Source organism: Aromatoleum toluvorans (assembly GCF_012910905.1).
GTDB classification, from domain to species: Bacteria; Pseudomonadota; Gammaproteobacteria; order Burkholderiales; family Rhodocyclaceae; genus Aromatoleum; species Aromatoleum toluvorans.
On record NZ_WTVN01000007.1, the window covers coordinates 56513 to 147730 of the forward strand.

The 91218-nt window shown below is 64.9% G+C and carries 81 protein-coding genes and 1 tRNA gene (1 of these 82 running past the window's edge); 24 read left to right on the forward strand and 58 right to left on the reverse strand.

Going from position 1 to position 91218, the window contains the following annotated elements:
• The 5 genes from GPA22_RS06650 to leuE form a co-directional block, all read left to right on the forward strand.
• A protein-coding gene (locus GPA22_RS06650; protein WP_169255318.1) for a DODA-type extradiol aromatic ring-opening family dioxygenase crosses the window boundary here: on the forward strand, positions 1–520 show its 3' portion. The gene continues 266 nt to the left of window position 1, outside the view; the window shows 520 of its 786 coding nt (coding positions 267–786); the start codon falls outside the window, past its left edge; its stop codon occupies positions 518–520.
• Between the two features lie 208 nt (positions 521–728).
• On the forward strand, positions 729–1169 hold the full coding sequence (gene trxC, locus GPA22_RS06655) for a thioredoxin TrxC (RefSeq protein WP_169255319.1): 441 nt from the start codon (positions 729–731) through the stop codon (positions 1167–1169).
• A gap of 84 nt (positions 1170–1253) precedes the next feature.
• Positions 1254–1703, forward strand: coding sequence for a D-aminoacyl-tRNA deacylase (gene dtd, locus GPA22_RS06660; protein ID WP_169255320.1), 450 nt, complete (start codon positions 1254–1256; stop codon positions 1701–1703).
• A 36-nt stretch (positions 1704–1739) separates the two neighbouring features.
• The gene (locus GPA22_RS06665) at positions 1740–2060 is read left to right on the forward strand and encodes an MliC family protein (RefSeq protein ID WP_169255321.1); all 321 of its coding nucleotides are present in this window, start codon (positions 1740–1742) and stop codon (positions 2058–2060) included.
• A 54-nt stretch (positions 2061–2114) separates the two neighbouring features.
• Positions 2115–2768: a leucine efflux protein LeuE gene (gene leuE, locus GPA22_RS06670; protein WP_169255322.1), complete on the forward strand. Its 654-nt coding sequence runs from the start codon at positions 2115–2117 to the stop codon at positions 2766–2768.
• A 70-nt stretch (positions 2769–2838) separates the two neighbouring features.
• Here the strand turns inward: leuE and GPA22_RS06675 are convergent, their stop codons facing one another.
• The gene (locus GPA22_RS06675) at positions 2839–4260 is read right to left on the reverse strand and encodes an NYN domain-containing protein (protein WP_169255323.1); all 1422 of its coding nucleotides are present in this window, start codon (positions 4258–4260) and stop codon (positions 2839–2841) included.
• A 138-nt stretch (positions 4261–4398) separates the two neighbouring features.
• Positions 4399–5367, reverse strand: a complete 969-nt coding sequence (locus GPA22_RS06680) for a 2-hydroxyacid dehydrogenase (RefSeq protein WP_169255324.1) — start codon at positions 5365–5367, stop codon at positions 4399–4401.
• A gap of 216 nt (positions 5368–5583) precedes the next feature.
• On the opposite strand from GPA22_RS06680, the gene GPA22_RS06685 reads away from it, so the two are divergent.
• Positions 5584–6408 carry a flagellar filament capping protein FliD gene (locus GPA22_RS06685; RefSeq protein ID WP_169255325.1) on the forward strand — a complete coding sequence of 275 codons (825 nt, stop codon included), beginning with the start codon at positions 5584–5586 and terminating at the stop codon, positions 6406–6408.
• A 514-nt stretch (positions 6409–6922) separates the two neighbouring features.
• On the opposite strand, the gene GPA22_RS06690 is transcribed toward GPA22_RS06685, so the two are convergent.
• A complete protein-coding gene (locus tag GPA22_RS06690) occupies positions 6923–7828 on the reverse strand; it encodes a LysR substrate-binding domain-containing protein (RefSeq protein ID WP_169255326.1) in 906 nt (301 codons plus the stop codon).
• 148 nt (positions 7829–7976) lie between these two features.
• On the opposite strand from GPA22_RS06690, the gene aspA reads away from it, so the two are divergent.
• Positions 7977–9407: an aspartate ammonia-lyase gene (gene aspA, locus GPA22_RS06695; RefSeq protein ID WP_169255327.1), complete on the forward strand. Its 1431-nt coding sequence runs from the start codon at positions 7977–7979 to the stop codon at positions 9405–9407.
• Between the two features lie 563 nt (positions 9408–9970).
• On the opposite strand, the gene GPA22_RS06700 is transcribed toward aspA, so the two are convergent.
• The 14 genes from GPA22_RS06700 to GPA22_RS06765 form a co-directional block, all read right to left on the reverse strand.
• On the reverse strand, positions 9971–11029 hold the full coding sequence (locus GPA22_RS06700) for a U32 family peptidase (protein WP_169255328.1): 1059 nt from the start codon (positions 11027–11029) through the stop codon (positions 9971–9973).
• Positions 11030–11111: 82 nt separating this feature from the next.
• The gene (locus GPA22_RS06705; protein WP_169255329.1) at positions 11112–12014 is read right to left on the reverse strand and encodes a hypothetical protein; all 903 of its coding nucleotides are present in this window, start codon (positions 12012–12014) and stop codon (positions 11112–11114) included.
• The gene (gene qhpE / locus GPA22_RS06710; protein ID WP_169255330.1) at positions 12011–12706 is read right to left on the reverse strand and encodes a subtilisin-like serine protease QhpE; all 696 of its coding nucleotides are present in this window, start codon (positions 12704–12706) and stop codon (positions 12011–12013) included. The genes GPA22_RS06705 and qhpE overlap by 4 nt, the downstream gene beginning before the upstream one ends.
• Positions 12703–14421: an ABC transporter ATP-binding protein gene (locus GPA22_RS06715; RefSeq protein WP_169255331.1), complete on the reverse strand. Its 1719-nt coding sequence runs from the start codon at positions 14419–14421 to the stop codon at positions 12703–12705. Before GPA22_RS06715 ends, qhpE begins: the two co-directional genes overlap by 4 nt.
• 251 nt (positions 14422–14672) lie before the next feature.
• Entirely contained in the window at positions 14673–15770 is a 1098-nt protein-coding gene (gene peaD, locus GPA22_RS06720; RefSeq protein WP_246264130.1) for a quinohemoprotein amine dehydrogenase subunit beta, read from the reverse strand.
• Positions 15771–15773: 3 nt separating this feature from the next.
• Positions 15774–16094 (reverse strand): quinohemoprotein amine dehydrogenase subunit gamma, encoded by a 321-nt coding sequence (qhpC, locus tag GPA22_RS06725; protein WP_169255332.1) that lies wholly within the window; start codon positions 16092–16094, stop codon positions 15774–15776.
• Complete coding sequence (peaB, locus tag GPA22_RS06730) at positions 16091–17518, reverse strand: quinohemoprotein amine dehydrogenase maturation protein (protein ID WP_169255333.1); 1428 nt, start codon at positions 17516–17518, stop codon at positions 16091–16093. The genes qhpC and peaB overlap by 4 nt, the downstream gene beginning before the upstream one ends.
• A gap of 18 nt (positions 17519–17536) precedes the next feature.
• A complete protein-coding gene (gene peaA, locus GPA22_RS06735; protein WP_169255334.1) occupies positions 17537–19135 on the reverse strand; it encodes a quinohemoprotein amine dehydrogenase subunit alpha in 1599 nt (532 codons plus the stop codon).
• A gap of 57 nt (positions 19136–19192) precedes the next feature.
• A complete protein-coding gene (locus tag GPA22_RS06740) occupies positions 19193–20695 on the reverse strand; it encodes an aldehyde dehydrogenase family protein (RefSeq protein WP_169255335.1) in 1503 nt (500 codons plus the stop codon).
• Positions 20696–20779: 84 nt separating this feature from the next.
• Positions 20780–21259: a tellurite resistance TerB family protein gene (locus tag GPA22_RS06745; protein ID WP_169255336.1), complete on the reverse strand. Its 480-nt coding sequence runs from the start codon at positions 21257–21259 to the stop codon at positions 20780–20782.
• A 21-nt stretch (positions 21260–21280) separates the two neighbouring features.
• On the reverse strand, positions 21281–22249 hold the full coding sequence (locus GPA22_RS06750) for a WD40/YVTN/BNR-like repeat-containing protein (protein ID WP_169255337.1): 969 nt from the start codon (positions 22247–22249) through the stop codon (positions 21281–21283).
• A gap of 12 nt (positions 22250–22261) precedes the next feature.
• The gene (locus GPA22_RS06755) at positions 22262–24625 is read right to left on the reverse strand and encodes an efflux RND transporter permease subunit (RefSeq protein ID WP_169255338.1); all 2364 of its coding nucleotides are present in this window, start codon (positions 24623–24625) and stop codon (positions 22262–22264) included.
• A gap of 61 nt (positions 24626–24686) precedes the next feature.
• Complete coding sequence (locus GPA22_RS06760) at positions 24687–26489, reverse strand: DUF1302 domain-containing protein (RefSeq protein ID WP_169255339.1); 1803 nt, start codon at positions 26487–26489, stop codon at positions 24687–24689.
• A gap of 27 nt (positions 26490–26516) precedes the next feature.
• Positions 26517–27896, reverse strand: a complete 1380-nt coding sequence (locus tag GPA22_RS06765; RefSeq protein WP_169255340.1) for a DUF1329 domain-containing protein — start codon at positions 27894–27896, stop codon at positions 26517–26519.
• 305 nt (positions 27897–28201) lie between these two features.
• On the opposite strand from GPA22_RS06765, the gene GPA22_RS06770 reads away from it, so the two are divergent.
• Positions 28202–29224, forward strand: coding sequence for a helix-turn-helix domain-containing protein (locus GPA22_RS06770; RefSeq protein WP_211168979.1), 1023 nt, complete (start codon positions 28202–28204; stop codon positions 29222–29224).
• A 15-nt stretch (positions 29225–29239) separates the two neighbouring features.
• Here the strand turns inward: GPA22_RS06770 and GPA22_RS06775 are convergent, their stop codons facing one another.
• The gene (locus GPA22_RS06775; protein ID WP_169255341.1) at positions 29240–31255 is read right to left on the reverse strand and encodes a methyl-accepting chemotaxis protein; all 2016 of its coding nucleotides are present in this window, start codon (positions 31253–31255) and stop codon (positions 29240–29242) included.
• Between the two features lie 262 nt (positions 31256–31517).
• On the opposite strand from GPA22_RS06775, the gene GPA22_RS06780 reads away from it, so the two are divergent.
• The 7 genes from GPA22_RS06780 (at position 31518) to GPA22_RS06810 (ending at position 37237) form a co-directional block, all read left to right on the forward strand.
• Positions 31518–31931 (forward strand): GlcG/HbpS family heme-binding protein, encoded by a 414-nt coding sequence (locus GPA22_RS06780; RefSeq protein ID WP_169255342.1) that lies wholly within the window; start codon positions 31518–31520, stop codon positions 31929–31931.
• Positions 31932–32052: 121 nt separating this feature from the next.
• A complete protein-coding gene (locus GPA22_RS06785) occupies positions 32053–32913 on the forward strand; it encodes an HDOD domain-containing protein (RefSeq protein WP_169255343.1) in 861 nt (286 codons plus the stop codon).
• A gap of 191 nt (positions 32914–33104) precedes the next feature.
• Positions 33105–33320, forward strand: coding sequence for a DUF465 domain-containing protein (locus GPA22_RS06790; protein WP_169255344.1), 216 nt, complete (start codon positions 33105–33107; stop codon positions 33318–33320).
• 37 nt (positions 33321–33357) lie between these two features.
• Positions 33358–34662 carry an O-acetylhomoserine aminocarboxypropyltransferase gene (locus GPA22_RS06795; RefSeq protein ID WP_169255345.1) on the forward strand — a complete coding sequence of 435 codons (1305 nt, stop codon included), beginning with the start codon at positions 33358–33360 and terminating at the stop codon, positions 34660–34662.
• A gap of 3 nt (positions 34663–34665) precedes the next feature.
• Complete coding sequence (locus tag GPA22_RS06800; RefSeq protein WP_169255346.1) at positions 34666–35475, forward strand: alpha/beta fold hydrolase; 810 nt, start codon at positions 34666–34668, stop codon at positions 35473–35475.
• Between the two features lie 63 nt (positions 35476–35538).
• On the forward strand, positions 35539–36351 hold the full coding sequence (locus GPA22_RS06805) for a DUF2189 domain-containing protein (RefSeq protein ID WP_169255347.1): 813 nt from the start codon (positions 35539–35541) through the stop codon (positions 36349–36351).
• A gap of 22 nt (positions 36352–36373) precedes the next feature.
• Positions 36374–37237, forward strand: coding sequence for an HDOD domain-containing protein (locus GPA22_RS06810; protein ID WP_169255348.1), 864 nt, complete (start codon positions 36374–36376; stop codon positions 37235–37237).
• Here the strand turns inward: GPA22_RS06810 and GPA22_RS06815 are convergent.
• Genes GPA22_RS06815 through GPA22_RS06835 form a run of 5 tightly spaced genes read right to left on the reverse strand, consistent with a single transcriptional unit; the run spans position 37192 to position 42220 of the window.
• Positions 37192–37710 (reverse strand): hydrogenase maturation protease, encoded by a 519-nt coding sequence (locus GPA22_RS06815; RefSeq protein WP_169255349.1) that lies wholly within the window; start codon positions 37708–37710, stop codon positions 37192–37194. The two genes, GPA22_RS06810 and GPA22_RS06815, sit on opposite strands and share 46 nt — an antisense overlap.
• Positions 37703–39160: a Ni/Fe hydrogenase subunit alpha gene (locus tag GPA22_RS06820; RefSeq protein ID WP_169255350.1), complete on the reverse strand. Its 1458-nt coding sequence runs from the start codon at positions 39158–39160 to the stop codon at positions 37703–37705. Before GPA22_RS06820 ends, GPA22_RS06815 begins: the two co-directional genes overlap by 8 nt.
• 8 nt (positions 39161–39168) lie before the next feature.
• Complete coding sequence (locus GPA22_RS06825) at positions 39169–39723, reverse strand: NADH-quinone oxidoreductase subunit B family protein (protein WP_169255351.1); 555 nt, start codon at positions 39721–39723, stop codon at positions 39169–39171.
• Positions 39720–40424, reverse strand: a complete 705-nt coding sequence (locus GPA22_RS06830) for a 2Fe-2S iron-sulfur cluster-binding protein (RefSeq protein WP_121429590.1) — start codon at positions 40422–40424, stop codon at positions 39720–39722. The genes GPA22_RS06825 and GPA22_RS06830 overlap by 4 nt, the downstream gene beginning before the upstream one ends.
• A gap of 2 nt (positions 40425–40426) precedes the next feature.
• Positions 40427–42220: an NAD(P)H-dependent oxidoreductase subunit E gene (locus GPA22_RS06835; protein ID WP_169255352.1), complete on the reverse strand. Its 1794-nt coding sequence runs from the start codon at positions 42218–42220 to the stop codon at positions 40427–40429.
• A gap of 337 nt (positions 42221–42557) precedes the next feature.
• On the opposite strand from GPA22_RS06835, the gene GPA22_RS06840 reads away from it, so the two are divergent.
• The gene (locus GPA22_RS06840; RefSeq protein ID WP_169255353.1) at positions 42558–45425 is read left to right on the forward strand and encodes an adenosylcobalamin-dependent ribonucleoside-diphosphate reductase; all 2868 of its coding nucleotides are present in this window, start codon (positions 42558–42560) and stop codon (positions 45423–45425) included.
• 166 nt (positions 45426–45591) lie between these two features.
• On the opposite strand, the gene GPA22_RS06845 is transcribed toward GPA22_RS06840, so the two are convergent.
• The 26 genes from GPA22_RS06845 to GPA22_RS06970 form a co-directional block, all read right to left on the reverse strand.
• Positions 45592–46179 (reverse strand): NUDIX domain-containing protein, encoded by a 588-nt coding sequence (locus tag GPA22_RS06845; RefSeq protein WP_169255354.1) that lies wholly within the window; start codon positions 46177–46179, stop codon positions 45592–45594.
• Entirely contained in the window at positions 46157–47725 is a 1569-nt protein-coding gene (gene nuoN, locus GPA22_RS06850) for an NADH-quinone oxidoreductase subunit NuoN (RefSeq protein WP_169255355.1), read from the reverse strand. The genes GPA22_RS06845 and nuoN overlap by 23 nt, the downstream gene beginning before the upstream one ends.
• A 37-nt stretch (positions 47726–47762) precedes the next feature.
• Positions 47763–49244: an NADH-quinone oxidoreductase subunit M gene (locus GPA22_RS06855; RefSeq protein ID WP_169255356.1), complete on the reverse strand. Its 1482-nt coding sequence runs from the start codon at positions 49242–49244 to the stop codon at positions 47763–47765.
• 69 nt (positions 49245–49313) lie between these two features.
• Positions 49314–51335: an NADH-quinone oxidoreductase subunit L gene (gene nuoL / locus GPA22_RS06860; RefSeq protein WP_169255357.1), complete on the reverse strand. Its 2022-nt coding sequence runs from the start codon at positions 51333–51335 to the stop codon at positions 49314–49316.
• Positions 51336–51347: 12 nt separating this feature from the next.
• Positions 51348–51653 carry an NADH-quinone oxidoreductase subunit NuoK gene (nuoK, locus tag GPA22_RS06865; RefSeq protein WP_018992227.1) on the reverse strand — a complete coding sequence of 102 codons (306 nt, stop codon included), beginning with the start codon at positions 51651–51653 and terminating at the stop codon, positions 51348–51350.
• A gap of 21 nt (positions 51654–51674) precedes the next feature.
• Positions 51675–52277: an NADH-quinone oxidoreductase subunit J gene (locus GPA22_RS06870; RefSeq protein WP_169255358.1), complete on the reverse strand. Its 603-nt coding sequence runs from the start codon at positions 52275–52277 to the stop codon at positions 51675–51677.
• Positions 52278–52307: 30 nt separating this feature from the next.
• Positions 52308–52793 carry an NADH-quinone oxidoreductase subunit NuoI gene (gene nuoI, locus GPA22_RS06875; protein ID WP_169255359.1) on the reverse strand — a complete coding sequence of 162 codons (486 nt, stop codon included), beginning with the start codon at positions 52791–52793 and terminating at the stop codon, positions 52308–52310.
• Positions 52794–52803: 10 nt separating this feature from the next.
• The gene (gene nuoH, locus GPA22_RS06880; protein WP_169255360.1) at positions 52804–53853 is read right to left on the reverse strand and encodes an NADH-quinone oxidoreductase subunit NuoH; all 1050 of its coding nucleotides are present in this window, start codon (positions 53851–53853) and stop codon (positions 52804–52806) included.
• Positions 53853–56192: an NADH-quinone oxidoreductase subunit NuoG gene (gene nuoG / locus GPA22_RS06885; RefSeq protein WP_169255361.1), complete on the reverse strand. Its 2340-nt coding sequence runs from the start codon at positions 56190–56192 to the stop codon at positions 53853–53855. Before nuoG ends, nuoH begins: the two co-directional genes overlap by 1 nt.
• On the reverse strand, positions 56192–57505 hold the full coding sequence (gene nuoF, locus GPA22_RS06890) for an NADH-quinone oxidoreductase subunit NuoF (RefSeq protein ID WP_211168982.1): 1314 nt from the start codon (positions 57503–57505) through the stop codon (positions 56192–56194). Before nuoF ends, nuoG begins: the two co-directional genes overlap by 1 nt.
• On the reverse strand, positions 57502–57981 hold the full coding sequence (gene nuoE / locus GPA22_RS06895) for an NADH-quinone oxidoreductase subunit NuoE (protein ID WP_169255362.1): 480 nt from the start codon (positions 57979–57981) through the stop codon (positions 57502–57504). The genes nuoF and nuoE overlap by 4 nt, the downstream gene beginning before the upstream one ends.
• Positions 57982–58030: 49 nt before the next feature.
• The gene (locus GPA22_RS06900) at positions 58031–59284 is read right to left on the reverse strand and encodes an NADH-quinone oxidoreductase subunit D (RefSeq protein WP_169255363.1); all 1254 of its coding nucleotides are present in this window, start codon (positions 59282–59284) and stop codon (positions 58031–58033) included.
• Positions 59277–59882 (reverse strand): NADH-quinone oxidoreductase subunit C, encoded by a 606-nt coding sequence (locus GPA22_RS06905; RefSeq protein ID WP_169255364.1) that lies wholly within the window; start codon positions 59880–59882, stop codon positions 59277–59279. The genes GPA22_RS06900 and GPA22_RS06905 overlap by 8 nt, the downstream gene beginning before the upstream one ends.
• A gap of 14 nt (positions 59883–59896) precedes the next feature.
• Positions 59897–60373: a NuoB/complex I 20 kDa subunit family protein gene (locus GPA22_RS06910; RefSeq protein WP_121429604.1), complete on the reverse strand. Its 477-nt coding sequence runs from the start codon at positions 60371–60373 to the stop codon at positions 59897–59899.
• A 3-nt stretch (positions 60374–60376) separates the two neighbouring features.
• Positions 60377–60751 (reverse strand): NADH-quinone oxidoreductase subunit A, encoded by a 375-nt coding sequence (gene ndhC / locus GPA22_RS06915; protein ID WP_050416614.1) that lies wholly within the window; start codon positions 60749–60751, stop codon positions 60377–60379.
• Between the two features lie 92 nt (positions 60752–60843).
• A tRNA-Leu gene (locus GPA22_RS06920) sits at positions 60844–60928 on the reverse strand.
• Positions 60929–60989: 61 nt separating this feature from the next.
• Positions 60990–61349 (reverse strand): preprotein translocase subunit SecG, encoded by a 360-nt coding sequence (secG, locus tag GPA22_RS06925; RefSeq protein WP_169255365.1) that lies wholly within the window; start codon positions 61347–61349, stop codon positions 60990–60992.
• A 17-nt stretch (positions 61350–61366) separates the two neighbouring features.
• Positions 61367–62128 carry a triose-phosphate isomerase gene (gene tpiA / locus GPA22_RS06930; protein WP_169255366.1) on the reverse strand — a complete coding sequence of 254 codons (762 nt, stop codon included), beginning with the start codon at positions 62126–62128 and terminating at the stop codon, positions 61367–61369.
• A gap of 190 nt (positions 62129–62318) precedes the next feature.
• Positions 62319–63179, reverse strand: a complete 861-nt coding sequence (pstB, locus tag GPA22_RS06935; RefSeq protein WP_211168983.1) for a phosphate ABC transporter ATP-binding protein PstB — start codon at positions 63177–63179, stop codon at positions 62319–62321.
• Between the two features lie 17 nt (positions 63180–63196).
• Positions 63197–64120, reverse strand: a complete 924-nt coding sequence (gene pstA, locus GPA22_RS06940; RefSeq protein WP_169255367.1) for a phosphate ABC transporter permease PstA — start codon at positions 64118–64120, stop codon at positions 63197–63199.
• Positions 64121–64130: 10 nt separating this feature from the next.
• Positions 64131–65087: a phosphate ABC transporter permease subunit PstC gene (pstC, locus tag GPA22_RS06945; RefSeq protein WP_169255368.1), complete on the reverse strand. Its 957-nt coding sequence runs from the start codon at positions 65085–65087 to the stop codon at positions 64131–64133.
• Between the two features lie 71 nt (positions 65088–65158).
• Complete coding sequence (locus tag GPA22_RS06950; protein WP_169255369.1) at positions 65159–66151, reverse strand: PstS family phosphate ABC transporter substrate-binding protein; 993 nt, start codon at positions 66149–66151, stop codon at positions 65159–65161.
• A 142-nt stretch (positions 66152–66293) separates the two neighbouring features.
• Complete coding sequence (gene glmM, locus GPA22_RS06955) at positions 66294–67655, reverse strand: phosphoglucosamine mutase (RefSeq protein ID WP_169255370.1); 1362 nt, start codon at positions 67653–67655, stop codon at positions 66294–66296.
• A gap of 64 nt (positions 67656–67719) precedes the next feature.
• On the reverse strand, positions 67720–68553 hold the full coding sequence (gene folP / locus GPA22_RS06960; protein ID WP_169255371.1) for a dihydropteroate synthase: 834 nt from the start codon (positions 68551–68553) through the stop codon (positions 67720–67722).
• Positions 68554–68625: 72 nt separating this feature from the next.
• The gene (gene ftsH / locus GPA22_RS06965; protein WP_169255372.1) at positions 68626–70521 is read right to left on the reverse strand and encodes an ATP-dependent zinc metalloprotease FtsH; all 1896 of its coding nucleotides are present in this window, start codon (positions 70519–70521) and stop codon (positions 68626–68628) included.
• Positions 70522–70639: 118 nt separating this feature from the next.
• A complete protein-coding gene (locus GPA22_RS06970; protein WP_169255373.1) occupies positions 70640–71263 on the reverse strand; it encodes an RlmE family RNA methyltransferase in 624 nt (207 codons plus the stop codon).
• 39 nt (positions 71264–71302) lie between these two features.
• Here GPA22_RS06970 and GPA22_RS06975 point away from each other — a divergent pair, with 39 nt between their 5' ends.
• Positions 71303–71770, forward strand: coding sequence for a YhbY family RNA-binding protein (locus tag GPA22_RS06975; RefSeq protein WP_169255374.1), 468 nt, complete (start codon positions 71303–71305; stop codon positions 71768–71770).
• A 73-nt stretch (positions 71771–71843) separates the two neighbouring features.
• On the opposite strand, the gene greA is transcribed toward GPA22_RS06975, so the two are convergent.
• The 5 genes from greA to GPA22_RS07000 form a co-directional block, all read right to left on the reverse strand.
• A complete protein-coding gene (gene greA, locus GPA22_RS06980; RefSeq protein ID WP_169255375.1) occupies positions 71844–72320 on the reverse strand; it encodes a transcription elongation factor GreA in 477 nt (158 codons plus the stop codon).
• The gene (gene carB / locus GPA22_RS06985; RefSeq protein ID WP_169255376.1) at positions 72317–75544 is read right to left on the reverse strand and encodes a carbamoyl-phosphate synthase large subunit; all 3228 of its coding nucleotides are present in this window, start codon (positions 75542–75544) and stop codon (positions 72317–72319) included. The genes greA and carB overlap by 4 nt, the downstream gene beginning before the upstream one ends.
• Positions 75545–75598: 54 nt before the next feature.
• On the reverse strand, positions 75599–76741 hold the full coding sequence (gene carA, locus GPA22_RS06990; protein WP_169255377.1) for a glutamine-hydrolyzing carbamoyl-phosphate synthase small subunit: 1143 nt from the start codon (positions 76739–76741) through the stop codon (positions 75599–75601).
• 170 nt (positions 76742–76911) lie between these two features.
• Positions 76912–77718: a 4-hydroxy-tetrahydrodipicolinate reductase gene (gene dapB / locus GPA22_RS06995; RefSeq protein ID WP_169255378.1), complete on the reverse strand. Its 807-nt coding sequence runs from the start codon at positions 77716–77718 to the stop codon at positions 76912–76914.
• Between the two features lie 37 nt (positions 77719–77755).
• Positions 77756–78172 (reverse strand): outer membrane protein assembly factor BamE, encoded by a 417-nt coding sequence (locus GPA22_RS07000; protein ID WP_169255379.1) that lies wholly within the window; start codon positions 78170–78172, stop codon positions 77756–77758.
• A 121-nt stretch (positions 78173–78293) separates the two neighbouring features.
• Here GPA22_RS07000 and fur point away from each other — a divergent pair, with 121 nt between their 5' ends.
• Complete coding sequence (gene fur / locus GPA22_RS07005; RefSeq protein WP_121429619.1) at positions 78294–78728, forward strand: ferric iron uptake transcriptional regulator; 435 nt, start codon at positions 78294–78296, stop codon at positions 78726–78728.
• 24 nt (positions 78729–78752) lie between these two features.
• On the opposite strand, the gene recN is transcribed toward fur, so the two are convergent.
• Both recN and GPA22_RS07015 read right to left on the reverse strand, forming a co-directional pair.
• Complete coding sequence (recN, locus tag GPA22_RS07010) at positions 78753–80417, reverse strand: DNA repair protein RecN (protein WP_169255380.1); 1665 nt, start codon at positions 80415–80417, stop codon at positions 78753–78755.
• 31 nt (positions 80418–80448) lie between these two features.
• Positions 80449–81333 carry an NAD kinase gene (locus tag GPA22_RS07015; RefSeq protein WP_169255397.1) on the reverse strand — a complete coding sequence of 295 codons (885 nt, stop codon included), beginning with the start codon at positions 81331–81333 and terminating at the stop codon, positions 80449–80451.
• Between the two features lie 85 nt (positions 81334–81418).
• On the opposite strand from GPA22_RS07015, the gene hrcA reads away from it, so the two are divergent.
• The 3 genes from hrcA to GPA22_RS07030 are packed head-to-tail and all read left to right on the forward strand — an operon-like array spanning position 81419 to position 83970.
• The gene (hrcA, locus tag GPA22_RS07020; RefSeq protein WP_169255381.1) at positions 81419–82447 is read left to right on the forward strand and encodes a heat-inducible transcriptional repressor HrcA; all 1029 of its coding nucleotides are present in this window, start codon (positions 81419–81421) and stop codon (positions 82445–82447) included.
• Positions 82448–82477: 30 nt separating this feature from the next.
• The gene (gene hemH, locus GPA22_RS07025) at positions 82478–83575 is read left to right on the forward strand and encodes a ferrochelatase (RefSeq protein ID WP_169255382.1); all 1098 of its coding nucleotides are present in this window, start codon (positions 82478–82480) and stop codon (positions 83573–83575) included.
• A complete protein-coding gene (locus GPA22_RS07030) occupies positions 83575–83970 on the forward strand; it encodes a phage holin family protein (protein WP_169255383.1) in 396 nt (131 codons plus the stop codon). The genes hemH and GPA22_RS07030 overlap by 1 nt, the downstream gene beginning before the upstream one ends.
• Before the next feature lie 68 nt (positions 83971–84038).
• Here GPA22_RS07030 and GPA22_RS07035 read toward each other — a convergent pair whose 3' ends face one another.
• On the reverse strand, positions 84039–85400 hold the full coding sequence (locus tag GPA22_RS07035) for a serine/threonine-protein kinase (protein ID WP_169255384.1): 1362 nt from the start codon (positions 85398–85400) through the stop codon (positions 84039–84041).
• Positions 85401–85573: 173 nt separating this feature from the next.
• On the opposite strand from GPA22_RS07035, the gene grpE reads away from it, so the two are divergent.
• From grpE to dnaJ, 3 genes are all read left to right on the forward strand, one after another.
• A complete protein-coding gene (grpE, locus tag GPA22_RS07040) occupies positions 85574–86152 on the forward strand; it encodes a nucleotide exchange factor GrpE (protein WP_169255385.1) in 579 nt (192 codons plus the stop codon).
• Between the two features lie 121 nt (positions 86153–86273).
• Entirely contained in the window at positions 86274–88205 is a 1932-nt protein-coding gene (gene dnaK, locus GPA22_RS07045) for a molecular chaperone DnaK (RefSeq protein ID WP_169255386.1), read from the forward strand.
• A 116-nt stretch (positions 88206–88321) separates the two neighbouring features.
• Complete coding sequence (gene dnaJ / locus GPA22_RS07050) at positions 88322–89449, forward strand: molecular chaperone DnaJ (RefSeq protein ID WP_169255387.1); 1128 nt, start codon at positions 88322–88324, stop codon at positions 89447–89449.
• A gap of 102 nt (positions 89450–89551) precedes the next feature.
• Here dnaJ and cysS read toward each other — a convergent pair whose 3' ends face one another.
• Complete coding sequence (gene cysS / locus GPA22_RS07055) at positions 89552–90934, reverse strand: cysteine--tRNA ligase (RefSeq protein ID WP_169255388.1); 1383 nt, start codon at positions 90932–90934, stop codon at positions 89552–89554.
• Positions 90935–91218 lie beyond the last annotated feature (284 nt).

A 91218-nucleotide genomic window follows, 5' to 3' on the forward strand; every position in this document is an offset into this window, starting at 1 on the left:
CGCCATCGGCCTCCTTGCCGCCGCGGGCGTGGATGCGCGCGCGGAGCCGCGTCGCGGCCTGGACCATGGGGCGTGGGTGCCGCTGCTGCACATGTATCCCGACGCGTCGGTGCCGGTGGTGCAGGTCTCGATGCCGGGGCGACGTCCGGCAAGCTGGTTCCATGCGTTCGGACAGGCCCTGTCGCCGCTGCGCGAGGAAGGCGTCCTCATCGTCGGGTCGGGAAGCCTCACCCACAACCTCTATGAGTTCACCGGCGGCGCAACCGGCACGGAGCCCTACGTGCAAGCCTTCGCACAGTGGATCGCCGACACGCTCGCGGCGAACGATGTCGATGCGCTGCTCGATTACCGGCGGCTTGCGCCGCATGCCGAACGGGCACATCCGACGGACGAACACCTGATGCCGCTGATGTTCGCCCACGGTGCCGCCGGCCGCCATCCGGTGGCGAAACGGCTGGCCGCAAGCGACGTGCGCTACGGCATGCTGGCGATGGACTCTTACGTTTTCGACGCAAGCTGAGCGAAAGCGGGAAGTTCGTTTCCCGCGCTCCGCGTTCGCGTTAATATAAGCACACGCTTCTATGTGAATAGGGGGCGGCCATGAAGCCAGGCCCGGATGCTGACGGTTGCTCTCGCTAGCGCGCCGCCCGCCTCCGCAGCGGGATTGGCCTGGATGACCGAGCTGCGTACGGCGACGAGCCCCCCGGCCGCCCGTTCCGGAGTTGATGATGTCCGTCGATACCCTGACCCTGCCCTGCCCCGACTGCGATGCCTTGAACCGGGTGCCGAGCGCCCGCCTGAATGACGAACCGATCTGCGGCAAGTGCCGCGCGCCGCTGTTCGCGCGCAAGCCCCTGACGCTGACGGCGGCCAACTTCGCACAGCACGTCGAACGCAGCGACCTGCCGGTGCTGGTGGACTTCTGGGCGCCGTGGTGCGGCCCCTGCCGCATGATGGCGCCGGCCTTCGAGGAGGCCGCGCGAATGCTCGAGCCGCAGATGCGGCTGGCGAAAGTGAATACGGAAGAGATCCAGGAGCTGGCCGCGCGCTTCGGCATCCGCAGCATTCCCACGATGATCCTGTTCCGGAACGGACAGGAAGTGGCCCGCCAGTCGGGCGCGATGAATGCCGGTGCGATTGCGCACTGGGCACGCAGCCATGCGCTTTGAGCGGACGCTTGTGGCGCCTCTGCTCGCCCTGTAAGGTTGTCGCGCGGACGGGGATGTCCGCTACATAGTGAGGAGTCGGCGCAGATGTTGGCAGTGGTTCAGCGCGTGTCGGAGGCACGCGTCGTGGTGGACGGCAGGGTGACCGGCGAGATCGGTTGCGGACTCCTGATCCTGGTGTGCGCGGAACGCGGCGATCGCCGCGCGGAAGCGGACAAGCTGCTGGGGAAGCTGCTCAAGCTGCGGATCTTTTCGGACGAGGCCGGCAAGATGAACCGCTCGGTGCAGGACGTGGCGGGCGGTCTGCTGATCGTCAGCCAGTTCACCCTCGCCGCCGACACCACCGGCGGGAACCGGCCGAGTTTCACCAACGCGGCGGCACCCGACGAAGGACGGGCGCTGTACGAGTACTTCGTCGCCGAGGCGCGCAAGGCGCACCCGCAGGTGGAGACCGGCGAGTTTGCCGCGATGATGCAGGTCCATCTGGTCAATGACGGGCCGGTGACCATTCCGGTGCGCATCGCGCCGGCGACCTGAGCGCCCTTTCGCGCAACCCTTGACGGAACATTTCCCATGACCGCTCGTACCCTTGCCTTCGCCGGCCCCCTCGCCAGTCTCCTCGCCGCCCTGATCGCGGGCTGCGCCCAGGCGCCCACCGCCGCGCGCCCCGTGGAATACGCCTGCGATGCGGGCAAGGGCTTTTCGGTCGCCTACCACGCAGGGGACGCTGCGACGATAGACATCGCCGGCATGCGCTTCGGCCTGATGAAGGAGGCCGCGGACGGCGGCGAAGAACGCTACGCGTGCGGCGCCCTGACGCTGTGGCGCCGCGGCAGCATGGCGCGCGTGGATCTGCAGGAATCCCTGTACGAAAACTGCCGCGCACGCGACTGATTTTCGCCCCCGGAAGGATTAACATCAACGATTCCATCGGCGGAGATCTGGATCATGCTCTACGGCGTAACCGACCTGACGACCTTCATCCTCGGCACGATCTTCATCGTGCTGCTGCCCGGCCCCAACTCGGTGTACGTGATGTCGATCGCGTCGCGCCTGGGGGTCGCGGCCGGTTATCGCGGTGCGTGCGGGATCTTCGTCGGCGACACGATCCTGATGATCCTCTCCGCGACCGGCGCCGCGTCCGTGCTGAAGACGACGCCGGCGCTGTTCATGGTGCTGAAGTACGCCGGGGCGGCCTACCTCGCCTGGGTCGGCCTCGGACTGCTGCGCGCGGCGCTCACCCGCTGGCGCAACCGGGCCGCGGGCGCCGCCGAAGCGGAGCAGGCGCCTCTCGACGCCGCACATCCCTTCCGTTCCGCGCTGGTGATCAGCCTGATGAACCCGAAGGCGATCCTGTTTTTCGTGTCCTTCTTCATCCAGTTCGTGGATCCCGGCTACGCTTACCCCGCGCTCTCGTTCGCGATCCTCGGCACGATCGTGCAGGTGTGCAGCGCCGCCTACCTGTCGGCGCTGATCTTCGGCGGGGCGCACCTCGCGGCGCAGTTCCGCCGCCGCCGTCGCCTGTCTGCAGCCGCGACCGGCGGCGTCGGCGGGCTCTTCATCGGCTTCGGCGCCAAGCTGGCCAGCGCGACGCTGGGCTGACGCCCCCGCGGGGGGCGCTGCCACGCTACGAGCGAGTTGCACCCCGTCCGCGATGCGGACGGGAATCCGCTTAGCCCGGTGCGGTTTCGGTCTTGCGCGGACGACGGCTGCGCGAAGCGCCCTTGCGCGCGGGCTTGGCCGAAGCCTCTTCCGCAGACGATGGGGCAGATGGTTCGGCCGGGGGCGTCACTTCGGGTGCAACGGCCGTCGAGGCTGGTTCCACCGCTTCGGTTTTCCCTGCTTCCTCGGTGGCAGCCTGCGCCTTGCCGCGACGCGGTTTTCGGCCGCCCGCCTTGGCGGTTTTCGCTTTCGGCGCTTCGCCCTGCTCCGCTGCAGCGGCTTCGGGCGTAACACTCACGGCGGGCGGCGTGCTCACGGCGGCCGGAAGTTCGGGCCGTGCCGGTGCCGGGTGCGGTTCCGGTTGCGCGGCTTCGGCTGCGGGCATGTCCGCCTTGCGCGGTTCTGCCGCGGCAGCGGCTTCCGCCTTCTTCCCTGCCGACTTGCGTCCGCCGCGCTTGCGGCGTGATTCGTGGCGGCCGGTCGCATCTTCGGCCGCGGGCCGCTCTGCCGGCGCGGCTTCGGCAGGCAGTGCCTCACCCGGCGCAGACGCCACGTCCACGGCCATCGCCTGCTCCGCAGCCACCTCGGCGGCGGGTTCCGCCGGTGCCGCGCGGTTGCCGCGATAGACATAGGCGCCGGATTTTTCGTCGCGCCCGAACTCGAGCAAGCCGCGCGACTGGGCTTCTTCCAGCAGGTTGCCGAAGGCGCGGAAGCCGTAGTACGACTCGTTGAAATCCGGCTTGCGGCGCTTGATCGCCTCTTTCAGCATCGACGCCCAGATGCGCACGCCGCTGTCGCCACGTTCGGCGACGAGCGCGTCGAAGGTCTCCACGGCGATATTGATCGCCTTGAGCTTGCGCGCCTCGGTCTCCTCCTTGCGGCGCGTTTCCTCCTCGGGCGAACGCTTCGGCGCAGGCTGGGTTTCGCGCGTCTCGCGCTTGGCCGCGCGCTGGCTTTCGCGCACGAGGTCGTCGTAGAAGATGAACTCGTCGCAGTTGGCGATGAGCAGGTCCGAAGTCGATTGCTTGACGCCGACGCCGATGACCTGCTTCGCGTTCTCGCGCAGCTTGGACACCAGCGGCGAGAAGTCCGAGTCGCCGCTGATGATGACGAAGGTGTCGACGTGCGACTTGGTGTAGCACAGGTCGAGCGCGTCGACGACGAGGCGGATGTCGGCGGAGTTCTTGCCGGACTGGCGCACGTGCGGGATCTCGATGAGCTCGAAGTTCGCCTCGTGCATCACGGCCTTGAAGCCCTTGTAGCGCTCCCAGTCGCAATAGGCCTTCTTGACGACGATGCTGCCCTTCAGCAGCAGGCGCTCGAGCACCGGCTTGATGTCGAACTTCTCGTATTTCGCGTCGCGCACACCGAGGGCGACGTTTTCGAAATCGCAGAACACCGCCATGCTGACGCTGTCATGGGATGAGGCCATTGGGTTCTCCGGTGGGGTGGCGGGCGCGATCGCGGGGACCACGCAAGGCGCCCATGATAGCGATTCCTGCGACGGCGATGGCGGATGTCATGGCGTCGGGTGGCGGCGGCGGCTCCGTCGAGAGCGCCGTAACGGCCTTCAGGCGACGCGGTCGGGCGGCGTGCGGCCGGCGAAGAAGGCTTCGACGTTTTCCAGCACGCGCATGCCCATGCCGACGCGTGTCTCGCGCGTCGCGCTGCCCAGGTGCGGCAGCAGCACCACGTTCTCCAGCGTCATCAGGCCTTCGCTGACGAGCGGCTCGCGTTCGAACACGTCGAGGCCCGCGCCGGCGATCGTGCCGCTGCGCAGCGCATCGACCAGCGCGGCCTCATCCACGACCTCGCCGCGTGCGGTGTTGATGAGGAAGGCATCGCGGCGCATCAGCGCGAGGCGTTCGGCGTTGATCAGGTGGCGCGTCGCGGCACCGCCCGGGCAATGCAGCGAGACGAAATCCGACTGGGCGAGGACCTCCTCGACCGTATCGCACTGGCGCGCAGCGAGCCCCGCGAGCGCCTCCGCCGGCACGCGGCTGCGGTTGAAGAAGACGATCTTCATGCCGAAGCCGTGCTGCGCGCGCATTGCGACCGCCCGGGCGATGCGGCCCATACCGACGAGGCCGAGCGTCTTGCCGCTCACCTTGCTGCCGATCATGTGCGTGGGACGCCAGCCGGTCCAGTTGCCGCTACGCAGTTCGCGCTCGCCCTCGCCCGCACGCCGGGCGACCATCAGCATCAGGGTGATCGCGAGGTCGGCGGTGCAGTCGGTGAGCACGTCGGGCGTGTTCGTCACCGCGATGCCCAGGCCCCTGGCCGCGTCGATGTCGATGTGGCTGTAGCCGACACCGTAGTTGGCGATCAGCTTCGCGTTCGGCGCGGTGCCGAGGGCATCGGCGTCGATGCGGTCGGAGACGGTGGCGAGCAGCGCGTCGCAGGCGGCGAGCGCCGCGCGGATTTCATCGCGGGTAAAGGGGCGGTCCTCGGTGTTCAGGCGGACGTCGAAGCGCTCGCTCAGGGCGCGTTCGACTTCGGCGGGCCACCGGCGGGTGAGGATGAGTCGGGGTCGGGTCATGGGCTTCCTGCCTGTGGTTCGGCTTGATGTTGTTTGTTACCCCGGAGCGTTTCGGGCTTTCGGGGCGCAATCCTGAACGATACCCGCAATGCGCGCTCCCCGGGATCGGGCGCAACCCCAACGGCAGGCACCCCGGTCACCGGAAACCTTGGGCGCCGGTGCAGCTCTAATTGGCGCAGTCCTCTCCGACATGCACCGGTGCGCGGGGTTCGCCACGTGGATATCCTGCCCCTGATCTCGCCGCTCGGCCTGTCCGGCACGAGCGCCATTCGTCCCGCTTCGACAAACCTTGTCGCAGCGGCGAGCAGCTTTTCGCTGCTCGGCAACACATCGACGATCGTCAATCTGTCCAGCTTCGGCCAGCTTCTTTCGGCAGTGGCGACTTTCCAGAACCGTCTGGCGGTGCTGCGCCCGGGCGCGACCGACAGCAGCCTGGGGAGCAATTTCGGCACCGATTTCGGCAGCCTCGCGACCGAAGTGCAGCATTTCGTCGACAGTTTCAACGGGCTTCAGGGCAGCCTGAACGAGCAGGGCTTCCTGTTCGGCACGGTGCCGGGCTCGTCCGCCGGGACGCAACTGACGGCCGACCTCCAGACACGCTTGACGCGGGTGTTCGACAACGGCGAATCCGCCCTGACCCGCTTGTCGGATCTCGGTATCGAACTGCGGCCGTCGCTGATTCCCGGTGTCGGAACCCTGGGCATCGACGTGGCGAAGCTGCGCGCAGCCTTTGAATCCGACCCCGCAGGCGCTTTTACGCTGCTGGCGAAGGCGGTAACGGAATTCTCCGCGCTGGGAGCGGCGTTCACTTCCTCCAATGGCGGCGCGACGGGGCTTCTGGCGGCGGAACTGCAGTTCTCCGCGCTGCAGTTGAGCCTGGGCCTCTTCGATACGGGCGCCGACCGGCTCAACGCCGGCCTTCCGGGCCTCAATGACCTGCTCACGCTGGCCTCGCTGGGCAACGCCGGGCGCGACTCGCAGGCGCGAACCCTCGCCGCGCTCAACGAGTTCTCGCTGATCTCCTCACTGCTGGGGCAATAGCAGGCTGCAACATCGGCACACAAAAATCCTGAACGCGTGTTTTTCTGTCATAGCGATATGATTTTTCTCATTTATTTGCACAAGTAATCCTGATATAAAAATCTTTTGGGATATTTCTTGTTGCGCCGCACAAGGGATTCCAATATAGTTTGAACCGTCTCCTCCACCCTCCTCCTTTGGTGTGGATTTAGCCCGAGCCGAAATACCGTGCTCGGGCTTTTTTCTTTTTCGGCCCCCGGTTTTCGGGTGCCAAAGCAGAACACCATCATCAACTGCCCCCGCCGGTACAGCGCGGACCCGGCTCGACGGCCCCGAGCGGATCCGCTTCCGTTGATTGCCTGAATCGCCGCCATCTGCCGCGCACATTGGAACGCCTGATCCAGCGATAAAAAAATTTGTCGTACAACTTTACTGCATTGCACAAGCGAGGCCGGTAAGATTCGATCCGTCTCCTCCACCCTCCTCCTTTGGTGTGGATTTAAGCCCGAGCCTCAACCGCTCGGGCTTTTTCTTTTCAGCCGCCGCTCGGCGCGCTCAGCAGGGCCCAGATCCGGTCGACCATCGGGTTGCTGTTTTCGGCGGCGCGATGCAGGCGGACCTCCAGCGGGCAGGTCCATTGCGCCGGCCCCGCCGCAACCAGGCGGCCTTCGCCGATCTCGCGGCCGACGCAACTCTCCGGCAGCCAGCCCAGGCCGTGGCCTTCCAGCACCATCGCCTTCAAGGCCTCGGACATGTGGGTGTCGAAGGAGCGGTCGAAATGGCAGCGCGCGTTGGCGAGCAGGATCATTTCCACGACGTGCCCGAGGTAGGTCCCGGACGAATACGCGAGGAAAGGCACCGCCGCCTCCACCCGCCCCGGTAGCTTGTAGCGCGGCCGGCCGTCTTCGCGGGGGGCGGACAGCGGCAGCATGCGGTCGGTCGCGAGCGTGATGTACGGGAAACGCACCGGATCGAGCAGCATCGGCAGTTGCGGGTGGTGGTAGGCGATCACGAGATCCGTTGCGCCTTCGATCAGTGCGCTCGCGCCTTCGGGCACGTTCACCGCACCGACGCGCGCGACGACGTTGCCCAGCGCCTCCTTCAACTGCCCCAGCCAGCGCGGAAAGAAGGTCAGCGACAGCGTATGCGCGACCGAAAAGCGCACGGTGTCGACATTACCCGGCGACTGCCCGCGCAGCACCGTGCGCATGTCGTAGGTGCGGCGCAGGATGTCGGCCGCGAAGCCGCGGAAGATGCGCCCGGCGGCCGTCAGATGCACCCCCTGCGAGCGGCGGTCGATCAGCTCGACGCCGAGCCAGTCCTCGAGCGCCTGGATGTGCCGGCTAAAGGTCGGCTGAGACACGTTACGGCGTTCCGCAGCGCGCGAAAACGCGCGTGCGTCGGTCAGTGTGAGGAAATCCTCGATCCATTTGATTTGCATGCCCGGTTGACTCCTGTTCGGCTCCTGTCTGGCCCCTATTCGGCTTTCTTGGGGATCTTATGCGTTTTTTGCATGGCGAAACACGGAATCGCAACAGCCTCCGTAGCATTCATGCACACCCACCCACACCAGCCGAAAGGAACAAAGAATGACCTTCACCACAGCCCCCGCCGCCGAGCGCATCGAACACGACCTTCTGGGCGACCGCGCCGTGCCTGCCGACGTCTATTACGGCGTCCACACGCTGCGCGCCGTCGAGAACTTCCCGATCACCGGCACGCCGATCTCGATCTACCCCGAGCTCGTGCGCGCGCTCGCCGCGATCAAGCAGGCGGCCGCGCTGACCAATCAGCAGCTCGGCATGCTCGACGCCGAGCGCACCGACGTGATCGTGCGCGCCTGCGAGGAAGTCCGCGCCGGCGCGCTGCACGATCAGTTCGTCGTCGACGTGATCCAGGGCGGCGCCGGCACCTCGACCAACATGAACGCCAACGAGGTGATCGCCAACCGCGCGCTGGAACTGCTCGGCCACGCGAAAGGCGACTACGCCCGCCTGCACCCCAACGAGCACGTCAACATGAGCCAGAGCACCAACGACGTGTATCCGACGGCGTTGAAGCTCGCCGGCTACCGGGGCATCTTCCAGTTGATCGACGCGATGGAAGTGCTGCGCGACGCCTTCCACGAGAAGGCGGTCGAGTTCGCCGACGTGCTGAAGATGGGCCGCACCCAGCTGCAGGACGCAGTGCCGATGACCGTCGGCCAGGAGTTCTCGACCTACGTCGTGATGCTCGGCGAAGACATCGAGCGCCTGAAGGAAGCCGTGCTGCTGATCCGCGAGATCAACCTCGGCGCGACCGCGATCGGCACCGGCATCAACGCCCACCCGGACTACGCGGGCATCGTCTGCCGCAACCTCGCCGAGATCACCGGCATCCCGGTGCTGACCGCGCCCAACCTCGTCGAGGCGACGCAGGACTGCGGCAGCTTCGTGCAGCTCTCCGGCGTGCTGAAACGCGTCGCGGTGAAGCTCTCCAAGGTCTGCAACGACCTGCGCCTGCTGTCCTCCGGCCCGCGTGCGGGGCTCGCCGAGATCAACCTGCCGCCGATGCAGGCCGGCTCGTCGATCATGCCGGGCAAGGTCAATCCGGTGATCCCGGAAGTCGTGAACCAGATCGCGTTCGAAGTGATCGGCAACGACATGACGATCTCCTTCGCCGCCGAGGCCGGCCAGCTGCAGCTGAACGCCTTCGAGCCGATCATCGCCCACAGCCTGTTCAAGAGCGCCACCCACCTGCGCGCCGGTTGCCTGACGCTCGCCGAGCGCTGCGTCAAGGGCATCACCGTGAATCGCGAAGCGCTGCGCAAGAGCGTCGAGAACTCGATCGGGCTGGTCACGGCGCTGAACCCTTACATCGGCTACGCCAACGCCACCGAGATCGCGCAACAGGCGCTGGTCAGCGGCGACAGCGTGTACGAGCTGGTGCTCGCCAGGGGCCTGCTGACGAAGGCGCAGCTCGACGAAATCCTCAAGCCCGAAGTGCTCACGCAACCGCGCCTGCCGGTCGGGCTCGCCTGAGCACACACCGACAAACGAAAACGCCAATCATCGACGCGATGCGGTCAGCCGAACCAGGAGATGAAGAGTCCCGCACTGCCGGATATTGCGTTGCAGCATGCCTGTCTTATACAAGACACACCCCGGAACCCCAGCTTTCGCTTAACTATATGAATATCTGATAGCTGGATAGAAAATTTGTAGAACAAACTTTATTGCATCGCACAAGGCGGTTCGATATGATTTGAACCGTCTCCTCCACCCTCCTCCTTTGGTGTGGATTTAGCCCGGACCTTCAAACGTCCGGGCTTTTTCTTTTCCGGGCCTGCTGCTTGAGTCGGACGCGCACGAACGGTTTGAAATCCGGTGTTGAAGCCGGGGAGCGGGACGTGCGTCCGTGGCTTGCGACCTGGCCGATGCCGGTCATTTGCCCCTCAAATCACCCCATGAGAACTTCTCACGGCATTCTAGTTGCACAACGCAACTATTTTGTTTAATATTTCAACTGTCTCCTCCACTCCTCTCCTCCTTTGGTGTGGATTGCAGCCCGGGCCCCTCCAGAGCCTGGGCTCTTTTTTTCCTGGTCAGGCCGCGGTCGGCAGCTTCGCTTCCGCATCGCCAAGCGCCTGCCGGCTCCGTACCTCGGGGTAGTAGCACATGTAGCCGCCTGCGCAGTGGCTCGGTGCGTCGCGCAGGCCGACGGCGAACTCGCGTACCGCGTGTTCCGGCTCGCCGGCCGCGATCCGCTCCAGCACGCGGGCGACGAGTTCGACGCTCTTGATCTTGCGCTCGCTCGCGCCCTCGCGGCCGGCGATCTTGACCGAATGCACACCGGCCGCATGCATCGCCGGCATCGCGCAGATGCCGCACGGCCCCCACGGGTAGCCGTTCGGCGCGACCGAGAAGCCGTTGCCGAAGCGGTACCACAGCCAGCGCTTGTAATCGAGATCGTTCTGTTCGAGCCGGCGCAGCGCACGTTCGTGCGGCTTGCCGCCGCCGGTCGCCCGCTCAGTTGCGCGGTATTCGAACTGGTAGTTGTCGATGCAGATCGGGCCGCCCTTGTTCATCGGCAGATGCACGGTGTGGCAGGTGCCTTCCTCGAACACGCAGCCGTCGTTGAGGACAAAGGCTTCGATGTCGAGGTCGGGCAGCGCTTGCGTGATCGCGCCGATCTCGGCGACGGTGACGTCGCGCGGCAGGATGATGCGGTTGGCACCGAGCGCGGCGAAGAAGCGCGCGGACTCGACGTTGCGGCAGGTGGCGACGGAGCTGACGTGGATGTCGAGGTCCGGCACGTTGGCGGCGAGGGAGGCGATCAGCGAGATGTCGGCGACGATCGCGGCCTTGCCGCCGATGCTGCGGAAGCGCGCGCCGATCTCGGTGAGCGCGTCGAGGTGCTGCTCGCCGTATTGCTGCGCGTTGAGGACGAGGAAGACGTCGGCGTCGAGGGCGGTCGCCTTGTCGACGACGCGTTCGAGATCCGCGTAGCCGTTGAGGTTGCCGAACACGCGACGATTCACGCCGGAGGTGTTGAAGCGCTGGATCCAGTCGGGCGGGACGACGCCGCAGTAGAGCTCGCGGGCACCCGCGCGCACGAGCGGTTCGACTTCGGCCGGGGTGCTGATGGGGGCGGTTATTTTCATAGGACTCCCGTAGGGCCGCCCCAAGGGAGGCCTCGGCCCCCCAGGGGGGCAGCGAACAAAGTGAGCGTGGGGGCTGTCACCGCTAGGCTCCCGAGAGGACGATGCGGCTGACCCAGCCGTTCTTCACCGCTTCGGCGACCGCCGCGGCCATACCCTTGGCGTGGCGGTAGTACATCGTGTTGCCGCGCTGCGAGGTGGGGAGTTCGTGCGTGCCGGGGCGCGCGCCGATTTCGTTGAAGCCGAGGCACTCGCGGCGGCACTTGTGGCCGGGCGAGAATTTTTCCGGGGTGTCGAGCGACAGCGAGCCCATTTTGCAGATGCGCCCCTTGGCGATGTAGCCGTAGGGGGCGCGCACGCCGACGGGAAAGTCGATGCCGGCGTACATGTCGGCCGCGCCGAAGGGCGGGAAGTCGAGTTCCAGGCGGCCGATGCCGAGCCCGTCGAGGATGTCGCGGAAGGGGCCGGCGCGCAGGCCGTTGGGGTACATGCGCGCCCAGGTCGCGGACGGCAGGCGCGGGTCCTTGAGCATCTTGCCGAGGAGCCGCCCGGCGACCGGCCGCAGGTCGGGGAATTCGCGCTGCACGAAGCGGGCGACGCCCCAGTCGTTGACGGTGACTTCGGCGCCCGCCGGCAGGCGTGCGAGCGCCGCGCGCAGCGGGTCGAACAGGCCGTCGCAGGCGATCGGCGTGACGAGGCCGAAGGTGAGGTCCCAGCGTTCGCACAGCGCGACGGCGCGGTCGATGGCTTCGACGCTCGGCAACAGGTGTTCGCAGAACTCGCTGCCGAGGAAGAAATGCGTCGGCTCGGCGTCGTCGGGGAGCGCGACGTAGTCGCGGGCTTCGCCGAGCTGGTCGAGGTAGTCGTCGCGCGTGAGGCGTTCGTGGCGGGCAAAGGCCGCGAGTTCGCGTTCGTCGACGAGGGCGAAGCCGAGTTCGATCGGTCGGGTGCCGCTGTCGGGGGTGGGGGCGTGTTGTGTGCTTGTCATGAATCGATCTCCGCGATTCTCTTGTGTTCCCGCCCATGCCAGCTGGCGCGGGCGGCGAGGTGTTCCACGAGCCCGTCGGGGCGCGCGGAGGGAAAGTCGGCGAGGATGCGTGCGACGATGCCGGCGAAGCGCGCCGTTGCCATGCTGGCGCCCCCGGTCGCCTTGGCCGGCCCGGCGGGAGAGCAGCCCCAGCCGGCGCCGCCGGACGTCTCGCCCTGCAGCAGCGACCACTGCCCGGGAGCGCAACGCGCGTCGCCGCTGACGGCGAGCACACCGGCATAGGTTGCGGGGAAGACCGGGGTGCCGCGTGCCGGCGCTGCGGCGACGAGCACGACGCCTTGTGCGAGCACACGGGCGCAGGCGTCGCGCAGGACCGTGCGATCTTCGAGCAGGCCGAGGCTCAGATTGACGACGCGCGCGCCCTCGCCGGCACACCATTCGATCGCCGCGGCGACCATCGCGGGCGTGGGCGCGTGCTTGTGCGAGGCGATGCGGGCGTCGATGAGGCGAGCCGCCGGTGCGGCCTCCAGCACGAGCGCCGCCACCGCGTCGCCATGCGGCAGCGGGCGGCCGACCGCGGGTGCACGACGCACGTTTCCATCGGGAACAGGCGCGAAGCTCGCCGCCCGATGCAGCGCGCGCGCAGGCACGCCCGTGAAGCCGCCGTCCACGATGCCGACCATGACGCTCATACGATCCTCAGCAACGGTGCGGCGGACCGGGTCGGCACGTGCTCGACGAGACGGCCGTCGCGCAGTTCGACGATTCGGTCGACGGCGCCCACGGACGCGAGGTTGTGCGTGATGACGATGCGGGTGCGACCGGCGAACACGTGGTCGACGGCCCCGATGATCGCCTGTGCGACGGGGAGGTCCAGCCCGGACGTCGTCTCGTCGAGGATCAGCACCGCCGGGTCCTGCAGGATCGCGCGGGCGAGCGCGATGCGCAGGCGTTCGCCGCGCGACAGGGCCGCCGCGGAGGCGCCGACGGGCCGGTCGAGTCCGCCGGCGTGGGCGAGCTTCGCCAAGCCCGCGAGATCGAGCGCGCGCAGCAGCATCGGCTCGTCGGCGTCGGGGGCGACGAAGCGCAGGTTGTCGCGCACGCTGCCGGGTGTCAGCACCGGCTCCTGATCGACGACGACGACCTGCCGACGCAGTTCGGCGAGGTCGAGCAGATCGAGACGCACGCCGTCGAGCAGCAGGCGCCCGGCCTGCGGGTCGTAGTGGCGCTGCAGCAGGTCGATCAGCGTCGATTTGCCGGCGCCGGATGCGCCGACGAGGGCGAGCTTGGTGCCGGCCGGCACATCGAGCGTCGCGCCGTCGAGCACCGCCTCGGCGCCATAGCCGAAACGCACGGCGTCGAGCCGCAGTTCGCCGCGCACCGGCTGCGCGAGCGGGACGGGGTGCGTCGGAGACTGCACGGTCGGTTGCTCGGCCGCGAGTTCGCGGATGCGCTGCAGGCTGACCTTGGCGCGCTGCCAGCCCATGAACACGCCGGCGAGCGTCTGCAGCGGCCCGGCAGCGCGCGTCGTGTAGGCGATGAAGGCGACGACGACGCCGACCGACAGTTCCCCCGCCGCCGCCATCGAGCCGCCGACCGCGAACACCAGCAGCACGCCGAGGCCCGAAAGCAGACGCTGCAGGCCGCCTGCGCCGAGAGACGCGAGTTGCGAGCGGCGCAGTGCGGCGAAGTAGTCGCCGTGGTGCGCGCGCAGGCCCGCCTCCTGCCGCCGCGCGGCGTTGGACGCCTGGATGAACTTCATCGCGCGCAGCGATTCGACGAAGAAGCTCGACATCGCGGCGCTTTCCTTGCGCATCGCCTGCGCGCTTTTTTCGAGCCACGGGCGCGTGAACATCAGCGCCGCGACCTGCAGCGGGACGAGCGCGAAGACGAGCGCCGTGAGCAGCGGGCTCAAGGACAGCATCAGCACCAGTGCGACCGTGAGCGAGAACGCGCCATTGAGCAGCGCCATCGGTGCGTCGAGGGCGAAGCGCTGCACTTCGGCGACGTCACCGTCGAGACGCGACAGGATCTCGCCGCCACGCGTGCGGGCGTAATAAGTGGGCGCGAGCGTCTGCAGGTGCCGCCAGACCTGCTCGCGCAGGCCGAACAGGACGTGGGCGGAGAGTTTCAGATAGGTGAGCCGGGACAGCGTTTCGACGAGCACGCCGCCGACCATCAGGACGAGGAAGGCCGCGCAGAGCCACAGCACCAGACCGACCTTGCCGCCGACGATGCCTTCGTCGACGAGACGCTGCGTGAGGTAAGGCGGCAGCAGCGCCGCGGCCGAGCCGATGCAGGACAGGACGACGACGCCCGCGACCGTGCGCGCACGGTCGCGCACCAAGGGGAACGCCCAGGCGAGGGCCTGGCGGGGCAAGGAGCGGTTGCCGTTCAGTGGGATCATGATGAGCGCTTCCAAATCTGCAGGGCGGATGAGCCGAAGGCCGCGGCTGACAGATGAGCTCGCGAACCGGCGGCCGACATTCGGCGGAAGGCGCTCCGCTTTTCCGCCCTACGTCCGCCGTCGGCACGGCGCAGCCCCCGACGGGAGGCACTTCGTGCCGAGGCGTCCGCCACGCGTCCAACGAGGCGCGGAGTGCCGCCCGTCGGGGGCGGGTTCAAGCCACGCGCATGAATCGGCATCCCGATCACCGCTCAGCGCTTCACCACCCGCATCCAGCCGATCGACTGGTCCGCTCCGCCGGGCATCGTGATCTCGCCCTTCTTCTCCAGCGTCTCCGCGTCGTGGATGGACACCTTGTCGAGTGCGCCGCCGACGTAGACCTCCTTGCCGTCGCCCGAAATGTTGATCGCGTAGAAGGTCTGCGGCAGGTCGACGCGCTTGAGCAGCTTGCCGGAGTCGGTATCGACCTTGCTCAGTTGGTTCATCACAAGGAAGGCCTCGTTGCGCCGGGCCGGGTTGATCACCGACGAGAACATCACCGTCGTCGCGTTCTCGAACTCCCTGACCTGCAGCGTTTCCGCGTCGAGGTCGAACATCGCGATGCCGGCCTTGAACGCTTCCGGCGAATCGGTCGGAACGTCGGTCTTCGCGACGAAATACGGCGTCGACAGCATCCGCGCCTGCTCGTAGGTGCCCCACATCGCGAGCACGTCCGGCTCGCCCATGCCCGGCCGCTCCCAGTGCCGGATCGGGAAAGTCTTCTCGATCTTGCCGCTCTTCGTGTTGAAGAGATACATGTCCCAGCCGAGCGCGATCACGTGGTCCGGATTGCCGGTCGGCGCGAGCAGGCTGATGCGGCGCGGCGCCGGGAAGGTGCGGCGCGGCTTCGCGTTCAGGCCGTCGGCGGTATCGAAGACGGCGATGTAGGTGTCCTCGACCTGGTACTCGGAGCGGCCGAGTTGCACCGGCGCCTGATGGGCGTAGAGCTCCTTGCCGTCCTCGCTCACGGTGACGGCGAAGAAGCCCTTCACGCGCCGCTGCGGCGTCGAGAAATCGGCGCGGAACACCGGCTTGCCGGTATCGAGATCGACACCGACGACGCTCTCCATGCGGTTGGTGAGCACGTAGGCGACCTTGCCGTCCTTCGGCACGGAGATCGCGCCGGGGATGCCGTCGCCCGGCAGCACGATCGTGCGGATCACCTCGCGTTTCTCGGGATCGACGACGTGCAGGTTGTTCGGGCGCGTGACGGTCAGGAGGTATTCCTTGGCGAACGCCGGCAGCGACGCGGCCGCGCAGCACAGGACCACCAGTGCCGCTCGCGCCTTCTTGATGGGCAGCATCCTCATCGCTCAGTCTCCCGGGAAAAGCGTCTGCAGTTCGCGCCAGTCGCGCAGCGCCGAGTTCTTGCCGTCGGTCCAGTCGCGCGCGGTATTGAGGCTATCGGCGAGCTGCGCGGGCCACCAGCAGGGGTCGGTGCAGCCGTAGAGGTCGGCTTCCATCGGCTGGCACAGGCTCGCCAGGCCGCCGAAGGCATCGACTTCCCAGCCGGGGTCGAAAGTGGTCGTGCAGCCGACGACGCTGCTCATCAGTTGCACTTCCTCGCGGTGACCTTCCGTGGCCGCCTGTTCGATCAGGTGCGCCTTGTGATTCAGGGCTCGCAGTCGTTTCATTGCAGGGCACTCCTTTGTTCGAGGGCGGCGTTGAAGAACGCCGGATTGGCGAGCGCGATCTCGCCGAAGGCTTCGAGGCCGAAAGCCGTCCATTCGCGGATCTGGTCGCAGTATTCGAAGGTCGGCTGGAAGGGGTCGCCGGAGCGGGAATAGGATTCGTGGTAGCAGCCGCCGGCGCACAGGCTGCGCGCGGGGCAAACGGAGCAGGCGCTGTGCGGGGCTTGGGCGCGGGTCATGAATTGCGAGAGCGACTCGCGCGCGATGCCGTTCTCGACGTCGCCGAAGGTCTCCAGTTCCGAACCGGTGAAGCGATGGCACAGCGAAATCTTGCCGCTCGTACCCACCGCCAACAGGCCGACGCCCGCACCACAGGGCAGCACCTTGCGTGTACCCATCCACAGGTCGGTCATCAGCTGCTGCATGTTGCCGAAGCCGTGGCGGCGGCCGCGCTTGGCCTCGCTGATGTACTCGCGGCCGAGCGCCTTGAAGGCTTCGAACACGATGTCGAGCTCCTCGCGGCTCAGCCCGACCGGCGAATCGGGCCCGGCCGTCGCCGGGGCGAAGCCGACTTCGAAGAAGCCCAGCTCGTCGTGCAGATGCTTGTAGATCGCAGCGACGTCGGGGTTGCCGCTGGCCAGCGTGACGCGCGCGCCGACCGGCTTCGACTTGTACTTCTCCAGCAGCCGCTTCACGCGCATCGCGACCGTCTTGTAGGTGCCACCGCCGGCGATCGTGCGGCGATGGCGGTCGTGCTGCGCCTGGTCGCCGTCGATGCTGACGGTGATGCCGAAGCGGTGCGCGTCGAGGAAGTCGATGACTTCGTCGGTGAGCAGCGTCGCATTCGTCGTGAGCGAGAACTCGACATCCTTGCCCGCGGCAGCGGCCTTCTCCTCGGCGTATTCGACGAGGTCGCGGATCACCGCGATGCGGGTCAGCGGTTCGCCGCCGAAGAAGACGATGCCGACGCGCTCGTTCTCGCTCGCCTCCTCCATCAAGAGGTCGATCGAGCGCGCGCCGGTCTGGAAGTCCATCACCGACGAGTTCTTCGGCGAGGTCAGGTCCTCGCGGTAGCAGTAGCTGCAGCCGAGGTTGCAGCCGGTTGTCAGCGTCAGCACCAGCGTCTTCAGCGGCGAGCGCTCGACGACGCGCGCCGGGATCTCGTAGTGCTTCGCCTGCGGCGCGACGATGCCGAGGTCGATGAAGTCCGACAGGCTGTCGCACAGCTCGGCCGGGGTATAGCGGCCGTCGAAGCGGCTCTGGATGTCGTCCGCGCTGACCGCCGGACTCGTCTCGAACAGCCCGAGCAGCTCGGATGCGGCCGGATCGAGCTCGAAGATCGAGGTCGTCGGCACGTGCAGCAGCACCTGCCGGTCGCCCCGGCGGATCGCGCGGTAGTTGTGGGGTTGGATCTGGAGCGTTGCCATGTTCTCTCTCCTGACTCGTCAGCGCAGCGGCGTCGGGTTCCAGCGCTGCACGGTGACCACCAGCTGGCCTTTCGCATTGAGGGCGCGATCGCCGTCCGCCACGGTCGCGATGACCGACAGGTTGCCGACGTTGTTGAGGCCGCGACGCACCGGGTTGGGGCCGGCGAAGGACGGCAGGAACTGGCCGTGCGGCTCCATGTGACCGGCGAACCGGAGGTCCTCGTCATGCTTCGCACGCTCATCGAAGGGCTCGGTGGACCACGTCGCCGGCACGCTGCCGAGGCGCACGTCGTCGTCGGTGCCGGGCTGCCCGTCGGGACCGTTGAGGAAGGCAACCGCGTTGAACTGCGCCGTCATCGGCGGATTCGTGCCGCCGCCGACGCGGGCGATGCCGAAAGCCGGCTCGACGCGCACCGAGTCGATCTGGCGATACACGGCAACGCTCTTGTCCGACTCGCGCCCGCCGACGACGACCTTGCGCAGGCCCGGTGCGGCGTCGGACGCGACCTTCACGCGCAGCTTGAGCTGCTCGGCGGACTTGCCCAGCCACTCCACGACCTCGATCCCCGGCCCGAGATCGACCTTCGCATCGAGGCCCGCACCGGCAACCGTCACGGTGGCCGTGTCGCCTGCGCGCAGCATGTGCGGCGTGACCAGGGCGAGCGCGCTCTTCGCCGTCTTGTCGGCGCGCACCGCCTCGAAGCTCGCACCGATCTCGTCGGCATGCTTCAGGAACCAGCGCCCCGAAATCCGCGAGCCGTTCTCGCTCAGCGCGAACACCGAACGCGTGTCCTCGTTGCCGAGCCGCGCCGAACCGCGCCACTCGTAACCGGTGTAGATCACGGCGTCACCGTGGCCGCGCACCTTGTTGCCAGCGCCGAAGTGCAGCTCGTAGCTGACTTCATACTTGTCATTGCCCTTGGCGACGGCGGTCATCACGCCCGTGTAGGCGCCCCAGCCGGGCCGCTCACCGGCGACCACCCAGCGCCCGTCGGCCGGGCGATGCTTCGCACGGCTCCAGTCGCGCCACGCGTCGGTGTTCTTCGGGTACAGCGCCGCCAGCCGGCCGGGCATCTTGTCGCGCGCGATCTCCCACCAGTTGCGGTCGCGCCCCAAGGCCGAGTATTCGGCGCTGGGGAACTGGCCGAGGTGGGTGTGCATGAGCTTCCTCCACTCGGCCTCGTCGCGGCGCTGCAGCGCGACACGGCCGAAGCTGTGGCAGCGCCCGCACATCTGCGCCATTTCCTCGTCGGGCGGCGTGTCCTGCATGTTGGGCCGGCGCTCGGTCAGGAAGCGGAACGGCGCCGCCTCGGACGGCGCGAGCCCCTGTCGGTCGGCGAGGTACTTCACGACCGCACGGCGCTCCTCGGCGGTCAGCTCGACCTTGTGCCAGATGCCCATGCGCGTGACCGTCATGTCCCAGCCTTCGGGCGACTTGCGGATCTCGGGGATGCGCGTGAGCTTGCCGCCCTCCAGGTGACAGCTGGCGCATTTCCTGTCGATCACCTCACGCCCGGGATCGCCGGCGGCGTTCGCGGACACGGCCCCGGTCACCCCCAGCGCCATTGCGACGGCGCCGACGATGTGCAAACGCTTGTTCTTGGTCTCAGCCTTCACTTCTGTCTCCACTCTCCGGTGAGGAAAAGCGCCGCCCGTGCTGACGGCGCACCGCACTCACAGCGCCATGATCACGGACTTGGATTCGGTGTACAGGTCGAGCACCGCCCGCCCCATCTCGCGGCCGATGCCGGACTGCTTGAAGCCGCCGAAAGGCATCGCGTTGTCGAGGATGTTGTGGCAGTTCACCCACACGGTGCCGGCCTGGATCTTCGGGATCAGGCGATGCACGCGCGACAGGTCGTTCGACCAGATGCTCGCGGCGAGCCCGTAGGGGGTGTCGTTCGCGCGCCGGGCGACCTCGTCGAGATCGTCATAGGGCATCGCGACGACGACCGGCCCGAAGATCTCCTCGCGCACGACCTTCATGTCGTCGGTCGTATCGACGAGCACCGTGGGCTTCACGAAGTAGCCTGCGCCCTCGCCTGCGGCGCCGCCGGTCGCGGCCCGCGCGCCTTCGGCAAAGCCGCTCTCGATGTAGCCCAGCACGCGCTTTTGCTGCGTCGCGGATACCAGCGGGCCGATCTGCGTCGTCGGGTCGATGCCGGCGCCCAGCTTCATCCCGGCGGCGATGCCCGAAAGCCCCTCGACGACCTCGTCGAAGCGGCTCTTATGCACGAAGAGGCGCGAGCCGGCCGTGCACACCTGGCCCTGGTTGAAGAAGATCGCCTGCGCGGCACCGGCCGCGGCTGTGCTTATGTCCGCGTCGTCGAGCACGATCACCGGGCTCTTGCCGCCCAGTTCCAGCGACACGCGCGTCATGTTGTCGAGCGCCGCCTTGCCGACGAGCTTGCCGATCTCGGTCGAGCCGGTGAAGGCGACCTTCTCGACGCCCTTGTGCGACGCGAGCGCCGCGCCCGCGGTGTGGCCCAGGCCAGTGACGACGTTCAGCACGCCCTCCGGATAGCCCGCCTCCAGCGCCAGCTCCGCGAAGCGCAGCGCCGACAGCGGCGTCTCCTCGGCCGGCTTCAGCACCATCGTGCAGCCGGTTGCGAGCGCCGGCGCGACCTTCCACGCGGCCATCAGCAGCGGAAAATTCCACGGGATGATCGCGCCGACGACGCCCACCGGTTGGCGCCGCGTGAAGCCGAAGAACTCGCGGTCGCGGATGATGGGCACCGACACGTCCATCGTCGAGCCCTCGATCTTGGTCGCCCAGCCCGCCATGTAGCGCAGGAAATCCACCACAAGCGCCACGTCGACATGGCGCGCCATCATCACCGGCTTGCCGTTGTCGAGCGACTCGATCTCGGCCAGCTCCTGCGCGTTCGCCTCGACGAGGTCGGCGAACTTCAGCAGCAGGCGCTCGCGGTCGACCGGGCGCATCTTCGGCCAGTCGCCGCTCTCGAAAGCGCGGCGCGCCGCCGCGACGGCGCGATCGATGTCTGCCGCCCCGCCTGCCGGCACGCCGGCGAATTTCTCGCCGCTGGCCGGATCGACCACCGCCAGCGTCTCGCCGCTCGCCGCCTCCACCCATTCGGCGCCGATCAGCATGCGCTGCGGGCGCGCCAGAAAGCGCCGCGTGCCTTCGCTCAGCAGTTGTCCGTGGTAACGCTCCATGTATGTGTCTCCTCTGTCTTGTCTCTTGTTGTCATTCATAGGGCGGAGTTGAGTCCCGCCACTGCCGACTGAGCCGCGTGCGGTTCAGGCGTCCGGCCCGTCGTCGATCAGCCCGGCACGCGCCACGGCCGTCGCCCGCGCCGCATCGACAGCCTCTGGCTCGAGGTCGAGCTGCTGCGCGAGCCGCGCCACCAGCCGGTCTTCGAGTCGCGCGAGGTCACCGTCCGCGTAGGCGACTTCCCACAGCATCGTCAGCACCTCGCGCCGCTCGGCGGCGTTGAAACCGGCCCGCACCGCCTCGGCAAACTCCCAGTCGTCGAGCGCCTCGGCATAGCGCTCGTCGGCAACCCGGACGAGCTCGCGCGCGGCCTCGTCGGGCAGGGAAAAGTGCTCGCGCAACAGGCGCGCGATCGCCGCCTGTTCGTGTTCGCTCGCGCGGTGGTCGATGTACATCGCTTCCAGCAACAGCACCGCGACCGCGATGTGCCGGCGCTCGAAGGGGCCCGTTTCGAGTCCTTCGGCCCGGAGCTCGCCCGACAGCAGCGCCATCAGTTTGTTGAGCATGCGTACGCCTCCCTGTGCTTGTTATTTGCCGGGCACGAGCCGCTCGACACCGAGCTGGCCGGCGACGACGACGGCTCCCGTCGGCGCCGCGACGACGGCGGCGAGGTTCTGCCGGTCCGGGCGGACCTCCAGCTGGAAGGGCGTCGTCCCGCTGCCGCGCAGCACGACTCCACCCGCGCCGACGACGATCAGGCCGCCGTTCGCGAGCGCGATGCCCGAGGTCAGCGACTGCTCGGTCCCCGTCTCGCGCACCTGCCAGGTGGTGCCGCCGTCGCGGCTTGCGATCACGCGTCCGCTCATGCCCAGCAGCACGACTTCACCATCCGCCCGCTCGAGTCCGCTCCACAGCGAACCCGAAACGCCGGTCGCGAGCTTGGTCCAGCTCGCGCCGCGATCGGTCGAGCGGAACGCGACGCCCGTTTCGGCCGCGATGAAGAGCTTCCCGTCGCGGGTGCCGAAGATGTGGTTCAGATGCAGGTCCCCGTCGTGGCCGCTGCCCACCGCCAGGCGCGCCCATTTGTGCCCGCCATCCAGCGTCACGAATGCCGTGCCGTACGCACCGACCGCATAGCCGCGCTGGGGATCGGCGAAATACACCGACAGCAGCACCGGCTTGTCGTCCAGCGTCGCCTGCACCTGCCAGTTCGCACCGCCGTCCGCCGTCGCGAGGATCACGCCGCCGTGGCCCACGGCCCAGCCGCGCGTCTCATCGACGAAATGCACCGCCGTCAGCAGCGCGCTCACCGGCACCTCGGCCTGCTGCCAGGTCCTGCCCTCGTCGGTCGAGCGCACGATCGTGCCGTAGTCGCCGACCGCGACCAGCGCATTGCCCGCGCGCACCAGTCCCGTCACCGGCACTTTGGCCGCCAGCCGCGCCTTCATCGCCGGCGCCGGCACCTTCGCCGCATCGGCCGGCGCCGCCGCAAACACCGTGGCGCTCGCCGCCAGGCACAGGCCGAGCAGGGTCCGCCCGATTTGCATGGATTTCATGTCGGGCACCCCTCAGTGAGCCATCAGCGGCGCGCGCACCGGGCCGCGGCGCGGGATCAGCACGTCGATCGTCACTGCCAGCGCCGGCAGCAGCGTGATCGCCATGATCATGTTCATCATGAACATGAAGGTCAGCAGCATCCCCATGTCGGCCTGGAACTTCAGCGCCGAGAACGACCAGGTCGCCACGCCGATCGACAGCGTCACCGCGGTGAATACGGTCGCCACGCCGATCTCGCGCAGGGCCTGCTTGAACGCCGTGACGATGTCCTCGCCGTGCGCCAGATGCATCTGCAGCCGGTTGTAGATGTAGAACGCGTAATCGACGCCGATTCCCACCGCCAGCACCATCACCGGCAGCGTCGCGACCGTCAGGCCGATGTCGAGCGCCTTCATGAACCAGTAGCCGAGGAAAGTCGCCAGCGTCAGCGGCAGGCAGCACGCGACCATCGCGCGCCAGTCGCGATACACCGCGAACACCAGCACGAGGATCGTGGCATAGACGTAGAGCATCATCGGCAGCTCGGAATGCTCGACCACCTCGTTGGTCGCCGCCTGCACGCCCGCGTTGCCGCTCGCGAGCCGCACCGTCACGCCGGGGAAGGGCTGGGTGTCGCGGAAGTGCTTCACCGCCGCGACCACTTCCTTGATCGTCGACGCCTTGTGGTCCGCGAGATACAGGTTCACCGGCAGCAGCGTGCAGTCCGGGTTGAAGAGGCGCATGCCTTCCGGCACCTGGCGCACCGCCTCGCCCAGCGTCAGCTCCTCCTGCGGCAGCGCGGCCCATTTCGGATTGCCTTCATTGACGCCCGAGGCCGCGAGCTTCGTCATCGCCGGCAGCGACTGCGCCGAGAGCACGCCCGGCACGTTCGCGAGATACCAGGTCAGGCGGTCGACATGGCTCATGACGTCGTGGCGATAGCAGCCGTCGGCCGGCGTCTCGACGACCACCGTCAGCAGGTCCAGCCCCAGCGCGTAGCGCGCGACCACTGCCTCGACGTCGCGGTTGTAGCGCGAGTCGTCATGCAGCTCCGGCGCGCCCGGCAGCACGTGGCCGACGTGCCGCCCCTGGCTCTGCCACACCGCCACCGCCAGCAGCGCGAGGCACACCAAGGTGCCGATCGCGGCGTTGCGCGGATTGGCGATATGCACGCCGAGCGAGGCCATCATGCGGTTGCGCAGCGCCTCCATCTTGGTCGCCCGCAGCACGAAGCGCTCGTCGAAGCGGAAGTAGCTCGCGACCACCGGCAGCATGATCAGGTTCGTCACGATCTTGTACGCGACGCCCACCGACGCCGTGATCGCGAGCTCGCGGATCATCGGAATCGGCACCAGCACCAGCGTCGCGAAGCCGACGAAGGCCGTGATCAGCGCCAGCGTGCCCGGCACCAGCAGGCCCGTGAAGCTGCGGCTCGCCGCCGTGTAGCCGTCCGCGCCGTTGATGACCTCCTTGGCGATGTAGTTCACCTGCTGGATGCCGTGCGACACGCCGATCGCGAACACCAGGAAGGGCACCAGGATCGCCAGCGGATCGAGGCCGAAGCCGAGCAGCGTGATCGTGCCGAACTGCCACACCACCGACACTAGCGAGCACGACAGCGGCAGGAAGGTCAGCAGCCACGAGCGCGTATACCAATAGACGGCCGCGGCGGTGAGCAGGAAGGCCAGCGCGAAGAACTCGATCACGCTCGTCGCCCCTTCCGAGATGTCGCCCATCTGCTTGGCGAAGCCGATGATGCGGATCCTCACGTCGCCGTCGCTGAAGGCGTCGCGCACCTCGCGCTCCAGCCGCTGGCTGAACTCCGCGTAGTCGAGCCGCTCGCCGGTCTGCGGATCGGGGTCGGCGAGTTCCGCGACCACCATTGCCGACGACGAGTCGTTCGCGACCAGCGAGCCGATGAAGCCGCCGACGATCGTGCGCTCGCGGATCGCCGCGATGTTGCCGGGCGTGAGCGCCTTCACGGTCACATCGCCGCCGATCACGTCCTCCGCCTTCATGCCTTCTTCGGTGATCTGCACCGCCCGCGTGTTGGGCGTCCACAAGGACGTCACCGTGCGCCGGTCGACGCCCTTCATGAAGAACAGCGCCTGCGTCACGTCATACAGCTTGGTCAGTGCCTTCTCGTTCCAGATGTCGCCCTGCTTCGCCTCGACGGTCACGATGATGCGGTTCGCGCCGAACAGCACGTCGCGGTACTGGTTGAAGGTCTGGATGTATTCGTGGTTCTGCGGCAGCTGCTTGTCGAAGCCGGCGCTCATGTGCAGGCGCGACGCGAACAGCGCCATCACCACCGTAAAGCCGAGCAAGGCAAGCAGGATCGGCATGCGGTGCCTGAAGCACACGCGCTGCATCGCCAGCACGAGTCTCTCTATCATTTTGGGGTATCCGTTGGGCCGGCACTGCGGAAGTCGCGCTCCCGCAGTGTCGGCAGCTACATCAGAACGAGTACGAAATGCTCGCCGCGAGGAAGTCCCGGTCGCGCATCAGGTTGTTGGCCCCACCGCCGGAGAAGGTCACCCACTGGATCGCCCCCTTCCACGCATCGCGGTAGTTCGCGAACAGCGACAACGTCAGCGCCTTGCGCCCCTCGACGAAGGGCAGCCCGTTGGGCGTCGTGCCGTGTACATCGTGGTACCAGTCGATCTGCGGCGTGAGCGTGACGCCGGTGCCCCACACGTTCGGGTAGTTCAGCGCGGCCTCGACGACGTAGCCCCACGAAGTCTTGTTCGGCAGCGAGTAGTCCGGCAGGAACAGCGGCGTCACGCCGCTCGTGTCGAGCCCCGGGTAGTGCGCGACCGCGGCCTCGGCGAGGATGAAGCCGTCGGTCGCCCCCAGCGCCTTCGCGACGCCGCCGAGCGGATCGTTGTGCGAGAAGGTGTAGAAGCCGGTGAGATGGAACTGGTACTTCTCCTCCTCGATGAAGCCCGGGTTGCTGCCGTTCTCGTAGATGCTGAACTTGCTCGACGGCCCGCCGAAGATGTTGCCGAAAGGCACCGTCGGGTCGATGCCGACGCTGTCCTTCGGCCGGTACGACAGCTCCGCCCCGACCGCGATGTTCGCGAGCTTGGTGTTGGCCGAAATCGCGTACAGGTCTTTGTCCTCGCCGTAGGCGACGAAGAACCCGGTGACTGCGCCGGCGGTGTTGCCGGTGAAGCCCAGGAAGGGCAGCTTGTCGTGGTAGCGCTGGTACGTGAAGGCGAACTCGGTGTCGATCTCCTCGGCGTTGTAGCGGAAGTTCACGCCGTACTGGCCAGTCTTCTTCGGCTTCTTCGTGCCGAGGAAGGGCACCGCGATGCCGGCCGCGACCGCATCCGCGTCCGGGATGCCCGGATCGTCGCCACAATGCCCGTTCGGCAGCCCCGCGCAGGCGCCCGGACCGGCAAAGTCCTCGATGATGCTGGTCGGCACGTACGCAATCCGCCGCCCCTTGCCCAGCACGTCCGCGGTCGAGAAGAAGGAACCCACCGGATCGAACTTGAAGCCGTTCCAGCGGAACTGGTAGTACGCCTCCGCGCCCAGCCTCTCCGTCAGCGCGAGCGAGGCCGACAGCATCGGCGCCGGGATGAAGATCTCCTTCAGCTGCGTGCCCGGCACATGAAACTTCTGCAGGTCGATCGCGTTGATCTGGTTCACGCCGCCGACGATGAAGATGTCCTCGCCCCAGGAGATCACCTGGTTGCCGAGCTTCACCTTGCCGCGCCGGTCGCCGAGGGTGAATTCCTTGGCCACCCACAGGTCCAGCAGCGTCGCGTTCCCCGTCGCCTCGTTCGCGGCATCCGTGCGGCGCGTGTCGTCCGACTTCGTGTCCACGAACCAGTTGACGCGCGCCAGCGCGCTCCAGCCGTCCCCGTACTTCAGCGACAGGTCGTGCGTGCCCTTCAGCACCGCCGAGACGATGTCGTTCTTCTTGTAGTTGAGGTTGCCGTCGTCGAAGTTCGTGAAGTTGAAGTCGGCGTTCGCGTAACCCAGGCCGTTGCCCAGGTTGTACACCTTCGACAGATCGTTGTTGGTGCCGTTGTTGCAGCCGCCGCTGTCGTTGCTGACGGTCTTGCAGCTCGCCGACTGCAGCCGGCTGATCACGCCGTACGAGATCGTGCTGTCCAGGCTGCCCGAGATCCCGTCCTCGGACCCGAAGCGAAACGCATGACTCGCCGGCGACCAGCACGCCGCCGCAACCGCCACAGCCAGGATCGAAGGCGCGAGCGGGCCCCGACGATCCGAAATCGTCCTCTTCTTCATGGAGATTCTCCCTTGGTGGAGTCGGGGTCAGCGCTCGCCGCGGCGGCGCATTTCGTCCTGCGTGAAGTTGCCCGCCGTGATGCGGCCATCCTTGGCCGCGGTCAGGTCCAGCACCTCGCCCTCGGCAGTCCAGTTGTCGACCACGTAGCGGCGCGCGATGAGGTCATACATCTGCGTCTCGTACGCCATGCACGCCCCCACGTCCGGCGCCGCCCACAGGCTGCCCTCCTGCACGCGCCACAGGTTGCCCTTGGCGTCGTACATATCGACCTGCAGCAGCGCCCACGAATCCTCGTCGAAGTGGAACACCCGCTTCGCGAAGGAATGGCGCTTGTCGGCCTTCACCGTCGCCTCCACGACCCACACGCGGTGCGGCTCGTAGCGCATCAGCTCGCGCTTCACGTACTCGGGCCCGAGCATGTCCTTGAACTTCTGCTTCTTGTCGATCAGCCGGTAGGAGTTGTACGACACGTACATCTCCTTCTTGCCCACCAGCTTGTAGTCGTAGCGGTCCAGCGCGCCCGTGAACATGTTGATCTGGTCGACGAAGTACAGGTTGTCGAAACCGGCGATCGGGTTGTCGTAGGCGAAGGTCGGCGACCGGCGCACGCGGCGCTGGCCCGGGAAGTAGATCCACGCGTCCTGCGGCTTGTCGATGTAGGCGTGGATCAGGTAGCCCTCACCCGCGCGCGACGGCGGCGTCAGCACGTCGTACAGCAGCTTCGACTCCACCCCGCCCACGTCCGCCGGCCCGGTCACCTTCGGGTCGTTGAACGGGTACATCTCGTACGCCCACTGCTTGTTCTCGACGTAGCTGCCGTCCTTCTCCGGCATCAGCGCCGAGATCTGCGCCCGCCGGCCGAGCCCGGTGTAGCGCAGCTTGTAGTTCCACATCACCTCGGCACCCGACTTCGGCACCGGGAACGGCACGCCCGCGCCGAACACCTGCTCGAGCTGCCAGCCATCCGCCCCCAGCTTCGCCGCCGTGGCGTTCTTCTTCGTCTGCGTGGCAACGAAATCCGGCACCGGACAGCTGCGCCGGCTCGGATACACGTCCATGCGATAGCCCTTGTAGGCCTTGATCAGCGCGATCTGGCCGGCCGAGAGCTTGTCCGCGTACTTGTCGACGTTGCCCGCGTCGATCGAGAACTGCGGCTTGTCGTCCTTGAACGGATCCAGATGCCCCGGCTTCCACCCCGCCGGCACCTGCGTCATCCCGCCGGTCCACGCCGGAATCGCGCCGTCCTTGCTCGCCGCCTGCTCCGCACCCACCGGCGTCAGGCTCTTGCCCAGCGTCGCCGCCTCCGCCTCGGTCGCCGCCGCCCGCGCAGCACCGTTGCCCAGCACGGCTGCAACGGTCATGCAAACGAGCGCGAGGCCAGGCGACCTCCTGGTCCTTGTGGTCATGTTGTCGTCTCCTCACTTGATGTGATGTGCCGTTTGGCCGGCTTCTTGTCCGGTCGTCACGGCCGGCGCACGCGCCGACCTGCAACCGATGGCGTCGATTGTAGGAAGCGCCTTTCGCAGACCGTTATCCGAAATCGGCAATCCGCACCCGTGAGGCCCGGGAGTTCGTCCCGAACGACAACGCTCGCAGATCATTAGAAAAATTTCATTGTCCCGTGTGTCACTTTTGTATTAGTGTCTTTCAAACAATAACAATGCTCATAACTACAATTAATCGCACTTTCCGGTGAGGAGACAATCGGAAAATGGATGCCCACATCCTCGCCGGGCGCGACCGGAGCACGCGCACCGCGGGCGACGACGCGTATTCCGTCGTGCACCTCGACACACGCGACGCAGACGACCACGCAGCCTGCCTGCAACACTGGAATCAGCGCTACGACCAGCTTTCGGCCGGTTCCTTCACGGGGCGCTTCGACGAATTCTGGTTCGACAACGTGCAGGTCTTCCGTGAACGGACCAACCAGGTCGTGCACGAAGTCGGCAGCTCGTGGGAAGGCTCGCGCACGATCGGCGTACCCGTGGAAATCGACGGCGCCGGCTGGTACTGCGGCGAACCGTGTGAACTCGACTCCATCGTCACGCTCAAGGGGGGAGAAGACCTCGACTACCGCACCCCCCGCCTGCACGACATCGTCGCCGTGACGACCGACGTCGCGGCCTTCACCGACTACGCCCTGCGCGTCGAACATCGCGACATCGAAGCCGAAATCGGCAAGCGCCGCGTCATCCCGGCGACCGCCGACCAGGCCGGAGCATTGCGCGGCTTCCTCCTCACGGTGCTCGCCAGCCTCGAAGCCACCCCGGACCTGCTGCGCCATCCGCAGATGCGCAAGGGCCTCGAACAGGCGATCTACGGCAGCATCGTCGCCGCGATCACGCCGCGCGAGGACACTCCGCGCCCGGCGACACCGTGCCGCGCCCGCCAGCTGATCGTCGATCGCGCGCGCGAATACATGCGCAGCCACATCGACGAACCCATCACCGTCGCCGACCTGTGCACCGAGTTGCGCGTATCGCGCCGCACGCTGCAGTACAGCTTCCAGGACATCCTCAACCTCAACCCCGTCAGCTTCCTGCGGGCGCTGCGCCTGAACGGCGTGCGCCGCGAACTCAAGAACGCCGACCCCGCCAGCCACCAGATCGCCGACATCGCCGCGCGCTGGGGCTTCTGGCACCTCTCGCACTTCGCGTCGGACTACCGTTCGATGTTCGGCGAACTGCCTTCGGAGACGCTACGCCAGCCGGCGCCCGCCCCTCACGCATAGGCGGAAGCGGCGCGCTCAGGCCACCTTGAAGCGGCCCACGTCCGCAAGCAACTGCGCCGCGAGGCTCTCGAGCCGATCCGCCGTCTGGTGGCTCTCGACGGCAATCGCACTGTTCTCCTCGGCCATGCGCGCGATCGTTTCGACGTTGCGTGCAATCTCCGTCGACGCCACGCTCTGCTCGCGCAGCGCATCGGAGATCTCGGACACGGTCTCCACGACCCGGCCGGCTTCGTCGCGGATGCTCGCCATCGCAGCCCCCGCCTCCTGCGCGCGCGCAACGCCGCTGTTCACCTGTGTCACGCCGCCCTGCATGCTGTCCACGGCACCGCGCGCATCGCGCTGAATCGCCCCGACCATCTGCGCGATCTCCTGCGTCGACTGCGTCGTGCGTTCGGCGAGCTTGCGCACCTCGTCCGCCACCACCGCAAAGCCGCGCCCCTGCTCGCCCGCACGGGCGGCCTCGATCGCCGCGTTCAGCGCCAGCAGATTGGTCTGGTCGGCGATCTCCTTGATCACATTCACGATTGCCGAAATCCGTTCCGAACTCCGGTCCAGCTCGGCAATGGTATCGGCCGAGCCGGACACCGCGCGCGCGATCTCCCCGATATCGGCGACCACCGACTCGACGATCTCGCCCCCTTCGCCCGACAGCCTGCCCGAGCGCCGCGCCAGCTCGTTGGCGCTGCTCGCGTTGCCGGCGATGTGGTCGATGCCCACCGTCATCTCCTCTACCGCCGCCGCCATGCTCGACGCCGCCTCGCTCTGCCGCTGCGAAGCCGCGTCGATCTGGCGTGCCGACTCCACCATGCCGCGCGCCGTCTCCGCGACCTGCCCGGAATTGCTCTGGATGCTCGTGATCAGGCGGCACATCGTCGCGGCCATGTCGTTGAAGCCGTCGGCAATCATGTGCAGTTCGTCGCGCGCCTGCAGCCGGATCGCGGTCGTCAGATCGCCCGCCGCCAGCCGGTGGCTGCCGTCGGCAAGCCGCTTCACGCTGCCCATGATCGACAGATACACCCCGATCGCCAGGTAGGCGATCGCGACCGCGACGACCACCAGCACGGCGATGTTGAAGTACAGCACGCGCCGGGCCTCGGCAATGCGGTGCCGCAGCAGCTCGTCGAGCGTCGGCAGCAGGATCTCGTTCATCTGCCTGTAGCCCACGGTGATCGCCTCGGTGGCCATCCCGAAGTATGCCGACGCCGCAGTGCTCTGCAGATCGCCCGCCTGGATCTGGCGCACCACGCCGTTCACGGTCGCGAGCTTGCCGGTCATTTCCGCGAACGACGACTCCAGCCGCTGTGCGAGATCGGGCCGCTGCGCGACGATCTTGCGGATGTTGGACTCGAGATCGCCCACCGCCTCGCTCACGTCGCCCGCGAGCACGCTCACGTCGAGCTTGCCCGCCTCGTCGATCGTGCCGCGCGCGAGCGCTCCCGCCCCCTTGGCGCGCAGCCGGCCGATGCGCTCGAGCAGGTAGGGCGTGCGGATCACCGCCGTCGACATCAGGTAGTAACTGTCCTGCTGCGGATCGAAGGTCAGGCCGTACTCGTCCGCGACCGCAATCTGGAAATCCAGCAGATTCTGGATCAGCCGCGTATGCGTCCGGATGTTCTCGGCCGGATCCAGCTTCAGCCCGTCCCGCGCCAATCCGTTCCAGCGCGAACGGATGTCGCTCCAGTCACTCTTGCGCAACGCCTGCGGCAGCGCCGCCTCCAGCGTCTCGAAGGCATGATCGACCTCGACCGCCTTGTCCGCACGCGTCGCCTTCGCACTCTCCAGCCCGCCGAGCACCGCCGAGGACAGGCCGCGATGCTGCTGGACCAGTTCGACCGCCTTCGATATCGGCCGCACGAGACCGGAAGCGACCAGCTCGCGCTCCGTCCGCTCGATCGTCGCATTCAACTGGCGTGCGAGCGTCAGCATCAGGCTGGCAAATGCCACCGCGATGATCAGCCCGAGCAGGCCGAATTTCACCGGGTAGCTGCAGCGGTTCATCAGCCCCACGGCCGGCGCAAAAACCACTTTCACGATCTTCTCCACGGACATTCCCGCACGCCGCCGGAGCGCCACCGGGCATCCGTCGTGCCCCATCGGCACTGGAGCGGGCATTTTCCCGCCAGCGTATCGGGATAGACCGTCCGAGTACGTGATCTGCATCAAGATTGCGCCGACAGGGCATGCCGTCGTGACGCGTCCGGCCTTCGCCGGCGCCCCGCTTCCGGCGCGGGCTTTTCCAAAACCTTCGCCCGCGGCAAAATTGCGCCCTTTTTGCTCAACGGAGACACCCAAGATGAAGACCCGCCAGGTCCTGACCCTCGACGATGCGCGCAAGATCGCCGCGGCAGCGGAAACCGAAGCCCTGCGCAACGGCTGGGCGGTCACGATCGCGATCTGCGACGAAGGGGGCCACCTGCTGTGGCTGCAGCGCCTCGACAATGCGCCGCCGTCGAGCGCCTATGTCGCGCCCGAAAAGGCCCGCACCTGCGTCATGATGCGCAAGCCCAGCAAGGCCATCGAGGACATGGTGAACAACGGCCGCTTCGCCGGCCTCGGGCTGCCCGTCACGCCGCTCGAAGGCGGCGAGATGATCGTTGCGGGCGGCGAAGTGATCGGCGCCGTGGGCGTTTCGGGGGTGAAGTCCTCCGACGACGCGCAGATCGCGCGTGCCGGCGTCACGGCAATCGGCGCCTCCTGCAGCCTCTGACGAAAGGGGGCGGGGTCCGGACCGGAGCGCGCCCCGCCCCGCCCTCGATCCTTCGCAGCGACCGCCCGGCCGGCGCGAAGGCACGGTAAACTTGTATGATCAATGTTTATCGGGAATCGCCATGAAGGACTTCGACGCTCAGGCACGCGCCTTCGGCGACCGGATCGAAGCCGAGATCGCCGACGGGCGTCTCAGCTTTCCCACCGCCATGGACGTTTCGCTGCGCATCAAGCGGCTCGCCGACAGCCCGGCCTCCTCGCTCGAGGAGATCGCCGCGGTCGCAAAGACCGAGCCGGTGCTCGGCGCCAAGACCGTGCGCATGGCAAACGCCGTCGCGCTCAACCCCTACGCCAGCCAGATCACCAACGTCGCCGATGCCGTCCGCCGCATCGGCCTTGCCTCGCTGCGCTGCCTCGCCTTCGCGGTGGCCGCCGAGCAGCTCGCCCAGGACCACCGCTCGCAGAAGATGCGCACCATCGCCTCCGGGCTGTGGATGCATTCGGTCGACGTCGCCGCCTGGTCCCACGCCCTCGCCCGCGAACTGCGCGCGGTCAATCCCGACACCGCGATGTTCGCCGGCATGATGGCCGACATCGGCCAGTTCCTGCTGCTCGCCCGTGCCGCCGACTACCCCGCGCTCGAAGACAACCTGCCCCGTTTCGCCGAGTTCGTGACCACCTGGAGCGCCCCCGTCGGCAAGGCCGTGCTCGAAGTGTTCGAGCTTCCCGAAACCATCCTCGACGCCTTCGACTGCAGCAACCCCTACGGCGGCTCCTGGCCCCCCGCAAACGTCGCGGACGTCCTTTTCGTTGCGAGCCTTGCGGTGGAAACGCCCAATCCCTTCGACAAGCTCCTCGGGCTGGATCACCGCGCCGGCCTCCGCGACGCGGCCCTGCACGGCATCGACCGGCAAAAGCTCGACCAGCTCCTCGACTCCGCCCGGGACGCCCGCCAGCTGATCCTCGCGGCCCTCTGCAACTGACGCCCCGGCACGCGTCAGGGCCGCCCCCGGACGGCTGCGGGCGGCCGGTCGATCGACGATTCGGGGCATTGTTCAACGGTTTGCACCGGCACGCTGCACAGCAAGTTGTCATCGCGCCGCGCGGCGCATAACATTAACGATTCGACCGTCCCTCCAACGGCGTGCATACGCCCAGCTTGAGCAGGTACCCGATGACCGAAGAAGCCTTCGACCAAGTCACCAGCCTGCAGATCCGGCTCACGGAGCTCCGCAACGAGCACCGCGACCTCGACGACGCCATCTCGCGTCTGCAGGACTCCCCGCAGGAAGACGAACTGCTGCTGCGCCGCCTCAAGAAGCGCAAGCTCGCGCTCAAGGACCGCATCGCCGTCATCCAGCGCATGCTTGACCCCAACGAACTGGCCTGAGCCTCGCCCGCGCCAAGGACAGAAAGCCGCACGACAGATGACCCAACCCAGGACCTTCGGCCCCGAAACGCTCGCCCTGCACGCGGGCCAGTCACCCGACCCCGCCTTCGGCGCCCGCGCAGCCCCCATCTACTTCACGACGAGCTACGTTTTTCCGGACGCCGACCACGCCGCCGCGCTGTTCAACCTCGAACGCCCCGGCCACGTCTACACGCGCATCTCGAACCCGACCAATGCGATGCTCGAAGAACGCATCGCGGCCCTCGAAGGCGGCATCGGCGCGATCGCCGTCGCGAGCGGACAGGCCGCGCTGCATCTCGCGATCACCACCCTGATGGGCGCCGGCGGCCATATCGTCGCCTCGCACGCCCTCTACGGCGGCTCGCACAACCTGCTCGCCTACACGCTGCCGCGCTTCGGCATCACCACCACGTTCGTCGATCCGCGCAACCCCGACGCCTGGCGCGCCGCAGTGCGCCCCGAAACGCGCCTGTTCTTCGGCGAATCGCTCGGCAATCCCGGCCTCGACGTGCTCGACATTCCCGCCATCGCGGGCATCGCCCACGCCCATCGCGTCCCGCTGCTGGTCGACGCCACCCTCGTCACCCCCTGCCTGCAGCGCCCGCTCGCGCTCGGCGCCGACCTCGTGCTGCACTCCGCGACCAAGTTCCTCGGCGGCCACGGCGTCGCGGTCGGCGGCCTGCTGGTCGACGGCGGGCGCTTCGACTGGGAAGCCTCCGGCCTCTTCCCGACGCTCACCGAACCCTACGACGGCTTCCACGGCATGGATTTCGCCGAGGAATCGCCCGTCGCCGCCTTCCTGCTGCGCGCGCGGCGCGAAGGCCTGCGCGACTTCGGCGCCTGCCTGTCGCCGATGAACGCCTTCCAGATCCTGCAGGGGATGGAAACCCTGCCGCTGCGCATGCGCGCCCACGTCGCCAACGCGCGCGCGGTCGCCGAACACCTCGCAGCCCACCCGCTCGTCGCGCACGTCGCCTGGCCGGGGCTCGCCAGCCATCCGGATCACGCGCTCGCCGCCCGCCTGCTGCCCGACGGCGCCGGCTCGGTGCTGTCCTTCGAACTCCAGGGCGGCCGCGCCGCCGGTCGCGCCTTCATCGAAGGCCTGCGCGTGTTCTCGCACCTCGCCAACGTCGGCGACGCCAAGTCCCTGGTGATCCACCCCGCCAGCACCACCCACTTCCGCATGTCCGCGCAGGACCTCGCGGCCGCGGGCATCGGCGAAGGCACCGTGCGCCTGTCGGTCGGACTCGAAAGCGTCGACGACCTCATCGAGGACCTCAACCGCGGCCTGTACGCCGCCAGCCGCGTCGTGCAGGGTTAAGCCATGGAACTGAGCGTCAACGACACACCCGCCTACGTCTACACCGGCGGGCGCCCCTTCGATCGCCGCCAGGCCGTCGTGGTCCTGGTCCACGGCGCCGGTCACGACCACAGCGTGTGGAACTACCAGGCGCGCCAGCTCGCGCACCACGGCTTCTCCGTCCTCGCCCCCGACCTGCCCGGGCACGGGCGCTCGCAAGGCGCCCCGCTGCCCACCATCGAAGCCCTGGCGGACTGGATCGAGTCCCTGCTCGACGCCGCCGGCGTCGTGCACGCAGCCCTCGCCGGCCACAGCATGGGCTCGCTCGTCGCGCTCCAGGCGGCCGCGCAGGCTCCCGCACGCATCACGAAGCTCATCCTCCTCGGCAGCGTCGCCCCCATGCCCGTGGCGCCACCGCTGCTCGAAGCCGCCGCGCGCACGCGCGATAGCGCGCACGCGATGATCAACCAGTGGTCCTACACGCCCGCCTCGCAGCTCGGCGCGAGCCCCGTCCCCGGCGTCTCGCTCACCGGCCTCAACCTGCGCCTGATGGAGCGCCAGCGCGACGGCGTGCTCGCCAACGACCTCGCCGCCTGCAACGCCTACCAGGGCGGCCTCGAAGCGGCAGGCCGCATCCGCGTTCCCTGCGCGATGCTATGCGGCGAGCGCGACCAGATGACGCCCCGGAAGGCCGTCAAGCCCTTGCAGGAAGCACTGGCCAACGTTCCCGGCGGTGCGCGTATGATAGTCATCAAAGGCGCGGGTCATGCGATGATGGCCGAAGCGCCCGATGCGGTCGGCGATGCCATGCGAGGCTTTCTCACCACCACATAGGAACAACGACAGAGAAGCCCCGTTCGCTGCCGCACGACAAGATCCCCCCAACAGGAGAGAGACATGTCGCAGCAGATCGATACGGGTACGGCAGCAGAAGGTCCGGTGTTCCCCACGGTCCGCGAAGTCGATGCGGGCGCCCCCTTGCGCTGGATCGGCCGCGGAATCGGCGACCTCCGCGCCTGCCCCATCCCCAGCCTCTTCTTCGGCTTCTGTTTCGCGGCGATGGGCCTTCTCGTCACGATGGTGTTCGAGCACGCCTACGAATACACCGCGGCGATGACCTCGGGCTTCCTCCTGCTCGGCCCTTTCCTGGCGATGGGGCTGTACGAGCTCAGCCGGCAACGTGAACAGGGGCGGGCCTGCGCCCTGCTCCCCGCCCTCGCCGTGTGGCGGCGCAACGCCGGCAACATCGGCATCTTCGCCATCGTTCTCGGCGTGATTTTCCTCGTCTGGGCCCGCGCCTCGCTCGTCATCTTCGCGCTCTTCTACACCAACGAGCTCCCCAACCTCAGCGGCTTCCTGAATCAGCTGGTGGCGTTCGAAAATCTCGAATTCCTGCTCGTGTACTTCGGTGTCGGCCTGATGTTCGCGTGCATCGTGTTCGCTGCGAGCGTGATTTCCGTCCCGCTGATGCTCGACCGCGACCAGGACGCGATAACCTCGATGCTCGCCAGCATCGCCGCCCTCGCCCGCAATCCCGGCGCCATGCTCGTGTGGGCATCGATCATCGTCATATTGACTTTGATCGGCTTTCTCAGCTTTCATTTAGGGTTGGTGGTATTGATGCCCGTCGTCGGTCACGCAAGCTGGCACGCCTACCGGGATCTTGTCGCACCTGCGGCGGACACCTCGTCCCCCGCACCCACACGCTGACGGCGCTTCACCAGACCTTGCCATGCATTCTGCCCAGGAACTCGTTGCCAACGTCGTTACGCTCGCGTCACTGCCGACGGTATACCTGCACATCCGCGACGAACTCGACGCCCCGACCGGATCGGCAACGAGCGTGGCCCACGCCATCAGCGCGGATCCCGCGATCTCCTCCAGCCTGCTGCGCCTCGCCAACAGCGCCTTCTACGGCTACGGCGGCAGGATCGACACCATCACGCGCGCGGTGACGATCCTCGGCATCCAGCAGGTACACGACCTCGTGCTCGCCATTTCGGCCAGCGATGCCTTCTCCCTGTTCGCGCCGCAGCACCTCGACATGCCCCGCTTCTGGCGCGGCAGCGTCATGCGCGGGCTGGCCGCACGCGAGATCGGACGAAACCAGGGGATGATCGGCGTCGAGCGGCTGTTCGTGATCGGGCTACTGTCCGACATCGGGCACCTGGTCATGTACCAGACGATTCCCGAACTCACGCATGAAGCGCGCACCGTCGCCACCGCCAACCGCGAACCGCTGCACGAGGTCGAACGCCGCATCGCCGGCTGCGACCATGCGGAGGTGGGGGCCGCCCTGATGGCACAGTGGCGCCTGCCGACGACCTTCGTCGACATCATCGGCGCGCAGGGCAACCCGCGCCTTGCCGGCGACTATGTCTATGAAGCGGCCATGGTGCACGTGGCTGCGCGCATCGCCGAGGCCGATCAGGAAAACGAATCCAGCACGGCCGCCGCCGAGCGCATCGCCCCCGTGATCTGGTCGCTGCTGGACATGGAACCGGCCAGCCTGCGGCGCATCCGCGAAAGCGCCGAACTCGACCTTTCCGCCTACACCGCGCTGTTTTTCCCCAACCTCGGCAACGCGCGCGCCTGAATCAGGCTGCGCCACCGCCCGGCGTCGGGTTCGCGCAGCAGTTCGCGCGCAAAGGCCAGCGCCTGCACCACCCCCTCCGCGGCCTGTTCCGACAGCCCCTCACCCAGTTCGAACCGCTCCGCGCGGACGCCCAGGATGAAAGCCGGCGGCGGCTCGCGCCCCTCGATACGCCGGAATACTGCCAGGATGGCGGAAGGCGCAAGCGCGTGCGAAAAGCTCGCGACGGGGACGCCGCCATCCGGCTCCGCGAACCCGAAGGGCGCCTGCAGGCCGCACGCCGCGTCGATGAACAGCGCCAGGTCCGCATCACGCAACTCCAGCGCATGCTCGACCTGGAGCTGGAAATCATGAACGACCCGGACCCCCGGCGGCAGTTCGGACTCCAACGCGTGCAGCAAGGCCGGCCCTGCAGCGTCGTCGCCGCGGGACTCGTTGCCGGTGACGAAAACGACCAGCCTCACCGGATCAGTCACGCACCACCCGGTCCAGCACCTCGCCGTTCGCCGCCGCCAGCTCCAGCACCAGCGGCATCTTGCCCAGCGCATGGGTCGCGCAGGACAGGCACGGATCGTAGGCGCGGATCGCCACCTCGATGTGATTGAGCAGCCCCTCGGTCAGCTTCCGCCCGTCCAGGTAGCGGCGCGCCACCTCCCGCACGGCCGTATTCATCGCCTGATTGTTGTGGGTTGTCGACACGATCAGGTTGCACATCGTCACGAGGTCGTCGTCACCAACCTGATAATGATGGATCAGGGTTCCGCGCGGCGCCTCGATGATGCCGACGCCCTCGTTTCCGCGCACGCCGTCCCCCATCAATGGCCCTTCGAGCAAATCCCCGTCGCCCAGCAGATCGCGGATCACCTCGGCCGCGTGCAGCATCTCGATCATCCGCGCCCAGTGATACGCGAGCGTCGCCCTGACCGGCTCGCCCTTGCCGTAATCGATGAACTCGAGCCGCTCCGACTCTGCCAGCGGCGTCGGGATGAAGTCGCAGTTCTGCACCCGCGCAAGCGGCCCGACCTGGTACCAGCCCTCCTCCGGTCCCAGCTGCTCCAGGTAAGGGAACTTCATGTAGCTCCACGGCTTCACCTGCTCCCGGATCACGCTGCGGTAGGCCTGATCCGGCACCTGATCGAGCAGGATCTTTCCATCCGCATCGCGAAAGCGCAGCGCCCCGTGATACAGGTCCATCCCGCCATCCGCTCGCACCAGGCTCATCAGCTTGGCCGGGAATCGCCCGAATTCGTCATACAGCGCGGGATCGGCCTGGTGCAGCTGCTTCACCAGCGCGACCGCCGTGCGGCTCCACTCGACCATCCGATCGATGTCCGCACGCAGCGCGTCGCGGTCCTCGACTGCGAGGTGCCGGTTCATTCCGCCCGGCACCGAGCCGGTACCGTGGATGCGCTTGCCGGCGGTCGCCCGGATCACCTCCTGCCCGAATTTCCGCAGCAGCACCCCCTGGCGCGCGACCTCCGGGTGCGCCGCGGCCACCCCGACGATGTTCCGCTTGCCCACTTCGGAATCGAAGCCGAACAGCAGGTCCGGCGAGGACAGGTGGAAGAAGTGCAAGGCGTGCGACTGCAGGATCTGGCCGTAGTGCATCAGGCGCCGCAGCTTCTCGGCCGAGCGCGTGATCCGCGCGCCGAGGACGCAGTCCATCGCCTTCGACGCCGCGAGGTGATGGCTGACCGGGCAGATGCCGCACAGGCGCTGCACCATCACCGGGACTTCCCAGTACGGACGCCCCTGGATGAACACCTCGAAGCCGCGGAATTCCACGATATGGAGCCGCGCCTCGCGCACGTGATCCTCCTCGTCGAGGAGCAGCGTCACCTTGCCGTGCCCTTCGACCCGCGACACCGGGTCGATCACCACCCGTCGCAGGCGCTCCCTGTCGGCGGCCGTTTCAAGCGAATCCATGCAAGACCTCAATCGAAATGCAGCAAAGGGTGAGGCAGGCGCGGCGTGCGACCGCCGATCAGGTCGGTCAGGAAGGTCCAGATCGCGTCGCCCGAAGGCGGGCATCCCGGAATGAAGTAATCGACCCGCACGACCTCGTGGATCGGGTGCACGCGGTCGAGCAGCAGCGGCAACTCGGGATCGTCGGGAACGCCCCCGTCCTCGACCCCGTCGCGCTTCACGTACACCTGCTGCAGGCAGTCGCCCAGGTCGAGATGATTGCGCTGCGCCGGCAGCCCGCCATTGATCGCACAGGCCCCCACCGCCACCAGCGTCTTGCAGTTGCGCCGGAACTCGCGCAGGACGTGGACGTTCTCCGCATTGCACACGCCGCCCTCGATCAGCCCGATGTCGCAAGGCCCGCAATGTTTGATGTCGGTCAGCGGCGAGCGGTCGAACTCGACGACCTTAGCGAGGTCGAGCAGGCGCTCGTCCATGTCGAGAAACGACATGTGGCAGCCGAAGCAACCGGCCAGCGAAGTCGTCGCAACGCGCACGCGCGGCATGGGGATGCTGTCGCTCATTCGCCCTTCTCCATCGCGACCGTGCTGATCGACGCCCGATCGTACTTGCGCTCGCCGATCGGTACGGCGAACCCCACCCGCTTGCGCAGGATCACGCCCACGGGACAGATATCCGCGGCCCGGTCGGTCACCGCGAAGTCCGTGTCGGCGAGCCGCCCCGACTCCGCATTCACGACCAGATGCTTGTGAATGCCGCGATCGGTCAGCGCAAACACCCCCTTGCCGTCCACATCGCGCGACGCCCGCACGCACAGCTCGCAGAAGATGCAGCGGTTGAAGTCGAGCAACACGTCCGGATGCGACGCATCGACCGGCCGGTCCGGGAAGAAATGCGCGAAGCGCGCGCTGCTCATGTCCAGTTCGTACGCCAGCGCCTGCAACTGGCAGTTGCCGCTCTTCTCGCACGACGGGCAGAAGTGGTTCCCTTCCACGAACAGCATCTGCAGCAGCGCCCGCCGCTCGCCATTGATCTCCGGCGTATTGCTCTCCACTTCCATGCCGTCCCGCGCCGGCAGCGCGCAGGACGACACGTGACGCCCGCCCACCTTCACGATGCACAGCTTGCACGAACCGTGCGGCGGGAAATCCGGGTGCCAGCACAGGTGCGGAATGTAGCGTCCGGCCGCGCGCGCGGCCTGCAGAATCGTCTGACCGTCCTCGAACGGCACCGGCTGCCCGTCGAACAGGAATGTCCCGCCCATCGCTACACCTCCTCCCGCCTATCGAGATGCGCCGCCGGGTCGTCACGACCGGTCATGCGGCGCGCGGTCTCCAGCGCCGCATCCAGGTCGAACGCCGGTTTGAAGTCGAGCGATACCAGGCGCCGCTCATACGCCGGGCGGAACTTGAGCAGCGTGTCGATCACCGGATTCGGCGCGCTGGACCCCAGCCCGCAATGGCTGGCATTCTTCAGCAGCCGGTCCAACCACTCGATGTCGGCCAGATCCATCTTCGCCCCCTTCCCGCTCGCGAGCTTGTCCATGTAGCCCTTGAGCAGGGCCGTTCCGACGCGGCACGGCGTACAGAATCCGCAGCTCTCGTGCGCAAAGAAATGCACGAAGTTGCGCGCCATCTCGAACGGATCCCGCCTCCCGTCGAACACCATGAAGGCCCCTGCCGTCGGCACATCCTCGAACGCGATGCGCCGATGGAACTCGTGGCTCGCGATCGTCACCCCCGACGCCCCTCCCACCTGCACGACCTGTGGATCGTGCGCCCCGCAGTCCTCGAGCACATGCTCGATGGTCACGCCGAAGGGGTATTCATAGACGCCGGAGTACGCGCAGTCGCCCGAAATCGAAAGCAGCTTCGTGCCGGTCGACTGTGGCGTCCCCGTCGCCGCGAATGCGGCCCCGCCCTGCAGCGCGATCAGCGTCGTCTTCGCGAGCGTCTCGACGTTGTTCACGACGGTCGGGCGTCCGAGGTAACCGTGCGTCACCGGGAACGGCGGCCGGATCCGTGGCGTCCCGCGCTTGCCTTCCAGCGATTCGAGCAGCGCCGTTTCCTCGCCGCACACGTAGGCACCCGCGCCGAGGTGGATGTCGATGTCGAAGTCGAATCCGCTTTCGCCCAGGATCCGCGCTCCCAGCAGCCCCGCGGCGCGGCGCACGGCCAGCACCGCCCGCAGATGCTTCAACAGATAGCGATACTCGCCGCGCAGGTACAGCAGCCCCTGCCGCGCGCCGGTCGCCCACGCGGCCAGCGTCATGCCCTCGATCACCCGGTCGGCCTGGCTGGCCAGCAGGACGCGATCCTTGAACGTGCCCGGCTCTCCCTCGTCCGCATTGCAGACCACGACCTTGTCGGCCCCCGGCGCATCGCGGCACGCGCCCCACTTCACCGCCGTCGTGAAACCCGCCCCGCCGCGCCCGCGCAGACCCGAAACGCGCATCTCCTCGAGCCAGCCATTCCGCCCGCGCTTCATCGCCGCCTGCAAGGCCGATCCGGGAACGAAATCCGCGCCGAGCAAGGCGCCACGGCGACGGATGTTGTCATCGACGCGGAAGAATTCCGCAGGCCACGCGGCGAGCGGCGTCCCCGCGTGCACCAGCGCCGCGATGCGTTCCACGCGCGCCTCGTCGAGCCGCGTCACCGCCACCCCATTCACCAGGATCGCCGGCCCCTGATCACCCATGCCGGTACAGGACGTGATATCGACGCTCGCTTCGCCTCCCGGCGACACCTGTCCCGGCGACACCCCCAACCGGCGACATAGGCGCTCCATCAACGCACGGCTGCCGAGCATCCGGTCGATGATATTGTCGGAAAACAGGATGCGGAAACGGCCGACGGGCTCCGTGTGCAGGAAGCTGTAGAAGCCGGCAACGCCCTCGACGCGCGACCGTGGCAACTCCAGCAAGCCGGCGATGCGGGTCAGCGCAGCCGCCGGCAGATAGCCAATGGCGTCCTGCGTTTCGACAAGAACCTGCAGCAGTTGCGACGGCTCGCGCCGATGGCGCTCGACCGCCTGTGCTGCTACCCGCTCGGCATCATGCATAGCGAACTCCGGAGCATGCTCTCTGCAAGAATTTTAGCAGCAAGTGATACTGCATCACGCACCCGCCCAAAAGGGGCAAACATTTCCTGCCTCCGCCGCGCGAATCGTTGCGCGACACCCAACGACAGCCCAAACCCTTTGCCGGCGCGACTTTCAGCCGCACAGACCAGCCAAAAGCGCTACTAGATGTAGTGATATTCGCACGCTTGACATACTGTTTAAATTTTTAACTACTTGTTTTTATGTGCTTTTATTTTTTTGCAAAATCAGACTCCACAGGCTATTCTTCACGCCGAAACACACACCAATCGAACGGACTCACACACTGAAAAAGACCATGAGCACGACGATCAATCCGCAGGCAAAAGGCAAGGCCGACGCTTCGACCCTCGCACCCCAGGAAATCTCGGGCGAGGTTCTCATCGAAAAATACGCGAAGGACGACGAGCAGACCGTCGCCGAAGTGCGCACGCGCGTCGCACGCGCACTCGCGGCGGTCGAAGCCGAAGACAAGCGCGCCCATTGGGAAGCGAAATTCCTCGAAGCGCAGGAAAAAGGCTTCGTGCCCGCAGGCCGCATCAACAGCGCGGCCGGCACCAAGCTGCAGGCGACGCTGATCAACTGCTTCGTCCAGCCCGTCGGCGACTCCGTCTCCGAAGCCGTGGACGGCCGTCCCGGCATCTACACCGCCCTCGCCCAGGCCGCCGAAACGATGCGCCGCGGCGGCGGCGTCGGCTACGACTTCTCGAGCATCCGTCCGAAGGGCGCCCTCGTCAAAGGCACCCTCTCCAACGCCTCCGGCCCCGTGTCCTACATGCGCGTCTTCGATCGCTCGTGCGAGACCGTCGAATCCGCCGGCGCACGTCGCGGAGCCCAGATGGGGGTGCTGCGCTGCGATCACCCTGACATCGAGGAGTTCATCCACGCCAAGGACCACGGCGACCTGACGAACTTCAACATCTCCGTAGGCGTCACGGACGCCTTCATGAAGGCCGTCGACACCGACACCGATGTCGAGCTCGCGCACAAGGCCGAGCCGATCGACGACCTCAAGGCGGCGGGGGCCTACCAGCGCGACGACGGCCTGTGGGTGTACCACAAGCTGCGCGCCCGCGAACTGTGGGACCAGATCATGCGCTCGACGTACGACCACGCCGAGCCCGGTATCCTGTTCCTCGACCGCATGAACCAGGACAACAACCTGTACTACTGCGAGACCATCGAGGCGACCAACCCCTGCGCCGAGCAACCGCTCCCCCCGTACGGCTGCTGCGACCTCGGCTCGATCAACCTCACGCCCTTCGTGAAGAATCCCTTCACCGAAAAGGCCGACTTCGACTACGCCGCCTTCGGCAAGGTCGTTGATGTTGCGATCCGCATGCTCGACAACGTGCTCGACGTCACGCACTGGCCGCTCGAACAGCAGGAAAACGAAGCACAATCGAAGCGCCGCGTCGGCCTCGGCTTCACCGGCCTCGGCGACGCCCTGATCATGCTCGGCCAGCGCTACGACGGCCCCGAAGCCCGCGCCGTCGCGGCCAAGATCTCCGAGTACATGCGCGACCGCGCCTACCTCGCGTCCGTCGAACTCGCCAAGGAGCGCGGCGCCTTCCCGCTCTTCAACGCCGACCTCTACCTGTCCGGCGGCAATTTCGCCTCGCGCCTCCCCAACGAGGTCAAGGACAAGATCCGCAAGCACGGCCTGCGCAACTCGCACCTGCTGTCGATCGCCCCGACCGGCACGATCTCGCTCGCCTTCGCGGACAACGCCTCGAACGGCATCGAGCCGCCCTTCTCGTACACCTACACCCGGCGCAAGCGCATGGCCGACGGCACGTACAAGGAGTACGCCGTCGAGGATTACGCATGGCGTCTGTACAAGCACCTCGGCGGCAACATGGACAGCCTGCCGTCCTATTTCGTCACCGCCCTCGAGATCTCGGCACAGGCCCACAAGGACATGGTCGCCGCGGTCGCGCCCTTCATCGACACCTCGATCTCGAAGACGGTGAACGTCCCCGAGGACTACCCCTACACGGAGTTCGAGGATCTCTACCTCTCCGCGTGGAAAGCCGGCCTGAAGGGCCTCGCCACCTACCGCCCCAACTCGGTGCTCGGTTCCGTGCTCTCCGTCGCGCCCTCCACGGAGCAGAAACAGCCGCAGGACGTCGAGCTCTCCGGCCCGAACAAGCGCCTGTCGATCAAGAGCCTCCCCGCCCCGGTCCTGTCCAGCCTGCGCTGGCCCGGTCGCCCCGAGCTTCCGGACGGGAACATGGCCTGGACCTACATGCTCGGGACCCCGACCGGCGACTTCGCGCTCTTCGTCGGCCAGGTCGGCAACAACGGCGGCACCTTCCCGTTCGAAGTCTGGGTCAACGGCGCGGACCAGCCGCGCGGCCTCGGCGCCGTTGCAAAAACACTGTCGATGGACATGCGCGCCAACGACCGCGGCTGGCTCAAGCTCAAGCTCGAGACCCTCGCCCGCACGATCGGCGAAAAATCCTTCGAAATGCCCTTCCCGCCGCACGGCGAGAAGACCATGTTCCCCGGCGTCGTCTCGGCCTTTGCCCAGGTGGTGCGCTACCGTTGCGAAAAACTCGGTGCCCTCGAGGTGAGTGACGCGCCGACGCCGGTGCTCGATACGCTCTTCAGCCTGCAGGAACCCAAGACCGGCACCGACGGCACGCTGTCCTGGACGGTGGATATCACCAACCCGGCCACCGGCGAAGACTTCGTCCTCGGCCTGAAGGAAATCACCCTCCCCGACGGCGTCACGCGTCCGTACTCGGTATGGCTGTCCGGCAACTATCCGCGCGCCCTCGACGGCCTGACCCGCATCCTGTCGCTCGACATGCGCGTCATGGATCCGGCCTGGATCGGCATGAAGCTGCGCAAGCTGCTGAACTACCCGGAGCCGCTCGGCGACTTCATGGCCTTCGTCCCCGGAACCAAACGCCAGCAGAACTACCCGAGCACCGTCGCATACATGGCCCAGCTCATCATCCACCGCTATGCGATGCTCGGCGTGCTCGACGAACATGGTTACCCGGTTCGGGAGATGGGCATCCTCGAAGCGCCGCGCGAAGACAGTGACCCCAAGGTCATGCAGGGCGGACTGTGCAGCGAATGCGGCAACCACTCCGTCATCCGCAAGGACGGCTGCGACTTCTGCACCGCATGCGGAGCCGTCGGCACCTGCGGGTGATCGACCTGAAGGCGCCCCGCGGGGCGCCCCAATAAAAAACGCGAACCACGGTTCGCGTTTTTTATTGCCTCCCTCACCGACGCTCACGCCACGGCTTCAGCGTCCGCCCTGACCCGAAGTACAAGACCGAGCAGCACAACGGTACCTTTCTAGGGCCTTCGTAGCGTCAGTCCTGTGACTTGGCGCCGATCGACAATCCGAGCGCCGGGAGCGCCCTGAACAACGCGGCGATCGTCTTGCCATCGGTGATCGCGCCTTCGGCAACCGCCCGAATCACCTCATCCACCGGAAAACTCAGGATCTCGAGAAATTCCCCATCGTCGAGCGCATCGCCGACGTGGGTCAGCTCACGTGCCAGATAGATCTCGATGCGCTCGTCCGAGTACCCGATACACGGATGCATCACACCCAGATATTCCCATTGCCCGGCGATGTAGCCCGTTTCCTCACGCAGCTCGCGCTGGGCACAGTCGAGAAGATCTTCGCCGGAATCGATCTTCCCCGCAGGAAGTTCCAGGAAGGCGCGACGAAGGGGGTAGCGAAACTGCCGTTCGAACAGCAACTGCCCATCGGGAAGAACGGGCACGACGACAACGGCACCGGGGTGCGTGATGTATTCCCGGACCGACTCGCCGCCATCAGGAAGCGAAACCCGGTCCCGACGGACCTTCAGCAGGACACCGTCGTAGACCGGGTTGGACTCGAGCTGGATCTCTTCGAGAGGATCCCGCTCAGAGGGATGCGAGGAGCGCATAGGCGCAGAGGGACATCAGGCCTTGCGGCAGGAGACCGAGCACCGCGATTGCCAGACCGTTGGCCGACAGCAGGAACCGCACCTCACCCTGCGCGCGGATCGGAGCCGTATCGGTCGGCTCGTCGAAGTACATGACCTTGACGACGCGCAGATAATAGAACGCGCCAATCACGGACATCAACACCGCGACCACTGCCAGCCAGACGTATCCCGCAGCGACCACGGCCTGCAGGACCGACAGCTTGGCGAAGAAGCCGATGAAGAACGGAATGCCCGCCATCGAGAACATCACGATCATCATCAGCGCGGCGAACCACGAGTTGCGCTTGTTCAGGCCCTTGAAGTCGTCGATGGTCTCGGCCTCGAAACCGGCGCGCGACAACAGGATGACCATTCCGAACGAGGCGAGGCTCATGATCACGTAGGAAACCGCGTAGAACATTGCGGAGCTGTAGGCGTTGAGCGCGAAATTGCGATCGCCGTCGACCACGCCGGCGAGAAGGCCCAGCAGCACGAATCCCATGTGCGAGATGCCGGAGTAAGCCAGCATGCGCTTGATGTTCGACTGGGCGATCGCCGCCAGGTTGCCAAGCACGATCGAAAGAACGGCCAGGAACATCAGCATCGACTGCCACTGATCGGCGAGCTCGAACAAACCGTAAACCAGCAGGCGCATGGCCATCGCGAACGCCGCCAGTTTCGGCGCCGAGGAGATCATCAGCGTGACGGCGGTCGGTGCGCCCTGATACACATCGGGAACCCACATGTGGAACGGGACGACGCCCAGCTTGAAGGCAACACCGGCAACAACGAACACCAGACCGAACACGAGGACCGTCTTGTTCGCGGCCTGATGGTAGATCGACTGCGCAATGCCGGAGAGCTCGAGGCTGCCCGTGGCACCGTAGATCATCGACATGCCGTAGAGCAGCAGACCCGAGGCCAGCGCACCAAGCACGAAGTACTTCATCGCAGCTTCGGTCGAACGCGAGGACTCGCGATCGAAGGCGACCATCCCGTAGAGGGACAGCGACATCATCTCGAGCCCCATGTACAACGACAGCATGTGATTCGCGCTGATCATCACCATCATGCCGAGGCTCATCAGCAACGACAGCAGATAGTATTCGGGGCGATCGACCTTGCGGTCAGCAAGGTAGCCCCGGCCGTAAAGCAGCGCGACCGAGACTGCCAGCAGCGAAAACACCTTGAGCAGCCCGCCCAGCATGTCGCCGATGAACATCCCGCTGAAGGTGGCAACCACCTCGTTCGCCGCGTAACCCTCGGCGAGGCCCATCACGATCTCGGCGAGCCGCACGCCGAACAGCGGCACTTCGGAAATCACCGCCGCGACAGCCGCAAGCAGGTTGGGGCTCACAAGCACGCAGACGAGCGCTGCAAACACCAGGGTGAGCTGTGTAAGCCCGTACGCGAGATCACTGGCAACCCGGCGTGCAAACGTGGATGCCAACATGATCACCAGTGCCATCACAGCCACGAGAATCTCGGCTGCGGCGGGGTAGAAGTCGGGAACGACGAAATTCATCTTCTGACCAGTCCGAAAAAGTGTCTCGCCCGCTCGATCAGAGCTTGCTCACGGCGACATGCCGCAGGAGTTCATTAACCGAAGCGTGCATCACTTCCGTGAATGGGAAGGGATACAGGCCCATCGCCAGCACGCTGAGCGCAAGGATGCCGAGGAAGGCAAACTCGCGTGCGCCGATGTCCTCAAGCTCGGCGACATGGCTGTTGCCCACGACGCCGAAAACAACGCGCTTGTACATCCAGAGGGTGTACGCCGCGCCCAGGATCAGTGTGATTGCGGCCCCGAACCCGACCCAGAAGTTGAATTTCACGGCGCCGAGAATGACCATGAACTCGCCGATGAAACCGCTGGTTCCGGGCAGACCGGCGTTGGCCATGGCGAAAAGCATGAAGAACGCCGCGAACTTCGGCATCGTCTTCACCACACCGCCGTAATCCGCGATGTTCCGCGTGTGCATGCGGTCGTACAGAACGCCGATGCAAAGGAACATCGCGCCCGAGACGAAGCCGTGCGAGATCATCTGCACCAGCGCGCCTTCAAGACCGATGGCGTTGAACATGAAGAACCCGAGGGTCACAAAACCCATGTGCGAGATCGACGAATAGGCAACCAGCTTCTTCATGTCGGTCTGAACGAGCGCCACGAAACCGATATAGATCACGGCGATCAGCGACAGCGCGATCATCATCGGCGCCATGGCCTGAGAAGCATCGGGCACGATCGGCAGCGAGAACCGCAGGAAGCCGTACGCCCCCAGCTTCAGTGCAATTGCCGCCAGCACCACCGAGCCGCCGGTCGGCGCCTCGACGTGCGCGTCAGGCAGCCAGGTATGCACCGGCCACATCGGAACCTTGACTGCGAAGGCGATCAGGAACGCCCAGAACACCAGCGTCTGCGCCGGCATCGCCAGCGGCAGCTTGTGCCAGTCGAGAATGCTGAAGCTTCCACCCGCCTCCATGAACAGGTAAAGCAGCGCGATCAGCATCAGCAGCGAACCGAGCAGGGTGTAGAGGAAGAACTTGATCGCGGCATACACCCGGTTCGCGCCGCCCCAGATGCCGATGACGAGGTACAGGGGAATCAGCGAGGCTTCGAAGAAGACGTAGAACAGGATGCCGTCCAGCGCCGAGAAGATCCCGTTCATCAGGCCCGACATGATCAGGAATGCCGCCATGTACTGCGCGACCTTCTCCTGGATCACCTGCCATCCCGCGATCACGACCATGATCGTGATGAACGCGTTCAGCAGGACGAACAACACCGAAATACCGTCCACCCCGAGGTGGTAGTTGATGTTGAAGCGCGGAATCCAGGGCAGGAATTCGGCGAACTGCATCGCGCTGGTGCTCGTGTCGAACTGCGTGAACAGCGGGATCGTCACGGCGAATCCGGCCAGCGCAACCAGCAGGGAAAGAGACCGCGCCAGCGGCGCATTGCGGTCCGAACCGGTTGCTAGCACGAGCAACCCACCCAGGATCGGTATCCAGATCGCAAGGCTGAGGAATGGCATACCCGTCATCGTTACTTTCCGTTCAGTGCGCCGACATCCGACGCGCGTTTATCGTTATTCACAGACCTACCCGCCGGATCAAACCAGGTTGAACCAGAAGGTCAGCAGGATGAAGACCCCGATGATCATTGCAAAGGCGTACTGATACAGATGGCCGGTCTGGAACAGGCGGCTGATCTGCGCAACCCAACCCACCAGTCTTGCCGTTCCGTTGACCGCGATGCCATCGATGATCGCCTGGTCGCCAGCCTTCCAGAGGCCCTTGCCGATCAATCGCGAACCCCCTGCAAAGACGATCTCGTTGAAGCGGTCGAAGAAATACTTGTTCTCGAGCAACGCATGCACGGGGCGGAAGGTCCGCTGGATCGCGGCCGGGATGTCCGGACGCACCAGGTAGAAGAACCATGCCAGGAAGACGCCGCCCATCGCCAGCCAGAACGGCGCAGTCTGCAGACCGTGGAGCGCCATCGCGACCGGACCGTGGAAGTGCTCGGCGAGCTCGGAGAGTCCCACGTGATTGCTGCCCACATGGATCACGCCCTTGAACCACTCGCCAAAGAGCATCGGCTCGATGGTGAAGAATCCGATCACCACCGACGGGATTGCGAGAAGCACCAGCGGCAGCGTCACCACCCACGGCGACTCGTGCGGCTTCTGTCCAGGAGCGAGGCCGTGATGGTGATCTGCCGACACCTCTTCGTCGTCGTGGTCACCCTCGTGGTCATGATGACCGTGGTTGTGGCCGAAGCGCTCCTTGCCGTGGAACACGAGGAAATACATGCGGAAGGAGTAGAACGCCGTCACGAAGACGCCGGCCAGCACGCAGAACAGGGCGTAGCCCGCGCCCGGGATGTGCGACGCATGCACGGCCTCGATGATCGAGTCCTTGGAGTAGAAACCCGCGAAGAACGGGAAGCCGATCAGCGCCAGCGAACCCAGGAGCGAGGTAATCCACGTGATCGGCATGTACTTCCACAGGCCGCCCATGTTGCGCATGTCCTGATCGTGGTGCATGCCGATGATCACGGAGCCAGCGCCCAGGAACAGAAGCGCCTTGAAGAACGCGTGCGTCATCAGGTGGAACACGGCCGCGGAATAGGCCGAGACACCAAGCGCCACGGTCATGTAGCCCAGCTGCGACAGCGTCGAATACGCGACCACGCGCTTGACGTCATTCTGGACGATGCCGAGGAAACCCATGAAGAGGGCGGTTGTAGCGCCAATCACCAGCACGAACGACAACGCAACGTCCGAGAGCTCGAACAGCGGCGACATGCGCGCGACCATGAAGATACCGGCCGTAACCATCGTCGCGGCGTGAATCAGTGCCGAGATCGGGGTCGGGCCTTCCATCGAATCAGGCAGCCAGACATGCAGGGGAACCTGAGCCGACTTGCCCATCGCGCCGATGAAGAGGCAGATACAGATCGCGGTGATGAGCGGCCAACCGGTAACAGCCATGTTCTGCGAGGCCAGTTCGCTACCCTTCGCGAAGACTTCGGCGTAGTTGAGGCTGCCCGCGTAAGCTGCGATCAGGCCGATGCCGAGCAGGAAGCCGAAATCGCCGACACGGTTGACCAGGAACGCCTTGAGGTTCGCGTAAATCGCCGTCGGCCGCTCGTACCAGAAGCCGATCAGCAGATAGGAGACCAGACCCACAGCTTCCCAGCCGAAGAAGAGCTGGAGGAAGTTGTTGGACATCACCAGCATCAGCATCGAGAACGTGAACAGCGAGATGTAGCTGAAGAAGCGCTGGTAGCCCGGATCGTCGTGCATGTAGCCGATGGTGTAGATATGCACCATGAGCGACACGAAGGTCACCACGAGCATCATCATCACCGTGAGCGGATCGATCAGGAAACCGACCTCCAAAGTGAGACCACCGCTCTTCATCCACGTATATACGGTGCCATTGAAGGTATGGCCGGCCTGAACGTCCTGAAAGATCACCACCGACGCCGCGAGCGCAATCGCCACACCGAGGATGGTCACGATATGCGCACCGGCACGTCCGATCGTCTTGCCGAACAGACCCGCCAGAATCGCCCCTGCCAGAGGCGCGAGCGGTACCAGGAGATAGAGCTTTTGCATGTCCGTCATCGAGCCGCTTCCTTAACCCTTGAGGCTATCCAGATCATCAACGTGGATCGTCCGCAGGTTGCGGAACAGCACGACCAGAATCGCGAGGCCGATCGCAGACTCGGCCGCTGCCACGGTGAGGATGAAGAAAACAAAAATCTGTCCGGCCAGATCGCCCAGATAGTGCGAGAAGGCGACGAAGTTCAGGTTGACCGCGAGCAGCATCAGCTCGATCGCCATCAGCAGCACGATCAGGTTCTTCCGGTTCAGGAAGATCCCGACCACGCTGATGGCGAACAGGATCGCGCCCAGAATGAGATAGTGGGAAAGCGAAAGCATCTATAACCCCTTGGGCAATTCTTATTCTTTCTCGGCGGGCATCGAAACGAGCTCGACGCGGTCGCCACGCTTGACGGTTACCTGCTCCGACGGATTGACGTGGCGCACGCCCTTGCGCTTGCGCAGCGTCAGCGAAACGGCGACGACCATGGCCACCAGCAGCAGCAGCGATGCGAGCTCGAACGGATAGACGTAATCCGTGTACAAGAGGCGTCCCAGCTCGCGAGTATTGCTGTAGCCGGCCTGCGCCGCGGGCGGCGTTGGCATCGCCTCGAGCCCGAAGTAACGACCGCCCAGGACGAGAGCCATTTCGACGACAAGCAGTATGCCGATCAGCGCACCGACGGGGAGATAGCTCCAGAAACCCTCCCGCAGCCGGTCGAGATTGATGTCCAGCATCATCACGACGAACAGGAACAGCACCATGACTGCCCCCACGTAAACCATGACGAGCACGATCGCGAGAAACTCGGCAGCGAGCAGGAGCCAGATGCCTCCCGCAGTGACGAACGAAAGCACCAGGAACAACGCGGCATGCACCGGGTTCCTCGCGGTGATCACCCGCAGCGCGGCGAACACCATGATCGCCGACAGGATGTAGAAAACGAGGGTCTTGAAATCCATGTCCTTTGCGGCGCCCGCAGGCGCCCTCCCTTAGCGGTACTTCGAGTCGGCTTCCCGGTCAGCGGCAATCTGGGCTTCGTAACGGTCGCCAACCGCGAGCAGCATCTGCTTCGTGTAGTACAGGTCGCCGCGCTGTTCGCCGTGGTACTCCAGAACACGCGTTTCGACGATGGCATCGACGGGACAGGCCTCCTCGCAGAAGCCGCAGAAGATGCACTTCGTCAGATCGATGTCGTAACGGGTCGTACGACGCGATCCGTCGTCGCGCTGATCCGACTCGATGGTGATCGCCATGGCGGGGCAAATCGCTTCGCACAGCTTGCACGCGATGCAGCGCTCCTCACCATTCGGGTAGCGACGCAGCGCATGCAGGCCGCGAAAACGCGGGCTCTGCGGAGTCTTCTCCTCAGGAAACTGCACGGTGATCTTGCGCGCAAACAGGTGACGCCCCGTCAGCGCCAAGCCCTTGATCAGTTCCTTGAGGAACAGGCTACCGATGTAATCCTTGGCACCCATCTTCAGCCTCTCACTTCCAGATAGACAGCGGCGACATCATCCACACCGCCACCACGATCACCCATACGAGGGTGATGGGAATAAACACCTTCCAGCCGAGCCGCATGATGTGGTCGTAGCGGAAGCGCGGGAACGTAGCACGCGCCCACAGGAAGACAAACAGGAAGAACGCCGTCTTCAGTGCGAGCCAATGGAACCCGTCAGGAATCGCAGCGACCGGGGACAGCCAGCCGCCGAGGAACAGCACGGACGTCATCACCGACACGAGGAACATGTTCGCGTATTCGGCGAGGAAGAACAGCGCGAACGCCATGCCCGAATACTCAACCATGTGCCCCGCGACCACTTCCGATTCGCCTTCGACGACGTCGAACGGCGCACGGTTGGTCTCCGCGATCCCCGAGATCAGGAACACAATGAACATCGGCAGCAGCGGCAGCCAGTTCCACGACAGGAAGGACAAGCCCATGTCGTGGAATCGACCCTGCCCCTGCGAGTGCACGATGTCGCTCAGGTTCAGGCTGGACGAGATCAGCAGCACGCAGATCAGGGCGAAGCCCATGGCGACCTCGTACGACACCATCTGCGCCGCGGCACGCATCGATCCCAGGAACGGGTACTTGGAGTTCGAAGCCCAACCGGCGATGATGACCCCGTACACTTCCATCGAAGTGATTGCGAGGAGCAGCAGCAGGCCCGCATTCACGTTCGCGAGCACCATGCCATCGTCGAACGGCACGACCGACCAAGCGGCCAGGGACGGAGCTATCGCGAGAATGGGCCCGAGGATGAACAGCCCCTTGCTTGCACCCGACGGAACGATGATTTCCTTGAAAAGGAGTTTCATACCGTCGGCGATCGGCTGCAGCAGGCCTTTCGGACCCACGCGATTGGGGCCGATACGCACCTGCATGTAACCGATGACCTTGCGTTCCGCGAGCGTCAGATATGCCACACCCAACATGAGCGGAGCAATGATCGCGACGATCTTTGCAAGCGTCCAGACGGCGGGCCACGCAGGCCCGAAAAACTGCGATACGGGTTCCAGCAATGCTTCCATCAGACACGCTCCACGCTGATTTCGCCGCACATCGCCCCGAGGACGGCCGTTGCCGCAGTGGCCGCGGCAACACGCACGCAGTTCGCCGCCACAGTGTCGTCGACCACGATCTGGACCTCTGCAACGCCCTCGCCCTGCTTCAGGCGCACGCGAGCACCCGACTCGACGCCGATCGCGGCGAGCGTCGCCGCGTTCGCGCGTGCGATCGGGGCTTTCGCGTCGCGCGTCTTCTGCAGCGACGGAGCGCGCCGCACGAGCGGATCAGCTGCGTAGATAGGCACGTCGCTGACGCGTTCGAACCCCGTGAAGGCCTGATCGGCAAACTTGAATTCGAGGCCGAAAAGCCGATTTCCGAGGTCGGGACGGTCGCCATCCGCAAGCGCTTCCTTGGCCACCGCATCCGAATCGTTCTGCTCAAAGCCCTCGAACTCAAGCAGATTCCCCAGGACCCGAAGAACCTTCCAGCCAGGCCGGGTTTCACCGACAGGACGGGCGACAGCATTGAAATTCTGGGCCCGACCCTCGCAGTTGACGAATGTGCCCGAAGTTTCGGTGAAAGGCGCAATCGGCAGCAGCACGTCGGCTGCGGCAAAAAGCGCCGGCGATTTGAACGCCGACAGCGAGATCACAAGCGGCGCTGCACCGAGCGCGGCTTGCGCCAAGGCAGGGTTGGCGAAATCCAGGTCAGGCTCGGCGTTGAGCAGCAGATACGCCTTGCGCGGTTGCTCCAGCATCTGCCGTGCATTGAGACCGCCAACCAGCGGAATCGCCTTGGCCAGATAACCGCCCACACTGTTGGCTGCCTCGCCGATGATCCCGAAGGCACCTTCGGCGAGACGAGCGATTTCTTCGGCAAGCTGGTGGATTTCGGTTGCGTACTCGCTCTGGACGGCAAGATTACCGAGCCACACTGCGACCTTGCGGCCCGACGCGAGACTTTGGGCGATCGCACGCGCCTCTTCGGACACGGCCGAGGGAACGGCAGCGGCGAGATGTTCCGCAACCGCGACGCCCTTCTCGGCTGCGAGCGCCCCAACGACCTGCAGAAGGACCGGCACAAATACGGACGGAGCTGCCAGCACGCGATTCCTGACGGGCAGAAGCCACTCTTCAGCGCTAGCGTTGAGAGCACTGACATGCAGGCCGCGCTTGGCCGCCTGCCGCACACGTTGGGCGAGCAGCGGCGTGTCCTTGCGCAGGAAACTGCCGATGACGAACAAGCGATCGAGGCCGGAGACCTCGTTGATCGGCATACCCAGCCAGGGAGCACCCTCACGGAAGCCGTCGGCACGGAAGTCACTCTGGCGCAGGCGGAAATCGACACTATCCGAGCCGATGGCACGGGTGAATTTCTGCAGCAGATACAGCTCTTCGACGCTCGTATGCGGCGAGGCCAGCGCGCCGATCGAGTCCGGGCCGTTTTGCTTTGCGGTCTTGCGCAATCCGTTCGCGGCGAACTCCAGCGCGGTTTGCCAATCCGTCTCCTTCCACACGCCGTCCTGCTTGAGCATCGGAACGGTGAGGCGATCGTCGCTGTTCAGCCCTTCATACGAAAAGCGATCCTTGTCCGACAGCCAACACTCGTTGATGTCTTCGTTCTCGAGCGGCAGCACGCGCTTGACCACGTCGTGCTTCACCTGAACGATCAGGTTGGAGCCGAGCGAATCATGCGGACTCACGGATTTGCGCCGTGCAAGCTCCCACGTCCGCGCGGCGAAACGGAAGGGCTTGGAAGTGAGCGCACCGACCGGGCAGAGGTCGATGATATTCCCGGAGAGTTCCGAATCGACCGTCTTCTCGACGAACGGCATGATTTCGGCGTGTTCGCCGCGGAATGCCTGTCCGAGTTCCATTTCGCCGGCAATCTCGGTCGTAAACCGTACGCAACGCGTGCAGTTGATGCAGCGCGTCATGTCGGTCGCGACAAGCGGCCCGAGGTTCTTGTTCAGAACGACGCGCTTCTCTTCCTCGTAGCGCGACTGGCTGCCGCCGTAACCGACAGCGAGATCCTGCAGCTGACACTCGCCGCCCTGGTCGCAGATCGGGCAATCGAGCGGGTGGTTGATCAGCAGGAACTCCATCACGCCTTTCTGGGCCTTGACGGCCTGCTCGGAGCGCGTCCACACCTTCATCCCGTTCGTCACGGGCGTGGCACAGGCGGGCAGCGGCTTCGGCGCCTTCTCGACCTGCACGAGGCACATGCGGCAGCTTGCGGCGATGGAAAGTTTTTTGTGATAGCAGAAGTGCGGAACGAAAGCACCGATCTTGGTGGCAGCATCCATGATGGTGCTGCCATCCTCGACCGTCACCTGCTTGCCGTCGATTTCAATCTCTAGCATTACGGTCTCACGTAGATTTGGCTGCCTTCGTACTGAACTTCAGGCGGCACTAGACATTTCTTGTTTTCGATGTGGTATTCGAACTCGGAACCGAAGTGCTTGATGAAACTTTGCACCGGCATCGATGCTGCATCACCGAGGGCACAGATCGTGCGCCCCATGATGTTGCCCGTCACCGAATTGAGGAGATCAAGGTCTTCCTTGCGACCGAGTCCGTTCTCGATGCGATGGACCACGCGATAGAGCCAGCCCGTACCTTCCCGGCACGGTGTGCACTGTCCGCAGGACTCCTCGAAATAGAAGTAGGACAAGCGCTCGAGCGCCTTGACCATGCAGGTCGTCTCGTCCATCACGATGACTGCGCCAGAACCGAGCATCGACCCCGCCTTCGAGATCGAATCGTAATCCATCGTGCAGTCCATCATCACGCTGCCGGACAGCACCGGCGCCGACGAGCCACCGGGAATCACCGCCTTCAGCTTGCGTCCGCCCCGCATGCCGCCTGCCATCTCGAGCAGCTCGGCAAAGGGCGTACCCATTGCGATCTCGTAATTGCCGGGCCGATTCACATGGCCGGAGACCGAGAACAGCTTGGTTCCGCCATTGTTGGGCTTGCCCAGGTTGAGGAAGCCCTCTCCACCCATGTTGATGATGAAGGGAACCGAAGCGAAGGTCTCGGTGTTGTTGATCGTCGTCGGCTTGCCATACAGACCGTAGCTGGCCGGGAACGGCGGCTTGAAGCGCGGCTGTCCCTTCTTGCCTTCGATCGATTCAAGAAGCGCAGTCTCTTCGCCGCAGATGTAGGCGCCGTAACCGTGATGGGCAAACAGCTCGAAGGAGAACTCCGAACCGAGAATCTTCTGCCCAAGGAGCCCTGCCGCACGAGCCTCGGCGAGTGCCGCCTCGAAGCGCTCGTAAACCTCGAAAATCTCGCCGTGAATGTAGTTGTACCCGCGCTCGCAACCCATCGCATACGCTGCGATGGTCATCCCTTCGATAACCGTGTGCGGGTTGTAGCGCAGGATATCCCTGTCCTTGAACGTTCCCGGCTCGCCTTCATCCGAATTGCAAGCCAGATACTTCGCGCCGGGGAAGGAGCGCGGCATGAAACTCCACTTCAGGCCGGTGGGAAAGCCGGCACCACCCCGTCCACGAAGCGACGAGGCCTTGAGCTCGGCGATGATGGTTTCAGGCGGAATCTTTTCGGAAATGATCTTGCGCAGCGCCGAGTAGCCACCGCGCGCGACATAGTCCTGCAGACCCCAGGTACGGTCGCCGTCAACGCCGGCGAGAATCAGTCCGCTTGCGCTCATTTGCTTTCCAGCTCCGCGAGAATCTGATCGATCTTTTCCTTGGTCATCCAGCTGCACATGTGATGGTTATTCACCAGCATGACCGGAGCATCGCCACAGGCCCCCATGCACTCGCCTTCCTTCAACGTGAACTTGCCGTCCGGCGTCGTCTCGTTGAATTCGATGCCCAGCTTTTCCTTGAGGTAATCGGCAGCGTGGACACCCCCCGACAGCGCACAGGGGAGGTTCGTGCACACCGTGATCTTGTGACGGCCGACCGGTTCAAGGTCATACATGTTGTAGAAGCTCGCCACCTCGTAGGCCGCAATGGCCGGCATGTCGAGGTAGCTGGCGACGAACTCGATGAGTTCCTTCGGCAGCCAGCCCTTCTCGACCTGCGCGATGCGCAGCGCCGACATCACAGCCGATTGCTTCTGGTCCGGCGGGTATTTCGCGATCTCGCGATCGATCTGTTGTAGCGATTCCTGACTCAGCATTTCGTACTCGTCTTCCCGGTTTGCCAGCCGACGTTTCAAGATCGGGCGTTCAGCGGTCGATTTCGCCGAACACGATATCCATGGTGCCGATGATTGCGACAACGTCGGCAATCATGTGACCGCGCGCCACTTCGTCCATCGCGGCAAGGTGCGCAAAACCAGGCGCACGCATTTTCAGCCGATACGGCTTGTTCGCACCATCGGACACGGCATACACGCCGAACTCGCCCTTCGGATGCTCGACCGCGGCATACACCTCGCCTGCCGGCACATGCATGCCCTCGGTGAAGAGCTTGAAGTGATGGATCAGCTCCTCCATGTTCGCCTTCATGCGCTCACGAGGCGGCGGCGCAACCTTGTGGTTATCCGCGATCACAGGGCCCGGGTTCTTCCGCAGCCACTCTATGCACTGCTTGATGATGCGATTCGACTGGCGCATCTCCTCCATGCGGACGAGATATCGATCGTAGCAATCGCCGGTCTTTCCGATGGGCACGTCGAAATCGACCTGATCGTAGACTTCGTAGGGCTGCTTCTTGCGCAGATCCCACGCAACACCCGATCCGCGCAGCATTACGCCGGTAAAGCCCCAGGCCTTCGCCTGTTCTGGCGTCACGACACCGATACCCACCGTCCGCTGCTTCCAGATGCGGTTATCGGTGAGCAGCGTCTCGTAGTCGTCACAGTAGCCGGCGAAGCGGTTTGTGAAATCCTCGAGGAAATCCAGCAGCGAACCCTGACGATTCTCGTTCAACTGACGAACGGTGTTCGCATTCTTGAACTTGTTGACCTCGTACTGCGGCATCCGGTCGGGGAGATCGCGATAGACGCCACCCGGACGGTAATACGCCGCGTGCATTCGCGCGCCGGAAACTGCCTCGTACACATCCATGAGGTCTTCGCGCTCACGGAAGGTGTACAGCACCATCGTCATTGCGCCGATGTCGAGCGCGTGGGTGCCGATACCCAGAAGGTGGTTGAGGATTCGCGTCACTTCATCGAACATCACGCGGATGTACTGGGCACGAATCGGTACCTCGATCCCCAGCAGACGCTCGATCGCCATGCAATATGCATGCTCGTTGCACATCATCGAGACGTAATCCAGACGGTCCATGTAGGGCACCGACTGAATCCAGGTACGCGTCTCTGCAAGCGTCTCCGTTCCGCGATGCAACAGGCCGATGTGCGGATCCGCGCGCTCGACGACCTCGCCATCGAGTTCGAGCACCAGACGCAGCACGCCGTGCGCCGACGGGTGCTGAGGACCAAAGTTGATCGTGTAGTTGCGAATCTCAGCCATGGCCGACATCCCCGTAATTCTCTTCGCGCACGATGCGCGGCGTATTTTCACGCGGTTCGATGGTTACCGGCTGATAAACCACCCGCCCCTGCTCCGCGTCGTAGCGCATCTCGACATATCCGGTGACGGGGAAATCCTTGCGGAACGGATGACCGACGAAGCCGTAGTCGGTGAGAATCCGGCGCAGATCGGGATGGCCGGCGAACATGATCCCGTAGAGATCGAACGCCTCCCGCTCATACCAGTTCGCACTCGGCCAGACGCCGACGACCGAATCGAGAACCGGAAAATCGTCGTTCTCGGCGAAAACCTTCACGCGCAGGCGCCAGTTCTTTGCAACCGACAGCAAGTGCACCGCAACCGCGAAACGCTTGCCCGACCATGCATCGCCGCCATAGGCTGAATAATCGAGCCCGGACACATCGATCAGCTCATCGAAACAGAGGTCTGCGTGATCACGCAGACTCTGAGCGACGCCGAGATAATTCTCCGGCGCAACTTCGATGGTCACCTCACCACGATCGATCACAACCGACCGCAACCTGTCACCCAGGACCTCGCGAAGGACCTGACTCAGACGCTCAAGCTTGGGACTCATAGATGAACCATCCGTCAGCGCGCGATGGTATTCGTGCGCTTGATCTTGTTTTGAAGCTGAATGATGCCGTACAGCAGCGCCTCGGCCGTCGGCGGACACCCGGGAACATAGACATCCACCGGCACAATGCGGTCACAACCGCGAACAACCGAGTAGGAGTAGTGGTAGTAGCCGCCACCGTTCGCACACGACCCCATCGAGATCACCCAGCGCGGCTCGGCCATCTGCTCGTACACCTTGCGCAGCGCCGGCGCCATCTTGTTGCAGAGCGTACCGGCGACGATCATCAGGTCCGACTGACGCGGACTGGGCCGGAAGACCACCCCGAACCGGTCGAGGTCGTAGCGCGCACAGCCCGCGTGAATCATCTCGACCGCACAGCACGCCAGGCCAAACGTCATCGGCCACAGCGAACCCGTACGCGTCCAGTTGATTACCGCATCGAGCGAAGTGGTGACAAACCCTTCACGAAAAACGCCCTCAATACTCATGCATCACTCCCAGTCGAGCGCACCGTTCTTCCACTCGACGACATAACCGATTACCAGCACGGCAATGAAGACCATAACCGAACCGAATACGAACCATGCAACCTGACCGGCAGCAATGAATTCCTGGAAAACCGTTGCCCACGGAAAGAGGAAGGCGATCTCGAGATCGAAAAGAATGAAGAGAATCGCGATGAGGTAGTAGCGCACATCGAACTTCATGCGCGCGTCTTCGAATGCCTCGAAGCCACACTCATAAGGAGACAGCTTCTCGCTGCCAGGACGATACGGAGCGACAAGGCGCCCGAGGATGACGGGAACAAGGCCAAAACCGAGCCCCACGAGGATGAACATCAGAACAGGAAAGTAGTTTTCCAGCATTGCGTGACACCCCGTTTAATTACAGATTGTTTTAGTTTTTATAATTAACCCGCTGCATGAAAACGCCCGCTTTCGCGGGCGATTCAGTTTTCTGGTGCCGACGGTGAGACTCGAACTCACACGGCTTTCGCCACCACCCCCTCAAGATGGCGTGTCTACCAATTTCACCACGTCGGCACGTTTGTTACAGCTCGAAATTATACGGCTTTTCCCTTATCGCGCAAAGCCCCGAGGGAACTTATTTCGGGATCGACTGTGCCTTGGAATCGCCCGCTTCGCCAGCAGGAGCAGCGCCGGCGGGCGCAGCCGGCGCACTGACCGGAGCATCCCGCATGACGCTGGAGGGCACCTGCGCCTTACCGTTGGCAAGATAGCTCAGACCGAGACTGGTCACAAAGAACACCGCAGCGAGGACAGCCGTGGTTCGACTGAGGAAATTGGCCGAGCCGGAGGCGCCGAAAACGCTACCCGACGCGCCGCTACCGAAGGCTGCCCCTGCGTCGGCGCCTTTGCCATGCTGCATCAAGACCAGGCCGATGATGCCGAGACCAACCAACACGTGAATGGTCAGAACGATAGAAAAAAAATAATTACTCATAATAAATCCTGATTATCTCAAGCACCCCGGACGGTGTTCGCCGCCGCCCGGCAAATTTCCAAAAACGACGGCGCATCGAGCGAAGCCCCGCCGATCAAGCCGCCGTCCGCGTCAGGCAATCCGAACAACGCTTCGGCCGTTTCGGGCTTGACGCTGCCACCATAAAGGACGCGAACCTCATTCGCGGCCTCCACATGTCGCGCGAGCCATCCACGCACGAACGACAGAACTGCCTGCACCTGCTCGGCCGTTGCCGCACGCCCGGTACCGATCGCCCAAACCGGCTCATAGGCGATCACTACCCGCTGCAGCACTGCCGAGGGCAGCACAGCAGCCAAAGCATCCAGTTGCCGCATCAGCACCTGCTCGGTGACCCCTGATTCGCGCTCAGCCAGCGTTTCGCCGACACACACGATGGGCGTCAGCTCGCCATCGAGCACCGCTACAGTCTTCCGAGCCACAACCTCGTCGGACTCATGATGCAGCGTGCGGCGCTCGGAGTGACCGACAACAACGAAACGCACCCCCCAGTCGGCAAGCATTGCGACGCTGACGTCGCCGGTGTAAGCACCATCGGAGAACTCGCTCACGTCCTGAGCGCCAAGCGCGATCCCGCTTCCCTCGAGGATCTCGTTAACCTGCGCGAGATACGGGAACGGCACACATACAGCACAATCGACGCCGGACGGCATGCCGCCCAGAATTTGGTCCAGCAGCACACGATTTCGCGCCCGGTCGCCGTTCATCTTCCAGTTACCGACGACTAGCTTTCGTTTCATGCATCGCGCCTCAGCGAAATTTTCCGATTGTATCGTCAGGCCTCCGACAGGTAAAGGAAGGTCGCCAGCTCACTTGGCGCTCACTACGGACGCAGAATGCAACAAACCCCGCCGGCTTGCACCCGCGGGGTTTGATGGGACCGTCCGGAACTATCCGCGACCGGGGACGGCAGAGAGCCGCCCGCCGCGCTCAGCCGAATCGGCCGGTGATGTAGTCTTCGGTTTCCTTTCGCTTCGGATTGACGAAGATCTGGTTCGTTTCCCCGAACTCCATCAGCTCACCGAGATACATGTACGCGGTGTAATCCGAAACGCGGGCCGCTTGTTGCATGTTGTGCGTAACGATCAGGATGGTCACCTTGTCGCGCAATTCGTGGACCAGTTCCTCGATGCTGGCAGTCGCAATCGGATCGAGCGCCGACGTCGGTTCGTCGAAAAGCAGGACTTCAGGCTCCGTGGCAAGACAGCGCGCGATGCACAGGCGCTGCTGCTGCCCCCCCGACAATGCCGTCGCGGGGTCATGCAGGCGATGCTCGACCTCCGACCACAGCGCAGCGCCCCGAAGCGCCTCCTTCACGCGATCATCGATGACCGAGCGATTGCGCTCGCCGCGAATACGAAGACCATACGCGACGTTCTCGTAGATGGACTTCGGAAACGGATTGGGTTTCTGAAAGACCATGCCGATCCGCATGCGGACTTCAATGGGGTCGACGGCCGGATCAAGAAGGTTGGTGTTGTCGGGATGCAGCCGGATCGTCCCTTCGTAGCGATTGCCCGGATAGAGATCGTGCATGCGGTTGAAGGTCCGCAGGAGCGTGGACTTGCCGCAACCCGACGGGCCAATCAATGCGGTGACACGCTTCTCGTGCACCGGCATGGAGATCGACTTCAGCGCCTTGAAGTCACCATAGTAGAAGCTGAAGTTCTCGACCGAGGCCTTGACGGCGACTCCCTTGTCGGGGCGCACGCCGGAGAATGCATCGCCCACCCCCTGGTCCGCGGCGCTGCCGCCCTGTGATGCCGCCTCTGCGGCGCCTTGGTTGCTCATTCGCATCGTAACGCTGCTTACCATTTGATGTCCTTGCGCACGTGGTAACGAATCCAGATCGATACGGCATTCATCGCCAATGTCATCAGGACGAGTATGAATCCGGCCGCAGCCGCGTTCTGCTGGAAGGCCTCTTCGGGACGCGAAGTCCAGTTGAACATCTGGATCGGCATCACGGTGAATCCGGACTTCAGCCATTCAAAATTGACCCACGGAAACTCGGGGCCGATCGGTGACTCGGGGAGGAACGCGATGAAGGTCAGCGCCCCGATCGTGATGATGGGAGCCGTTTCGCCGATGGCCCGGGACATGCCGATGATGACGCCGGTAAGGATTCCCGGCAGCGAATACGGAACGATGTGATCACGGGTGACCTGCCACCGCGTCGCCCCCAGACCGTAGGCCGCCTCGCGAATATGCAGCGGGATCGACCGGATGGCCTCACGCGTCGCGACGATCACCACGGGCAGGATGAGCAGACCGAGCGTCAAACCCGCTGACAGGATGCTCTGGCCGAAACCAAAAGTGTAAACGAACACCCCGAGCGCCAGCAGTCCATACACGATGGAGGGTACGCCTGCGAGGTTCGTGACATTGATTTCGATGATGTCGGTGAACAGGTTCTTCGGCGCGTACTCTTCGAGATAGATACCAGCGGCCACCCCCAGCGGCACCGCCGAAAGGGCGGTCACAAGCATGACAAGCAGGGACCCCACCCATGCCGAGAGGATACCCGCCTGTCCGGCACGCCGTGACGGGAAGTTGGTGAAAAAGTCGGGCGTGATGCGCTCCCAGCCCGACCAGGCCATCTGGGCAAAGAGCGCGACAAAGGTCAGCACACCTACCAGCAGCGCAAGAAAGCCGGCGACGGCAAAGAACAGCTCGAGCCGCTTGTTGCGCCTGATGATCTTTCGGATCGACGGGATGTCTTCTGATTTCATGCCATTCTTCTCAATACGCTTCGCGGAAACGACGCCGTACGACGTGCCCGACGAGATTCAGCGCCAACGTCATGAGCATCAGGCTCAGGCCGGCAGCGAAGATCGATTGGTACCCGATGGAACCATGCGGCAGATCCCCCAGCGCGACCTGCACGATGTAGGCGGAGATCGTCTGCGCCGGTTCGAGCGGATTGACGGTGAAATTGGGTTGCATGCCCGCGGCGACAGCCACGATCATGGTCTCGCCGACGGCACGGGAGATCCCCAGGATGTAGGCGGACAAAATGCCCGAAAGCGCCGCCGGAAAGATCACGCGGAATGCCGTCTGCAGCTTGGTCGCCCCCATTGCGTAGGAGCCTTCGCGCATGCTCATCGGCACCGCGCGCATCGCATCTTCCGCCAGCGAACTGACGTACGGAATGATGGCGATCCCCATCACGATACCGGCGCCGAGCATGTTGAAGCCCGACAAGTCGGGAATGAGCAGCTGAAGCAGCGGAATCACGACCATCAGCGCAAAGTAGCCGTAGACGATGGTCGGGATGCCACCCAGCAGTTCGAGGAAGGGCTTGACGACCTCACGAACGGCCGGACGGGCGAATTCGGAAAGGTAAATGGCAATCGTGGTCCCCAGTGGGATGGCGACAACCAGTGCGACCATGGAGGTCGTCAGCGTTCCCGCGAGCAACGGAAGGATTCCGTAGCGCGGTTCAGCGAAGAGCGGCGTCCACATCGTGTCCGTGAGGAAGGACCAGATGGACACGTTGCTGAAAAAATTGAACGATTCGCTCACCAGCACCCAGATGATGCCGACGGTCGTCAGAACCGACACCGAGGCTGCCCCGAGAAGCAGGAGCTCGATCACCCGCTCCTTGAAGTTGCGCAGTGCCTTCCTCGCAAGACGGTCGCTCACGGTGAGGGGAGGCTGAGACATCAGGGCGGCGGCGCCGGAATTGGTTTCTCGCATTGAACGCTCGGGGACGATAAAAAGGTGCACGGGCGCGGAAGCGCCCGTGCACCACGACTTTCAAAATACGATCAGAGCTTCGCTTCACGCGCGAGGAGAGCCTCGATCGTCACACCGATTTCCGGCTCGCCACCAAACACGGTACCGAGCTTCTTCTTGTTGACGTGCTCCAGCGCAACCTCGTACGACTTGGCAGGCAGCGGCACGTACTTCACTTCAGTCGCCAACTTGCTCGCGTTCTTCAGATAGAAGGTGACGAAGTCACGCACCTCGGCCTTTTCGAGGGACTTTTCCGCGACGTAGATAAAGATCGGGCGCGACAGCGGATTATACGAGCCATCAAGAACGGCCGCAGGACCAGGCTCCACGGGCTTACCTTCCTTGTTCACGATCGGCACGGCCTTCAGCTTGCCCTTGTTTTCCGCGTAATACGCGTAGCCGAAGTAACCGACGGCGTTGACGTCGCGCGAAACGCCCTGCACCAGCACGTTATCGTCTTCCGAGGCCGTGTAGTCGCCGCGCGACGCCTTGGCCTTGCCGACCACGGCCTCAGTGAAGTAGTCGAACGTACCCGAGTCCGAACCTGCACCGAAGAGCTTGAGCGGCGCATCGGGGAAGGACGCGTCAACCTGCTTCCACGTGGTGACCTTACCCTGCGCGTCGGGCTCCCACATCTTCTTCAGCTGCTCGACCGACAGTTGCTTGATGAAGGCGTTCTTCGGATTCGCGACAACGGTGAGGGCGTCGAAAGCGACCGGCAGCTCGATGTACTTGATCCCAGCCTGTGCGCAGGCGTCCATCTCCTTCTTCAGAATGGGACGCGAGGCATCAGCAACGTCGATTTCACCGCGGCAGAACTTCTTGAAGCCACCACCGGTTCCGGAAATGCCGACCGTCACCTTCACTTCGCCCTTCTTCGACTTCTGGAAGTCTTCAGCAACCGCCTCGGTAACCGGAAACACCGTGCTCGAACCGTCGATCTTGACCGTAGACTGCGCATGCGCGGCCTGCGCACCCAGAACGAGGACGGCGGCCGCAAAGGCGGTCTGCTTGAAACCCGACATAGTGAATCTCCAATAAGTGAACTCTGCCAACTTCCAAACCGAATACACTTGCAGGGCTTTGCCATCCGGCAAGTGCATTCCAGAAACTTCTATTACTTTAGTTTCACCACGTTTCAGGAATGTGACAGTTCATAATCCGAGATTAACAATACCCCGCAGTCGCGCGCTCGATGCACTCGGCGATTTCCCGTGCGAAGCGTTCGACCTCCTCACCGTCCTGCCCTTCAACCATCACACGAAGCAGCGGTTCGGTGCCGGACGGTCGCAGCAGGACGCGTCCCCGGCTGCCGAGCCGAGCCTCGACATCCTTGCAGGTCGATGCGATCCCCTGATGCGACTGCCACTGGAAGCCGGCCGGAAGCTTCACGTTGATCAGTCTTTGCGGATAGAAGACGAGGTCCGCACAGGCCTCCGCGAGGGTCTTGCGCGCCTCCTTCAATGCCGCAAGGACCTGCAGGGCAGAAATGATGCCGTCGCCCGTGGTGTGCCGGTCGAGGCAAAGAATGTGGCCGGAGTTTTCGCCGCCGAGCTTCCAGCCCCGCTCCTGCAGCAATTCGAGCACATAACGATCGCCCACCTTTGCCCGCGCGAACGGAACGCCCAGACGGCCGACTGCGTGTTCGAACCCGAGGTTGCTCATCAGGGTGCCCACCACGCCCTCGAGACGTCCCTGCCGCCGGAGCGCGGAGGCGATGACGTACAGGAGCTTGTCACCATCATAGATCTCGCCCCGCGCATCGACCATCATCACGCGGTCGCCGTCGCCATCAAGGGCTATGCCGAGATCGGCATTGTTTGCGAGCACCGCCTCGCGCAGCGTTTCCGGCGAGGTGGCGCCACAGCGTTCGTTGATGTTGAGTCCGTTCGGCTCGACGCCGATCGAAATGACTTCCGCCCCCAGCTCGTGGAAGACGCTCGGCGCGATGTGATATGCCGCGCCATTCGCACAGTCGAGAACAAGCTTCAGCTCGCGCAGGTCGAGCTCGTTCGGGAAGGTGCTCTTGCAGAACTCGATGTAGCGACCTCGCGCGTCATCGATGCGGCGCGCCTTCCCGAGCCTGCCGGACTCGGCACAGCCCATCGGCTGATCCAGGCGCGCTTCGATCTCGCTCTCCACCGCATCGGGCAACTTGCTCCCGTCAGCGGAAAAAAACTTGATCCCGTTGTCGTAATACGGATTGTGCGACGCGGAGATCACCACACCGGCCTGCAATCGCAGGGCGCGCGTGAGATAGGCAACCGCCGGCGTCGGGACCGGCCCGGCGAGCAGGACATCGACCCCCGCGGCAGCGAAGCCAGCCTCAAGAGCCGCCTCAAGCATGTAACCCGAGATCCGCGTGTCCTTGCCGATCAGCACAGCCGGCCGCTCGCCGCGCGGCAGATGTTCGCGACCGACCAGCGTCACACCCGCCGAGTAGCCCAGCCGCATCACAAAATCGGGCGTAATGACCGACTCACCTACCCTGCCCCGCACTCCGTCGGTACCGAAATACTTGCGCGCCATCGCGTGTTCCAACTGCGAAAAGCGCTAATTATCGCACCTCCGGCGGGGCAACCATAGCCTTCGATCAGGGAGTCCCGAACTGAACCGCCTCCCACACGGTCAGTGCATCCCGCGTCTGCGCCACATCATGCACACGAACGATTCGTGCACCACGCTCGACGGCGATCAGCGCACCCGCGATGCTCGCAGGGACACGATCCGCGACAGCACGGCCTGTAACGGCACCCAGTACCGATTTCCGCGACACGCCGATCAGCACAGGGAAGCCCGTGGCGAGGAATCGATCAAGGGCGCGCATCAACGCAAGGTTATGCTCAACCGTCTTTCCGAACCCGAAGCCGGGGTCCAGAAGGATGCGCTCCCTTGCAACTCCAAGGGCCCTAAGTGCGCCGACCTGGTGATCGAGAAAATCGAGCACCTCGCCCACCACGTCGTCGTAATGGGGAGCGGCCTGCATGCTGCGGGGTTCGCCCTGCATGTGCATGACGCACAAAGCCGCATCCGAGTCCGCCACGGCCTCCATCGCCCCCGGTGCGCGGAATCCGTTGATGTCGTTGATCAGCGTTGCGCCTGCCGCCAGCGATGCACGCATGACCGCGGGCTTCACGGTATCGACGGAAACCGGGACCGGCCAGTCCGCGAGACGCTCGACGAGGGGAACCACGCGATCGAGCTCCTCCTGCTCCGGGACCGATTCCGAGCCGGGACGGGTCGACTCCCCGCCGATGTCGAGAATGTGGGCACCCGCAGCAACCGCTGCCTCGCAGCGCCGCATGGCGGCGTCGAGGTCGTGGCCGAGGCCATCGCCGCTGAACGAGTCGGGCGTGGTATTGATGATCGCCATGATGCGCGGACGTTCGAGATCGATGTCGAATCGGCCACACTTGAGAACCGCCATTTCTTCCTCCGGAAATAAAATCGGGCCGACTCTCGTCGGCCCAATTCAACTCAATTCACAAGACTGATCGGATCACGCAGCGGGAGCGGCCGCAGTCGGCGCAGCTCCGGGAGCATCATCGTCGCGTGGACGTCGGGGAGCCTGCGACGTGGGCTTGGGAGCACGGGGCGTCCGGCTGGCCATGATGTCGTCGATCTGGTCGGCGTCGAGGGTCTCCCACTCGAGAAGCGCCTTGGTCATTGCCTCGATCTTGACGCTGTTTTCCTCGATCAGGCGACGCGCGAGCGCATACTGCTGATCGATGATGCGGCGAATCTCGGCGTCCACCTTCTGCATCGTCGCTTCCGAAACATTGCGGTGGGTAGTGACCTGGCGCCCGAGGAAGATCTCGCCTTCCTCCTCGCCGTATACCATCGGGCCGAGATTGTCCGACATGCCCCACTGCGTCACCATCCGGCGGGCGAGATCGGTTGCACGCTGGAAGTCGTTCGAAGCGCCCGTGGTCATCTGCTTCATGAAAATTTCTTCGCAGATCCGGCCGCCGAACAAGACGGCAATCGTCTGCAGCAGGCGCTCGCGGTCCTGGCTGTAGCGATCCGACTCCGGCAACTGCATCGTCACACCCAAGGCCCGGCCACGCGGGATGATCGTGACCTTGTGCACCGGATCGGTCTTGTCGAGCAGCTTGGCAACCACCGCATGGCCCGACTCATGGTACGCCGTGTTACGGCGCTCCTCTTCCGGCATGACCATGGAGCGGCGCTCGGAGCCCATCATGATCTTGTCCTTGGCACGCTCGAAGTCATCCATGTCGACAAGGCGCTTGTTACCGCGCGCAGCGAAAAGGGCGGCCTCATTGACGAGGTTCGCGAGGTCCGCACCCGAAAAACCGGGGGTTCCACGCGCCAGCACCACGGGCTCGACGTCCGGAGCGATCGGAACCTTGCGCATGTGGACCTTGAGGATCTGCTCGCGGCCACGTATGTCCGGCAGGGGCACCACGACCTGGCGGTCGAAGCGGCCCGGGCGCAGCAGCGCGGGGTCGAGCACGTCCGGGCGGTTGGTGGCGGCGATCACGATCACGCCCGTCTGCCCTTCGAAACCGTCCATTTCAACCAACAGCTGGTTGAGGGTCTGTTCGCGTTCGTCGTTACCGCCCCCCATCCCGGCACCGCGCTGGCGACCGACCGCATCGATCTCGTCGATGAAGATGATGCACGGGGCGTGCTTCTTCGCCTGCTCGAACATGTCGCGAACGCGGGCCGCGCCGACACCGACGAACATTTCGACGAAATCGGAACCGGAGATCGAGAAGAACGGGACCTTCGCCTCTCCGGCGATGGCCTTGGCGAGCAAGGTCTTGCCGGTACCCGGGGAGCCGACCATCAGGACACCCTTCGGGATGTGGCCGCCGAGCTTCTGGAACTTGGAGGGATCGCGCAGGAAATCGACGAGTTCCGAGACTTCTTCCTTCGCCTCGTCACAACCGGCGACGTCGGCGAAGCTCAGCGAGTTCGCGGACTCGTCGAGCATGCGCGCCTTGGACTTGCCGAAGGAGAAGGCGCCACCGCGCCCCCCACCCTGCATCTGGCGCATGAAAAACACCCAGACGCCAATGAGCAGGAGCATCGGGAACCAGGACACGAAGATGCTCATCAGGAAGGACTGCTCTTCCTCGGGCTTGGTCGCATTGACCGCGACGCCGGCACGAATGAGGTCTGACACCATCCAGATGTCCTGCACCCCCGGTGTGTATACCGTGATCTGACGTCCTTCCTGCGTCGTCGCCCGGACGAGGCGCCCGTCGACGGTGGCCTTGGCGATACGCCCGGCCTTCGCCTCCTCAAGGAACTGGGAGTACTCCATCGTGTTGGTCGCGACCTGACGCGAGTTGAACTGATTGAACACCGTCATCAGCACGACACCGATAACCATCCAGATCGCGAGATTCTTGAAGAGATTATTCAACTTCTTTCCTTATGGGCCCGTCGGGGCAGCGAAACATTGACCCATTCTAGTGGCGAACGTTCCGCTGCGTAAACCAATGGTCACAATCGAGACAATCAATCGCTGCACGCCCTTCCCGTTACTCCGGCCTGCGCTTCAGCCCCAGCAGATACACCTCGGCGCTGCGGTCCCTGGAGGCTTTCGGCTTGCGCACCTGCAGCGAAGCGAAATGCCGCTGGATCTCGCTACGGAACTCCATGAACCCTGCGCCCTGAAACACCTTGATAAGAAAGTTGCCCCCCGGCTTGAGGTGCCGCGCGGCGAAATCGAGCGCGAGTTCGCCCAGATGGATCGAGCGCGCCTGGTCCACCGTATCGATACCCGACATATTGGGGGCCATATCGGAAAGTACAAGGTCGACGGGCGCGCCATCGAGGCGATTCTCGAGTTCGGCGAGCACCGCGTCATCCTGGAAGTCGCCCTGGATGAACTCCACCCCCGGCAAGGGTTCGACCGGCAACAGATCCAGCGCGAACACCCGGCCTGCCCTGCCGACGCGCTGAAGCGCCACTTGCGTCCACGACCCCGGAGCGGCGCCGAGGTCGACGACCACCATGCCGGAACGCAACAGGTGGTCCTTGTCGTCGATCTCCATCAGCTTGTACGCCGCGCGGGAACGATAGCCCTCACCCTTGGCGCGCTGGACGTAGGGATCGTTCACATGCTCGTGCATCCACGCCTTGCTGGTCTTGGTCCTCGTCATGGGAGTAGAATCCATGCCCCTGAAAGATTTGAGAAAACGATGATCGAGCTATCACCCGCACGGCGCCGCGAACTGCGGGCCGCCGCCCACCATCTGAACCCGGTTGTCAGTGTCGCGGGTAACGGGCTGACATCGACCGTCCTCGGCGAGATCGACCGTTCCCTGCAGGCGCACGAGCTTATCAAGATCAAGGTCTATGGTACCGAACGTGGTGACCGCGACACCTTGATGCAGACTATTTGCGACACGCTCGGCGCATCGGCGGTGCAGCATATCGGCACGATCCTGGTCGTGTGGAGGGAACGCCGCGAAGAAGAAACGGCGACCGCCGCGCCCAAGGCGGCTACGTCGAATTCGCCGCGCGCAGCGACGGCCAAGTCGGCCCGCGCATTTGCGGCTGCGGCCCGGCGTACCGCGCTCATCAAGGCTGCCGCCGACAAGAGGCGGCTGGCAGAAAAGCGTACCAGAAGCCCTTCGCGCAAGCCGGGACCGCGTGGCGGCAAATAATCATCGATAGCAGGGCCGACAAGGCCCCGCGGAGAAACTGCGGGCCGGATCGTCGTTCCGGCCCCGTCCCGTGTCAGATGTACAGCACTTCGATGATTTCGTACTCGCGCACGCCACCCGGGGCCTGCACCTCGGCGATGTCACCGGCGTACTTGCCGATGAGCGCGCGAGCGATCGGAGAACTGATCGAAATCTTGCTCTCCTTGATGTCGGCCTCGTCGTCACCGACGATCTGATAGGCAACCGCCTGCCCCGACTCCATATCCTCGAGCTTCACCGTGGCGCCGAATACACAGCGCCCATCCGCATCCAGCAGGCGCGGATCGATGATCTGCGCGTTCGCGATCTTTCCTTCGAGTTCCTTGATCCGCCCCTCGATGAAACCCTGACGTTCCTTGGCTGCGTCGTATTCGGCGTTTTCGGAAAGGTCGCCGTGCGAGCGGGCCTCGGCGATCGCGGCGATCACGTTCGGTCGCTCGACGGTCTTGAGCTTGTGCAGTTCGATACGGAGCTTCTCCGCACCCGTTACGGTAAGGGGGGTCTTGTTCATGATTGCTTCTTCAGTTCCGCATGCAAGGACTGCAGGCCGTAAACCTCGAGTCCTTCGAGGTGACGCATGCCCATGCAGGCTGCACGCGCGCCCTCGATGGTGGTGAACACCGTGAGCTTCGCCGCCAGCGCGCTCGTGCGGATGGAGCGCGAATCGACGATCGCTTGGCGCTTCTCCTCCACCGTGTTGATCACCATGCTCACTTCGTTGTTCTTGATCATATCCACGATGTGCGGACGACCTTCATTGACCTTGTTGACGACGCTCACGGGAATCCCGGCGGCGTCGATGGCCGAACCGGTGCCGCGCGTCGCGACAACACGGAATCCGAGCTCGTGCAGTTCTCGCGCCACTTCGACCGCCGCGCCCCGATCAGTCGGCTTCACGCTGATGAAGGCCGTGCCCGCCTGCGGCAACCGGACTCCGGCAGCGAGTTGCGACTTCACGAAGGCTTCCGCAAAGCTGCGGCCAACGCCCATCACCTCGCCCGTGGACTTCATTTCCGGCCCGAGGATCGTGTCGACGCCCGGGAACTTCACGAACGGGAACACGGCTTCCTTCACCGAGAAATACGGCGGCACGATCTCGCGGGTGACACCCTGGCTCGCGAGGCTCTGCCCGGCCATGCAGCGCGCGGCGATCTTCGCGAGCTGCAGGCCGCAGGCCTTGGAGACGAAAGGAACGGTGCGCGACGCGCGCGGGTTCACTTCGAGTACGTAGACCGTCGCATCGTCGCCTTCGCCCTGGATGGCGAACTGGACGTTCATCAGGCCGCAGACGTTGAGCGCGCGCGCCATGGCCTCGGTCTGGCGGCGCAGTTCGTCCTGCAGCTTCGCCGACAGCGTGTACGGGGGCAGCGAACAAGCCGAGTCGCCCGAGTGGACGCCTGCCTGTTCGATGTGCTCCATGATGCCGCCGATGATGATCTGATTACCGTCCGACAGCGCATCGACGTCCACCTCCGTGGCGTCGTTGAGGAAGCGGTCGAGCAGCACGGGCGACTCGTTCGAGACCTTCACCGCCTCGCGCATGTAGCGCTCGAGGTCCTTCTGCTCGTGCACGATTTCCATCGCGCGACCGCCGAGCACGTAGCTCGGGCGGACGACCAGGGGGTAGCCGATTTCCGCAGCAAGGCGCACGGCCGCTTCCGGGGTGCGTGCCGTGCGGTTGGGCGGCTGCTTGAGGCCGAGGTCGTTGAGCAGTTTCTGGAAGCGCTCGCGGTCTTCGGCGGCGTCGATCATGTCCGGGCTCGTGCCGATGATCGGCACGCCGTTCTCTTCCAGTGCCTGCGCACGCTTGAGCGGGGTCTGGCCGCCAAACTGCACGATCACACCGACCGGTTTCTCGATGTGCACGATCTCGAGGATGTCCTCGAGCGTGATCGGTTCGAAGTACAGGCGGTCCGACGTGTCGTAGTCGGTCGAGACCGTCTCCGGGTTGCAATTGACCATGATCGTCTCGTAGCCGTCTTCGCGCAGCGCGAGCGCGGCATGGACGCAGCAGTAGTCGAACTCGATGCCCTGGCCGATGCGGTTCGGTCCGCCACCGAGGACCATGATTTTCTTCTTGTCCGTCGGACGCGCTTCGCATTCGTCCTCGTAGGAGGAGTACATGTAGGCGGTCGAGGTTGCGAACTCGGCCGCGCAGGTATCGACGCGCTTGAACACGGGGCGGACGCCATTGGCGTGACGGTGCAGGCGCACCGCGGTCTCATCGACACCCAACAGCTTGGCGATGCGGCGATCGGAGAAGCCCTTGCGCTTCAGGTCGCGCAGCTCGGGGGCCTGGATCGCCTTCAGCGAGCGGCCGGTGATGGCCTTCTCGGTGAGCACGATGTCCTCGATCTGCGCGAGGAACCACGGATCGATCTTGGTGAGGCCAAACACCTGCTCCTGGGTGTAACCCTCGCGGAAGGCCTGGCCGACGTACCAGATCCGCTGGGCGCCGGGGTTCGCAAGCTCATGTTCGAGATCGGTACGGTCGGTCTCGACCTCGTCGAGGCCGTAGGCACCGACTTCGAGGCCGCGCAGCGCCTTCTGGAACGACTCCTGGAAGGTGCGCCCCATCGCCATCACTTCACCGACCGACTTCATCTGCGTGGTGAGGCGGTCGTTGGCCTGCGGGAATTTCTCGAACGCGAAGCGCGGGATCTTGGTGACGACGTAGTCGATCGACGGCTCGAACGAGGCCGGCGTCGCGCCGCCGGTGATGTCGTTCTTGAGTTCGTCGAGCGTGTAGCCGACGGCGAGCTTGGCTGCGACCTTGGCGATCGGGAAGCCGGTCGCCTTCGAGGCGAGTGCCGACGAGCGCGACACGCGCGGGTTCATCTCGATGACGATCATGCGACCGTCCTTCGGGTTGATCGCGAACTGGACGTTCGAGCCGCCGGTATCGACGCCGATCTCGCGCAGCACCGCGATCGAGGCGTTGCGCAGGATCTGGTATTCCTTGTCGGTAAGGGTCTGCGCGGGCGCCACCGTGATCGAGTCGCCGGTGTGCACGCCCATCGGATCGAGGTTCTCGATCGAGCAGACGATGATGCAGTTGTCCGCACGGTCGCGGACGACTTCCATCTCGTATTCCTTCCAGCCGATCAGCGACTCTTCGATCAGGAGTTCATTGGTCGGGCTCGCCTCGAGACCGCGCTTGCAGATCTCCTCGAACTCTTCCATGTTGTAGGCGATGCCGCCGCCGGTGCCGCCGAGCGTGAAGGACGGGCGGATGATGACGGGGAAGCCGATGCCGCCCTGCACCTGCAGGGCCTCTTCCATGCTGTGGGCGATGCCGGAACGGGCCGAGCCGAGCCCGATCTTGGTCATCGCGTCCTTGAACTTGAGGCGATCCTCGGCCTTGTCGATCGCCTCACGCGAGGCGCCGATCAGCTCGACGCCGTATTTCTCGAGCACACCATTCTTGGCGAGGTCGAGCGCGCAGTTGAGCGCAGTCTGCCCGCCCATCGTCGGCAGCAGCGCGTCAGGGCGCTCCTTCTCGATGATGCGCTCGACGACCTGCCAGGTGATCGGCTCGATGTAGGTGACGTCGGCCGTGCCCGGATCCGTCATGATCGTGGCCGGGTTGGAGTTCACCAGGATGACCTTGTAGCCTTCCTCGCGCAGCGCCTTGCAGGCCTGTGCGCCGGAATAGTCGAACTCGCACGCCTGGCCGATGATGATCGGGCCGGCGCCGATGATGAGAATGCTTTGTATGTCTGTGCGCTTAGGCATTGCCTAACCTCGGTCTTGCGTTGGGGAGCGGCAGCGCGGGCTGCCGCTTGCGAATCATTTGCGCGCTTCGAGCAGCTTGATGAAGCGGTCGAACAGGTAGCTGACGTCGTGCGGCCCCGGGCTCGCCTCGGGGTGCCCCTGGAAGCAGAAGGCCGGCACGTCGGTGCGCTCCATGCCCTGCAGACTGCCGTCGAAGAGTGACACGTGGGTCGGACGCAGGGTCGCCGGCAGCGTGTCGACGTCGACCGCGAAGCCGTGGTTCTGGCTGGTGATCAGCACCTGTCCGGTATCGAGATCCTTGACCGGATGGTTCGCACCGTGGTGGCCGAACTTCATCTTCACGGTCTTCGCGCCGGAGGCGAGCGCCATCAGCTGATGCCCGAGGCAGATGCCGAAGGTCGGGATGCCGCGTGCGAGGAACTCGCGGATCGCCGCGATCGCGTAGTCGCAGGGCTCCGGATCTCCCGGGCCGTTCGACAGGAAAATGCCGTCCGGATTGAGCGCGAGCGCATCGGCAGCGGAAGTCTGTGCGGGCACGACGGTAAGGCGGCAGCCGCGGCTCGCGAGCATGCGCAGGATGTTGCGCTTGACGCCGAAGTCGTAGGCAACGACGTGAAAGCGCGCCTTGGGGTCGGCGTCGTAGCCGGAGCCGAGTTGCCATTCGCCTTCGGTCCACTCGACCTTCTGCTCGGCGCTGACGACCTTGGCGAGGTCCATGCCTGCCAGCCCCGGAAAGGCGCGCGCCTGGGCGATGGCCGCCTCGGGGTTGAGCGCAGCGCCATCGGTCGCGGTGACGATGCAGCCGTTCTGGGCACCCTTCTCGCGCAGGACGCGCGTGAGTTTGCGGGTATCGATGCCGGCGATGGCGACGACGTTCTCGGCCTTGAGGTAGGCGTCGAGCGTCTGGCCCATGCGGAAGTTGGAGGGAAGAATGGGCAGGTCGCGGATGACGAGGCCGGCGGCGTGCACACGCCCGGATTCGACGTCCTCGGGATTGACGCCGGTATTCCCGATGTGCGGGTACGTCAGCGTCACGATCTGGCGGCAGTAGCTCGGGTCGGTGAGGATTTCCTGGTAACCGGACATCGCCGTGTTGAACACCACCTCACCAACCGTGCTGCCGGCTGCACCGATTCCCTTGCCGAAAAATACCGTCCCATCGGCGAGTGCTAGTAGGGCGGGCGGGGAAGCAGTCACGACAAACTCCTGGATTTCAGCCGAAAAGACGGGGACAGGCGCGGTAAGCCTGCCCGAACGTGAAAAAAACGGGACGAGCCGCTGTTCGGCCAATCCCGCTTGTCTAAACCGCTGAATTGTATCGTTTGCCGCGGCCCGAGGCAACGTGGGCGACGGACCGGTGCGACGAATCAGCGCAGGCCGAGGACGTCCTGCATGTCGAAAAGGCCGCTTTTCCGACCGGCCAGAAACCGCGCCGCGCGCACGGAACCCAGCGCATAAGGCATGCGGCTGCCGGACTTGTGCGTGATCTCGATGCGCTCGCCGATGCCGGCGAAGAGGACGGTATGGTCACCCACGACGTCGCCGCCACGGATCGTCGAAAATCCGATCGTTTCGGACTTGCGCTCGCCGGTCACCCCTTCGCGACCGTAAATCGCGCATTCCTCCAGATTCCGCCCGAGCTCACGCGCGACGACCTCGCCCATCCGCAGTGCCGTACCGGATGGCGCATCGACCTTGAAGCGATGGTGCGCCTCGATGACCTCCACGTCGTACCCTTCGTCGAGGATGCGGGCGGCCACTTCGAGCAGCTTGAACACGGCGTTCACGCCGACGGCCATGTTCGGTGCAAACACGACGGGGACGTCCTGTGCCGCCGCGGCGATGACGTCCTTCTCGGCAGCCGAGAATCCCGTCGTGCCGATCACCATCGCCTTGCCGAGCTCGCGGGCGATGCCGAGATGCACGAGCGTCCCTTCCGGGCGGGTGAAATCGATCACGCAGTCCGCCGACGCGATCGCCGCACGGGCGGCGTCGGTGATCACGACGCCGCAGGCGCTGCCGACCAGTTCGCCGGCATCGCGGCCGATGAAGGGGGTGCCTGCCCGATCGAAGGCGGCGGCAAGCACGACCTCGCTGTCGTTCAGCACAGCCTCGACCAGCATCCGCCCCATGCGGCCGGATGCACCTGCGATTGCAATACGTAAGGGATTCATTCAGTCAGGTCCTGTGAGCGCGGCTGGCACGCCTTCACTACTTGTTGGCTGCGGGCGGGATCTCGATCACGCGGGCGCGCTCGGTCTGCGAGGCCGCAGCGGCGGCCGGCGCATCACCCGACTGCACATCGCCGGAAACCCGATCGAGCTTGTCGCCGTCAAAGAACACACTGAGGACACGCTGCTGGGGGTCACCGCGCCCGGGGCGGAAGATATAGACGTAATCCCAACGGTCGGAGTGGAAGATGTCGGTCACGAGGGGCGTACCGAGGGCAAAGCGGACCTGCTCCCGCGTCATGCCCTTCTTGAGGCGCGCGACCATCTCCTGATCCACGTAATTGCCCTGGCGCACATCGACGCGATGGGGGTTCAAGTGATTGGTCAGGGAGGTGAAGGAACAACCGGCCATGAGGCCCGCGACGGCGACGACCGCCGGAAGAATCAATACACGCATGAAATGGAGATCTTGGTCGTTGGCGCCGAACGGCGTATCTTTTTCAGACAAACGCGAAAAAATATATCATAGGTAGCCAGCAGCCAAGTGGCCGTGCGAACTGCAAGCCAACAGAGCGACCATGTCAGAGAACTCGCAAAACCTAAAAAACATAGGCCTCAAAGCCACCTATCCACGCCTGAAGATCCTCGATCTTTTCCAGACGTCGGACTTGCGGCACCTGACTGCCGAGGATGTGTATCGACTGCTGATGGCGGAAGGCATGGACATCGGCCTTGCCACCGTCTATCGGGTCCTTACGCAGTTCGAGCAGGCAGGTCTGCTGGAGCGGCATTATTTCGAATCCGGCAAGGCAGTCTTCGAGCTGAAGGAAAGCGGGCATCACGATCACCTCGTCTGCGTGCAGTGCGGCAAGGTCGAGGAATTCTTCGACGAGGAAATCGAGCGGCGTCAGAACAAGATCGCCGCGGACCGCGGCTTTGCGGTCCACGAGCACGCGCTCTACCTCTACGTCGATTGCCTCAAGAAGAACTGCCCGAACCGCAAGCTCGATTGACTCGCTTCCCGGCTGCCGCCGGGCTTATGGGGCGGCGGTCACCCCGAGCATTTCGGCAGCGTGGCGACGGGTGGTGTCGGTGATGTTGACGCCGCCGAGCATGCGCGCAATCTCCTCGATCCGCCCGTCCATTTCCAGCGGCGTGACGGCGCTGACCACCTCGTTGTCGCGATTCGACTTGGCGATGTTCCACTGCCAGTCGGCGCACGCCGCAACCTGGGGAAGATGTGTGACGCACAGGACCTGCCGCTCCTGACCCAGCCGATGCAGCAACTTGCCGACGATCTCGGCAACGCCGCCGCCAATGCCGACATCGACCTCGTCGAAGATCAGCGTCGGGGTCGCCGAGTCGCGGCTGGTCATGACCTGGATGGCGAGACCGATCCGCGACAGTTCTCCACCCGAGGCAACCTTGGCCAGCGGACGCAAGGGTTGGCTGGGGTTGGCCGCGACGCGGAATTCGACCGTCTCGACGCCATGCGCTGACGGTGCGCAGGGTTCGAGCACAGCGGCGAACTGCCCCCCCGCCATCGCCAGGGTCTGCATCGCCTCGCTCACTTCGCGCGAGAGTCGGTCGGCTGCGGGACGACGCGCGGCGGACAGGCGTGCTGCAGCCTCGTCATAGGCTCGCCTGGCCTGCGCCTCCTGTTCGGCGAGATGGACGGGATCCGCACGCGCAACCATCTCCTCGAGTTTCCCGGTCCAGGTTTCGAGCAGCTCGGGAAGCCCCTCGGGATCGACGCGGTACTTGCGCGCCACATCGGTCACGGCGCCGATGCGCCGCTCGATCTCGGCAAGGCGCTGCGGGTCGAGGTCGAGCCGGTCGCGATAGCGGCGAAGCGCATGTAGCGCTTCATCCGCCTGGATGGCCGCGCCGGCGAGCAGTTCACGGACGTCGCCCAGCCCCGGGTCGATGTCGGCCATCGCGTCGACGCGGACGCCAATGTGCCGCAGCAAGTACGTCACCGCGCCATCGCCCTCGCCGAGCGTCGCCAGCGCCTCGTCCGCCCCCTCCATCAGGCCCGCCGCATGGGCGAGACGGGAGTGCTCGTGATTGATCTCGACCCATTCCTCCGGGGCGAACGCCAGGTCCCGCAATTCCCCGATCTGCCACGCAAGCAGCTCGCGTTCGCGCTCGGATGCGGCGGAGTCCTGCTCCGCGGCCCGCCGCAACTCCGCCAGCTGTTGCCATGCTCGAAACCGGACAGCGACGTCGCTGGCGAGGGCGGCCGCGCCGGCATGCGCGTCGATCAGCGCGCGCTGGGCGTCTCCTCTGAGCAAGGCATGGTGAGCATGCTGCCCGTGGATGTCCGCGAGCCAGTCGCCCGCCTCGCGCAGCTGCGCCTGCGTCACCGGCACGCCGTTGATCCAGGCACGGGATCGGCCGCCCGATTCGACGACGCGGCGCAGGATCACCATGCCGTCGTCGGCGGGCAGATCCTGCGCCGCGAGCCAGTCGGAGAGTCCCCCACCGGCTGGCAGCTCGAACTCGGCGGCGATATCAGCCTTGTCGCGTCCGATACGCACCGCGCCGGCATCGGCACGACCGCCGAGGGCGAGCCCGAGGGCATCCAGCAGGATCGACTTGCCGGCGCCGGTCTCGCCGGTCAGTGCACCGAACCCCGACTGGAATTCGAGTTCAAGTCGATCGACGATTACGAAGTCCCGAATGGTCAGGCGGCGGAGCATAGGCGTCGCAGATCGGAAAAAAGGGCGGCCGTCACGGCAGCCGCGGGGTGGCGCTCCAATGGAGCTTCTGGCGCAGCATCTCGAAGTAGCTGTACCCCTCGGGGTGCAGAAAACGCACCACCTTGGGCGAACGGGTGATGCGGAGAAGATCGCTCGCGTGGGCATCGAAACGGGTCTGGCCGTCGAAATGGATGCGCCCGTCGTGCGGGGAAAGCAGCTGGATTTCGATCCGGCACGTGTCCGGCAGCGTGATCGGCCTGGCCGTCAGGGCGTGCGGGCACAGCGGCACGAGCGCGATGCCGCCCACTGTCGGGTGCAGGATCGGGCCGTTCGCGGACAAGGCATAGGCCGTCGAGCCCGTCGGGGTCGTGACGATCATGCCGTCGGAGCGTTGCGTGTAGACGTATTCGCCGTCGATCGACAGGTCAAATTCGATCATGCGGCCGAGATCGCCCTTGTTGAGGACGATATCGTTGAAAGCCAGGGTGTGGAAGACCCGTTGCCCGGCGCGGATCACCTCGGCGTCGAGCATTGTGCGCACCTCCTCGGTGAAGCGACCTTCGAGGATCTCCGCAAGCTTTTCGAGCGCTTCCTTGCGCGGGATGTCGGTCAGGAAGCCCAGCCTTCCCTGATTGATGCCCACGAGCGGCACCGCGTGCTCGAACAGCCGGCGAGCCGTATTGAGCATCGTACCGTCCCCGCCGAGCACCACCGCCAGGTCGGCCTTTGCGCCGATCTCGTCGTAAGTGACCGTCGCATACTCACCGACGAGCCCGATGGAACTTGCCGTACCCTGCTCGATCCATACAGCGAGCCCCTTCTCGCGCAGGAAACCGGCAATCGACAGGACCGCGCCCGCAACATCGGGACTCTGATACTTGCCGATCAGGGCAATGGTATGAAAGCTGTGGCTCATGCCGCGGATTAAACCACAAATCATGCAGGACCTTGGCAGAGACGCCGGCAGTTCCATAGAATCGGGGAAATCACCCAAGACCATCATGAAACCGCTCGACCCCCGCTCGCAGATCCTGCTCAAGACCCTGATCGAACGTTACATCGTCGAGGGGCAGCCGGTGGGTTCACGCTCATTGTCGCGCTACTCGGGCCTCGAACTGTCTCCCGCGACGGTGCGCAACGTGATGAGCGACCTCGAAGAGATGGGATTCATCACGAGTCCGCACACGTCGGCCGGGCGCATTCCGACGGCACTCGGCTATCGCTTCTTCGTCGACTCGCTGCTGACGGTGCAGCCGCTGGAACAGGCGCAACTGCGCGAACTCAAGGGACATCTTCAGCCCGACCAGCCGCAGCGGCTGGTCAGTTCCGCTTCGCACCTCCTGTCCGAGCTGACGCAGTTTGCCGGAGTCGTCATCTCGCCGCGTCGCGACCTGATCAAGATCCGCCAGATCGAGTTCATCAGCCTGTCGGAAAACCGCATCCTGCTGATCATCGTCACGACGGCGGGCGACGTGCAGAACCGCATCATCCATACGCGGCGCTCGTACTCGCCGTCGGAACTCGTCGAAGCGGCGAACTACCTCACCGAGCACTGTGCAGGACTCGGCTTCGACGACATCCGCACGCGCGTCCGGGCCGAACTCAAGCAGCTGCGCAGCGACATGAGCGAGCTGATGAACGCGGCGGTGGAAACCGGCAGTGCCGCCGCCGAGGACGACAGCTCGCGCTACGTGCTGTCGGGCGAAACCAACCTGCTCGACATCGAGGATCTGTCGTCGAACATGGCACGGCTGCGCGAACTGTTCAAGCTGTTCGAGCAGAAGACCGGCTTGATTCAGCTCCTCGACCTGTCCAATCGCGCCCAGGGGGTGCAGATCTTCATCGGCGACGAATCGGGGCTGGCCCAGCTCGACGGCTGCAGCGTCGTGACCGCCGGTTACGAGGTCAACGGACGCATCGTCGGCTCGGTCGGCGTCATCGGACCGACGCGCATGGCTTATGATCGGGTAATTCCCATCGTCGACATCACGGCACGCCTGCTCTCGAACGCGCTCTCGAACGCGAATTGAACGGCGCGCCGCACTCACACAAGGATCAGCATGGCCCGCTACTGGCCCGAACCCGCCTGGACGCACGGCACGCCCGCACGCACGGGCGTGTTGCTCGTGAATCTCGGATCGCCTGACGCGCCCACCGCTGCCGCGGTCCGCCCCTATCTCAGGCAGTTCCTGTCGGATCCGCGGGTCGTCGAGATCCCGGCGCCCGTATGGTGGCCGATCCTGAACGGCATCATCCTGAACACCCGCCCCGCGAAATCGGCCGCAAAATACGCAACGATCTGGATGGACGAGGGTTCGCCGCTGACGGTGCATACCAAACGCCAGACCAAACTCCTTGCCGGCTACCTCGGCCATCGTGGACTAGCGGACCTGCGCGTCGACTGGGCGATGCGCTACGGGGCCCCGTCCGTGCCGGACGTGCTCAAGCGCATGAAGGCCGACGGCTGCACCCGCATCCTGATCGTACCGATGTACCCGCAGTATGCCGCCAGCACGACGGCGAGCGTGCTCGACGAGGTCGCAACCTGTCTTGCCCGCTGGCGCAACCAGCCCGAGATCCGCTACGTGCGCAACTTTCACGACCATCCGGGCTATATCGCCGCACTGGCCCAGAGCGTGCGTGACCACTGGATGAAGAATGGCGAGGGCGACAAGCTCATCATGAGCTTCCACGGCGTGCCGCGGCGATCGCTCGACCTCGGCGATCCCTACCACTGCGAATGCCACGCCACCGCCCGGCTCCTGGCTGCCGAGCTCGACCTGCCGGAGGACCGCTGGCAACTCACCTTCCAGTCGCGCTTCGGCAAGGCGGAATGGCTCAAGCCCTACACGCAGCCGACGCTCGAAGCCCTCGCGCGGCAGGGGACAAAGCGGGTGGACGTGCTGTGCCCCGGCTTCCCGGCAGACTGCCTCGAAACCCTCGAGGAGATCGCGCTGGAGTGCCGGCATGCGTTCCTTTCGTGCGGCGGCAAGGAGTTCCATTACATCCCGTGCCTCAATGAGCGCAACGACTGGATCAACGCGCTCAGCGGCATCGTGCGCGACCACCTGGGCAACTGGCTCTCACGCCCCGCTGCCGCACCACAGGACCTCGCCGCGAGTGTCCAGCGCGCACGCAAGGCCGGAGCGACCTGCTGATGGATCCGCGACTCAAACTTGCACTGCGCTGGCTGCTGAACGCGGTCGCGCTGATGCTCCTGCCCGAGCTCATCAGCGGCCTGCGGGTGGAGGGTTACGCGTCCGCACTGGTCACGGCGCTGCTGCTCGGCCTGATCAACGCCCTGATCCGGCCGCTGCTGATCCTCATCACGCTCCCGATCACGATCCTCTCGCTCGGGCTCTTCACGCTGGTGATCAATGCGTTCCTGTTCTGGGGTGTGGCGGGACTCGTCAGCGGCGTACATGTGACCGACTTCTGGGCGGCCTTCTGGAGCGCCCTGCTCTACAGCGTGCTCACCTCGCTCGTGAACATTGCCCTCGCGGACAGGCCGGATGCCCGGATCGGTGTGCGGTTTCGCCATCATCGCGACTGACTGACGTCGCCCGCGCGCGAGGGCACCAATCAGGGCCGGAGCGCGAGACGGCAGCCGGCCCCGCTTCTTCAGTCCTCGACCAATTGCAGATCGAGCCCGGTAGCGGTGAACTTGCCAGCCATCGCCGGCTCCCCGTTCGCGGCGAGCTCACGCAGGGCTTCGCCGAGGCGCCCGGCGGCAGTCGTTGCCAGCATCGTGCGGAAACGCTCGCGCAGTTCGTCCGTCGCAAGCGCCAGGGCCGACGGGTTCACTTCCAGATAAGTGGTCGCCTGTTTCGAGGTCACGGTCGTCATGTGACGGTGGCGAATGCTGTCCAGCCAGGCCAGCTCGCCGAAAACCTCGCCGACGCCCAGATCGCTCACGCGGCGCCCCTCGATGGACACCTCCACCTCGCCCTCGACGACAATCCCGAACCGCTGGTCCGCGTCGCCCTCGCGAATGAGGGCGGTTCCGCTCTCGACGACCCGCCAGGCCGAAATTCGCAGCACCTCCCACAATTCGACATCGTCGAACTCGGTGAAGAACGACAGCTTGCGCAGGCACGAGAAGCGGCTGGTGTCCGGCGGCACGTACGTGTCGTCGACAAGCTGGTAGCGCACCGCAGACAGGTCCTTGGCGAACTCCGCCCCGTTCTTGTAGCGCGAGTACAGATCCTTTTCGAGCGCCTTGCGGATGACCGCATCCATCGGCTCCGGCAGTTCCGGGTTCAGCTGCGACACGCGCGGCGGGTCGGCATTGATGATCTTGTAGATCAGCTGGGCCGGGCTGCTCGCGCGGAAAGGCAGGCGCCCGGTAAGGAGGTTGAACAGCACCACCCCGAGGGAGTACAGGTCCGTCTTCTGATTGAGCGGATAGCCCTTGATCTGCTCGGGGCTCATGTAGGCCGGCGAGCCGACCCCCATGATGAAGGTCGAATCGGACTCGACCTTCTTGCTGATGTTCAGCGCCAGGCCGAAATCGGTGATCTTGACGTTGTCCTGATCATCGATGAGGATGTTCGCAGGCTTGATGTCGCGATGAACGATGCCCTGCCGGTAGGCGTAGTCGAGCGCCATGCAGCACTTGAACACGATCCCGATCGCCCGATGGACCGGCAGCAGATGCTCGAACCTGCAATAGCGCTCCAGCGACTCGCCGGGGAAATACTCCATGACGACGTAGGCCTGCTCCGGCTCGATCACGACGTCGTGCACGTGGATGATGTGCGGGTGATCCAGGCGCGTGGAGACGGCCTTCTCGGCCTTGAGCAGCTTCAGGAGGCGCCGGTTCCACTTCGACTCGTCCTTCGACTTGTCGTCGAAGCGGATCAGCTTGACCGCGACCGGGACAGGCCAGTCCGCAGACTCCGCCATGTAGACGACAGCCGTCGCACCGCGCCCCACCTCCCGCACGATGCGATACTTCCCGATTGTCTGCGGCATCTCGCTCATGTGTGATCCGGACCTTGCATCCCGCACGGTCGTCGAGCGCCGTGCGAAGTTTCAATCGTGACACACGCGGGCGCGCATGAGCAACCCGGCGTTTTTTTGTAACCAGCCACTTGAAACGGACGAGGCCGCCCCCATCTCCCGACCCGTCAAACGAACACCTGGAGCTCCACCCCATGCAGGAAAACAAGCCCTCCGCCGAGACCCCCGACGAACTGCTGCAGGCCCCCGCCGAAGAATCCGGCCAGGCTCCCCAAGGCGAAGTCGCCGCCGAGCCCGCGGGCGACGTCATGCCGAGCCTGGAGGAATCCCTGCGCCAGGCCGAACTGAAGGCTGCCGAACATCACGACGCCTGGCTGCGTGCACGAGCCGAGGCCGAGAACATCCGCCGGCGTGCTCAGGAAGACATCGCCAAGGCGTCCAAGTTCGCGTCGGAGAAGTTCGCGAACGCGATGCTGCCGGTCAAGGACAGCCTGGAGGCCGCGCTCGCCACCGAAAATCAGACCATCGAAAGCCTGCGCGAAGGCGTCGAGCTGACCCTCAAGCAACTCGCCGGGGCCTTCCAGAGCGCCGGCGTGGCCGAGGAGAACCCGATCGGGACGAAGTTCGATCCCAACCGCCATCAGGCGATCGCGATGGTCGAGGCCGACAGCGAGGCCAATACCGTCACTGCCGTGCTGCAGAAGGGATACCTGCTGCACGAGCGCGTGCTGCGTCCGGCGATGGTCATGGTCTCCAAGGGCAAGGGCGCGTGAGCCTCGCCGGCCACTTGAAATCCGCGACGGCGACCCTACCTATCTAACAACGCAATCCGGCAAGCCGGGGCACCTCGAGCGGAGCTCCCTCGGCTGCACACTCAAACGAAAAGGAACTGAAATGGGCAAGATCATCGGCATCGACCTGGGCACCACCAACAGCTGCGTTTCCGTGATGGAAGGCGGCAAGCCCAAGGTCATCGAGAACTCGGAAGGCGCACGCACCACGCCGTCCGTCGTCGCGTACGCCGAAGACGGCGAGATCCTGACCGGCGCCCCTGCCAAGCGCCAGGCCGTCACCAACGCCAGGAACACCCTGTTCGCGGTCAAGCGCCTGATCGGCCGCCGCTTCGAAGAAAAGGAAGTGCAAAAGGACATCGACCTGATGCCCTTCACGATCGCGAAGGCCGACAACGGTGACGCCTGGGTCGAAGTGCGCGGCAAGAAGATCGCCCCGCCGCAGGTCTCGGCCGAAGTGCTGCGCAAGATGAAGAAGACCGCCGAAGACTACCTCGGCGAGGAAGTCACCGAAGCGGTCATCACCGTACCGGCCTACTTCAACGACAGCCAGCGCCAGGCGACCAAGGACGCCGGCCGCATCGCCGGTCTCGAAGTCAAGCGCATCATCAACGAGCCGACCGCGGCCGCGCTCGCCTTCGGCATGGACAAGAAGCCGGGCGACTCCAAGATCGCCGTGTATGACCTCGGCGGCGGCACCTTCGACATCTCGATCATCGAGATCGCGGACATCGACGGCGAGCACCAGTTCGAAGTGCTCGCAACCAACGGCGACACCTTCCTCGGCGGCGAGGATTTCGACCAGCGCCTGATCGACTACATCGTCACCGAGTTCAAGAAGGAACAGGGCGTCGATCTCAAGAACGACGTGCTCGCGCTGCAGCGCCTCAAGGAAGCGGCCGAGAAAGCCAAGATCGAGCTGTCGTCGTCGCAGCAGACCGAAATCAACCTGCCCTACATCACTGCGGACGCCACCGGGCCGAAGCACCTGGCGATGAAGATCACCCGCGCCAAGTTCGAGTCGCTGGTCGACGACCTTGTCGAGCGCACCATCGAACCGTGCCGCATCGCGCTGAAGGACGCGGGCGTGAAGGTCTCCGAGATCGACGACGTGATCCTCGTCGGCGGCATGACGCGCATGCCCAAGGTGCAGGAGAAGGTCAAGGAGTTCTTCGGCAAGGATCCGCGCAAGGACGTGAACCCGGACGAAGCCGTCGCCGTGGGCGCCTCCATCCAGGGCGGCGTACTGCAGGGTGAAGTGAAGGACGTGCTGCTGCTCGACGTCACGCCGCTATCGCTCGGCATCGAGACCCTGGGCGGCGTGATGACCAAGCTGATCCAGAAGAACACCACGATCCCGACCAAGGCCTCGCAAGTGTTCTCGACCGCCGACGACAACCAGAGCGCCGTGACCATCCACGTCCTCCAGGGCGAGCGCGAGATGGCCGCCGGCAACAAGAGCCTCGGCCAGTTCAACCTGTCCGACATCCCGCCGGCGCCGCGCGGCATGCCGCAGATCGAGGTCACCTTCGACATCGACGCCAACGGCATCCTGCACGTGTCGGCCAAGGACAAGGCCACCGGCAAGGAGAACAAGATCAAGATCCAGGCCAACTCGGGCCTCTCGGACGACGAGATCCAGCGCATGGTGCAGGACGCCGCCGCCCACGCCGAAGAGGACAAGAAGGCCCACGAAATGGTCGACGCGCGCAACCAGTGCGACGCGCTGGTGCATTCGGTGAAGAAGTCGCTGACCGAATACGGCGACAAGATCGGCGCCGACGAGAAGGCCAAGATCGAAGCCGCGATCAAGGATGCCGAGGAGTCGCTGAAGAGCAACGACAAGGCCGCGATCGAAGCCAAGACCCAGGCCCTCGCCATGGCGAGCCAGAAACTGGGCGAGCAGATGTACGCGCAGACCCAAGGCGCCGAAGCCGGCGCAGCGGGTGCCGCAGGGGGGGCGTCGTCCGGCTCGAAGGCGGGCGATGCCGACGTGGTCGACGCCGAGTTCACCGAAGTCAAAGACAAGAAGTAATCGCTCGCCGGGCGGCGAGATGATGGCCGAGCCCACGCCGGAGGAGCATTTCCGGCCGGCTCGGCCTTTGCATGACCGGGAGGCCCGCGCGGCCTCCCCAGCCTGAGCGACACAATATGGCAACGAAACGGGACTACTACGACGTACTGGGCGTCAATCGCGACGCCTCGGACGACGAAATCAAGAAGGCCTACCGCAAGCTGGCCATGAAGCACCACCCGGACCGCAATCCGGACAACAAGGACGCCGAGGAGAAGTTCAAGGAGGCCAAGGAGGCCTACGAGATCCTTTCCGACTCGCAGAAGCGCGGCGCATACGACCGCTATGGCCACGCCGGCGTTGATCCGTCGGCCGGGGCGGGGGCCGGCGCCCAGGGCTTCGACGGCTTTGCCGACGCCTTTTCGGACATCTTCGGCGACATCTTCGGCGGCGGCGGAGGTCGCGGCCGCTCGAACGTCTATCGCGGCGCCGACCTTCGCTACAACCTTGAAATCTCGCTGGAGGAAGCCGCCCGCGGCGCGGAAAAGACGATCCGCATTCCGACCGTCGAAGAGTGCGACACCTGCCACGGCAGCGGCGCCAAGCCAGGCACCCAGCCCAAGCCCTGCCCCACCTGCGGCGGCGCCGGCCAGGTCCGCATCCAGCAGGGCTTCTTCTCGATCCAGCAAACCTGCCCCAAGTGCCACGGCACCGGCCGCATCATTCCCGACCCGTGCCGCGACTGCGGCGGCGCCGGACGCGTGAAACGGCAGAAGACCCTGGAGGTAAAGATCCCGGCAGGCATCGATGAAGGCATGCGCCTGCGCCACGCCGGCCACGGCGAGCCGGGCGTCAATGGCGGGCCGCCGGGCGACCTGTACGTCGAGATCCACATCCGCCAGCACTCCGTGTTCCAGCGCGACCACGACGACCTGCACTGCGAAATGCCGATCAGCTTCACGACGGCCGCGCTGGGCGGCGAGATCGAAATCCCGACGCTCGAGGGCATGGCACGCCTCAAGATTCCCGCCGAAACCCAGAGCGGGCGGGTCTTCCGCCTGCGTGGCAAGGGGATCCGCAACGTCCGCTCGCAGGCGCATGGCGATCTGATGTGCCACGTCGTCGTCGAGACGCCGGTGAACCTGACCGAGCGCCAGAAGGAACTGCTGCGGGAATTCGAGGAAGTGTCACGCGGCGACGCCGATCGCCACAACCCCAAGGCCAAGTCCTGGATGGACAAGGTCAAGGAGTTCTTCGGCGGCTGACCCCGCCAGGACCGGCCGCGCCAGACGGAAACGTTGGCGCGGCCGAATCGTTTGCTCCGCCCGGCACCCGCACTGCTGCGGAGCGCCGGCACGGTCAGGCGCTTACGCGCGCCGCCACAGCGTCCCCTGCGGCGTATCCTCGAGCGCGATCCCCCGTGCCAGCAGGTCGGCACGGATCCGGTCCGCTTCGGCGAAATTTCTCGCCTTCTTGGCCTGGGCGCGCAGTTCGATCTGCGCCTCGATCTCGCCCGCCTCGTCACCCGCGGCCTCCGACGTGCCGCCCTGGAGGAAGGCAAGCGGGTCGCGGCCAAGCAGGCCCAGCACCCCGCCCAGCCCCTTCAGCTGCGCCGCCATGGCGGCCGAGCCGCTGCGATTGGCCTCGTTCGCAAGATCGAAGAGCACGGCGACCGCCTCGGCAGTATTGAAATCGTCGTCCATCGCCTCGCGGAAGCGGCGTGCATGGATCTCGTCCCAGTCGACCGGGGCATCCGCCGGCGTGACGTTGCGCAACGCCGTATACAACCGGGTCAGCGACTGGCGCGCATCCTCGAGATGGGCGTCGGAATAGTTGAGCGGACTGCGGTAGTGCGCCCGCAGGATGAAGAAGCGCACCACCTCGGCGTCATACTTCTTCAGCACGTCACGGATCGTGAAGAAGTTGCCGAGCGACTTCGACATTTTCTCGTCATCGACGCGGACGAAGCCATTGTGCATCCAGTAGTTCACGAACGTGTGGTCGTGCGCGCCCTCTGACTGTGCGATCTCGTTCTCGTGGTGCGGAAACTGCAGATCCTGTCCGCCCCCATGGATGTCGAAATGCTCGCCCAGCAGGTCGGAACTCATCGCCGAGCACTCGATATGCCAGCCCGGTCGCCCTGCCCCCCACGGGGAGGCCCATTTGACCTCTTCCGGCTCCTCCGAGCGGGCGTGCTTCCACAGCACGAAATCGAGCGGATCGTGCTTTTCGCCGGCGATCTCCACGCGCTCGCCGGCGCGCAGCTCGTCGATCGACTTGCCCGACAGCTTGCCGTAGCCATCGAACTTGCGCACCGAGTAGCACACGTCCCTGTTCTGCGCGACGTAAGCCAGCCCCTTGGTGTGCAGTCGCTCGATCAGGGACTGCATCTGCCCCACGTATTCCGTCGCGCGCGGCTCGTGGTCGGGCCGCATGATACCGAGTGCGTCCGCGTCCTCGTGCATCGCGGCGATGAAGCGGTCGGTCAGCGAGCGGATCGACTCGCCGTTCTCGCCGGCGCGACGAATGATCTTGTCATCAATGTCAGTAATGTTTCTGACATAAGTAAGCTCGAATCCGCTCGCCCTCAGCCAGCGCGCCACCATGTCGAACACGACCATTACACGAGCATGACCCAGGTGGCAGAAATCGTACACCGTCATGCCACACACATACATCCGGACTTTTCCCGGCTCGATCGGAACGAAGGATTCTTTCTTTCGCGTCAGTGTGTTGTAAATCTGAAGCATGGCATCTTCCGCGTGGCGGCACCGGAAACCGCATGCGAGGAAACCACTTTCCGGGCGCAGAAAACCTCGCGCCGGAAACAGTCGGAAACCACCGCTGCGTTCGCATCGAGGTCCGCGCCCCGTCGTGATACGACCCCGGTTATTTGATAGAATGATATGTTAAATCCGCGTGGATCAACGGAAACCGAGCGATTCTAGCACAATGAAGATGCGTCCCAATTTCGCCCTGGCCGTGGTGGCCATTGCCCTCGGCCTGGGTGTTGCTCCGCTGCTGCATGCCGCCG

What these genes read in the sequence shown, in the direction of transcription:
- trxC (WP_169255319.1), top strand. Translation starts at nt 729, where the DNA reads ATGTCCGTCGATACCCTGACCCTGCCCTGCCCCGACTGCGATGCCTTG.
- dtd (WP_169255320.1), top strand. Translation starts at nt 1,254, where the DNA reads ATGTTGGCAGTGGTTCAGCGCGTGTCGGAGGCACGCGTCGTGGTGGAC.
- GPA22_RS06665 (WP_169255321.1), top strand. Translation starts at nt 1,740, where the DNA reads ATGACCGCTCGTACCCTTGCCTTCGCCGGCCCCCTCGCCAGTCTCCTC.
- leuE (WP_169255322.1), top strand. Translation starts at nt 2,115, where the DNA reads ATGCTCTACGGCGTAACCGACCTGACGACCTTCATCCTCGGCACGATC.
- GPA22_RS06675 (WP_169255323.1), bottom strand. Translation starts at nt 4,260, where the DNA reads ATGGCCTCATCCCATGACAGCGTCAGCATGGCGGTGTTCTGCGATTTC.
- GPA22_RS06680 (WP_169255324.1), bottom strand. Translation starts at nt 5,367, where the DNA reads ATGACCCGACCCCGACTCATCCTCACCCGCCGGTGGCCCGCCGAAGTC.
- GPA22_RS06690 (WP_169255326.1), bottom strand. Translation starts at nt 7,828, where the DNA reads ATGCAAATCAAATGGATCGAGGATTTCCTCACACTGACCGACGCACGC.
- aspA (WP_169255327.1), top strand. Translation starts at nt 7,977, where the DNA reads ATGACCTTCACCACAGCCCCCGCCGCCGAGCGCATCGAACACGACCTT.
- GPA22_RS06700 (WP_169255328.1), bottom strand. Translation starts at nt 11,029, where the DNA reads ATGAAAATAACCGCCCCCATCAGCACCCCGGCCGAAGTCGAACCGCTC.
- GPA22_RS06705 (WP_169255329.1), bottom strand. Translation starts at nt 12,014, where the DNA reads ATGACAAGCACACAACACGCCCCCACCCCCGACAGCGGCACCCGACCG.
- qhpE (WP_169255330.1), bottom strand. Translation starts at nt 12,706, where the DNA reads ATGAGCGTCATGGTCGGCATCGTGGACGGCGGCTTCACGGGCGTGCCT.
- GPA22_RS06715 (WP_169255331.1), bottom strand. Translation starts at nt 14,421, where the DNA reads ATGATCCCACTGAACGGCAACCGCTCCTTGCCCCGCCAGGCCCTCGCC.
- peaD (WP_246264130.1), bottom strand. Translation starts at nt 15,770, where the DNA reads ATGAGGATGCTGCCCATCAAGAAGGCGCGAGCGGCACTGGTGGTCCTG.
- qhpC (WP_169255332.1), bottom strand. Translation starts at nt 16,094, where the DNA reads ATGAAACGACTGCGAGCCCTGAATCACAAGGCGCACCTGATCGAACAG.
- peaB (WP_169255333.1), bottom strand. Translation starts at nt 17,518, where the DNA reads ATGGCAACGCTCCAGATCCAACCCCACAACTACCGCGCGATCCGCCGG.
- GPA22_RS06740 (WP_169255335.1), bottom strand. Translation starts at nt 20,695, where the DNA reads ATGGAGCGTTACCACGGACAACTGCTGAGCGAAGGCACGCGGCGCTTT.
- GPA22_RS06745 (WP_169255336.1), bottom strand. Translation starts at nt 21,259, where the DNA reads ATGCTCAACAAACTGATGGCGCTGCTGTCGGGCGAGCTCCGGGCCGAA.
- GPA22_RS06750 (WP_169255337.1), bottom strand. Translation starts at nt 22,249, where the DNA reads ATGAAATCCATGCAAATCGGGCGGACCCTGCTCGGCCTGTGCCTGGCG.
- GPA22_RS06755 (WP_169255338.1), bottom strand. Translation starts at nt 24,625, where the DNA reads ATGATAGAGAGACTCGTGCTGGCGATGCAGCGCGTGTGCTTCAGGCAC.
- GPA22_RS06760 (WP_169255339.1), bottom strand. Translation starts at nt 26,489, where the DNA reads ATGAAGAAGAGGACGATTTCGGATCGTCGGGGCCCGCTCGCGCCTTCG.
- GPA22_RS06765 (WP_169255340.1), bottom strand. Translation starts at nt 27,896, where the DNA reads ATGACCACAAGGACCAGGAGGTCGCCTGGCCTCGCGCTCGTTTGCATG.
- GPA22_RS06770 (WP_211168979.1), top strand. Translation starts at nt 28,202, where the DNA reads ATGGATGCCCACATCCTCGCCGGGCGCGACCGGAGCACGCGCACCGCG.
- GPA22_RS06780 (WP_169255342.1), top strand. Translation starts at nt 31,518, where the DNA reads ATGAAGACCCGCCAGGTCCTGACCCTCGACGATGCGCGCAAGATCGCC.
- GPA22_RS06785 (WP_169255343.1), top strand. Translation starts at nt 32,053, where the DNA reads ATGAAGGACTTCGACGCTCAGGCACGCGCCTTCGGCGACCGGATCGAA.
- GPA22_RS06790 (WP_169255344.1), top strand. Translation starts at nt 33,105, where the DNA reads ATGACCGAAGAAGCCTTCGACCAAGTCACCAGCCTGCAGATCCGGCTC.
- GPA22_RS06795 (WP_169255345.1), top strand. Translation starts at nt 33,358, where the DNA reads ATGACCCAACCCAGGACCTTCGGCCCCGAAACGCTCGCCCTGCACGCG.
- GPA22_RS06800 (WP_169255346.1), top strand. Translation starts at nt 34,666, where the DNA reads ATGGAACTGAGCGTCAACGACACACCCGCCTACGTCTACACCGGCGGG.
- GPA22_RS06805 (WP_169255347.1), top strand. Translation starts at nt 35,539, where the DNA reads ATGTCGCAGCAGATCGATACGGGTACGGCAGCAGAAGGTCCGGTGTTC.
- GPA22_RS06810 (WP_169255348.1), top strand. Translation starts at nt 36,374, where the DNA reads ATGCATTCTGCCCAGGAACTCGTTGCCAACGTCGTTACGCTCGCGTCA.
- GPA22_RS06820 (WP_169255350.1), bottom strand. Translation starts at nt 39,160, where the DNA reads ATGGATTCGCTTGAAACGGCCGCCGACAGGGAGCGCCTGCGACGGGTG.
- GPA22_RS06825 (WP_169255351.1), bottom strand. Translation starts at nt 39,723, where the DNA reads ATGAGCGACAGCATCCCCATGCCGCGCGTGCGCGTTGCGACGACTTCG.
- GPA22_RS06830 (WP_121429590.1), bottom strand. Translation starts at nt 40,424, where the DNA reads ATGGGCGGGACATTCCTGTTCGACGGGCAGCCGGTGCCGTTCGAGGAC.
- GPA22_RS06835 (WP_169255352.1), bottom strand. Translation starts at nt 42,220, where the DNA reads ATGCATGATGCCGAGCGGGTAGCAGCACAGGCGGTCGAGCGCCATCGG.
- GPA22_RS06840 (WP_169255353.1), top strand. Translation starts at nt 42,558, where the DNA reads ATGAGCACGACGATCAATCCGCAGGCAAAAGGCAAGGCCGACGCTTCG.
- GPA22_RS06845 (WP_169255354.1), bottom strand. Translation starts at nt 46,179, where the DNA reads ATGCGCTCCTCGCATCCCTCTGAGCGGGATCCTCTCGAAGAGATCCAG.
- nuoN (WP_169255355.1), bottom strand. Translation starts at nt 47,725, where the DNA reads ATGAATTTCGTCGTTCCCGACTTCTACCCCGCCGCAGCCGAGATTCTC.
- GPA22_RS06855 (WP_169255356.1), bottom strand. Translation starts at nt 49,244, where the DNA reads ATGACGGGTATGCCATTCCTCAGCCTTGCGATCTGGATACCGATCCTG.
- nuoL (WP_169255357.1), bottom strand. Translation starts at nt 51,335, where the DNA reads ATGACGGACATGCAAAAGCTCTATCTCCTGGTACCGCTCGCGCCTCTG.
- nuoK (WP_018992227.1), bottom strand. Translation starts at nt 51,653, where the DNA reads ATGCTTTCGCTTTCCCACTATCTCATTCTGGGCGCGATCCTGTTCGCC.
- GPA22_RS06870 (WP_169255358.1), bottom strand. Translation starts at nt 52,277, where the DNA reads ATGGATTTCAAGACCCTCGTTTTCTACATCCTGTCGGCGATCATGGTG.
- nuoI (WP_169255359.1), bottom strand. Translation starts at nt 52,793, where the DNA reads ATGGGTGCCAAGGATTACATCGGTAGCCTGTTCCTCAAGGAACTGATC.
- nuoH (WP_169255360.1), bottom strand. Translation starts at nt 53,853, where the DNA reads ATGGAAGCATTGCTGGAACCCGTATCGCAGTTTTTCGGGCCTGCGTGG.
- nuoG (WP_169255361.1), bottom strand. Translation starts at nt 56,192, where the DNA reads ATGCTAGAGATTGAAATCGACGGCAAGCAGGTGACGGTCGAGGATGGC.
- nuoF (WP_211168982.1), bottom strand. Translation starts at nt 57,505, where the DNA reads ATGAGCGCAAGCGGACTGATTCTCGCCGGCGTTGACGGCGACCGTACC.
- nuoE (WP_169255362.1), bottom strand. Translation starts at nt 57,981, where the DNA reads ATGCTGAGTCAGGAATCGCTACAACAGATCGATCGCGAGATCGCGAAA.
- GPA22_RS06900 (WP_169255363.1), bottom strand. Translation starts at nt 59,284, where the DNA reads ATGGCTGAGATTCGCAACTACACGATCAACTTTGGTCCTCAGCACCCG.
- GPA22_RS06905 (WP_169255364.1), bottom strand. Translation starts at nt 59,882, where the DNA reads ATGAGTCCCAAGCTTGAGCGTCTGAGTCAGGTCCTTCGCGAGGTCCTG.
- GPA22_RS06910 (WP_121429604.1), bottom strand. Translation starts at nt 60,373, where the DNA reads ATGAGTATTGAGGGCGTTTTTCGTGAAGGGTTTGTCACCACTTCGCTC.
- ndhC (WP_050416614.1), bottom strand. Translation starts at nt 60,751, where the DNA reads ATGCTGGAAAACTACTTTCCTGTTCTGATGTTCATCCTCGTGGGGCTC.
- secG (WP_169255365.1), bottom strand. Translation starts at nt 61,349, where the DNA reads ATGAGTAATTATTTTTTTTCTATCGTTCTGACCATTCACGTGTTGGTT.
- tpiA (WP_169255366.1), bottom strand. Translation starts at nt 62,128, where the DNA reads ATGAAACGAAAGCTAGTCGTCGGTAACTGGAAGATGAACGGCGACCGG.
- pstB (WP_211168983.1), bottom strand. Translation starts at nt 63,179, where the DNA reads ATGAGCAACCAAGGCGCCGCAGAGGCGGCATCACAGGGCGGCAGCGCC.
- pstA (WP_169255367.1), bottom strand. Translation starts at nt 64,120, where the DNA reads ATGAAATCAGAAGACATCCCGTCGATCCGAAAGATCATCAGGCGCAAC.
- pstC (WP_169255368.1), bottom strand. Translation starts at nt 65,087, where the DNA reads ATGCGAGAAACCAATTCCGGCGCCGCCGCCCTGATGTCTCAGCCTCCC.
- GPA22_RS06950 (WP_169255369.1), bottom strand. Translation starts at nt 66,151, where the DNA reads ATGTCGGGTTTCAAGCAGACCGCCTTTGCGGCCGCCGTCCTCGTTCTG.
- glmM (WP_169255370.1), bottom strand. Translation starts at nt 67,655, where the DNA reads ATGGCGCGCAAGTATTTCGGTACCGACGGAGTGCGGGGCAGGGTAGGT.
- folP (WP_169255371.1), bottom strand. Translation starts at nt 68,553, where the DNA reads ATGGCGGTTCTCAAGTGTGGCCGATTCGACATCGATCTCGAACGTCCG.
- GPA22_RS06970 (WP_169255373.1), bottom strand. Translation starts at nt 71,263, where the DNA reads ATGACGAGGACCAAGACCAGCAAGGCGTGGATGCACGAGCATGTGAAC.
- GPA22_RS06975 (WP_169255374.1), top strand. Translation starts at nt 71,303, where the DNA reads ATGATCGAGCTATCACCCGCACGGCGCCGCGAACTGCGGGCCGCCGCC.
- greA (WP_169255375.1), bottom strand. Translation starts at nt 72,320, where the DNA reads ATGAACAAGACCCCCCTTACCGTAACGGGTGCGGAGAAGCTCCGTATC.
- carB (WP_169255376.1), bottom strand. Translation starts at nt 75,544, where the DNA reads ATGCCTAAGCGCACAGACATACAAAGCATTCTCATCATCGGCGCCGGC.
- dapB (WP_169255378.1), bottom strand. Translation starts at nt 77,718, where the DNA reads ATGAATCCCTTACGTATTGCAATCGCAGGTGCATCCGGCCGCATGGGG.
- GPA22_RS07000 (WP_169255379.1), bottom strand. Translation starts at nt 78,172, where the DNA reads ATGCGTGTATTGATTCTTCCGGCGGTCGTCGCCGTCGCGGGCCTCATG.
- fur (WP_121429619.1), top strand. Translation starts at nt 78,294, where the DNA reads ATGTCAGAGAACTCGCAAAACCTAAAAAACATAGGCCTCAAAGCCACC.
- recN (WP_169255380.1), bottom strand. Translation starts at nt 80,417, where the DNA reads ATGCTCCGCCGCCTGACCATTCGGGACTTCGTAATCGTCGATCGACTT.
- GPA22_RS07015 (WP_169255397.1), bottom strand. Translation starts at nt 81,333, where the DNA reads ATGAGCCACAGCTTTCATACCATTGCCCTGATCGGCAAGTATCAGAGT.
- hrcA (WP_169255381.1), top strand. Translation starts at nt 81,419, where the DNA reads ATGAAACCGCTCGACCCCCGCTCGCAGATCCTGCTCAAGACCCTGATC.
- hemH (WP_169255382.1), top strand. Translation starts at nt 82,478, where the DNA reads ATGGCCCGCTACTGGCCCGAACCCGCCTGGACGCACGGCACGCCCGCA.
- GPA22_RS07030 (WP_169255383.1), top strand. Translation starts at nt 83,575, where the DNA reads ATGGATCCGCGACTCAAACTTGCACTGCGCTGGCTGCTGAACGCGGTC.
- GPA22_RS07035 (WP_169255384.1), bottom strand. Translation starts at nt 85,400, where the DNA reads ATGAGCGAGATGCCGCAGACAATCGGGAAGTATCGCATCGTGCGGGAG.
- grpE (WP_169255385.1), top strand. Translation starts at nt 85,574, where the DNA reads ATGCAGGAAAACAAGCCCTCCGCCGAGACCCCCGACGAACTGCTGCAG.
- dnaK (WP_169255386.1), top strand. Translation starts at nt 86,274, where the DNA reads ATGGGCAAGATCATCGGCATCGACCTGGGCACCACCAACAGCTGCGTT.
- dnaJ (WP_169255387.1), top strand. Translation starts at nt 88,322, where the DNA reads ATGGCAACGAAACGGGACTACTACGACGTACTGGGCGTCAATCGCGAC.
- cysS (WP_169255388.1), bottom strand. Translation starts at nt 90,934, where the DNA reads ATGCTTCAGATTTACAACACACTGACGCGAAAGAAAGAATCCTTCGTT.